At 49.8% G+C, this 99,855-nt stretch carries 83 protein-coding genes and 1 tRNA gene (1 of these 84 cut by a window edge); 31 read left to right on the top strand and 53 right to left on the bottom strand.

The features are described 5' to 3' along the window. Positions 1 to 37: 37 nt before the first annotated feature. On the bottom strand, positions 38 to 1,345 hold the full coding sequence (locus tag M0R33_RS10450; protein ID WP_292568510.1) for a citrate synthase: 1,308 nt from the start codon (positions 1,343 to 1,345) through the stop codon (positions 38 to 40). 875 nt (positions 1,346 to 2,220) lie between these two features. Here M0R33_RS10450 and M0R33_RS10445 point away from each other — a divergent pair. Genes M0R33_RS10445 through M0R33_RS10430 form a run of 4 tightly spaced genes read left to right on the top strand, consistent with a single transcriptional unit; the run spans position 2,221 to position 10,729 of the window. Further along, the gene (locus tag M0R33_RS10445) at positions 2,221 to 4,275 is read left to right on the top strand and encodes a TonB-dependent receptor (RefSeq protein ID WP_292568508.1); all 2,055 of its coding nucleotides are present in this window, start codon (positions 2,221 to 2,223) and stop codon (positions 4,273 to 4,275) included. 3 nt (positions 4,276 to 4,278) lie between these two features. Beyond that, positions 4,279 to 4,821: a YfiR family protein gene (locus M0R33_RS10440; protein ID WP_292568506.1), complete on the top strand. Its 543-nt coding sequence runs from the start codon at positions 4,279 to 4,281 to the stop codon at positions 4,819 to 4,821. A 5-nt stretch (positions 4,822 to 4,826) separates the two neighbouring features. Next, complete coding sequence (locus M0R33_RS10435) at positions 4,827 to 9,857, top strand: EAL domain-containing protein (RefSeq protein ID WP_292568505.1); 5,031 nt, start codon at positions 4,827 to 4,829, stop codon at positions 9,855 to 9,857. Between the two features lie 17 nt (positions 9,858 to 9,874). Beyond that, complete coding sequence (locus M0R33_RS10430) at positions 9,875 to 10,729, top strand: HDOD domain-containing protein (protein WP_292568503.1); 855 nt, start codon at positions 9,875 to 9,877, stop codon at positions 10,727 to 10,729. Between the two features lie 111 nt (positions 10,730 to 10,840). Here M0R33_RS10430 and M0R33_RS10425 read toward each other — a convergent pair whose 3' ends face one another. The 3 genes from M0R33_RS10425 to M0R33_RS10415 all read right to left on the bottom strand — a co-directional run bounded on the left by M0R33_RS10425 (position 10,841) and on the right by M0R33_RS10415 (position 16,108). Further along, a complete protein-coding gene (locus M0R33_RS10425; protein WP_292568501.1) occupies positions 10,841 to 12,187 on the bottom strand; it encodes a hypothetical protein in 1,347 nt (448 codons plus the stop codon). Next, complete coding sequence (locus M0R33_RS10420; protein ID WP_292568499.1) at positions 12,184 to 14,688, bottom strand: DUF2339 domain-containing protein; 2,505 nt, start codon at positions 14,686 to 14,688, stop codon at positions 12,184 to 12,186. The genes M0R33_RS10425 and M0R33_RS10420 overlap by 4 nt, the downstream gene beginning before the upstream one ends. Positions 14,689 to 14,881: 193 nt before the next feature. Next, positions 14,882 to 16,108, bottom strand: a complete 1,227-nt coding sequence (locus M0R33_RS10415; RefSeq protein ID WP_292568497.1) for a dicarboxylate/amino acid:cation symporter — start codon at positions 16,106 to 16,108, stop codon at positions 14,882 to 14,884. A 99-nt stretch (positions 16,109 to 16,207) separates the two neighbouring features. On the opposite strand from M0R33_RS10415, the gene M0R33_RS10410 reads away from it, so the two are divergent. Then, entirely contained in the window at positions 16,208 to 16,696 is a 489-nt protein-coding gene (locus tag M0R33_RS10410) for a YchJ family protein (RefSeq protein WP_292568495.1), read from the top strand. 8 nt (positions 16,697 to 16,704) lie between these two features. Here M0R33_RS10410 and bcp read toward each other — a convergent pair whose 3' ends face one another. Then, positions 16,705 to 17,172 (bottom strand): thioredoxin-dependent thiol peroxidase, encoded by a 468-nt coding sequence (gene bcp, locus M0R33_RS10405; RefSeq protein ID WP_292568493.1) that lies wholly within the window; start codon positions 17,170 to 17,172, stop codon positions 16,705 to 16,707. A 4-nt stretch (positions 17,173 to 17,176) separates the two neighbouring features. Continuing rightward, entirely contained in the window at positions 17,177 to 17,713 is a 537-nt protein-coding gene (locus tag M0R33_RS10400) for an ACT domain-containing protein (RefSeq protein WP_292568492.1), read from the bottom strand. 367 nt (positions 17,714 to 18,080) lie between these two features. On the opposite strand from M0R33_RS10400, the gene M0R33_RS10395 reads away from it, so the two are divergent. The 7 genes from M0R33_RS10395 (at position 18,081) to M0R33_RS10365 (ending at position 24,637) form a co-directional block, all read left to right on the top strand. Next, a complete protein-coding gene (locus M0R33_RS10395; protein WP_292568490.1) occupies positions 18,081 to 19,568 on the top strand; it encodes an alginate export family protein in 1,488 nt (495 codons plus the stop codon). A gap of 46 nt (positions 19,569 to 19,614) precedes the next feature. Continuing rightward, positions 19,615 to 20,382 carry a molybdate ABC transporter substrate-binding protein gene (modA, locus tag M0R33_RS10390; protein ID WP_292568488.1) on the top strand — a complete coding sequence of 256 codons (768 nt, stop codon included), beginning with the start codon at positions 19,615 to 19,617 and terminating at the stop codon, positions 20,380 to 20,382. 12 nt (positions 20,383 to 20,394) lie between these two features. Then, positions 20,395 to 21,081 carry a molybdate ABC transporter permease subunit gene (modB, locus tag M0R33_RS10385; protein ID WP_292568486.1) on the top strand — a complete coding sequence of 229 codons (687 nt, stop codon included), beginning with the start codon at positions 20,395 to 20,397 and terminating at the stop codon, positions 21,079 to 21,081. Next, complete coding sequence (gene modC / locus M0R33_RS10380) at positions 21,078 to 22,232, top strand: molybdenum ABC transporter ATP-binding protein (protein ID WP_292568484.1); 1,155 nt, start codon at positions 21,078 to 21,080, stop codon at positions 22,230 to 22,232. Before modB ends, modC begins: the two co-directional genes overlap by 4 nt. A gap of 26 nt (positions 22,233 to 22,258) precedes the next feature. Then, positions 22,259 to 22,687 carry a TOBE domain-containing protein gene (locus M0R33_RS10375; RefSeq protein ID WP_292568482.1) on the top strand — a complete coding sequence of 143 codons (429 nt, stop codon included), beginning with the start codon at positions 22,259 to 22,261 and terminating at the stop codon, positions 22,685 to 22,687. Positions 22,688 to 22,756: 69 nt separating this feature from the next. After that, positions 22,757 to 23,929 carry an ATP-binding cassette domain-containing protein gene (locus M0R33_RS10370; RefSeq protein WP_292568480.1) on the top strand — a complete coding sequence of 391 codons (1,173 nt, stop codon included), beginning with the start codon at positions 22,757 to 22,759 and terminating at the stop codon, positions 23,927 to 23,929. Positions 23,930 to 24,013: 84 nt separating this feature from the next. Continuing rightward, positions 24,014 to 24,637: an inorganic pyrophosphatase gene (locus M0R33_RS10365; protein ID WP_292568478.1), complete on the top strand. Its 624-nt coding sequence runs from the start codon at positions 24,014 to 24,016 to the stop codon at positions 24,635 to 24,637. A 45-nt stretch (positions 24,638 to 24,682) separates the two neighbouring features. Here the strand turns inward: M0R33_RS10365 and M0R33_RS10360 are convergent, their stop codons facing one another. After that, entirely contained in the window at positions 24,683 to 25,753 is a 1,071-nt protein-coding gene (locus M0R33_RS10360) for an alpha/beta hydrolase (RefSeq protein ID WP_292568476.1), read from the bottom strand. Here M0R33_RS10360 and M0R33_RS10355 point away from each other — a divergent pair. Beyond that, entirely contained in the window at positions 25,734 to 26,279 is a 546-nt protein-coding gene (locus M0R33_RS10355) for a GNAT family N-acetyltransferase (RefSeq protein ID WP_292568474.1), read from the top strand. The two genes, M0R33_RS10360 and M0R33_RS10355, sit on opposite strands and share 20 nt — an antisense overlap. Before the next feature lie 8 nt (positions 26,280 to 26,287). On the opposite strand, the gene M0R33_RS10350 is transcribed toward M0R33_RS10355, so the two are convergent. The 7 genes from M0R33_RS10350 to M0R33_RS10320 form a co-directional block, all read right to left on the bottom strand. Then, positions 26,288 to 27,421, bottom strand: a complete 1,134-nt coding sequence (locus tag M0R33_RS10350; RefSeq protein ID WP_292568472.1) for a carboxynorspermidine decarboxylase — start codon at positions 27,419 to 27,421, stop codon at positions 26,288 to 26,290. After that, positions 27,418 to 28,014, bottom strand: a complete 597-nt coding sequence (locus tag M0R33_RS10345) for a 5-formyltetrahydrofolate cyclo-ligase (protein ID WP_292568470.1) — start codon at positions 28,012 to 28,014, stop codon at positions 27,418 to 27,420. Before M0R33_RS10345 ends, M0R33_RS10350 begins: the two co-directional genes overlap by 4 nt. Continuing rightward, on the bottom strand, positions 28,007 to 28,942 hold the full coding sequence (gene miaA / locus M0R33_RS10340) for a tRNA (adenosine(37)-N6)-dimethylallyltransferase MiaA (protein ID WP_292568468.1): 936 nt from the start codon (positions 28,940 to 28,942) through the stop codon (positions 28,007 to 28,009). The genes M0R33_RS10345 and miaA overlap by 8 nt, the downstream gene beginning before the upstream one ends. Continuing rightward, positions 28,943 to 30,847, bottom strand: a complete 1,905-nt coding sequence (gene mutL / locus M0R33_RS10335; protein WP_292568466.1) for a DNA mismatch repair endonuclease MutL — start codon at positions 30,845 to 30,847, stop codon at positions 28,943 to 28,945. A gap of 83 nt (positions 30,848 to 30,930) precedes the next feature. Further along, positions 30,931 to 32,412 (bottom strand): N-acetylmuramoyl-L-alanine amidase, encoded by a 1,482-nt coding sequence (locus M0R33_RS10330; RefSeq protein WP_292568464.1) that lies wholly within the window; start codon positions 32,410 to 32,412, stop codon positions 30,931 to 30,933. A 40-nt stretch (positions 32,413 to 32,452) separates the two neighbouring features. Further along, the gene (tsaE, locus tag M0R33_RS10325; RefSeq protein WP_292568462.1) at positions 32,453 to 32,923 is read right to left on the bottom strand and encodes a tRNA (adenosine(37)-N6)-threonylcarbamoyltransferase complex ATPase subunit type 1 TsaE; all 471 of its coding nucleotides are present in this window, start codon (positions 32,921 to 32,923) and stop codon (positions 32,453 to 32,455) included. Continuing rightward, positions 32,923 to 34,383 (bottom strand): NAD(P)H-hydrate dehydratase, encoded by a 1,461-nt coding sequence (locus tag M0R33_RS10320; RefSeq protein WP_292568460.1) that lies wholly within the window; start codon positions 34,381 to 34,383, stop codon positions 32,923 to 32,925. Before M0R33_RS10320 ends, tsaE begins: the two co-directional genes overlap by 1 nt. A gap of 52 nt (positions 34,384 to 34,435) precedes the next feature. Here M0R33_RS10320 and queG point away from each other — a divergent pair, with 52 nt between their 5' ends. Continuing rightward, positions 34,436 to 35,527 carry a tRNA epoxyqueuosine(34) reductase QueG gene (gene queG / locus M0R33_RS10315; RefSeq protein WP_292568458.1) on the top strand — a complete coding sequence of 364 codons (1,092 nt, stop codon included), beginning with the start codon at positions 34,436 to 34,438 and terminating at the stop codon, positions 35,525 to 35,527. 203 nt (positions 35,528 to 35,730) lie between these two features. Further along, positions 35,731 to 36,912: a pyridoxal phosphate-dependent aminotransferase gene (locus M0R33_RS10310; RefSeq protein ID WP_292568457.1), complete on the top strand. Its 1,182-nt coding sequence runs from the start codon at positions 35,731 to 35,733 to the stop codon at positions 36,910 to 36,912. Between the two features lie 85 nt (positions 36,913 to 36,997). Here the strand turns inward: M0R33_RS10310 and M0R33_RS10305 are convergent, their stop codons facing one another. From M0R33_RS10305 to M0R33_RS10285, 5 genes are read right to left on the bottom strand one after another with little or no spacing between them, the layout of a single operon-like run. Then, positions 36,998 to 37,471: an NYN domain-containing protein gene (locus tag M0R33_RS10305; protein WP_292568455.1), complete on the bottom strand. Its 474-nt coding sequence runs from the start codon at positions 37,469 to 37,471 to the stop codon at positions 36,998 to 37,000. 6 nt (positions 37,472 to 37,477) lie between these two features. Continuing rightward, complete coding sequence (locus M0R33_RS10300; RefSeq protein WP_292568453.1) at positions 37,478 to 37,789, bottom strand: pyrimidine/purine nucleoside phosphorylase; 312 nt, start codon at positions 37,787 to 37,789, stop codon at positions 37,478 to 37,480. 41 nt (positions 37,790 to 37,830) lie between these two features. Continuing rightward, positions 37,831 to 38,406: a class I SAM-dependent methyltransferase gene (locus tag M0R33_RS10295; protein WP_292568451.1), complete on the bottom strand. Its 576-nt coding sequence runs from the start codon at positions 38,404 to 38,406 to the stop codon at positions 37,831 to 37,833. After that, positions 38,384 to 39,439 carry an FAD-dependent oxidoreductase gene (locus M0R33_RS10290; RefSeq protein ID WP_292568449.1) on the bottom strand — a complete coding sequence of 352 codons (1,056 nt, stop codon included), beginning with the start codon at positions 39,437 to 39,439 and terminating at the stop codon, positions 38,384 to 38,386. Before M0R33_RS10290 ends, M0R33_RS10295 begins: the two co-directional genes overlap by 23 nt. Then, on the bottom strand, positions 39,429 to 39,788 hold the full coding sequence (locus tag M0R33_RS10285) for a HopJ type III effector protein (protein WP_292568447.1): 360 nt from the start codon (positions 39,786 to 39,788) through the stop codon (positions 39,429 to 39,431). Before M0R33_RS10285 ends, M0R33_RS10290 begins: the two co-directional genes overlap by 11 nt. Before the next feature lie 221 nt (positions 39,789 to 40,009). On the opposite strand from M0R33_RS10285, the gene M0R33_RS10280 reads away from it, so the two are divergent. The 4 genes from M0R33_RS10280 to M0R33_RS10265 all read left to right on the top strand — a co-directional run bounded on the left by M0R33_RS10280 (position 40,010) and on the right by M0R33_RS10265 (position 44,542). Further along, on the top strand, positions 40,010 to 40,669 hold the full coding sequence (locus M0R33_RS10280; protein WP_292568445.1) for a polysaccharide biosynthesis/export family protein: 660 nt from the start codon (positions 40,010 to 40,012) through the stop codon (positions 40,667 to 40,669). 26 nt (positions 40,670 to 40,695) lie between these two features. Next, positions 40,696 to 42,000 carry a hypothetical protein gene (locus M0R33_RS10275; RefSeq protein ID WP_292568443.1) on the top strand — a complete coding sequence of 435 codons (1,305 nt, stop codon included), beginning with the start codon at positions 40,696 to 40,698 and terminating at the stop codon, positions 41,998 to 42,000. A gap of 150 nt (positions 42,001 to 42,150) precedes the next feature. Next, positions 42,151 to 43,746, top strand: a complete 1,596-nt coding sequence (locus M0R33_RS10270; RefSeq protein ID WP_292568441.1) for a lipopolysaccharide biosynthesis protein — start codon at positions 42,151 to 42,153, stop codon at positions 43,744 to 43,746. Positions 43,747 to 43,762: 16 nt separating this feature from the next. Next, on the top strand, positions 43,763 to 44,542 hold the full coding sequence (locus M0R33_RS10265) for a CpsD/CapB family tyrosine-protein kinase (RefSeq protein WP_292568439.1): 780 nt from the start codon (positions 43,763 to 43,765) through the stop codon (positions 44,540 to 44,542). A 95-nt stretch (positions 44,543 to 44,637) separates the two neighbouring features. Here M0R33_RS10265 and M0R33_RS10260 read toward each other — a convergent pair whose 3' ends face one another. After that, positions 44,638 to 47,037, bottom strand: coding sequence for a tetratricopeptide repeat protein (locus M0R33_RS10260; RefSeq protein ID WP_292568437.1), 2,400 nt, complete (start codon positions 47,035 to 47,037; stop codon positions 44,638 to 44,640). 233 nt (positions 47,038 to 47,270) lie between these two features. On the opposite strand from M0R33_RS10260, the gene dhaL reads away from it, so the two are divergent. Continuing rightward, the gene (gene dhaL, locus M0R33_RS10255; protein ID WP_292568435.1) at positions 47,271 to 47,906 is read left to right on the top strand and encodes a dihydroxyacetone kinase subunit DhaL; all 636 of its coding nucleotides are present in this window, start codon (positions 47,271 to 47,273) and stop codon (positions 47,904 to 47,906) included. A gap of 45 nt (positions 47,907 to 47,951) precedes the next feature. Here the strand turns inward: dhaL and dhaK are convergent, their stop codons facing one another. Next, on the bottom strand, positions 47,952 to 48,938 hold the full coding sequence (gene dhaK, locus M0R33_RS10250) for a dihydroxyacetone kinase subunit DhaK (RefSeq protein ID WP_292568433.1): 987 nt from the start codon (positions 48,936 to 48,938) through the stop codon (positions 47,952 to 47,954). Between the two features lie 16 nt (positions 48,939 to 48,954). Beyond that, the gene (locus M0R33_RS10245) at positions 48,955 to 49,758 is read right to left on the bottom strand and encodes an HAD-IIA family hydrolase (protein WP_292568431.1); all 804 of its coding nucleotides are present in this window, start codon (positions 49,756 to 49,758) and stop codon (positions 48,955 to 48,957) included. 234 nt (positions 49,759 to 49,992) lie between these two features. Between M0R33_RS10245 and M0R33_RS10240 the strand changes: the two genes are divergently transcribed. Further along, a tRNA-Phe gene (locus tag M0R33_RS10240) sits at positions 49,993 to 50,068 on the top strand. 353 nt (positions 50,069 to 50,421) lie between these two features. Continuing rightward, a complete protein-coding gene (locus tag M0R33_RS10235) occupies positions 50,422 to 51,684 on the top strand; it encodes an autotransporter outer membrane beta-barrel domain-containing protein (RefSeq protein WP_292568429.1) in 1,263 nt (420 codons plus the stop codon). Between the two features lie 62 nt (positions 51,685 to 51,746). On the opposite strand, the gene M0R33_RS10230 is transcribed toward M0R33_RS10235, so the two are convergent. Further along, positions 51,747 to 52,274 carry an alpha/beta hydrolase gene (locus M0R33_RS10230; protein WP_292568427.1) on the bottom strand — a complete coding sequence of 176 codons (528 nt, stop codon included), beginning with the start codon at positions 52,272 to 52,274 and terminating at the stop codon, positions 51,747 to 51,749. A 129-nt stretch (positions 52,275 to 52,403) separates the two neighbouring features. Between M0R33_RS10230 and M0R33_RS10225 the strand changes: the two genes are divergently transcribed. Further along, positions 52,404 to 52,541 (top strand): hypothetical protein, encoded by a 138-nt coding sequence (locus tag M0R33_RS10225; RefSeq protein ID WP_292568425.1) that lies wholly within the window; start codon positions 52,404 to 52,406, stop codon positions 52,539 to 52,541. A 63-nt stretch (positions 52,542 to 52,604) separates the two neighbouring features. Here M0R33_RS10225 and M0R33_RS10220 read toward each other — a convergent pair whose 3' ends face one another. From M0R33_RS10220 to M0R33_RS10210, 3 genes are all read right to left on the bottom strand, one after another. Beyond that, positions 52,605 to 56,288: a hypothetical protein gene (locus M0R33_RS10220; protein WP_292568423.1), complete on the bottom strand. Its 3,684-nt coding sequence runs from the start codon at positions 56,286 to 56,288 to the stop codon at positions 52,605 to 52,607. A gap of 5 nt (positions 56,289 to 56,293) precedes the next feature. After that, positions 56,294 to 57,715 carry a toll/interleukin-1 receptor domain-containing protein gene (locus M0R33_RS10215; RefSeq protein WP_292568421.1) on the bottom strand — a complete coding sequence of 474 codons (1,422 nt, stop codon included), beginning with the start codon at positions 57,713 to 57,715 and terminating at the stop codon, positions 56,294 to 56,296. 157 nt (positions 57,716 to 57,872) lie between these two features. Then, on the bottom strand, positions 57,873 to 58,310 hold the full coding sequence (locus M0R33_RS10210; protein ID WP_292568420.1) for an NUDIX hydrolase: 438 nt from the start codon (positions 58,308 to 58,310) through the stop codon (positions 57,873 to 57,875). A gap of 107 nt (positions 58,311 to 58,417) precedes the next feature. Between M0R33_RS10210 and M0R33_RS10205 the strand changes: the two genes are divergently transcribed. Continuing rightward, positions 58,418 to 59,350: a histone deacetylase family protein gene (locus M0R33_RS10205; RefSeq protein WP_292568418.1), complete on the top strand. Its 933-nt coding sequence runs from the start codon at positions 58,418 to 58,420 to the stop codon at positions 59,348 to 59,350. Positions 59,351 to 59,380: 30 nt separating this feature from the next. Here the strand turns inward: M0R33_RS10205 and M0R33_RS10200 are convergent, their stop codons facing one another. Then, the gene (locus M0R33_RS10200) at positions 59,381 to 59,878 is read right to left on the bottom strand and encodes a cytochrome P460 family protein (RefSeq protein ID WP_292568416.1); all 498 of its coding nucleotides are present in this window, start codon (positions 59,876 to 59,878) and stop codon (positions 59,381 to 59,383) included. A 523-nt stretch (positions 59,879 to 60,401) separates the two neighbouring features. On the opposite strand from M0R33_RS10200, the gene M0R33_RS10195 reads away from it, so the two are divergent. After that, entirely contained in the window at positions 60,402 to 60,749 is a 348-nt protein-coding gene (locus M0R33_RS10195; protein WP_292568414.1) for a hypothetical protein, read from the top strand. Between the two features lie 160 nt (positions 60,750 to 60,909). After that, the gene (locus M0R33_RS10190) at positions 60,910 to 62,991 is read left to right on the top strand and encodes a carbon starvation CstA family protein (RefSeq protein WP_292568412.1); all 2,082 of its coding nucleotides are present in this window, start codon (positions 60,910 to 60,912) and stop codon (positions 62,989 to 62,991) included. 48 nt (positions 62,992 to 63,039) lie between these two features. On the opposite strand, the gene M0R33_RS10185 is transcribed toward M0R33_RS10190, so the two are convergent. The 4 genes from M0R33_RS10185 to folP all read right to left on the bottom strand — a co-directional run bounded on the left by M0R33_RS10185 (position 63,040) and on the right by folP (position 71,485). Further along, entirely contained in the window at positions 63,040 to 67,158 is a 4,119-nt protein-coding gene (locus tag M0R33_RS10185; RefSeq protein WP_292568410.1) for a hybrid sensor histidine kinase/response regulator, read from the bottom strand. A 46-nt stretch (positions 67,159 to 67,204) separates the two neighbouring features. Next, positions 67,205 to 69,505 carry a TonB-dependent receptor gene (locus M0R33_RS10180; RefSeq protein WP_292568408.1) on the bottom strand — a complete coding sequence of 767 codons (2,301 nt, stop codon included), beginning with the start codon at positions 69,503 to 69,505 and terminating at the stop codon, positions 67,205 to 67,207. Between the two features lie 253 nt (positions 69,506 to 69,758). After that, complete coding sequence (locus M0R33_RS10175; RefSeq protein WP_292568406.1) at positions 69,759 to 70,667, bottom strand: pyridoxal-phosphate dependent enzyme; 909 nt, start codon at positions 70,665 to 70,667, stop codon at positions 69,759 to 69,761. Next, entirely contained in the window at positions 70,664 to 71,485 is an 822-nt protein-coding gene (folP, locus tag M0R33_RS10170; protein ID WP_292568404.1) for a dihydropteroate synthase, read from the bottom strand. The genes M0R33_RS10175 and folP overlap by 4 nt, the downstream gene beginning before the upstream one ends. 110 nt (positions 71,486 to 71,595) lie before the next feature. Here folP and M0R33_RS10165 point away from each other — a divergent pair, with 110 nt between their 5' ends. After that, a complete protein-coding gene (locus tag M0R33_RS10165) occupies positions 71,596 to 73,254 on the top strand; it encodes a DUF87 domain-containing protein (RefSeq protein WP_292568402.1) in 1,659 nt (552 codons plus the stop codon). 99 nt (positions 73,255 to 73,353) lie between these two features. Here M0R33_RS10165 and nqrM read toward each other — a convergent pair whose 3' ends face one another. The 8 genes from nqrM to M0R33_RS10125 all read right to left on the bottom strand — a co-directional run bounded on the left by nqrM (position 73,354) and on the right by M0R33_RS10125 (position 80,476). Continuing rightward, entirely contained in the window at positions 73,354 to 73,563 is a 210-nt protein-coding gene (nqrM, locus tag M0R33_RS10160; protein WP_292568400.1) for a (Na+)-NQR maturation NqrM, read from the bottom strand. 88 nt (positions 73,564 to 73,651) lie between these two features. Further along, entirely contained in the window at positions 73,652 to 74,872 is a 1,221-nt protein-coding gene (gene nqrF / locus M0R33_RS10155) for an NADH:ubiquinone reductase (Na(+)-transporting) subunit F (RefSeq protein ID WP_292568398.1), read from the bottom strand. 10 nt (positions 74,873 to 74,882) lie between these two features. Then, positions 74,883 to 75,491, bottom strand: a complete 609-nt coding sequence (gene nqrE / locus M0R33_RS10150; RefSeq protein WP_292568396.1) for an NADH:ubiquinone reductase (Na(+)-transporting) subunit E — start codon at positions 75,489 to 75,491, stop codon at positions 74,883 to 74,885. Continuing rightward, on the bottom strand, positions 75,491 to 76,159 hold the full coding sequence (locus tag M0R33_RS10145; protein ID WP_292568394.1) for an NADH:ubiquinone reductase (Na(+)-transporting) subunit D: 669 nt from the start codon (positions 76,157 to 76,159) through the stop codon (positions 75,491 to 75,493). The genes nqrE and M0R33_RS10145 overlap by 1 nt, the downstream gene beginning before the upstream one ends. A gap of 10 nt (positions 76,160 to 76,169) precedes the next feature. Next, entirely contained in the window at positions 76,170 to 77,033 is an 864-nt protein-coding gene (locus tag M0R33_RS10140; RefSeq protein WP_292568392.1) for a Na(+)-translocating NADH-quinone reductase subunit C, read from the bottom strand. Next, entirely contained in the window at positions 77,026 to 78,225 is a 1,200-nt protein-coding gene (locus tag M0R33_RS10135) for an NADH:ubiquinone reductase (Na(+)-transporting) subunit B (RefSeq protein ID WP_292568390.1), read from the bottom strand. The genes M0R33_RS10140 and M0R33_RS10135 overlap by 8 nt, the downstream gene beginning before the upstream one ends. Further along, complete coding sequence (locus tag M0R33_RS10130; protein WP_292568388.1) at positions 78,226 to 79,572, bottom strand: Na(+)-translocating NADH-quinone reductase subunit A; 1,347 nt, start codon at positions 79,570 to 79,572, stop codon at positions 78,226 to 78,228. A gap of 175 nt (positions 79,573 to 79,747) precedes the next feature. Next, positions 79,748 to 80,476: a metallophosphoesterase gene (locus tag M0R33_RS10125; RefSeq protein WP_292568386.1), complete on the bottom strand. Its 729-nt coding sequence runs from the start codon at positions 80,474 to 80,476 to the stop codon at positions 79,748 to 79,750. A 103-nt stretch (positions 80,477 to 80,579) separates the two neighbouring features. Between M0R33_RS10125 and ispG the strand changes: the two genes are divergently transcribed. Continuing rightward, entirely contained in the window at positions 80,580 to 81,800 is a 1,221-nt protein-coding gene (ispG, locus tag M0R33_RS10120; RefSeq protein ID WP_292568384.1) for a flavodoxin-dependent (E)-4-hydroxy-3-methylbut-2-enyl-diphosphate synthase, read from the top strand. A gap of 63 nt (positions 81,801 to 81,863) precedes the next feature. Here ispG and M0R33_RS10115 read toward each other — a convergent pair whose 3' ends face one another. The 3 genes from M0R33_RS10115 to M0R33_RS10105 all read right to left on the bottom strand — a co-directional run bounded on the left by M0R33_RS10115 (position 81,864) and on the right by M0R33_RS10105 (position 85,224). Then, on the bottom strand, positions 81,864 to 83,039 hold the full coding sequence (locus M0R33_RS10115) for an NnrS family protein (RefSeq protein WP_292568382.1): 1,176 nt from the start codon (positions 83,037 to 83,039) through the stop codon (positions 81,864 to 81,866). Continuing rightward, a complete protein-coding gene (locus M0R33_RS10110) occupies positions 83,029 to 83,892 on the bottom strand; it encodes a ferritin-like domain-containing protein (RefSeq protein ID WP_292568380.1) in 864 nt (287 codons plus the stop codon). Before M0R33_RS10110 ends, M0R33_RS10115 begins: the two co-directional genes overlap by 11 nt. A 369-nt stretch (positions 83,893 to 84,261) precedes the next feature. Beyond that, positions 84,262 to 85,224, bottom strand: coding sequence for a transcriptional regulator GcvA (locus M0R33_RS10105; protein ID WP_292568379.1), 963 nt, complete (start codon positions 85,222 to 85,224; stop codon positions 84,262 to 84,264). Between the two features lie 189 nt (positions 85,225 to 85,413). On the opposite strand from M0R33_RS10105, the gene M0R33_RS10100 reads away from it, so the two are divergent. Beyond that, the gene (locus M0R33_RS10100; RefSeq protein WP_292568377.1) at positions 85,414 to 85,686 is read left to right on the top strand and encodes a hypothetical protein; all 273 of its coding nucleotides are present in this window, start codon (positions 85,414 to 85,416) and stop codon (positions 85,684 to 85,686) included. Positions 85,687 to 85,735: 49 nt separating this feature from the next. Here the strand turns inward: M0R33_RS10100 and M0R33_RS10095 are convergent, their stop codons facing one another. Continuing rightward, positions 85,736 to 86,302: a retropepsin-like aspartic protease gene (locus M0R33_RS10095; RefSeq protein ID WP_292568375.1), complete on the bottom strand. Its 567-nt coding sequence runs from the start codon at positions 86,300 to 86,302 to the stop codon at positions 85,736 to 85,738. Between the two features lie 538 nt (positions 86,303 to 86,840). Between M0R33_RS10095 and M0R33_RS10090 the strand changes: the two genes are divergently transcribed. After that, positions 86,841 to 87,479, top strand: coding sequence for a transposase (locus tag M0R33_RS10090; RefSeq protein ID WP_292568373.1), 639 nt, complete (start codon positions 86,841 to 86,843; stop codon positions 87,477 to 87,479). A gap of 63 nt (positions 87,480 to 87,542) precedes the next feature. Further along, positions 87,543 to 88,238: an SPOR domain-containing protein gene (locus M0R33_RS10085; RefSeq protein WP_292568371.1), complete on the top strand. Its 696-nt coding sequence runs from the start codon at positions 87,543 to 87,545 to the stop codon at positions 88,236 to 88,238. 16 nt (positions 88,239 to 88,254) lie between these two features. Here the strand turns inward: M0R33_RS10085 and dnaE are convergent, their stop codons facing one another. From dnaE to rnr, 10 genes are all read right to left on the bottom strand, one after another. Continuing rightward, positions 88,255 to 91,746, bottom strand: a complete 3,492-nt coding sequence (gene dnaE / locus M0R33_RS10080) for a DNA polymerase III subunit alpha (protein ID WP_292568369.1) — start codon at positions 91,744 to 91,746, stop codon at positions 88,255 to 88,257. Beyond that, on the bottom strand, positions 91,743 to 92,342 hold the full coding sequence (rnhB, locus tag M0R33_RS10075; RefSeq protein WP_292568367.1) for a ribonuclease HII: 600 nt from the start codon (positions 92,340 to 92,342) through the stop codon (positions 91,743 to 91,745). The genes dnaE and rnhB overlap by 4 nt, the downstream gene beginning before the upstream one ends. Further along, entirely contained in the window at positions 92,317 to 93,087 is a 771-nt protein-coding gene (lpxA, locus tag M0R33_RS10070; protein WP_292568365.1) for an acyl-ACP--UDP-N-acetylglucosamine O-acyltransferase, read from the bottom strand. Before lpxA ends, rnhB begins: the two co-directional genes overlap by 26 nt. Beyond that, positions 93,088 to 93,531: a 3-hydroxyacyl-ACP dehydratase FabZ gene (fabZ, locus tag M0R33_RS10065; protein ID WP_292568363.1), complete on the bottom strand. Its 444-nt coding sequence runs from the start codon at positions 93,529 to 93,531 to the stop codon at positions 93,088 to 93,090. It lies immediately after the preceding gene. An 84-nt stretch (positions 93,532 to 93,615) separates the two neighbouring features. Next, positions 93,616 to 94,116 (bottom strand): OmpH family outer membrane protein, encoded by a 501-nt coding sequence (locus M0R33_RS10060; protein WP_292568361.1) that lies wholly within the window; start codon positions 94,114 to 94,116, stop codon positions 93,616 to 93,618. Between the two features lie 88 nt (positions 94,117 to 94,204). Then, positions 94,205 to 96,460 (bottom strand): outer membrane protein assembly factor BamA, encoded by a 2,256-nt coding sequence (bamA, locus tag M0R33_RS10055; RefSeq protein ID WP_292568514.1) that lies wholly within the window; start codon positions 96,458 to 96,460, stop codon positions 94,205 to 94,207. Positions 96,461 to 96,702: 242 nt separating this feature from the next. Continuing rightward, the gene (locus M0R33_RS10050; RefSeq protein WP_292568358.1) at positions 96,703 to 97,902 is read right to left on the bottom strand and encodes an NAD(P)/FAD-dependent oxidoreductase; all 1,200 of its coding nucleotides are present in this window, start codon (positions 97,900 to 97,902) and stop codon (positions 96,703 to 96,705) included. Positions 97,903 to 97,998: 96 nt separating this feature from the next. Continuing rightward, positions 97,999 to 98,286: a hypothetical protein gene (locus M0R33_RS10045; protein WP_292568357.1), complete on the bottom strand. Its 288-nt coding sequence runs from the start codon at positions 98,284 to 98,286 to the stop codon at positions 97,999 to 98,001. Positions 98,287 to 98,288: 2 nt separating this feature from the next. Beyond that, positions 98,289 to 99,032, bottom strand: a complete 744-nt coding sequence (rlmB, locus tag M0R33_RS10040) for a 23S rRNA (guanosine(2251)-2'-O)-methyltransferase RlmB (RefSeq protein WP_292568355.1) — start codon at positions 99,030 to 99,032, stop codon at positions 98,289 to 98,291. Beyond that, positions 99,029 to 99,855 carry the 3' end of a ribonuclease R gene (gene rnr, locus M0R33_RS10035; protein WP_292568353.1) on the bottom strand. 1,483 nt of this gene lie beyond the right edge of the window, so 827 of the gene's 2,310 nt are visible here — the last part of the coding sequence; its start codon lies beyond the right edge, outside the window — the gene reads right to left on this strand; the stop codon is at positions 99,029 to 99,031. The genes rlmB and rnr overlap by 4 nt, the downstream gene beginning before the upstream one ends.

Below are 99,855 nucleotides of genomic sequence, written 5' to 3'. Positions count from 1 at the left end.
TCGGTGTGGTGTGGTCGGTCATATTATGTTCTGACGCTCAAAGGTTTTTGATGATCGCCAAATCACGCTGGGTCGGGCCTACATACAATTGTCTTGGGCGACTGATAGGCGTGGTCGGTTCGTCCATCATTTCCAGCCAATGCGAAACCCAACCCGAGGTTCTGGCGATGGCAAACATCACGGTAAACATGTCTACTGGAATCCCCAAGGCTTTGTAAATGATGCCGGAATAAAAGTCCACATTGGGATAGAGTTTCTTTTCGATGAAATATTCGTCTTTTAAGGCGTGCTCTTCAACCGCTAAAGCCAGCTCGAACAGCGGATCGTTAGTTTGGGTTTTGCTCAGCACCTCGTGACAGGTTTTGCGGATAATGGTGGCGCGAGGATCAAAGTTTTTGTAGACACGGTGGCCGAAACCCATCAAGCGGAATGGATCCTCGTGGTCCTTGGCTTTGGCAATGTATTTGGGTACGTTTTCCACGCTGCCGATTTCCGCCAACATGTTCAAAACCGCCTCGTTGGCGCCGCCATGCGCCGGCCCCCAAAGCGCGGCGATTCCCGCCGCCACACAGGCATAGGGATTGGCGCCCGTACTGGCCGCCAGACGCACAGTCGATGTGCTGGCGTTCTGTTCGTGGTCGGCATGCAGAATGAACAGCAAATTCAAGGCTTTGACAAAGTCCTGATCGATGTAATGGTCCTGGTCGATATAATTTTGCGAGGACCGCGAAAACATCATGTTCAAAAAGTTTTCGCAATAGCTCAAATCCATACGCGGATAAACGAACGGCCTGCCGACCGAGTGGCGATAGGATGCGGCAGCTATAGTCGGCATTTTACCTATCATACGGGTTGCCGCCCGCAAGCGTTGCGCCGGATCCTTGATGTTCATTTCGCTGTGGTAAAAAGCGGAAAGCGAACCGACCACGCCGACCAGCATGGCCATGGGATGGGCGTCGTAATGGAAACCGTCGAAAAATTTACGCAGCGATTCGTGAATGATGGCTCTATCGCTGATCTCAAGGTTAAAATCCTGTAATTCCCGTTCATTGGGCAACTCGCCATGCATCAGCAAGTAAGCCACTTCCGTAAACTCGCAATGTTCGGCCAGTTGCTCGATGGGATAACCGCGATACAACAGGATACCGTTATCGCCATCGATGTAGGTTATTTTGCTGGTACAGCTGGCCGTGGCCACAAAGCCCGGGTCATGCGTGAAGCAACCTAAGTCTTTATAGAGATTACGAATCTCGACGGTTTCGGCACCTAGAGTGCTCTTTAGTAATGGGTACTCGACTTGTTTACCTGTACCGGTATGCTTAATCAGCAACGTATTGTTTGCCATGGTGTTTCTCTACATCCTATATGGTTGACCAATGGGTAGCTTTTTGATTATCACACAGCACCGGCTATACTCCAACCTCAATGGGCCAACTTATTCCTAATTCAGCGTTCCCAAAAAATTTTTTTTATGGTCTGTCGGTTCACACTACAACCGCCTCCAGTTGAAATAGCCAAGCACCAATAACCGACGCTTTGATCATTTATCCGCATACAGGAAGATTTTCGGTTCAATAAGTCGGCCGAAAAGACCCGACCCTTGAACGATGCACAGGCAACGGTGTTGGTAATTTCCAATCAAGACACTTAGCTTTCCGGGTTCGCAAGCATAGCCAGCCGATGCTTTACAGCAGGGGCTCCGACCAAGCCGTCGAATTATCCGTGGCGAGTCAAAAACCATTGGCGCCCAATCCTCGGGAATATGTGCGGAGGTCCATCCTTTTCCAGGTCGAGAGACCGGAGTGTATACGGAAAAACAAGTTGAAGTTTTTGACTCGTAAGCGGTAGAGGCAACAACACCGCGCACCGTTACCGGAATCAACTTGTTTGCTAGGATTTCTGCTAACATTAGCTTAACTTATACAGCCTGCTTGTTGCTGCCTGCCAAGGTTTTAAAACAACAGAATGGCTTTCTTTGGATAATTTATCTAAATACGAAATTGTCAGGATTACGCTGGAAAACACCCGGTTTTACATGAAAAATCTGGTTTTAAACTAAAAAGCAATTCGAAACTATATTAGTTTAGAATCAACCTGTTAATGCCTGATTAATGCTTGTACATTCAGCAGCGGAAAAGCCTTACCAATCAGTTTCCGATACTGATAAACGTTACAAATTACGGATGCAGTATTTTTCGACCAGCCATTTGAAATATTCCAATGCTTAATATAACTAAAATATCTGTTAATTATCGCCTTTGCTGGGCCTTATTAGGGTTTACCGCTGTGGTTGGCGCTGAAGAACAAAACGAAGCCCTCAACTTGAGCGTAGAAGACTTGCTGAATGTCGAAGTGACTTCCGTTGCCAAAAAAGCCCAATCCCTCAATGATGCGGCGGCGGCGATTTTTGTTATTTCCAACGAAGACATCAAACGTACGGGGGTCACAAACATTCCCGACGCCTTGCGGCTGGCGCCCGGTCTGGATATTGCCAAAATTAACGCCAATCAATGGGCAGTCAGTTCGCGCGGTTTTAATGGCCGCTTTGCCAATAAATTACTGGTGCTGGTGGACGGCCGTAACGCCTATGCGCGCTCTTTTTCAGGGGTATACTGGGAAAATCAGGATGTAATGATGGAAGACATCGACCGCATCGAGGTCATTCGTGGCCCCGGTGCCGCGTTGTGGGGCGCTAATGCAGTGAACGGAGTGATCAACATTATCACCAAAAATTCAGCCGAAACCCTGGGTGGTTTGGTAACGGGCGGCGGCGGCAACCAGGAAAAAGGCTTTGGCTCGCTCCGCTATGGCGTGAAACTGGGTGAAGACACCAGTGCAAGAGCCTATGTGAAAGGCTTCGATCGGAATCAAAACACCCTGCAGTCAGGCGGCAAAGCCGGCGATAACTGGGATAAGGTACAGGGCGGGTTTCGTCTGGATTCGCAATTAAACACACAGGATACGCTGACCGTTCAGGGCGATGTTTATCGCGCCACCATCAATCAGTTTGCCTATTTTCCGCAAATCTCGGCGCCTTATCAGACCACGGGCAATATCAGCAATCAGGATGTGGGCGGTAATTTACTGGGGCGATTTCAGCATACTTTTTCGCCGACCTCCGATTATTCGCTACAATTTTTTTACGACGCCTATAAGCATCAAGAGGCGATGTTTACCGACAGCCGGAATACCCTGGATTTGCAATTTCAACACCGGTTCGGCTTGCTGGACTGGCATGAAATCATCTGGGGAGGGGCATACAATTATGGCCATGACCAGCTAGTAGGTAACCAGCCGCAAAATGGTTCGGCGGCCATCATCAATTTAAATCCAGCCAGAATCAACGACCAACTCGCCAGTGGTTTTATTCAGGACGAGATGACATTGATAGACAACAAACTCTGGTTAACCATCGGCTCCCGGTTTGAACATAACGACTACAGCGGCTTCGAGGGCCAACCCTCAGCCAAAGTCATGTGGGCGCCGCACAATCAACACAGGCTCTGGGCTGGCGTTTCCAGGGCGGTACGCACCCCTTCAAGGGCCGAGCGCTATGGTTCGGTGCTGACCGGCGTTGTTCCACCGCAGCAAGCCGCTCCACCTCTTCTTTGTCCACCGGCTTGCACGCCCCCGGTTGGAATCGTTGCCCAGGGCAATACACGTTATCAGTCTGAAGAGGTGATTGCTTACGAAGCTGGTTATAGGACCACTTTTTCCAAGTCGGTTTCCCTGGATGTAACCGGTTTTTATAATGTCTACCGGGATTTGCGCTTTGCGGAAGAAGGCACACCGTCTTTCAACGGCACATCGGCGACACAACCTTTGAATTTTACCAATCAATTGGGCGGCAGAACCTATGGCGTCGAAATTGCCACCATCTGGCAAATGCTGAATTGGTGGCGCTGGGATGTCAATTACAGTTGGCTACATACGCACATAAACCCGAATGCCATAGGCGCCCCACAGACCAACATCAGCCCGCAACAGCGGGTGTCGTTACGCGGAGTCCTTTCGCCCTGGAACGATATCGATCTGGATTTCTGGTTCCGTTATGTCGACAGCAACTTCTCCGTGGGTTCCTTAGGCGAGAACACTATCAAAAACTATGTCACGCTTGATTTGCGCGCGGCCTGGCGGCCGATTAAAGATGTTGAATTATCGGTGGTGGGTCAAAACCTGCTCCAGCAAAGTCATCTGGAATACATATCAGAAAACCAGACCTTCCCGACCTTAATCGTACGCGGTCTCTATGGCAAAATAAGCTGGAATTTTTGAACCATGCACACATGGATCAACAAGCTTCCGCGCCTGTTGCTGGGGCTAAGTCTTTTGTTTAACACCCAGCCGCCGGCACAGGCGCTGACGCTGGAAGAACAAGCCGTATTGGCGGCGTTAGCGCTGAATATTGTTCGCTTCACGACCTGGCCGGAAGCGCTGCGGGAGATGAAAGATAGCCTCGATTTCTGTGTAGTTGGTGATAACGTAGTTCAGCAATCCTTTGCCGGTATTGATCGCAAAGCTGTCGGCAATAAAACCTTAAACATGATCAATCTATCGCGTTTAAGTAATTTCGATCAATGTGATGTTCTATTCATTAGCGAATTAAAACAAAATATTTTGCTGCAAGTGTTTGTCGAGATAAAAAAAATGCCCTTGTTAACCATTGGTGTCGGTGACGATTTTGCCAAACAAGGCGGTATGGTCGGCTTGGAAAATGTCAATAATAAAATGACCTTGCATGTTAATGTCACCGCAGTACGCGAAGCAAATTTAACGATTAGTTCGCGATTATTGAGCTTGGCTAAAATCATTAATAATTAATCAATATGAATTGGTTTAAAAATGCACCTATCCGGGTCAAACTTATCTCAATCATGACGTTAACGGCCATGCTAGCCCTACTCCTGGCCACGGCCGCGGTGGTAATAAACGAATATGTCACCAAAAAGAACGACACAGAAAAGCAATTAGTGTTAATTGCCGACATAATTGCCTGGAACAGCTCAGCCTCATTGGCATTTCGCGATACCCAAACCGCCCAAGAAATGTTGAAAGGGATGAACAGCCTGCCCAGCCTGCTTTCCGCTGATTTGTATGACCAGGCCGGCAATGTGTTTGCCTCATACCATTCGTCGAAAAAATCGGCCTCAAGCTGGAATGGCGAAGCGATCAAAAATTTAATTATCGTGCCGCAATCCAATACGCAACCCAAGGATTTACTGGCATACCTAACGAGTAAATTGGAATTTTGGTACAGACAATTATTTAAAATAAACACCGAAAATGCCCCGCTGCCGTTTTATAGGGCAGTGGTTACTTATGACGATCAGAACCAGTTACATGTACTCAAGCCTATTTTGCTTGATGGCGAACTACAAGGCATCCTGCATCTGGCTGATGATCGAAGCGAATTGCAGGCCTTACTGAATAGATTTTATTTAATCATTTGTCTGATTTTTGTTGTAACCGGTCTATCCATTCTGTTTATTTCAACTAAATTGCAGCAAGTCTTTCTGTCGCCCCTGTTGGATTTGATGGAGGCCATGCGCATGGTTACGCATGAAAAAAACTTTACCCGTCGCATTACCTCGATCGGCAAGGATGAATTCGGCGAAATGGCGTCCGTTTACAACACCATGCTTACCGAAATTCAGCAGCGCGACGAGGCATTAGAGCAGCACCGCGCCAACCTGGAACAAATGGTGGAACAGCGTACCGCCGAGCTGCGCCATGCCATGGAAGCGGCCCAAGCCGCGAGTAAAACCAAATCCGAGTTTTTAGCCACCATGAGCCATGAAATCCGCACCCCCATGAATGGCGTGATAGGCATGACCGAATTGTTGATGAGCACGGGACTCAACGAACGGCAAAACCGTTTGGCCGATACGGCCTATCGTTCCGCCAAATCCTTGCTGAGTATCATCAATAACATTCTGGATTTTTCCAAAATAGAAGCCGGTAAGCTGCAACTGCTAACCCGTGAATTCGATGTTCGGCAATTGCTGGAAGAGACGACTCAAATGCTATCCGATCAGGCTGACCGAAAAGGCGTGGAATTGATCCTGAATATTCCTTCCAACTTTGCTTGCGTGGCGCGGGGCGACGCGGAAAGAATACGTCAGATTTTAATCAATCTGTTGGGCAACGCAGTTAAATTTACCGATCAGGGTGAGGTTCAGCTGAAACTAAGCCCCGCCATCAATCCATCCGATCGAGAACAAATTGATCTATTGTTTGAAGTCATGGATACCGGCCCGGGAATTGCTGTTGAATTCCAAGAACATATTTTCGACAGCTTTACCCAGCAGGATGGCAGCATTACGCGCCGATATGGCGGTACAGGACTCGGATTGGCTATTTCGCGGCAACTGGTGGAACTGATGGGCAGCCAGCTCATGCTCAACAGCGTTCCAGGCCAAGGATCATGTTTTTACTTTCGGCTCACTTTGCCGTTAGGATTGCAAACCCGGATCAGCAAAGCAGCGTTTGAAACGTTGAAAGGTGTAAGTATTCTGGCGGTAGACGATAATGCTACCAATCGCGAAATCCTCACCGATCAACTGCAACAATGGGGAGCCGAAGTCACCTGTGTCGATAGCGGCCCGAGGGCATTAAAGCTACTGCATGACGCCAACAGCCAGCATATTCGTTTTCGTGTCGCCATACTCGATTGGCATATGCCTTACATGGATGGCCTGTCACTAGCCAAAGCGATTCAATCAGACCCGCTGATAAGCAATTTGTCCTTGATTTTACTCAGCTCTGAAAGCGTCAATATCGACAGCGAGAAAAGAGATCAATATGGCATCAGTTGCTATCTCAACAAACCGGTATTTCAGCAGCAATTACTGGCGTCTCTGCAGACTGTATTGGCACAAACATCTACCGAAAAACCGCCTGTCCCGGCACTTGAAAATCCGCCTCATTCCACCTTTAGCGGTCATATTCTGGTTGCCGAGGATAATCTGGTTAATCAAGAAGTCGCCAAAGGGTTACTGGAACAACTCGGCTGTCGGGTAAGCATCGCCAATAATGGGCAGGAGGCGGTCAAAATATTCAAGGAGCAGTTGTTTGATGTCATTCTAATGGACTGCCATATGCCGATCTTGGACGGTTTTTCGGCTACGATTAGCATTCGCGACCATGAATTGCGCGCCGCCAGAACCTACACCCCCATCATTGCCTTAACCGCCGACGTGCAAAAAGGCATTGAAGAGCAGTGTCACCAAAGTGGCATGGACGACTATTTGAGCAAGCCGTTCAGTTTGGCGCAGATACAGCAAGCGTTGGAAAAATGGCTACCGTTGCAGGCTAATGTACCTCAGCCAAAGTCTATTACCCAGATCAAAATACCTAAGCAGAAAGTTACCGCAGTATTGGATGAACCCACGCTGGCCTCTCTGAAAGCCATCGCTGATAGCAATGGCATAACTTTACTGGAAAAATCAATCAAACTGTATATGCAAACCGCGCCCGAAACGGCCGAACAGATTCATCAGGCCATTGCTGACCGAAACGCCGACGCATTGCGCAACGCTGCCCACAGTTTGAAATCAGCCAGCGCCAATCTCGGCGCTCGTGCACTCACCACTACCTGCCTGACTTTGGAAACGGCGGGCAGAGAGCAAGACTTTAGCGCCGTCACTTCGCTGCTGGTGGAATTTGAAACGCATTTTGAGCAGGCGCTGACAGCCTTGAAAGCCCAGTATTCAAGCGCCACTTCCCAGAAAAATGAATTTGTTGATCTGATAGACGAAACAGCATCGACCGCTAAACCAATGCAAATCTTGGTGGTGGATGACGACCCTAATTTTCGTCTGATCACGAGTGCCCACCTGAAAGCGGTCAACTTCGATGTAACGGAGGCGCACAGCGGCAATGACGCTCTGAAAATATTAAAAGCACTGCAACCGGATTTGGTCATTATGGATGCCATGATGGATGATCTGGACGGCTTCGAAACATGCAAGTCGCTCAGGGCCGACCCTATGCTAGCTGATATTCCGATTATTATGTCCACGGGTCTCGACGACATCGAATCGATCAATCAAGCATTCAAAGCAGGCGCCTCGGACTTTGTGATTAAGCCTTTAAACTACGCGTTATTGATACACCACATTCGCTTTTTGTTGCGATCAAGCCGCAATACCGCAGAACTTCGTAACAGTCAGATACAACTGTCGACCGCACAACGCATTGCTCGGATGGGCTATTGGACATGGAATGCAGAAGAAAACAAATTCGAGATGTCCGCCTTCCTTGCGGAATTATGTCAGCTCGATCAAACGGCATTCTCAGGCAGCCTGCAGCAGTTTATCGAGTTGATCGATCCGGAAGACCGCGTCCATGTGGAAGGCAACATTTATGCTACGCTCGACGGCGCCGTAACGCCTACTATCGAATACCGATTATTGTCTCACGAAGGTAATACCATCGTGGTCAATCAAGAAACCGCGCTTCTCTCCAATAGCCAGCATAAGATCGTTACCGGCACCGTTCAAGATGTTTCAAGACAAAAAGAATCCGAGCGTATTATTCACCAGTTGGCCTATTACGATGAATTGACCGGACTTTGTAGCCGCGCTTTTTACCGTGAGCGTATTGAACAAATCATCAAGTCCTCAAAACGCAATCACCGTCAATTCGCCTTTTTATTCCTCGACCTCGACGAATTCAAATATATCAACGACAGCTTTGGCCATCATGTCGGCGATCAAGTTTTAAAGTCTGTCGCCGAGCGCATCAAATTGGTGACCCGGGACGTGGATCTGGCGGTTCGCCTTGGTGGTGATGAGTTCTGTATCTTGATTGACGATCTGAATGACGAATATCAGGCCATTGAGGTAGCGGAACGTTGTTTAACTGAAATCAATCGCCCATTGATTATAGCCGGCAACCATCTTAAACCGCGCGTAAGTATCGGTATCGCTATCTATCCAAAGGATGGCGAAAATGAACATGACCTGATGAAGGCAGCGGATTCCGCCATGTATTCGGCCAAAAAAGCCGGCAAGCAGCGGTATGCCTACTACCGTCCCGAAATGACCGCATTGGCGATGAAACGCCTACAGGATGAACAAGAGTTACGCAACGCAGTCGAGTATTCCCAATTTATTCTGCATTATCAGCCCCAAATCAATTTATTGACGGGACGCATTGAAGGCGTTGAAGCCTTAATTCGCTGGCAACACCCTGAACGCGGCATGGTCAGTCCTACTGAATTTATTACTTTGGCCGAAAACCTGGGCTTAATCATCAAAATAGGCGAATGGGTCTTGCATACCGCCTGTCGACAAATGATGCAATGGCATCAAGCCGGCATGCCGTTAATTCAGATTTCAGTCAATATTTCTTCGTTACATTTTCGAGATAAAGGTCTGCTTGCCAGCGTGCAAAGCGCGCTTTTGCAAAGCCAGTTACCCGCCGAGTTTCTGGAGCTTGAGGTAACCGAAAGCGTGATGCAGACTCAAGGTGATATGCAAATTTTTCACAATATCAAGGAACTCGGCACCAAAATTGCCATTGACGATTTCGGTACCGGGTACTCTTCTCTCGCCTCAATCAAGGAAATACCGCTCGACTGCCTGAAAATTGATCGATGTTTCGTACAAGATGTATTGTATAACATACAAACCCCTGTGTTGCTGGGCACTATCATCAGCCTGTCCAACGCCATGGGCTACAAGCTGATAGCCGAGGGCGTCGAAACCATCGATCAATTATTAATCATGAGCGGCTTAGGTTGTCATAACATACAAGGCTATTATTTTAGCAAGCCGGTTGATGCGGGCGAGTTTCCCGCCCTGTTAAAACGGGACTATAAATTGGAAACACTTAGCCAACATCATTCGCTTTGAGAAGGCTATGGCTCATAATGAATAATCCGCCATTACATCAAAGGATCGTTGCCTGCAAAAACATCCCCAGTTTACCCAAGCAGGCACATCGCTTGATACGAGCGTTTAGCAAAGAGAATCTTGACTATCACGATCTAGCAAAGATTATTAGCGACCACCCAACCATCGCAGCGCGCTTAATATCTTTGGCGAATTCAGCTTGGGCCATGCCCGCTAATCCCATCAATTCGCTTGAACAAGCTTGCGCTAATTTGGGACTCACGGTGGTGCGCAGTGTCAGCATAGGCTTGACGCTTATCTCGCCGTTTAATATTTCCGCCTGCCCTGCCTTTGATATTCGTCGCTTCTGGGCCAGCAGTAAACTTGTCGCCGATGGGGCGGTACTATTAGCGTATGCGCTGCCAACCCAACCCAATCCGGCCTTTCTACAAACCTTGCATACCGGCGGCCTGCTACATAATCTGGGATTAATATGCTTGGCTGACTTAGTGCCCAAAGAAACCCAACAAGCCCTGCTTTGGGTTAAGTCGAACCCCGAGCTGACAGTAAACCGTGCACTTCATCAAACGCTGCAAATGGATTTTTGCGAGGTTGGAGGTTTATTTGCTGAAACTTGGGGCTTGCCGGACGAACTTGCCACCATTATCAAATTTCATCGCACCACCAATTATCAGGAGCATTATTGGGAATTCATCGCCTTGATAGGTCATGCCGCCGCCATGGTTGGTAGCTTATTTCGAACCCAATCCGCATTACCGCCATCCATTGCGATAGCAAAGCTAGGCATTTGCGATACCGATCATCAACAGGTATTCGAAAAATTGAAGCCGTTGTTTATTCAAACAAACCAATTAGCAAAGGCACTTTTCTAGTGCGATTTAAATCGCGTCGATATTTGTATCTCATCTGCGGCCCTATTAGCAAAAGCCACTAAAAGCGAAAGCAAAAAAGTTAGCCGGTTTCGCTGCCAATTTCACCGGAGGTCAAAGTCTTTGTGAGACTCTATACAGACTCCAACCCAGCACCAGCACCATCAGCCCTATCACAACCCCCAAAAAAAGATTGCTGTTGATCAGCTGTATAACATCAAAGCCGTTTGGCGGGGCCGTCACGACGGTTTCTGGGCCCAAACCGGCAACAACGGTTTGATAGCCATTGCTCAATAAGGTCAGGATGGCGGCCGTATCGTAGTGCGGAAGGGCTGCCCTACTCGATCCATACTGCAGTTGATAGTGTTGATCAGGTTGGGCAAAAAACACCACTTGATAACCCGGTCCCGAGCCTATGATATTTTCCAGTTCCAACGGCGGATTATCCTGGTTGTACAAGGTGATGCGGTAATGTTGTCGGCGCAGTTCCGCAAAGCGGATATGAGTGTCTTCGCGATTAATTTCTTTAAAATGTAGACTTTGCAATGTTGCGCGAGCCACGCTTTGCATGCGGGTTTCCATGCCCTGTTTTTGCGGAATGAATACTTCGGCTTGGCGATTGAAGTTAGGCGTGGCGATTTTAAATGTAAAACCGCTTAGAGGCTGGTTTTGAACCTGGATGTCTATCTGGCTGGTTTGGTGTTCTGCGTCTTGGCTGACGGTGAATGCAGTGACCGGGTAATCGAATATTTGCTGTGCGTGTGCGACTGTTTCGGTTTGGTTATGCCACAGTTCGATGCGTTCGATGTGCAGCGGCCGGTGCTGCAGTTCGGTTGTCTCGGTACGCTGCAATTCCGTTTCGCCTTGCAGAGTGCGGGTCAGTTCCATCAATTCGGCCTCGCGAGTTTTGATGGCTCCGGCGATCGTCACCTTGAAATGCCGGTCGCTGTTAACGGGCAAAACCACATCGAGGTTAGTTACGTTCATGAAACGGGAATAGTCGTAAATCAAGGCATTGTCTACCAAGGGGTGCCAATGCAGGCCGTCTTCGGAACCCTGTACCGCTAAGAGGCACTCAAAATCCCGCAACGTTGTCAGCACGCTTAATCCGTCTATGTTGGCGGCATCCGGTTTTAAATCCAGATTGATGACGATGCCGTCCTCTCCCTGTTTTTCCAGCCGCGGTTTTTCGCCGCGGCTGGGAACGCGTCTAACCGTGGCTTTCCGACCGGCGATTTTTTGCAGCAGATACGGTGTATCAACGCCGGTAGCATCGCGCACCCGCAGGTCGCTAAAATCGGCATTTGTGGCGGCGTATACAGCGGTATCCAACGCCACGGCCAGCAGGGTTTGCTGACTGTTATCCGGGTTAATAATGTCGCGACTGATTCGATAACCGGCTTCTTCGGCGTACCCCACAGGCAATAACAGACACAACAGCAAGGCAAATGCGCTTCTCATGACGACTTCTCTTGGCTGGTTTGGCCGATAAAGGTTTGCTGATACCGCATATAGAAAAACGCCCCGCCCAGGGCCAGCATACCCAACACGATAAACGCCAATATTCTGTATAGCTGTTCCAGACGCGCCAGGTCGATAAAAAACACCTTCCAGGCCACCAAGGCAAACAGACCCAAACCAACCAGCCTGAAAATGGATATTTGGCGTTTAATACCATTAAACACCAGCGTCAAGGCAAACACCGACCATACAATAGAAACCCCGCCGGAGCGCAGGCCCGGCACAAATTGATATAGCGCAGAGTTGATTTCCAAGCTGAGAAATGCAAACAGCAATACCAGCGCGGCACCACCAAAACCTTGCCGAATCGACATGGCCCGATCGCCGGCCTTGCTTAAGCGCCGATAGGCAAACAGCAAGAAACCGGTAATCGCCGCAAAATCCAGCAACCGCATCAGGGCGAGTTGGAACGAATACCGGCCGCCGTAACGCAACGTCCATACATTATCCAATGAGGAAATGTGGCCAAAAGTTAACTGCCAGGACGGCAAATCGAAAAACATTAGCTTCAATAAAACCCCGCCGACAAAAACTTTTAACGCCTGCAACAGCCAGTCGCCGGGTGACGCCAGATAGCGAATCAACAACAATGTACTGATGGCCAGCCAAACCAGGGTCAGCATCGGCATTTGCAGAGGCGGATACAAGTAACCGAAACTGCGGTACAACTCCAGTTGCAGAACCACAAACAACATGCCGGCTGCGATAATCAGAATAATTTGCAGTAACCAGTTATCTTTTAACCAGAGCGGCACATCGTTAGCCGGATCGCAAGCCAGATTAGCGGGTACGGCCGGTTTTTCGACTAATCGATAAGCCAGTCCCAACGAAGCAATGGGGACGCCAAAACTGATTACCCGCGCCAGTAAACCGACCAAAAAGTCGGCAAAACTTTGTTCGGCGTCCATGCCAGCCCCATATTGGTCGGCTAAATCGATAAAACAAAACCGGAACAATACAATCAGGTACAGACCATAGGCCGCCTGCCGTAAAAAATGACTGCGCATTTTTCCGGCCATCCACAACATTACCAGCGCTTGTAATGACCAACTCACGGTGAGCCATTGCCGAGATAACAGCAATGGCAGGGTTATCGTGATAAAGAAGGCGGCCAAACCGATAAAACTTAACAGCAGTTCCTTGTCCGCAATACGTTTAGCCAGGCAAAAGTAAACATGAGCAATATAAAAGGCGGCCAATATGACTGTCAGTAAAGCCACCCATATTGGGCCATAATGCTGCTCTATCAGATTGTCAGCCGTAACGAAGAAAATACCGGCATTAATGATCAAGGCCAATAAATCCAACAGCGTCGACTTCACTTGGTTAACCAGACAAAACAGAATCACCATGGTCGAATACAGCACAAAAAAACCGGCTAAAAACGGAAACACCTGCCAGAAAAAGTCGTTTTGATAGTTGTCCAGCGCGGCGAAAAACAGCAGGTAATTAAAGAAGAAACTCAAGAAGTTCAGCAAATGCCATTGCTTGTACCCGTTGATACCGAGAATGCCGATACCCAAGAGCAGCATGTAAGCATACAAGCCAACAAAATTTACCTGCCCGGTGGAGATTAAAATAGGCGTGCAATAACCGCCGATAATGGCAAAAATCGCTACCAACATGGCATCCAAACGAATCGCCAAGGTTGCTGCGCAGGCGGTGACTAGAATCATCAGTGCAAAGGTCGGATACACACTCAATAGCTTATAGAAACTGAAGGCGGCAAACACGCTGAAATACAACACGGCAATTCCGCCACCCAACATTCCCAGGCTAAATAAATGGTACTTGCCGCCGACTAGCCTTACCCCGCCGACAATCATGCTCAAGCCGGCCAACACTGTCAGCGCCACCCTGGCCCGTTCGCCTATCAGGCCGTTATCAATCGAATATTTCAGGAAAAAACCGATACCGGTCACCAATATCAACACACCGATACGTAGTAGCCAATTACTAGCCACCGCATATTCCATGCTACTGCCTTCCGGGCGATGTCCTTCGCCAACGATGATCCAGTTCCAGATTTGTTGCAGGATTTGCTTGGCGGCCAGCTCGAAACGGCTGGGCTCAATCGGCTGGCTATCGAATTGATGCCAGGGATCCTCGGCAGGCGCTTCGACGCTGGATTCAGCGGCAACGGTAAGCGGTTCCATTACAGGCGGCTCGGCTTCAACAGCCAATCTGGTTGGTTCGGTAACGGGCTCGGCTGCTTGTAGATCCGCAGAAGGTTGAGACTGGATTTTTTGGCTAACAGCTGAAGCCTGCATCGACTGTAATAGCATCCGCTCTTCGCGAATTGCAGTCGCGACATCTCGTAGTGATCGGCCTAGCTCCTCATGGAAGCGTTGCTGTCTAATCAACAGCATCACCAATAAAACCAGCATGGCCACCGGCACCATCACCGCGATGAATATGGCTAAACCCCAAAAATCGTCCATGGCAGTCTCCCGAACCGGACTCATGAAAATCAAATAATCTCGGCAAGCATAGTCTTTGACCGACAAGATTGCCATTTAGCCGACAAATCAATCGCTTAAATGCCGGTTACCTGCATTAGGCTAGGGAAATGCGCCAATGCCAGTTTTAGAGACAACTCCTCGTAAAAAAGCAGTAATACAAATAGTTGTTTTGCTATTTCTCTCTCACCAGCCGCTGTACCACTAAACTGCCTATCATGTCGCCTTCCACATTCACCAGAGTGCGAAAGGTATCCAGCAAGCGGTCGATAGGCAACAAAATTGCCACCGCTTCGGCCGGCAAACCGACCGATTGCAATACCATCACCATTGTTACCATGCCGGCACTGGGAATACCGGGCGCTCCGATCGCCGCCAGCATGGTGGTAAAAAACACGATGAGTTGTTGAGATATATCCAGCTCTATGCCGGCCAGATTGGCTACGAATAATGCCGCGGACGCTTCATAAAGCGCGGTACCATCCATGTTGGCTGTCGCGCCCAGGGGAATCACGAAACCGGCGATACTGGGTTTAACGTGCAAATGTTGCTCCGCGCAGCGTAAGGTGACCGGCAAAGTCGCTGAACTGGAGCTAGTAGCGAAGGCGGTTATCAACGCCTCGCGGGCGCCGCGGAAAAATTTCAGCGGCGGTATTTTGGTGATCAAGAACAACAAAAACGGCAACACTACAAAACCGTGCACCAGGATAGTCCCAATTACCACAGTGACAAACTGGGCCAAACTGCTTAACACCTCGACGTTTTGCGTGGCCAACAACTGAGCCAGCAAGGCCAAAATCCCCAGCGGCGCCAGTCGCATGATCCAGCCCACCATGCCCAGCATCAATTCCAGGCCTTCCTGTAAAAGCAGCAAAATATTTTTATAACGCTCGCCACCCATGACGAGAGAAATACCTAACAACAAGGCAAACACTACAATTGCCAATACATTGCCTTGCGCCAGAGCAGCAAACGGATTGATGAATAAGCCGTGCAGGAAACTGGCTATAAATTCCGCGAAACTCATCTGCTTGGCGGCAATGTTTTGATTAACCTCCTGGAATAAGTCCAGGCTAAGGCCTTTGCCGGGTTGGAACACGTTGGCGGCAGCCAAGGCTAATAATATTGCCGCGGCCATGGAGAGCAGAAAAAAACCCAGCGTGGACATCCAAACCCGGTGCAGTTGGCTATGTTGGCGTAAATTAGCCACACCGACCGCAATCGAGGTGAATACCAATGGCACCAGCACCATTTTCAACAAATCGATAAACAGCGTGCCGACGATACCGCAGAGATACATACCTTGCTTGACGCCAACGACTGCAGGCCCAAGTTGGGCAAACAGCACGCCTAACCCTGCGCCCAGGATGGTGCCGAGAAAAATCTGCGTATTTAAAGACATATCCGGAGCTCCAGATCAAAAGAACGGTTGAAACCTTACCGGTCATGATAACCGCGTTGTCTAGCTATCATAGCCGGTAATTCGGTAGAATCGCCGGCTATGACAATAGACAAAACACAACCCTGCCTGTGTGGCTCGGGCCAAAGCTATGCCGATTGCTGCGGACTTTTTCACGACACCACCCGCTTACCGGCGAGCGCCGAAGCGCTGATGCGTTCGCGCTTTAGCGCCTACGCGCTTAAAAAAGTCGATTATTTGTTATCCAGCTGGTCGGAAAGCACCCGCCCGGCCGACATCGACTTTTCCAAGGAAACTGCGCAGTGGCAAAGCTTGCAAATTATCGCCCGCAAAAAAGGCGGGCCTATGGATGCCAAAGGTGTCGTCGAATTTAAAGCCTTTTACTGCCAGGATGGGATAGCTTGTTTTATGCACGAAATCAGCAGATTTGTAAAAACCGACCAGCGTTGGCAATATCTAGATGGCGTTATCAAAGCCACGGGCAAAGTCGAAACCGATCAAAGCGCCGGTAGAAATAGTCTATGCGCCTGCGGAAGCGGCAAAAAATTTAAACGTTGCTGCGGCAAATAATCTCGGCGTCATGCCTGTTGTAAATATTGCAACACGTCCTCGACATGCGTTTTGACTTTCACTTTACGCCACTCCTGGATCAATACGCCATTCTCGTCGATGAGAAAAGTACTGCGCTCAATGCCGCGCACTTGTTTGCCGTACATGTTTTTCATTTTGATCACATCGAACAACCGGCATAGCTGTTCGTCCTGATCGGACAATAAATCGAACGGAAATGCCTGTTTGCACTTAAATCCTTCATGCATTTTCACGCTATCGCGAGACACTCCCAAAATCACGGTATGCAGGGCATCGAATTGCTGAATATGATCCCTAAACGCCTGTCCTTCCTGAGTACAACCAGGCGTATTGTCCTTGGGATAAAAATACAAAAGCAGCTTTTTGCCGGCAAAATCGGCAAGTGACAGGGTCTTGTCACCGGTGGCCGGCAATTGAAAATCGGGTACGGTTTGGCCGAGGGTTGCTGTAGTCATATGGTTAGCGTTTGATGGGTTCAAGAATGGCGTCAATATTCAAGCTATCGCAGAAATCCAAAAATTCCTCGCGTAACGACAAAATTCTTACATTAGGCGGTACCAGCAGGGTGAATCGGGTCGAAAAAACCGGGTTGCTGAACAGCATGGCCGGATGCAGGCTGGCGCTAATTTCGTCGATAAAAATGCCGCGGTCTACTAGAAAGGAGGTGATCTCATACAACAAATCCTTTTTTTCCATGGAAATGGTTTCCATGGTATAGGGCACGCCTTCGGGCTGGTTAAGCGGTTCGGTCAGGTTTTCTTGCGGCCGTAACAAACCGATTTGGACTGGAAACCGCTGCCGCAAACCTTCCAGCAAGCCTTCCAGTTTGGCAATGTGATTCCAGTTGCCGTCAATCAAACCGTATATCGAGGTGATTTCCGTCAAATCAGAAGTTCGAAGTTCTATTACAGTACACTGGCACGCACTAACCGCCGAGAGGATTTCAGTGATCAAGCCATCGGTTTTATTCCCTAACACGGTGATTGCTAGTTGCATGTTTCTCTGCCTATGGAGGTGATACCAAAGTTTAGCATCATTATGATCCAAACCAAGAGGGAATCATTTTCACTGATCTATAACAGCATTTACTTAATGACAGACATACCTTGGATATCGCAGTCCATTATATTGAGTGTTTGGGTATTCTTAATACCGACAGTCAACAATACGAAACAACAACTCAAAAAAACCTAACTTTCGTCAATATTGTTTCGCAATTAGCAACAAACAATTCTCTTCTTCGTTATTTACTTTTATTCACAACGAATTAAACTGTGGCCGTGTTTTGAGAAAACACACCTCCAACCTTGATATCAGGCACAAGGAGGGATTTTTATTAATTCGCTACTGAAAGGTTATTTCCATGAGGGAAACACAAACATCTAGCCGCCACATAGGCCACGTCGTTATGTTAGGCGCAGCGCTGACAGCCTTAAACGAATCGGAAGCAGCCGAAAAAAAAACCTATACCAGGCCCGCGCTCACGGCATATGCCAGCCAAATGCAGGACGCTCTGCTGGGCAGCGATAAATACCAAAAGCCTGTCTGGAATTTGCACGACACGCTAAATTTACCGAAATGGCTGGATCTTTCGGTCGAGCAGCGCAGCCGCTACGAAACCATGGACGGCCGGTTTCGCGCCAACCGTATCGGTAGCGATCAGCAGATCGCCCTTCAGACGGATTTATGGCTGCAAGCGCATATGGGACAGTTCCGGCTTGGCGTCGAATTCATGGATTCCAGAGCGCTGGATGCCGACAGGGGTTCCGCCGTGAATAATACTCAGGCCAACAACGCCGATTTCATACAGGGATATCTGGCCTGGGCCGATCAAAATCTGTTCTACAGCGGAATAGGCGCCGAAGTCATCGCCGGCCGGCAAACCTTGAATTTCGGCAGCCGGCGGCTGGTGGCCCGCAATGCTTTCCGAAATACCTTGAATAATTTCACCGGTATCAGAGTGCGGTTGCTGGATTATGATAAATGGCAATTCAACGGCTTCGTCAGCATGCCGGTGATCCGCTATCCGACTGGCGCCACCGACATTCTGGACGAAACGCACCAATTCGACGAGGAAGATACTCACACTTGGTTTTCTGGCGGATTTCTCGAACTATACGACTTGTCTTGGGGGGTGAATAGCGAGGTTTACCTGTATCACCTTGACGAGGGCGACAGTATCAGGAATCAAACCCGTAACCGCCGCTATTTCACACCCGGTGTACGGTTTTATCTGAAGCCCAAAAAATCCCAATTCGATTTCCAAGTGGAATCCATCGGCCAGTTAGGCACAGTGCGTTCCAACACCGCGTCCAATAACGCAACCGATCTGAATCACGCTGCCTGGTTCCAGCATTTGGACTTTGGTTATACGCTCGATATGCCATGGTCGCCGCATCTGGGCTTTGAATACGATTACGCCAGCGGCGATAACAATCCAAACGATAACAAGGATCAGCGCTTCGATACCTTATACGGCGTCAGGCGCGGTGAATTCGGCCCCACCGGCATCTACGGTCCGTTTGTCCGCAGTAACATCAACACACCGGGCTACCGGCTCAAATTGTCGCCCGACTCCGACGTAAAACTGGAGTTCGGCCACCGCGCTTACTGGCTGGCATCGGCCAAGGACAGCTGGACCACGGCCGGTTTACAGGACAAAACCGGCAACTCGGGCAACTATGTCGGCCAACAAGTGGAAGTTGTGGCGCGTTGGGATGTGAATAGCAGTCTTAACTTCGAAACCGGCTGGGCACATCTGTTCAAGGGCCGGTTCGCCAAGACCGCGCCGAACGGCCCCGACGGTAAGGATATCGATTATTTTTACGTCATGAGCATGCTACGCTTTTAAGCTTCCCGCTTACAGCTACCCTAATTTACAACTACAGGAGATTTTTATGCCAGCTCACCGTTTGTTTCGCCTGATCGCGACCGTCTCGTTACTCTTGGTTGCACCGACCGGGTTTTCCGAAACCGTATTGGTGGCCGTGGCTTCCAATTTCACCAAACCGATGACCGAAATAGCCGAGGTGTTTGCAAAAGAAACCGGGCATACGGCAAAACTCTCGTTCGGTTCGTCCGGAAAAATCGTTTCGCAATTGGAGAATGGCGCGCCATTCGAGATGTTCTTGTCCGCGGACGATGAAAAGCCGCTGAAACTGGAACAAGCCGGTTTGACAGTACCCGGCAGCCGTTTTACCTACGCTTTAGGTTCGCTGGTGCTGTGGTCGGCCAAGCCCGGTTACGTCGATGATCAAGGCCAAATCCTGTCAAAAGGCGGTTTTAGTCATTTAGCGCTAGCCGACCCCAAGCTGGCGCCCTACGGTGCCGCGGCAATACAGGTTTTGAAAAACATGGGTTTGCAGGACAAACTACAACCGCTGCTGGTGCAAGGCGAAAATATTTCCCAAACCCACCAGTTCGTCAGCACCGGCAACGCCGAGCTCGGCTTCGTGGCGTTATCGCAAGTGATCACGGACGCTAAAATCAGCGAAGGGTCCGGATGGGTCGTTCCCGCCGCCATGCATACCCCGATTCGCCAGGATGCGGTTTTGATGAAAACCGGCGCGGAAAACCCGGCCGCCTCCGCACTGCTGGCTTTTTTGAAAGCAGTCCCGGCCAAGGCGATTATTGAAAAATACGGCTACGGCCTGCCAAAACAGTGATCGAGGTTTGTTATGCTGACTGACTCCGATATCGCCACATTATGGTTGACGTTTAAGGTTGCCAGTCTGGCAACCTTGATTATGCTGATAGTGGGAACGCCGCTGGCTTGGTGGCTGGCGCGCACGACCTCGCGCTGGAAAAGCATTTTAAATGCGGTAGTGGCGTTACCATTAGTATTGCCACCAACCGTGCTGGGTTTCTATTTACTCGTGTTGATGGGTCCAAACGGCCCCATCGGCAAGCTGACTAGCGGGTTGGGCTGGGGCACTCTGCCGTTTACCTTCTCCGGTTTGGTGATTGCGTCGGTGTTGTACTCGATGCCTTTCGTGGTTCAACCTTTGCAAACTTCATTCGCCGCGATCGGCAGACAACCGCTGGAAGCCGCGGCCACCCTCCGTGCCAGCCCCTTGGATACTTTTTTCAGCGTGGTGATACCGCTGGCAAAACCAGGCTTTATGACCGGCGCGATTTTGGGCTTTGCCCATACGGTGGGTGAATTCGGCGTGGTGTTGATGGTAGGCGGCAATATTCCGGATAGAACCCGGGTCGTGTCGATACAAATTTATAACCATGTCGAAGCATTGGAATATAACGAAGCCCATTGGCTAGCCGCCGCATTACTGTTGTTCTCATTCAGTGTATTGCTAGTGTTATACAGTGCGCTTAAAACCCAGCCAGTAGCGCACCCATTGAAATGACGATGCCCATAACAGCCCGCTTCCACCTCGACTACGGCATCTTTAAGCTGGCGGTAAACTTAACTCTGCCGGGTAGCGGCATCACTGTGCTGTTCGGGCCTTCCGGTTCCGGCAAGACCACATTGCTTCGCTGCATCGCCGGCCTGCAACATGCACCGCAAGGCTTTCTGGAAATCAACGGTACCATCTGGCAGGACAGCGAACGTCAGATATTTGTCCCCACTCATAAACGCTCCTTGGGTTATGTGTTTCAGGAAGCCAACCTGTTTCCGCATTTGAACGTTAAGCAGAATCTGCAATTCGGCTTAAAACGCATAGGCAAATCCGCCGTAACCGATTTGTCTCATATCCTGGATTTGCTGGGCATAGCTCATTTATTGGACCGAGCACCGGATCGCTTGTCCGGCGGCGAAAGGCAACGGATTGCCATAGCCAGGGCTTTGGCTCTGAACCCGGAAATATTGCTGATGGACGAACCCTTGGCCGCACTGGATTTCAAGCGTAAGCAGGAAATCCTGCCTTTCCTGAGCCGTTTGCATCGGGAACTGAATATACCGGTTTTATACGTGACTCATGCGCAACAGGAAGTGGCGCAACTGGCGGATCATCTGGTGATCATGGACGAAGGCCGGTCGCTGGCATCGGGCCCGTTGGCTGAAACCCTGAGCCGGCTGGATGTACCGCTAGCCCAGGACAGGAATGCCGCGACCGTCTGGCCGGTAACAATAGCCGGACACGAAGCCGAATATCATTTAACCCATGTGGCTTTTTCCGGCGCCACCATCAGTCTGCCGAGCTTCGAAGCGGAAATCGGCACGCCGCTACGATTACAAATTTATGCCCGCGATGTCAGTATTACCCTGCAAAAACCCACCGATACCAGCATCCTCAATGTACTGCCGGCCGTCATAACCGGAATCGCCGACGACGAATGCGGCCACAGCATCGTGCAATTACGACTACCCAGGACGGAGGCCACGGCCGGTCAGGACAGTTGCCCAGATACCTCACAGTCTAACATGGATAACTGCGATCAGACCGGTGGCCAGCCGTTGTTGGCCCACATCACCCTTAAATCGGCAAAATTATTGCGGCTACGAGTCGGTATGCCCGTTTATGTGCAAATCAAAGGCACATCAATATTGAATTAATCCATCCATCCACAAGGAAATTTACCATGAAAGCAAGTGCACGTAATCAATTCGAAGGTGTTATCAACGACGTTCTAATCGGCGCGGTTAATGCCGAAGTTCATGTCGGTTTGAAAGGCGGAGAAACCATTGTCGCTTCGATTACCAAGGATTCAATTGAAGCCCTGGGTATTAAGGCCGGCATCAGCGTGCTGGCCCTGGTCAAGGCCCCACAAGTGATCATTGTCACTGATTTCGGCGGCTACAAACTTTCGGCCCGTAATCAGCTGCAAGGCACGGTAACCGAAGTCAAGCTAGGCACGGTCAACGCCGAAATCGACATCGAATTAAAGGGCGGCGAAAAAATCGCCGCCACGGTAACCAACGATAGCGTGGAAACGTTGGGTTTGGCCAAAGGCAAAACCGCAACAGCAACATTTAAAGCAGGGGCCGTGATTTTGGCGGTGAAAGATTGAGATAACACGCCCGCTCCGTCCGTAACGACAGCCCGTTACGATCGGAGCGACTAAGTGGTAGAGGTCACTATGTTACTGGATATAAATGTAAAACTACGGCGGGGGCATTTCGACCTGTCCACCCAAATATCGTTGGAAAATGCCAGCGCCGGTCTGTTTGGTCAATCCGGCGCGGGTAAAAGTACCTTACTGGGCTTAATTGCCGGTACCCTGCAACCGCAAAGCGGATATATCGTACTGGACGGTAAGATTTTGTTCGACAGCCGCAAAGGCATTCTGGTGCCGCGCGAGCAACGGCCCATCGGCGCAGTGCTTCAAACCGATTCGATGCCATTAGCCGCCACCGTTAGCGAAATCCTGCACAGCATCTACCGACGCTGCGCGACGCGGCGGCGGCTGTTCAAGCCGGACTATCTGATTCGGCTTTTAGAGCTCGGCCCTGTCCTAGACCAAAACATCGCACGGCTTTCCGCCGCCGACCGTCAAAGAGTCATGTTGGCCCGTTCGCTACTAAAATCGCCGAAAATGCTATTACTGGACGATACCTTCGCCGCTATCGGTAACAGCTACCGAATGCAATTGCTGCCGATTTTGAAACGCCTGCAGGCCGAGTTCGATCTGCCGGCCCTGTATGCCAGCCAGTCCCTGCGGGAAATTTTGCAGCTGACCGACAAGCTAATCGTACTGGAAAACGGCCAAATTCTGCGTAGCGGCCCATTACGGGAGATCGCCAGACAACAAGGCATTCTGCGTTATTTGGGGGTGCGTCAGATCGACAACATTCTGCCGGTGCACATTCGCAATCACGATTATGCGGCCGGATACAGTTTGGCCGACAGCTGCGGTCAACCCTTCAATTTACCGTTACGCCCGCAATTCACGCTAGGCAGCCAAACCCAGGTATCGATACGAGCCAACGACATTGCTCTGTCCCACGGCTTTATCGAAGGCATTTCGATCCAAAATCAAATCAAGGGCCGCATCTGCGCGTTAATTCCCGCCAGCGATAGCGTGATAGTACAAGTCGATTGCGGCTGTACACTACTGGTAGAGATCACGCCAGGCGCCTGCACGGAGATGGCATTGCGAGAAGGCACCTGGATTTACTGTTTAATTAAAACCCATGCCATCGTTTATTTAGCTGAATTGGATAGCTTGCCGTATGAAAAAGTCGTCAATCATGACGGTGGCTACTACTATTTACCTGCCGCGGATGCGAATAACCACCATTTTCCCGTCTAATCGGCGTATTTGCGCGGTCCGTCGAAGGACATGACAGCTGAAGCATGGTAAATTAACGCCATCTGAATCAGCAAAAATTCCGACATGACTATCCAAAATAAAGCACATCCCTGGCACGGCATTTCACCGGGCGACAATACCCCGGAAATCGTTACAGCATTTATCGAAATCGTACCTTCGGATACCGTGAAATATGAAATCGACAAACAAAGCGGTTATTTAAAAATCGACCGTCCGCAAAAATTTTCCAATATGATTCCCACTTTGTACGGCTTTATTCCGCAATCGTATTGCGCGGAAAAAACCGCGGAATATGCAGAATCCATGTCCGGCAAAGCTGTCAGCAAAGGCGACGGCGATCCCCTTGACATATGCGTACTTAGCGAGCGCAGCGTGACTCACGGCGATATCTTGGTGCAGGCGATACCTATCGGCGGTTTTCGTTTGCTGGACGGCGGCGAAGCCGACGACAAAATTATTGCCGTAATGAAAGGCGACGAGTTTTACCGGCAATGGAACGATGTATCGGATTGCCCTGAATCCTACATCAACCGGTTAAAACACTATTTTTTAACGTACAAACATCTGCCGCACGAAAAAAGCATTTGCGAAATCACTCACGTCTACGGCCGCGAAGAGGCTCACGAAGTGATCAGGCGCTCCATGGCTGACTACCAATACCATTTCGGTTGCCAGGACGTTGAATAGCCGCATCTAAATTATTAATTAAGGGTGTAATGCCGACACCCTTAATTAATGGCTGGGACTGAGTTGCCCTACGACCTCATCGGCATAATCGACCTGTTGCCTGACCAACTTATCGAGATTACGATCCGCACCGGAGGGTAGCGTGGCTTTGTTATCCAGTATCCAATGGGCAATATCCCGCCAAATCACCGGTGCCTGCAGGTCTCTAAGCAGCATGTGATAACCATTTTGGTAATAGCCGACCGTGTTTTTGCCGGGATGACTATGCAACAACTCCCGTACGAAGCGGCGGGTAGGTTCAAGCGGCACGATTTGGTCCTTTTCGCCGTAAAGTAACAAGGTATCGGCGTTCAACTTAGCGGCCGAACTCAATGCCGCATCCATCAAATTGGTTAACCCATATACCGCATCGACCCGGGTTTCCTTGATCACTAACGGATCGCGTCCCAGTGCTCGCAGCATTTCGATATTATCGGACGGGATAATCTCCAAACCTTTGCCGGTCAACGACATCCAGGGTACGGTGTGCGATAAGGTCCATAACAATGAGGTTTGATACCAGGGCATGGTTTCCCGCCCCCAAACCGCCGGTGCGGATAAAATGACGCCGGCGATCTGCGGTTTGTCCTTGCGGCTCATGGCATCGATAATCACCGCGCCGCCCATGCTTTCGCCCAACAGGTAGATGGGGGTGTCCGGATGCTCGGCCTGTATCAATGCCGAAATCTGCTTTACATCGCCCGCGTACGCATCGCTGCCCGCCCAAATGCCTGGCATGGCGCTTTCTCCAAAGCCGCGCTGATCATAGGCATAACAATAAATCCGCTGTTTTTGTAAATAATCGGCCGGAGCACCGAAAAAGCGCCGATAGTCATTAAAGCCATGCAAGGCTATGATAACGGCCTTGGGATTTTCCACGGGCCAGCGGCTCAAACGCAGTTGGGCACCGTCGGCGGTGATGAAGCTGTCCGCTGTCAGTTGCGCCTCGCCCATGTTCGGGCCAGGGACCTTCATGACGGGCGCGCAACCGACCGTAAACAAACCGGCCAACAGTAACCATATTGCCAGGCGATGGGTTTTAAACGAGTAATAATTTATGCAAGCTATCAATGACATAAGCGAACGGCATGCCGAGGTCATGGGTTTGAAGGTCCGGCGGGTAACGAAACCGGCAGATATTGAAACTGTCAGCAGGCTGGCCGGCGGTATTTGGCGAGATCATTATAGGCCGATAATCGGCAATCGACAGGTAGAATATATGCTGATCCGTTTTCAAAGTCCAGCGGCCATCGGCCAACAAATCGAGTCGGGTTATCAGTATTTTCTGCTGTTCTGCGGCCCGCGACCGGCAGGCTATTTTGCCTGGCTGGCCGATACTGCCGATCAATCGCTACATATCAGCAAACTGTATGTCGGTAAAGCCAGGCAACGTTCAGGCTTGGGCAGTCGAATCATCGTCGTTGCCGAACAGTACTGTCAAACCAAAGGTTTGCGGCACATATGGCTGACCGTCAATCGCCATAATCAGTTTGCCATCGATTTTTATTTGCGCAATGGCTTTATTAACTGCGGCATGGTGGTGCAGGATATCGGCGCCGGCTTTGTGATGGATGACTACCGGATGGTGAAAGTGTTACGGTAGATATGACATTAACCCAGCCACTGCCCGGAATACTCGGCATAGCCATCCTGTTTAACTAGCACGAACGCATCATTCCGGCGCAGATACAGCGCAGGCAAGGCATAGCCGTTGAAGCGCTGGGCTTTGATCAGACTGTAGGCACCGACATCGGCAAACATCAGCTTATCGCCGACAGCCGGAAGGTTATGAAAGCGATATTCGCCGAAAATATCGCCGGCCAGACAGGTCGACCCGGCGAGAATGGCGGTCTGGCCGCCTTGTTTGTCTTCATCCACTAACAACGGCCGACGCTGGTATTCGAATATTTCTGGATGGTGATTCACCGAGCTGTCCAATACCAGCACGGTTTTTCCGTCGCTGTCGAAGCTATCCAGCACGCGAGTCAACAAGTAACCTGCGTTACCCACCAGCGCCTTACCCGGCTCCAGATACACTTGCTCGGCGACATGTGCTTTCAAATAACGGATGGTTTCTATGATCGGGCCCAGCTCGGCAATGCGGTGGTACAAATAGCCGCCGCCTAAATTCAACCACTTCAAGCCGGATTGCTGCCTTAAAAAAGGCTTTAACTTGGATATGACGGCCTGGAATGCCAGGAAATCGGTTTGACCAAACACGGTGTGTATATGCAGCCCTTCGATGCCGGCCGGCAAGCCGGTTTGCAACATCGCCACATCCACGCCCAGCTTGGAATGCGCGCGGCAAGGGTCGTAGCGTTCATCATCGGCGAAAGACAGTTTCGGATTGACGCGCAGGCCTTTACTATAACCAACGCTCAATTCGTGCAAACGCCGATACTGCGACAGAGAATTAAAACTGATATGCGAACACAGCCTACCCAGTTCGGCAAATTCCTCCGGCCGCAGACCTGGAGTGGTCAAATGTACACCGCCCTGCCCGCCCAATACCGCATTTGCCAAGCGGGCTTCGAACAGGGAGCTTACCGAAATGCCGTCCACGCGATCTTTAAGATCGGCCAATAAAGCCCCCAGCGGCAGCGCTTTCATCGAATACAAGACCCGGCAACCGGTGGCGTCTTTAATTCTTTGCAAGGGCTGCAGATTGCAATGAACCTGCGGCATATCCAAGATAAACGCCGGGCTGTGTTCGACCCGGCGTTTTAGCTGGTCGGCATCCATCATAACGTCCGCCGCTTGCCGGGATACACAGTTCGTTCGGTCACAACCAAATCCATGTAGACATCGTGGCTTTGCATATCGACATGTGCCAGCAATTGCGATTGGTAACAGACCCCGGCCAAGACCGTATCCGCCCGTACTTGCGACAATAGTCTGTCATAGTAGCCGGCGCCGTTACCCAGGCGACCACCCAAGCTATCAAAGGCCACCCCTGGCACGATCACCGCGTCCAGTTCCGTTGGACTGATCCGCTTATCCGTTTCCAGCCAGCGTTCACGCGGCGGCTCCAGAATGTTCCACATGCCGGGCCGAAGCTCTTCGATGGCGTTCAGATGCCACAAGCCCAGGCATTTATTACCCCATTCATCGACCGTGCAATACGGGACCACGATGCGTTTAGCGCCGAACAGTTGTGCCGTTACAACCGGCAAGGTGCGTACTTCGGAGCGGCAATGCAGATACCACAATATGGTATCTGCCTGTTGATACCAAGGTTCGGATACAACGCGCCGGCAGATTATGTTGCTGACGCTCTGTTTATCCGGCTGCGCATTCCGCGCGGCATAGGCAAGCTGCCGTTGTTGCTGTTTATCCATGCTGCTTATAATAACGCAAGGCGGTTTCGAGTAAATCCGGGGCTTCGCTGAGCAAATGCCGGGCGTTTTGTTCCTTGCGCAGCCAGGTAAATTGCCGTTTGGCCAACTGCCGGGTGGCGATGATGGCTTTTTCCTGCAGGGTTTCCAAGTCGTATTCGCCATTCAAGTAAGACCAGGCTTGCCGGTAGCCGACGCAGCGAATGGACGGCATGCCATCATTCAGATCGCCGCGCGCGCGCAAGGCTTGGACTTCCTCCACAAACCCCCGGGCCAACATCAACTTGAAGCGCTCGGCGATTTTGGCGTGCAGCGTCTGCCGTTCAGCCGGGGCTATAATCAATTTCAAGTAGCGATACGGTTGCTCGTTTTGCTGATCGGTTTGAAAAAACGCCGATAACGGCCGACCGCTGATTTCATACACCTCCAGCGCACGCTGGATGCGTTGCGGGTCGTTAATGTGAATACGGGCAGCGGCTTGCGGATCGATTCGGGCCAAACGGGCATGCATGGCTTCCTTGCCCAATTCCAGCAATTCCCGATCCAGACGCTGCCTGATGTCGGCATCGGCCTCAGGTAATCTGGCCAAGCCTTGGGTCAAGGCGCTGAAATACAGCATGGTGCCTCCGACCAATAGCGGCAGCTTGCCGCGCCGGGTGATATCCGCCATCCACTCCAGTGCCAGGCTGCGGAACTGACCGGTGGAAAACGCTTCGCTGGGATCGAGTATGTCGATCAAGTGATGCGGAATACCTCTACGCTCTTCCAAGCCGGGTTTGGCGGTACCGATGTCCATACCTTGATAGACCAGCGCCGAATCGACACTGATAACTTCCGCATTCAAGGCTTCCGCCATGGCTATGGATAATTCGGTTTTGCCGGAAGCGGTCGGCCCCATCAATAAGATGGCGGTGGGTTTGTCGGTGGTCATTTACTGTCCGCGCATGAAAAAACGATCCAGATCCTGATGGCTCAGCGCCACCCAGGTTGGCCGGCCGTGATTGCATTGACCGATGCGCTCGGTCTGTTCCATGTCCCGCAATAAAGCGTTCATTTCCTCGAGGGTAAGTTTACGTTTGGCGCGTACCGAGCTGTGGCAGGCCATGGTAGCTAAAATGGCGTTTATGCTTTGTTCGGCTTTTCGGCTAACGCCGTGGGTGGTTAGGTCGGCCAGAATATCCCGTACCAGCTGATCGACATCCGTTTTGGCCAACAAAGCCGGAACAGCTCGCAATACCACGGTTTCCGGTCCGGAACGGTTTAATTCGAATCCCAGGCCATGGAAAAATGCATGCTCCTGTTCGGCCAGATCGGCTTCGGCGGGGGTAACCTGAATCTTGATCGGTAGCAGCAGAGGCTGGGAGACGATGGCCCGAGCGTGATAATGCTGCTTCAAACGCTCATACGTTATTCGTTCATGCGCCGCATGCGCATCCACCAAAATGATGCCGTTGCTGGTTTCCGCCAGTATATAAATATTGTGTATATGCGCCACAGCAAAGCCGAGCGGCGGCATGGCCTGATCGGACGCTGTCGCCGCCGATTGCGGATAAAGCTTGGCATAGGCCTGCATTTGATCGACCACGCTTGCCGGCATTTTTGTTTGGCCGGGGTAGGAAAAACCGCCCGAGCGATTGCCGTTAATGGGCTCCGGCCTATCGGAGAGGGCACGATTCGAGTCCGGATTGGCGGGGGCATTGGCCGAATGTTGCGCTTCGGCCATAGTCATGGGCAGGGATTGTTGTAGACTCAAAGCGGGCCGCGCCGGGATTGCGGGTTGCGGCTCGGTATCCGGCGCGACTTGCACCGCGATATCATGTGCCGGTCTCTGTCCGGGTCTTTGCTCGGCCAGACTGCGATGCAGAGCCTGAAACAGAAAGTCGTGCACCATGCGCCCTTCCCTGAAGCGTACTTCCAACTTGGTGGGATGCGCATTTACATCGACCAGTGCCGGATCGAGCTGCAGATACAACACGAACACCGGATGACGACCGTGATACAACACATCCTGATAAGCCTGCTTGACGGCATGCGCCACCAGCCTATCCTTGATCAAGCGACCATTGACGTAGAAAAACTGCATATCCTGTTGGCTGCGGGAAAAGGTAGGCAACCCCACCCAACCATGCAAATGCAAGCCCGAGGCGGCATAATCGATTTTGAGCGCATTGTCGACAAATGCCGAGCCACAGATAGCTGCGATGCGTTTTTCCTGATCGGCTTCGGTTGCGGCCGGTTTTAAATTCAGTACTTCGCGCTGATTATGCTGTAACAAAAAACCCACATCAAAGCGGCTGAGTGCCAGCTTTTGAATCAGGTTTTCGATGTGACCGAATTCGGTCTTTTCGGCTTTCAAAAACTTGCGACGAGCCGGGGTGTTGTAAAACAGATCCCGCACCTCCACCGTAGTACCGGGAGGATGCGGATCGGGTTGCGGGTCGAAGTTTGTCTCGCTGCCGTCGGCGCTGACTTGCCAGGCACAATCCGCAACCGCAGTGCGGGAAATCAGTGTCAATCGGGCCACCGAGCTGATACTGGGTAGCGCTTCGCCTCTGAAGCCCATGCTGACGACCCGTTCCAGATCGTCCAGAGATGCGATTTTGCTGGTGGCATGCCGCGATAACGCCAATGCCAGGTCTTCTTTCTCGATACCGCAACCGTTGTCGCGTATCTTGATTTGCTTGACTCCGCCTTGTTCGATATCGATATAAAGATGGTTGGCGCCGGCGTCGAAGCAATTCTCAACCAATTCCTTCACCACGGAAGCAGGCCGTTCGACCACCTCGCCGGCAGCGATTTGATTGATTAATTGGGTAGGTAAAGCGTGGATCCGCATCGGCTGCGCTCGTGAAAAAGCGCATATTTTAGCGGATGAAGATGACCGGCGCCGAATTGATTCAGCGTCGAAACGGAATAAAACTAACTGCTGCGCGGAATTTGCAGTACTTGGCCGACTTTGACAGTGCCGTCATCCATGCCGTTGACCGTACGAATCTCGCGCATGGATACGCCGTATTGACGGGCAATCCCGGACAAGGTATCGCCACGGCTGATCACATGTTGGGTCGCAGAGCTGTCGGCGGCGACCACATTGGCTTTCGGCGCCGCAGCGGTTTTGCTTACAACCGGCTTGGATCTTTTTCCGGCGGTAGCCACGCGAAGCGCGGATTTACCGGATTTTTGCAATTGTGCAAACAAGGTGTTGGCCGGCGCATATTGTTTAAAATGCGCCATGATGCCGTTAAACACCGCGGACGCCATTTTATCTTGATAAGCCCGAGTATTCAGACGGCGCTCTTCTTCCGGGTTGGATATGAAAGCGGTTTCCACCAGAATGGAAGGAATGGGCGATTTCAACACCACAAAGCCGGCTTTTTGCACACTTGAACGATGCAAATGACCTGCCGTTTTTACGCTTCTTAAAACCTTGCTACCCACGTGCTGACTGGCTTCCTTGGCCGCTTTATTGGATAAATCCATCAATACGGAAGAAAGTATATCGTCATGCTCGTCAACACCCGCCGCACCATCCGATGCGTTTTCGCTATTAGCCAGATATTGAGCAATTTGGCTGGAAGCACCTTTATTGGCTAAGGTATAGACGGAAGCCCCATGCGCACTAGGATCATCAAAGGCGTCGGCATGGATAGAGACAAACAAATCGGCTTTGGCGTCTTTGGCAATCCGGACTCGCTCGCGTAATTTCACAAAATAATCGCCATTACGAATCATCACGGCTTTCATGCCGGGTTGTCTGTTCACGGCGCGCTCCAGGCGTTTGGCAATGGCCAACACCACGTCTTTTTCTTGGGTACCGCTACCGCCCTGAGCACCGACATCCTTGCCGCCATGCCCGGCATCGATGGCAATCACAATATCTCTGCCCTTGGCACTAACGGCTGCTTTAGTCGCTTTAGTCGCTTTAGTCGCTTTAGTCGATTTAGAGGTCTTTCTGGCAGCCCTCTCGGTCGCTTTGGCAACTTTCTTGGGTGCTTGGGTAGCCGTCGGAGTAGTTGCCGATGTGGCGGATAAATCAAATTGCAGTAGTAAGCGCTGCCCTTTATTGAATTCAGTTACTTTGGCGGCGGCATCGGCATTTAATTCCAATACCACACGCAGACCGGTTTTATTGCGTATCGCGGAACGCACGCCAACCACTAACGGATGATCGGCAGGCGGCTGAGACATGGTCTGAAACGCGGCGGTATCCTGAAAATCCACCACCAGACGGCTGGGTTTTTTTAAAGTGAAATATCGATAATGGGGCGTGACGTTCAATTCGAACATAACACCGCCACCGGGTTGGAAACTGATGCCTTCGATTTCGGCAGGCGCGGCGTAGGCCAGCATCACCTGCAAAGACAAACCCATTACCCAGAAAAATTTAACAATCTGTTTCATAAGCCGGCCAACCGAGGAAAAAATTAAAAACGTTCTGAGATTATAGCAGCATGTCGTTGTTTTTCCAGTGTATTATTAAGGTATTTTTTAACGATTCTTCTAGTATGTTGATTTCTATCGATCTTCCGCTATTTTGGTAATCCAGCTTGATTTCCAGATCGGCCGCCGGCAAATACCCGGCCCCCATCTGCGGCCACTCAACACAAACCAGTGCCCGCTGCTGCAAGTAGTCGTTGAAACCCAGCCATTCCAGTTCCTCCGGGTCTTTGAGCCGGTATAAATCGAAATGAAATACACTACGGTCGGCAAAACGGTATTCTTCCACCAGGCTGTAAGTGGGGCTTTTGACGGCGCCGTTGTGCCCCATGGCACATAAAAGCCCCCGCATTAAGGTGGTTTTACCCGCTCCCAGATCGCCGCATAAAAACACCAAGCATTTTGGCGGCAACACTTTGCTCAAAGCAGCACCCAACAATTCGGTTTCGTCGCTATCGGTTAATTCGATTTTCATTAATTTAAAAGCTCTCTAATTTTCGGCAATAGATCGCTGGCCAATAGGCCGCGCTCGCCCAGGGTTGCCGCCACACAATCGGCAGCCTCGCCATGCACATAGACCGCCAGTTTTGCCGCGTCCATCAAGGGCAGACCCTGTGCCAGCAACGCCCCGGTAACACCCGCCAATATATCGCCCATACCGCCGCTCGCCATCCCCGGATTGCCGGTACTATTGACCGACAAGCCACTCTGGTCCGCAATCAAGCTGCCCGCCCCTTTTAATACACAGACACCCGCATATTCATTTTGCAATTTTTTGACTGCCGCAAAGCGGTCGGCAGCAATATCATGGGTATTGCAACCCAACAGGCGTGCCGCTTCACCGGGATGCGGGGTCAACACCCAGTTAGCTTTCCGGACGGGATGTAGTGCTAATAAATTCAAAGCATCGGCGTCGACCACGCAGGGTTTATGACTTGCCAGGGCATAATCGAGCATATCGTGCGCCCAACTATCTTGTCCCAAGCCAGGCCCTATAACAATGACGCTAGCCCTTTCCAACAAGAGATGTAAATCACTCGCGGTTTCGGCCGCGTGACACATTAATTCAGGCCTACCGATATTCAATAAATCGACATGCATGGCGCGACTGGCAATGCTGACTAAACCGGCCCCGCTAAATAATGCGGCTTCGCCGGCCAAACGGATAGCCCCGCTAAAGCCCCGGTTGCCACCTATTAACAGTACATGACCAAAATGGCCTTTATGGGCACTGCGAGATCGGCGCTTTAAAGCCGTTTTGTTTGATAGATACGCAGTAATGGGCAGTTGCGCCAAAATCGAATCGGGTACATTTAAACTCGAACAAATGATATCGCCGCAATAATCCCGGGCTTCTCCGGTAAACAGTCCGCATTTCATGGCGATAAAGGTGACGGTGAGATCGGCTTTAACCGCATAACCCAATACGCAACCGGTGTCGGCGTGTAAACCCGACGGCACGTCGATGCTCAACACCGGGCAATCCGAGCGGTTGATATGCAAAATCACCTGCGCATATTCTTCACTGACCGGCCGGCTCAGACCTGTGCCCAATATCGCGTCGACAATAATACCCGCGATTTTTGTCCGGCTATCGAAACTCGATACACGGCCGCCGGCCTGAATAAAATCCCGGTAAACAGTAAAGGCGTCGCCCTTAAGTTGCTCGACGGGAACCAGCGTATAAACCGCGGCATTAAAACCGGCCTCCAAGGCCTGTGTAGCCAGCACATAACCATCGCCGGCATTATTTCCAGCCCCGCAAAACACCGAAACGCAGTCCTGCTCGGGCCATCGTTGCCTTAAGGCGTTAAATGCGGCCAACCCTGCGCTGCGCATCAACTGTAGGCCCGGCATCTGCAAATTATGAATGGCGGTATGTTCCGCCTCGCGAATCTGGGCAACCCGATATAGCGCTTGTGATGATGTTTGCATGGTGTTGTTGTGTAAAATGACCAGGACGACATCATTATATTGCAAGCCAGCCATGCACCCAATCGAAGCAGCGGATTTTCAACAACTTGCCCAACAAATCAAGGCCTGGGGCACGGAAATGGGCTTTCAGCAAATCGGTATCAGCGATACCGATTTAAGCGCCGCCGAAGATTATCTGCGGCAGTGGTTGGCGGAAAACAGACACGGCGAGATGCAATACATGGCCGCGCACGGCTTGAAACGCAGCCGCCCAACCCTATTACAACCCGGCACTCTCAGCATCATTAGCGCCCGCATGGATTACCTGCCGGAAAACTCCGGCCACAGCCACGACTTACTGGACAAGCCCGCTGCAGCTTTCGTGTCACGCTATGCGCTGGGCCGCGATTACCACAAGTTGATGCGTAACCGTCTGCAAAAACTGGCCGATAAAATTGCTGCCGAAATCGGCCGGTTCGGCTACCGGGCCTTTGTCGACAGCGCGCCGGTACTGGAAAAAGCCATCGCCGAAAAAGCCGGACTGGGCTGGATAGGCAAACACAGTAATTTGATTAACCGCCGAGCCGGATCCTGGTTTTTTCTAGGTGAAATTTATACCGACCTACCCTTGCCAGACGACTCTGCCGCCAGCAATCATTGCGGCCAATGCCGTGCTTGTCTGGACATTTGTCCCACCCAGGCCATTGTGGCACCCTATCAAGTCGACGCACGCCGCTGCGTATCGTATTTGACCATCGAATTGCACGGTAGCATTCCGGAACAGTATCGCCCGCTATTGGGCAACCGAATCTACGGCTGTGACGATTGCCAATTGATCTGTCCTTGGAATCGGTTTGCCAAACTCAGCACGGAAGCAGATTTCAAACCGAGGCACCATTTGGATAACAGCACTTTGCTGGAACTATTCGCTTGGTCGGAAAGCGAGTTTTTGCAAAAAACCGAAGGCTCGGCGATTCGGCGTATCGGCCATCAGCGTTGGCTGCGAAATATTGCCGTGGCACTGGGCAATGGCTTGCCGAGCGAAGCCAGCAAAACCGCGCTAAAAGCCAAGCTGCGGCATGATAGCGAACTAGTGCGCGAGCATGCTGATTGGGCCTTGCAACGGTTGAACGCCCCTCAAACGCCGACTAAAATATCGCTTTGACCGCGCCAACTTCCGTGCAGCGTCGGTATCGGCCGAATAGCTCAGATGCGCAGTTCCGGTTTGATAGGCTTTGCTAACGCGCCGAATCGCGTAAACAATCTATTTCCTCAGAAATGCTTGCATAACTGTCTACGGCATACGTTGTTTTTTTGCTTTTCACGTATAATATTTGCCAATTTTCAAGCTTACTCGACTGAGGAAATATGAGCATCACACTGTCTAACCGCGTCAAAGCCGTCAAGCCATCACCGACTTTAGCCATCACTGCCCGGGCAGCCGCCATGCGTGCCGCCGGCAAGGATATTATTGGTTTGGGCGCCGGTGAACCCGACTTTGATACGCCGGACCATATCAAGGCGTCAGCAGTCAATGCGCTAAACAACGGCTTTACCAAATACACCGCGGTTGACGGCATACCCAGCTTGAAAAAAGCCATTGCGCAAAAATTTAAAAACGACAATGGCCTGGATTACGAGCTGAAGCAGATTTTGGTCTCCAGCGGCGGCAAACAAAGTTTTTACAATCTGGCCCAAGCGCTATTGAACCCCGGCGATGAGGTTATCATTCCCGCGCCTTACTGGGTTTCCTACCCGGACATGGTGTTATTGGCCGACGGCGTGCCGGTAATCGTGGAAGCCGGCCAATCGCAAAACTTCAAGATTACTCCAGCGCAATTACGTGCCGCCATTACCGATAAAACCCGCTTGTTCGTGATCAACAGTCCGTCTAATCCAACCGGCGCAGCCTACAGCCTGGATGAACTGAAAGCACTGGGCGAAGTTTTGCAGGACTTCCCCGAGGTATTGATCGCCACAGATGATATGTACGAACACGTCCTGTGGAACAAAGGCGAATTCGTTAATATCCTGAACGCGCGCCCGGATTTTTACCCGCGCACCATGGTATTAAACGGCGTTTCCAAAGCCTATTCCATGACCGGTTGGCGGATAGGCTATTGCGCGGGGCCCGCGGATTTGATCAAAGCCATGAGCATCATTCAATCGCAAAGTACGTCCAACCCCACCTCCATCTCGCAAGTCGCCGCCGAAACCGCCCTGACGGGCGATCAAAGCTGCATCGATACCATGTTGGTGGAGTTTAAAAAGCGCCACGACTTTGTGGTGGCCGAGCTGAATAGCATCGATGGCATCGAGTGCCTGCCCACCGACGGCACATTTTACGTGTTCCCGAATGTGGCAAAACTGTTTAACAAGCTGGACGGCATAGACGACGATGTACAGTTTGCGGAATATTTGATCGAAAAAGCCGGTGTGGCGCTGGTGCCGGGCTCCGCGTTCGGCTGCCCAGGCCACATCCGTATTTCGATTGCCACCAGCATGGCTAATCTGGAAAACGCCTTGGCTCGGATAAAACAGGCCGTTTAACCCGACTATACAAAAAACCCGCAAGTGCTGCGTTAGCCTCGCGGGTTTTCATGACGATTTTGAATCGTCTTGGCCGGATTGCGCCTCAAATCAATAATCCTTCTTCTATCGGCACATAGCGGTCGGCTGCCTGTATCAAGGTTTGCGCGGTTAATGTGGCTACGCCGTAAACTTCCGAACTGACTCGATAACGCTCTCGGGCTCTTTCCAGCAACAACTGAAAATCGCCGTCACCCGACAGTAAAATGACAGTATCGACCTGCTCGGCCATTTCCAGCACGTCCAAAGTAATTCCGACATCCCAATCGCCTTTCGCCGATCCGTCGCTGCGTTGAATATAAGGCTTGAGCTTGACCTGAAAACCGATGTCTTTGAGGATTTGCTGAAAACCGCGTTGCCTGGCATCGCCTCTTTCAATAGCATATGCATAAGCGGCCACAACTTGGCGACCGGCGGTGGCTTGTTGCCAAAAAGCACTATAGTTGAAATGTTTTTGATAGCGATGCCGGCAGGTGTAATAGATATTTTGCACATCGGCAAAAATCGCTACCTTTTGCATCCGAGGTTATTTTAAAAACGAACAGCAGTAGTCGCTGGGCATTTTAACTTTCATCGTGAATGCGGCATTGCCGGGCACATTGAAAGCTTCGCCGCCCTTGATGGTTTGCCAGCCGCTACCGGGTAACAGCACGTCCAGCTCGCCTGCCAGAATTTCCATCAACTCCGGATCGGCGGTGTTGAAAGTGTATTCGCCCGGCTGCATGAAACCCAGGGTTTTTTTGCTGCCATCGGCAAACATAATGGTACGGCTATTTACTTTGCCGTCGAAATATACATTGGCTTGCTTGACGATGGTGACGTTTTGAAATTCTGACATTGCGCGTATCTGCTGGTGAAAAAGTCGCGCATCATAACAGATCAGTTCATTTTTTTAATCACAAAAAGCCGCGGCGCGTGCGCTTGATGGTGTTGGCTGTAAACGGTTTGCACGATATAACTAGCGGAATCGAGCTGCTGCAACCAGTGCGTCAACCTACTGGTTTCCTCATCGCCGCCGGCGTGGCCGGGATAGGCCATTACCGTAATGACGCCCTGCTCAGCCAATAAACGGCATCCGGCGTCGATGGCTTGCAAAGTAGTTTGAGTTTTGGTAATCACGCTTTTATCCGTGCCTGGCAGATATCCCAGATTGAACATGATGGCCTTAACGCTGCCGTGAAATTCTTGCGGAATGCGTTTAGCCATATCGGCATGACTAGCGTGAAACAAAATAGTCTGTGCGGATAAATCCTGCTGCCGCATGCGTTGCCGGGTAATCCGCAGGGCTTGGGTTTGTACATCGAACCCAAAGACTTGTCCCGCACGGCCCACGCATTCGGCTAAAAACACGGTGTCGTGACCATTACCGACAGTAGCGTCGACAGCCACATCGCCTTTCCGAAGATATTCCAGAATAATACTGTGGGCCGTCTCAGCGAAGGAAATGCGTTTCATAATAACGTTGGATGTTAACCGCTATCGGCAATAAAGCGTGCTTTTGCAGAGCCGCTACGAATTGCTTTGCATGCCAGGGAATAGCCAAACTCCCCTTGGCACCGAAACCGTTAAAAATATGCAGATTAGCGTACTGTGGGTGCGAGCCGATAAACGGCTGTTTATCTAAGGTGGTGGGCCTGACCCCGACGTGCTGCGCCGTCACTACGATAGGCATTAAACCCGGCATAATCCCGGCTATGCCTTGCAAAAGCGTATGTTTGGCAAGTTCCGTTGGCCGGGTATCGGTTTGGCCTGGCTGAAAAGTAGCGCCGAGTTTAAATTGTTGCGCATCCATTGGGATCATCCAATGACCGTAGTTGATAATTTGTTCCGGGCGCTTTGCCGCGCTGCGGCAGCGCAATATTTCGCCTTTCGCCGGCTGGAAAGGCAGACCGCCAAACCAGGGGTTTTGGTTAGCATGGTGTCCTTCGCAAAAAACGATATGCTTAGGTGAAAATTCTCGCCAGCTTAAGTTGGGGTGTAAAATCAGCTCGTTATAATTGAAGTCAGCTTGCCGGTAACTGGCCTTAGCGATCAAAAAATTCCGCAGATGCGCCAGCAACAAGCCGGTTTTTAAATAACCGGTCTGCGCTTGCCGCAAAACACCATAGGGCGCTTTAATGGCATCAGTCGCATCCGGATAAGCCGCCAAAAAAGCTTGGTAATCGGGCTGATTTAAACGCTGTTCAGCGGCGCGCTGCTCGCGGACATTATTTAAAATCCGCAGCATGGGCAAGGCTACAAAAAAATGCTGTTGGAATACTTCGGACAACACCCGATAACACTGCATTGCGGCAGGCAATAGATCGAGAACATCCGAGTTTTTTACCAAGCGTTGCCCGGTAACCGGGTTTATCAGGCCGGCCGCTACCTGCGAGGCGTTCTCACGACCGTTGTCGATCACGATTACGCGCATTTCCTGGCGGATCAACTCCCACGCCAGCAAACTACCGGCCAATCCCTGACCAACAATCAAAACATCAATCGGCATGCTTGGGGGTCAAAGCCTCGGCGCTAAACACAATCCCATCCCAGCCGTCGCGTAAGAAATGGCGGATGTTTTGATGATCCGTACCCTCTGGATTTTCCTGCACATCTTTCCGATAGTAATCGCCGAACAGTGCCAATGTTTGCCTTTGATTCAAGCCGTTTAATTTAGCAAAGGCAAAAATTTTACATGACCCTTCATTCTGTCCCGCCGCATTGACCAAAGGCTGTTGAATACCGTTACTGAATTGGCAAGGTTGATAATCATAATGCTCCGCGATGACGGCCATAGTATCTTTAAAATCAATGTTTTGATCCGACTCGACAAGGGCAATAAAATCTTTTAATTTCATTAAAATACACCTAATGTTATTGATAATTAAGTTCCGTGTCATATAATGACGGAGTGAAAATCAGTTCATTTCTTGGAAAGAAAGGCTAATTATAAAACCCGCAGGCAGCTGCAACAGCGTTAAAAATACTGTTACATTTCGCCTGTACACTATGGGTTTTTCTATACCGTATTGTAAAGACCGTACGGATGACAATCTTACAACTCATAAAGGAATACGTTTTGAAACAGCAACTTATAATTTTTTTAATTTTTGCCTTGGTTGCCTGTAAAACTTTTGCCCAAACAGAATTTCCGCTTACCCCCACTGAACTTCCGCAAACCCAAACCGAACCGACAGCGCTTCAACCCGAAGCCAAAACCGACGTTGTTATCCTGAAAGACCCCGAAATATTAGCGACTTACCTACTTGCTCCCGGCGACGCCATTGAAATTACGGTCTGGAAAGAAGAGGGCCTGCAGCAACAGCAATTTTTGATTGGCCCCGATGGCAATATCGTTTACCCACTGATTGGAACCATTACGGCGGCGGGCAGGACCATTAGCGACCTTAACGAACTGTTGAGCGTTAAGCTGGCGGATTATATTGCCGACCCATCCGTTAGCGTGAAATTATTGAATAATCAAGGCAATGCCATTTTTGTAATCGGCAAAGTCAATAAGCCCGGCCAAGTGTTTGCCGGCAGACGTATCGATGTTCTGCAAGCCTTAAGTATGGCGGGTGGCCTGACCGTATTTGCCAATGAAAGCAATATCAACATTCAGCGCCGCATCGGCAATGAAATCAGAGTTTTTCCTTTTGATTACAGCAACGTTATAGACGGCGAGGATTTGGATCAAAACATTCTGCTGGAGCCGGGAGACACTATCACCGTACCTTAAGGACAAGGTAGATAGAGTTTGTACAGATGAAATTCAAGACGAAGCAGTTGCTTCCTGTCCTGGTTGTGTTTAGTCATAACTGCCAAGCGTTTGACTGGTTGTTCGAACCAAACTTCGGCGCAACCGAACGCTACACTGACAACCTGCGCATGCAGATCAATCCAACCCGCGACAATTTTGTTACTACGCTGTCGCCGGGCGTATTGCTCGGCTACATGGCTGAAAACCATGCCTTGAACACTACATTCAAATGGAATGAACTGATTTATCACGGCGAATCCAACCTGAACTTTTCCGAAAAAATCGCCAATATCGAACATCAATATACTGGCGAGCGTTTTAAAACAGATTTATCTGCACGCTACGCCGAACAGTCAACCATCAATACCCAGCTGGATCTGACCGACAACGCCTTCAACCTGCAACTTCAGATTCCCAAAACCACCCGCTCGGTTTCGCCGACACTCACCTATAACTTAAATGAGCGCGATGCACTTCAACTGTCGTATAACTACATAGATGTTACTTTCGAAAAGACGCCAGGGTTAACTACCAGCCGTTCATTTTCCGATTACTCTAATCAACAATACGCCGCAACCTTAACACATGGCTTCTCAGAACGATTTTCGGTCAATTTAACCGGTTCTTATTCCCTGTTCAGCACATCCGGTGAAAATCCTCCTGGTTTTTATCTAAATACTCCTTTTCCAGTCACTTCCGGTTTTAGCCAAAAGGCCACTACCTTTAATTATCAAGCCGGCTTTCAGTATGCTTATGATGAACGGACACGGTTATCCTTGTCCGCCGGCATCAGGGATACCACTACAGATGTTAGCTCCTTTCAGAACATCGATTTTTTCGGATTACCGCCTAGTCAATTTGGATTACCTAACCAACCTACTGTATCTACTCAATCATCCAAAACCAGCGGCAACGTATTTTCGGGCGACTTCAATCGAAAATACGATTGGGGCAGTATTGATTTAAAAGGTTCACGACAATTATCTCCAGCAAGTACTAGCGGCCAACGCAACACCACCTCCTTCTCTGCAAACGCTCGTTACAACTTAACCGAACGCTGGAGTTCGGGTATAAACGCCAGCTACCTGTTATCCGAATCGACCGCCACGATCAACAATAGCACCAACAATACCAGGACCATGATAACCCTGACGCCCAACATCCAATGGCGCTGGACTCCGGAAATTAACTTAAACTTGTCTTATTCGTATCGCCAACTGGAATTCGGTTCCATTAATCAAACCGCCTTTGGCAACAATATACAACTACAATTTTCTTACCAACCACAAATCAATCGCCAGGTGAAATAACGTGGAAATCAAACCCCCGACATTAAAGATTATCTGAAGATAGTCAAAAAGCGCCGTAGATTTTTAATCATTCCGCTTGTTGTCATCGCCTTACTAAGCATTGTTTTAGCCGTAGCGCTACCATCGGTATTTAGTTCCACGGCCACCATTTTGATCGAAGAACAAGAGATCCCTTCCGAATTGGTCAGATCGACGGTTACTACTTTTGCGGATCAGCGTATCCAGATTATCAGTCAGCGCATCATGTCGCGCTCCAATCTGGTCGAAATCATCAAAAAATACGATCTATACGCCGACGACCGCAAATCCAAACCGGAAGAAGTCATTTTGGAGAAAATGCGTGAACGGATTAAAGTCGAAACCATTAGCGCGGACGTTATCGATCCGCGCAATGGCGCCCCCACCAAAGCCACCATAGCTTTTGTACTGGCTTTCGACGATCATTCGCCCATCCTGGCCCAAAAAGTGGCGAACGAATTAACGTCTTTGTTTTTAAAAGAAAATATCAAATCCAGAACGGAGTCAGCAGAAAATGCCGCCCTGTTTCTGGGTGAAGAGGCCCGCCGTCTCAAAGTAAAAATTCAGGAACTGCAAGCCAAACTGGCCACTTTTAAAGAACAAAACCTGCAACAACTGCCGGAAATCAATCAATTGAATCAACAGGAATTGACGTCCCTGACCAACCAACTGATGAGTCTGGATACTCAGGAACGCAATGCATTAGACCGGCGCTTTTATCTGGAAGGACAACTGGCGCAAATAGACCCGAATGCCATGGCCACCAATGCGGCAGGCAACCGGGTATTCGATATGAAAGACCGTTTAAAAGAATTGCAGTCCCAATATCCTTCTCTATTGGCACGTTATTCCGATAACCATCCGGATGTGATTAAAACCAAACGCGAAATCGAGTCATTACAAAAAGAGATCGGCTCCAATACCGATTTAAATAAAATGAATGCCGAATTGACCGAGAATAAAGCCGAACTGGCAGTGTTACTGAAGCAATATTCAGACAAACATCCCGACGTGATCAAACTGCAAAAACAAATCTCATCCTTGCAACAAGCGCTGATCGAGGCCAGTCAAAACAACTATTCCAATGTTGCCTTGGAACCGGACAACCCCGCTTACATTACCCTTAGATCCCAGCTGGACGCGGCGAATTCAGATATCAAATCGATAGAGATTACCCGCGGAAAAATTCGGAACCGCATCGAAGAATTGCGAAATAACCTCATGCAATCGCCTTTGGTCGAAAAAGATTATATGGATTTGGTGCAAGAGCTGAATAATACCAATCAGCGCTATCAGGAAGTCAGTGTCCGGGAAATGGAAGCCCAAATCTCGCAACAACTGGAAATTGAAAAGAAAGGCGAGCGCTTTACTTTGATTGATCCACCGCAAGAGCCTCTGGAACCGGTCAGCCCTAATCGCATGGCCATTCTTTTCCTGGGGTTTGTATTGGCCATTGGCGGCGGCTTCGGTACCGTGGCGTTAGCCGAGATGATGGATGCCAGTATACACAGCGAAAAAACCATCACTAATATCTTGGGCGTAGCGCCGCTGGCCACTATCCCTTATCTCGAAAGCCGGGTAGAAAAACAAAAATATCAAACTCGGCGCCGGACCCTCATGTTGGGCGCCTTGATTACGGCGCTTGCCGCCACGTTGATTTTCCACTTCCTGTTCATGCCTCTGGATGTATTTTGGTACAAACTACTCCGCGTGGCAGGCGGCTTATAACTAACCGAGATCAGCCATGAATTCCATTCAAACATTAGCAGATAAAAACCAACCATCGAATGCCGGGTCTGGCGATGCCAATCGGGACGGCCTCAATGTCGCCTATAGCCAAACCCGGGTACATACACCCAACCAACAACTGCTCAAGGAAAACCGTATTATTTCGGCTTTTACGCCCGGACCTTGGCTGGAAGCCTATCGCATGTTGCGGACCCGCTGCTTGCAGAGCATGGACTCAATGGAATGGAAAACCCTAGCCATTACCAGTACCAGCGACAAAACCGGCAATAGTCTGACCGCTGCCAATTTAGCCATCAGTATTGCCATGGAACTGGATAAAACGGCGTTATTGGTCGATGCCAATTTTTTGAACCCGGCCATTGCGAATTTGTTCGGTATTCAAACCGATACCGGCCTCAGCGATTATTTGTTACACGATAAAGAAATCAGCTCGATGCTGATCAATCCAGGCATAGACCGCTTGGTCGTATTGCCCGCCGGTAAGCCGCTGTTTAATTCGACGGAAATGTTACGCTCACCGAAAATGGTACGTTTGGTCAATGAACTGAAAAGCCGTTATCCTTCCCGTATCATTATTTTCGATATGCCGCCTATTTTGTCTCACGACGACACCTTGGGCTTTTCGCCCTATGTGGATTGCGTGTTACTGGTGGTGGAGGAAGGTAAAACGAAAAGCGACGAACTTAAGCATGCCGCCACCTTGTTAAAAGATATTAATGTACTGGGTACGGTATTCAATAAATCAACCGATCATAAAATCCCTTTCCAGGATTAATCCCATTGCCCTGGTTTGCCGCAACCAACCGCAAACCATCAAGCTTTCAGTATAAACCAAGGCTGCCGCGATGGCGGCAGCCTGTATCGGCAAAATTAACCGCCTTGTTTAATTTTCTCCAAAGCCTGTTTCGCCTCATCCATGCCGTCAAACTTGGCTTTTGATTCCAGCGCTTTTTGCAAATGCTGCTCAGCTTTGCCGGTGTCATTCTGTTTGACATACAGCATGCCGATATGGAAATTGGTAATGACTGAATCAGGTGCCGCTTGCAATGCCTTAGACAGCAAGTTTGCAGCCAATTCCAATTTATCCTGTTTATAGGCAATCCAGCCTACCGTATCCAAAAAGTTGGCATTATTGGATTTTGCCAACGGTTCCGCCATTTTAGCGGCACGCTCCAGGTTTTCCGGGCTATCCGCATAATCAGACAAATAGCTTGCCAGATTATTGACGGCTAAAGCTGACTGTGGATACCGCTTATACGCATCTTCATATAGCGCCAGGGCTTTGTCATGCTCGCCACCGGCATGGTAAAGCCTGGCCAAATCTTCCACCAACTCCATCGAACCTTTGGTTTTTTCTATCCCTGTGGTATAGATTTTAATGGCTTCCGATTTGTTTTTTTGCATTAACTCGGACAAGGCCAGATTACGATAAGGGCTGAACCATTCAGGTTTAATTTGCATGGCTTTATTGAAAGCCGTTTTGGCTTCGGCGAATTTCTGCTCGCTGAGATAAACACCGCCTAACAAGTTATCGGCAATAAAATGATCCGGATATTTTTTTATCACCTGCTGTAGCTCGGATACCGCCTTGGCCGGTTGTTTTTGCGCCATGTAAGTTTTGACTATTTCAGTCAACGGTTCGATAGCATCCGGTTTTTTGACCAAAGCCTGTTTAAAAGCCTCAATAGCTGAATCCAGCTTGCCTTCCGCTTGGTAACCTAAGCCGGACATATAAAAACCGGCCGCGTCGTCCGGAAAGGTTTGTTGAACTTGCTTGGCTACGCCCTGGGCTTTATCCCATTGCTTTTTGGCAACCTCCAACTTGAACAGACTCTCTAATCCTTTATGACTTTTGGGATTGGCTTTCAAAAGCTCGGTGATTTGCTGTCTGGCCAAATCTTCCTTACCTGCCTGTAAATGCAGACTGGCCAGATCCAAGCGTGCGGTTTCATCGCCCGGCGCAATAGCCACCACTTTTTCCATATTCTCTTTGGCTAATTCGGGTTCCTTATTGCGCAGATGCGCCGCCGCCAATAGTTTTAATACATTGACGTTATTGGGTTGATCAACCAATACCGAACGGAAATCGCCAATCGCATCGTCGATTTTATTTTCCGCCAGGGCAAACTGGCCACGTAAAGTCAACGCTTCGCCATCTCTTGGATTAGCCTCCAATACTTCTTTGTTCAAAGCCTTGGCTTCGTCAACGCGTTTACCGGCAGCATAAAAGGAAGCCAGTTTGTTGCGGGCAGTAAGACCATTCGGGCCTAATTTATCGGCCTCTATGATTTGTTTAAGGGTTTCTTCGGCTTTATCCGCGTGTTTATTGGCCAGCTGCAAGGAAGCCAACTTAAATTTCAGTACATAATCGTCGGGTCTTTGCTCAATAAACGGCAATAACTCGGCAATCGCCACATCCAAGCTGCGTTTTTCAACTAGAAAATCGATCAAATTGGTTTTGGCACTATCATTTTCCGGCAACTTTTCCACGGCGTCGCGTAATGTGGATTCCGCTTTATCCAGCTGATTAGTACCCACCTGAAACAGAGCCAGATTTTTGTAATGCAGCACTTCGTTCGGTTGAACCTTGACGATGGATTCCAATAACGCTTCCGCTTCGGGAATCTGTTTGTTGCGAGCGTAGATACCCACCAGCATGGTACGCAGATTCACGCTATCGGGCTTTTTTTCTATGGCTTGTTTTAACAGGGTAACAGCATCGTCGATTTGGTTGCTTTTGACCTTGATGGACGCCAACATCAAAATTGCCGAAGCATCGTCCGGGCTTTTTTGCAGGGCTTTATCGACGAAGGCAATCGCGGCATCGCTATTGTTTTTGGCCATTTGTACGCCGGCATTCAACACCAGCGCCTCGACATTATCAGGTTCCTTGGCTAAGGCCTCATTGGCCATTTTTTCGGCCTCATCGATTGCCCGGTTCAATAATAATAACTGTCCTACCCTCACCCGGGCCATGACATGATTTTCATCATTTGCCACGACGGTGTTGTATTCCTTAAATGCCTTTTCTATATGGCCTTGTTTACTCAGTGTTTCAGCCATTTGGAAACGGCTTTCCCAGTTTTTAGGGTCAATCTGTAACACATTTTTGTAAGCCAGCTGGGCTTTTTCGTAATCGCCGGCTTGATACAATTGACTGCCTTCCTCCATGTATTTGGCTTTACGTTCATCGGCGCCATCGCAGGCTACCAGTCCAGTACTCAATACAGCAATACCTAGATTTTTCAGAATAGTTTTTTTACTTGTCATGTACATCTTGATTCCATTTGCTACGGGTTCTTGGATTTAATCCGGGATAACGTTACTGCTTATTCAATTTTAACTGATTTAGCGTTCTGAAAAGGACGGATTTACCCTAATTAAAGCCGCCATGGTGCGGCAAGTTGACGCAGCAGCGGAGCTAATGCGAGGTATTGTCTGGACAGCCGGGTTGGCAAGCGCTATTCTCGCCATTCACAAAAACCAGCTACCATGGAGTCTGCATGCCGCTAACACCTGCGATATTTCCCCAGTTATTAGAAGCGATATCCGCCACGCTCAACGACCATGCCGAGACCGTAACGGAATTGGACCAAGCCATTGGCGATGGCGATCATGTGTTTAATTTACAGCGCGGCCTAGAGGCCTTGCAAAGCCACGCTACGGAAATCGCCAACCTGGATTGGCCGGCGGCCTGGCAAAAAATCGGCATGACGGTGATGGCGGCAATCGGCGGGGCATCGGGCTCTTTATACGCAACGTTATTTATCGCTCTACACAAAAACAGCAAAGATAAACCGGCGGGTATGCAGACTTTTGCCGAAGCGTTTCAGTTAGCAGTAGAAGCCGTCAAGCATCGCGGTAAGGCGGATGTGGGTGAAAAAACCATGCTGGACGTTTGGGTACCGGTAGCAAAAACCTTGAAACAGGCCGTATCCGAAGGCAAAGACTTAAACGCTATTTTAGATCAGGTCTGTACTACGGCCGAAGTCGGTGTGGAAAGTACCCGCGACATGCTGGCTACCAAAGGCCGGGCTTCATTTTTAGGCGAGCGCAGCAAAGGACATATCGATGCCGGTGCCAAAACCGCACAATTGATGATCGCGGCAATTGCCCAGCAAATCAGATCCGCGTCATAATCGCCACAGGCGGAAATCATCCTCCGCCTGCATCGATCGCATCAATTAACAACCCCAGCGTAAGGCAGCGGTATTAACCGGTGCGTCCCACAAACCCAGCATTTCTTCATCTAATAGGGTCAGGGTTAGCGAACAACCGGCCATATCCAGCGATGTGGTGTAGTTTCCCACCAACGAACGCTGGATATTCAAGCCGCGTTTTTGCCAATACCGCCAAGCCAACTCATACACCAAATGCAATTCCACCAATGGCGTACCGCCGAATCCGTTTACATGCAATAAAACCGCCTGACCGGCCTCTGGGTGTAACTCCTCCTGAATATGCCCGGCAATTTGCTCGATCATTTCGCTGGCGGGTAACAACTTACCGGTTTCCCGTCCGCGTTCGCCATGAATGCCCACGCCTATTTCGATTTCATCCTCCGCTATCTCGAAGGTGGGATGACCCAAGGCCGGCACAGTGCAACTGCTCAAGGCGATACCCATGGAAGCGGTAGCTTGCACCACGCGTTCACCCAGTGCTTTACAGGCTGCCAAGTCATAGCCTTGTTCGGCGGCGGCACCGACGATTTTTTCTACCATTACCGTACCAGCCACCCCACGCCGGCCTATCGGATGATCCTTGGGGAGTGAAACATCATCATTGACCAATACACTGGCATTCGGGCCATCCAGCATTTCCGCCGCCATTTCAAAATTCATCACGTCGCCGGCGTAATTTTTGACGATAAACAACACCCCTGCTCCGCCGTCAACCGCTTGAGCCGCCGCCAGCATTTGGTCGGGCGTAGGCGAAGTAAAAATCTGCCCGGGACAAGCCGCATCCAGCATACCGTAACCGACAAATCCCGCGTGTAACGGTTCATGTCCGGAGCCGCCCCCGGAAATCAAAGCCACTTTGCCGACTTTTCGCTGTTTACAACTGACAAAATTCGGTTCGGTATGTAATTCAACAATATCGGCATGGGCCTTGGCGAAGCCTTGCAAACTGGTATCCAACAAAGTGGCGGGGTTGTCGATAAATTTTTTCATGTTTGTCTCCTTTTTGTTATTGGCGCAGGGCTTCAGTCAGTTCCCGTATATCCTGCATCACCCAAGTCGGACCGTAATCAAGCGCTTGAATATCGCTTTCACGCGAAATACCAGACAAGACCAGCACGCTGCGGATGCCGGTCCGTACCGCGCCCAAAATATCGGTATCGAGGCGATCGCCAATCGCCACCACACCTTCGGGGGCCACCGACAATAGGGTTAGCGCTTGCTGATAGATAATAGGTGCCGGTTTGCCGATGGTGGTGGGGACAACACCGGTGGCGGCGGTAAGCGCCGCCAAGGCCGCACCGTTACCGGGTAAAAAGCCGCGCTCGGTGGGCAGTGTGACGTCGCCGTTACTGGCATAGAAACCCGCACCGGCCTGAATATGCAGCGCCGCTGTACATAGTTTTTCCCAAGTTAAGGTTTTATCCAAACCGCTGACGACCAATTGCACGGCTTCCAGGTCATTTTCGCCTGCCAATATGAAGCCTTTATCCAGTAGAGGCTGCCTCAAGCCGGCACTGCCGATCACATAAACCCGTGTCGCCGATGGTTTATAACGTTCGGACAAATACAAGGCCGTAGCCATACCCGATGTTAATATTTCCTGGATATCAATTTCAACCAGCATGCCGGACAACTTGCTGACATATTGCTCCGCAGTGATACTGGCATTATTAGTGGCCAGTACAAACGGCAGTTTCAAATCTCTTAGCGTATCAAAAAATGCAGCCAGTCCCGGCAGCGCTCGATCGCCATGCCAGAGCACGCCATCCATATCGATGATGAAGCCGCCAATATCGGTAAAACCTAGCATAATGCTCTATATAGTTATTAAAAATTGATTTAACAGAATTGCATAAACGCCAGGGAGTGTCCAGCCAACCCGTTCATCGTGACTACCGGCGCTAGCGGACCCTGAACTTTTAAGATTGATTTGACAAGCAGTTTCGAGAAACCAACGCAGTAAAGCCAATCGAGACAAGCTTCCAACACGTTTTTGTAGTTGACTAAAAGCCAATAACCCTGTTTAATGCGCGGCTCTTGACGGGCCCAGGTAGCTCAGTCGGTAGAGCAGAGGACTGAAAATCCTCGTGTCGACAGTTCGATTCTGTCCCTGGGCACCATCTTTAAATATCAACAACCCCTTCTCTCCTTCAAGTTGCTAAATTTCTATCAGGTTGTTCATTTAAAATAACGAATGACTGATTAGCCGCATACTTACAACGTTCTATCGGCCTTATCTCGGCTCCTGATTGAATATATAGTTTCAGGCTTGACCGATATATTAGGACCATCAATAATAAATAAATTACCGATTAATAATATATAGATAAACTATATATTGCAGCTTGAATTGACAGCCCTAAACTTAAGCTCGTAACAAATAATAAGTTTTGTGATGCATATAACAAATTAACCGAGACCGACTACACTGTATTGTAGTTGTTTACTTGGGTATCCATTATAGGGGGCAGTCATGAAAATTGACTTAAAACAAAATAGTACTCTGCGAAATGGAGCCGCTAGAGACCAACGATTTTCATCACGAATCGATAAAGTTTCGCTTGCATCATTTGTCTTGCTTGCTGCGGCCTTGAGCGGGCAGACCGTTGAGGCGCAAACTTTCAATGACGCTAGTACCGCGGAGCTTGACCGAATTTGCCGAAATCCCGGGGGCCTAGGAACAGGAAATCTGGATACAATCTGCTCTGCATTGCAAGCAGGGGGCACAACCGCCGCTGCGGGGATAGGCAGTCAGTCACAACCAAGTTCGCTCCTTATCTCCCAGCAACAATTAAAAGACGCACAAACCCAGAAAGAACGAAAAAAAAGACCGCCCGCTTCGGCCGACGTTATTGCAGCGCAATGGGGGAAATTCAGCACATTTTTAACCGCCGGCGCTACAACGCTTCGGCATTATCAAAACCCCTTTGAGGACGGCTATAACGCATCCATCCCGGCTGTAACGCTAGGCGGCGGTTACGCCATTCTCAATAACCTGGAAGTGGGACTGGCGTTCAACTATGCCAATGCAAAAGGTAATTACAATTCCGGCGGCGGATTCGATAGCAACTCATACACGCCGCTACTGTATATCAACTACCTGCCCTTTGATAATGCATTTGCCAACCTTGCCCTAAGTTATACGCGAAGAAACCAAACCACAGACCGATTTGCCGTTGCCGGAACAACCGGAGGAACGCCAACAACTATTGGAGGAATTACTACCGGAAACTTCAACGCCAATCAATATACTCTTAACTTTTTAAGCGGCTACGACTTTGCGATTGACAATATCACGATCGGACCAAGAGTCGGCGTCGATGTTCGGCAATGGGAAATAAACAGTTATCACGAATCCTCAAACACAGGCTTGGAGTTACGCTATAACGATCAACATCAAACCTCGTTACAAACCACCCTAGGCCTATTCGCCTCCTCCGCGCATAGTTTTTCGTTCGGCGTTATAGTGCCGCAAGTCAACGTTGCCTGGGTTCATGAACATGCCAACGATTCGCGCATCATTAATGCGCATTTCATTCAGGCGGCCGACTCAACGACGGGTCCCGGCTTTTTCTTTCAGACCGAAAACCCTGCCCGCGACTGGGCCTTGATCGATGTCGGAGCTTCACTGCTGATGCAGAAAGGCCTACAGGCGTTTGCCAACTTTACAACCATACAGGGCAATAGTAACTTTGAAAGCTATGGCGGCAATGTCGGTGTAAGAATGGAGTGGTAATACCAGCAAGAATCAGTTTTTGGATACCAATGCGGCTGCCGTTTGCTTTAAGGCGGCCAACCCTATTCGCTCGCGTCATCCAAAATACTTGTCCATAGTCGCTCCCAGCAACACAGATGATCGTATTCGTCTATGACGATCAATCGCGAGCCTAAATGCTTGGCTGCCGCCGCCATCAATGACGCCGGCACGATGTCATCCTCGGCACCGGCATAATGATACTGTTTAATCGCTGGATCAAGTGGTGCAACCGCCGCCGGATTTAGAGAACCTTTGAGATCATCGTTTTCGGTATAAGCGGCCCAGACTTCCATATCCAGATTTGCAGCGACTGTGACTACAGCAACCGTTTCCGCTAACCGCGAAGCAAGCAGTACGGCCAGCGCGCCGCCGCCGCTGTGGCCAAACAAGACGACATTCCGGTAGTTACCTTGCCGTAACAATTGTTTAATTACCTCAAGCAAACTGGCTACCACCTGCTGCCCATATCGATGACTTAGCCAAAATCGGCTGGAGCAGGCATGATTCGTCCGCATGCCGTGATAGCAGGGCCTTCCCACATAAGCCGCCGGGGCCCGATCTAAATTCATTAGCCTTAACATCAAGGTATTACGGGGAGTCGGATCATCCGCTGGCCGACCGGCGATCCATGGGATACCGTCACCATCGAGATAAATATGCAGGGATTTTGATGATCTTCCCGATTTGCTATAAATCACATGCTGGAAGCGAGTACCGCTCATTACTGCGCGCTTAAAGTGCAGCAAACCGGCGTGGCGGGCATATTCTTCCGCAACCGTTGCACACCCTGCCCCAAGGAATATGCAGACAGAAACAATCGCTACGCCTTTGAGTGAAACGAACCCTATGCGTCGAGCTACCTGAAACTGACTTAAATTGATTAAAGCATTCAGCCTCATTTAAGGCGCAACTCCGGTTGGGTCTGGCGTTCGCCATTGTTGGCAAGTTTGATACGGTGGATTCCGGCCCAAATAATCATGCAATTCATCCACGGTTAAGTTGCGTCCGTCTTTTTGACAAAGCTTATCCAGCGCATTTTGTGGATCCGCAGCGTGCAATTGCACTCGACCATTACCTAACGCGGACGCCAATAGGGTTGGCTCGCCTTGGCTAAAGGCAACTCCCCACACTTCGGCACCATGAGTTATCCGGTCTATTTCTAGGCCAGTTGCGGTTTCTATGATTCTGCTTATTCTATCGATGCCGGCAGTGGCTAAAAATCTGCCGTTCGCACTAAAAGCAACGCTAGTCACCGCACCGCCCTGTTTAACTACGGCGACTAAATCACCCTTATCAAGGTTGATCAATTTTGCGGTATTGTCCACGCTGCCTGTCGCCAGCATGTTACCGTCCGGACTGAATGCAACGCTTAGCACGCTTCCGGCATGTACAAATCGGGCTTTTTCTATTCCGGTACTTAAATCGAATATTCTTGCCGTTCCATCTTCGCTGGCCGACGCCAAAAAACGCCCGTCGGGACTATAGGCCACCTGCGTAGCCGGTGCGTCAAGCCTTAAGGTTTGTGATGGTTGCCAAGTACGGGTATTGATTAAAGATACCGTACCGTCCTTGCTGGCAACAGCCAATTGTTGACCATCAAAGCTAAACACCACAAATCTGACTTCATCGGCACTATCTATTTGCTTTTTTACGTTACCGTTAGCCGTATCCAACACCCTTATCGTTTTATCCAGGCTGGCGGTGGCCAACCATCGGCTATCGGGGCTGAATGCTATCCCCCTCACCTCGGCTGTATGACGGACGGCGGCGATTTCTTCCGCGGTGGAAATGTTTATCAGCTTGGCCGTATTGTCTTTACTGGAGGTAGCCATGAAGCGCCCATCCCGGCTAAAGGCAACACCATACACGGTATCTTTATGCTGGAATGCCATTAATTGCCGGCCGGTCGTAACATCGTAGACTGTGGCGGTTTTGTCCTGGCTGGCCGCGGCCAAATACCGCCCATTCGGGTGAAAAGCCACCCCCATAATACTGTCATGTTGTTGGATTTTTATATCGTCTGGATAAATTCCGGTTTCGATACGGCGCACATGTTTGTCCATGCTCACGGTTGTCAGAAATCGGCTATCCGGGCTGAATACGATATTCCACACCGCGCCGCCGTGCATAACCCTTGTCAGCTCCTGCCATGTACCCGTTGCTATAAGCCGGGCACTCCCGTCCGGGCTGGAAATAGCCAGTAACAGCGAGTTTGGGCTGAATCTGACGCTATAAACATCGTCTCGACCGGTTAAGCGGGCAATTTCCTTACCACTGGAAATTTCAGTGATTTTAGCGGTATTATCGTCGCTGCCTGTCACCAACCAGCGACCGTCGGCACTAAAATCCAAACTGTTCACCACCTGATTATGCTCGATTTTTTTGAGTTCCTTGCCTGTCTCGGCATCGATGATATGGGCTAAATTATCCAGACTGACCGTCGCTATAAACCGGCCATCGGCACTAAAAATAATATGCGTAACGCCGGCACCATGATCGATCCTGAATAGCTCCTTACCGGATGAAATATCCAGCAGTCTGGTGGATTTATCCTCGCTGGCGGTGGCAAGGCGGCGACTATCGGGGCTGAAGGCGATATTGGAAACCGTCCCGCCATGTTGAAATCGTCGAAACTCCCTGCCTGTTAACACCTCAATCAAGCGCGCCGTACGATCCTTACCGGCCACTGCCAGAAAACCACCGTCGGGGCTAAAGCCGACCGCATTCACCTCGCCGTCCAGGGCAAGCTTAAACAGGGTTTTATGGCTTATAGTGTCGATTATCCTGACGTGCTTGTCGTTGCTAGCCGTGGCCATAATCCGCTCATTGGGACTAAAGGCGATGCTGTTAACCCAACCCTCATGTTGCAAGGAAAATATCTCCCTGCCGGTTGCCGTGTTGAATACACGTAGCTGTCGGTCTTCGCCGCCGCTCGCCAGCAGGCCGCCTTTGGGACTGATGGCAAGCGTAAGGATAGGTTGTTCATGAGCAATTCGATATGTGGGTAACATACGCAGCAATGTATAGGCGGCCGATGCCGCTGGCGCGTTAGGTTGAATACGCCAAGATTCAATCGCAAGTGCGGCTGCCCGCTCAACGATGCTATCGTCAGCCGCCGTATCGGCCAACCAGATTGCCTGAGCCGCCAGCTTCCCGGATTGCGTAACATTGCGCGATTGTTTGGCATCCCACCAATTCCACAAGCTCCAGGCAGCAGTCAACAGAAATATCAGCGCCAATACAACCGAAACCATGGCTCGGCGATTGGCTGCTTTTTCTCTTCGTTCGGCGTCCTTGCGCGCCTGTTCATCAAGTCTTTGTTTCTCCAACATTTGCCGTTGATCCCGGCTTTTACGTACCACCTCGGTCAATACGTCATGGATCAACTCTATCCGTTTAATGCCGCCCTGTTGCTCCCGGCGTAAAACCAGCAACCTTCTCTGTACCAGCGCATCCAAGCCATCCTTTGTAATGCCGGGGATTTCCAGGGCATTATCATAGGCTTCGCTGTTACGATAGCCGGAAACGGTCAGCAGCCTGTCCTCGATGAAGCTGCGCAACTCGGAGGATTGGTCTTGCAGGCAACGCCGGTAGAAATCCTCCAGGATCAGTTCCCGATTGCTGTCGACCAGCTGCGCCTCGATTCGCTGTGCCCGGTTCTTGAGTCTGCGTTCGTTAAGTTCCCGACACAACAAGCTCAATAAGGCTGGTTCGACGCATACATTCTCTAACCCAGCGAGTGTTTCTCCGCTTTGCTTGCCGGCCACTAAGCGGACGATGCTTTCTGCCACATCTTTTTTGAGCAAACGACCATCGGTCTGATTCACCACGTCCAAGGCTTGTTGACCGTTCATAGGGCGAAGCCGCATACGGTTATAGATTACCGAAGGCATCAACGGTCGCAATTCTTCCAGGTCGGCCAGATAGTCTTCCCGCAAGCTGAAAATCAGCTTAAAACGATGGCGACTAAAATCAAACTGTTTAGACCACTCCGAATCCGCATCCAAGCGCATTTTTACACTTTCAGGGCAACGGCCTTCAATCAGATCCGCAAGCTCTGAAAGGAAATCATCCACCTCGTTGAGTCGATGTGCATTTTCGCGGCCCAGCGTAAAGATTTCTTCAAACTGGTCGAAACACAGCATCGGCAGCGTGATGCGATTTCGGGTATCCCAAAACTCGGACTGTTGGCGATGGAAATATTCCCATAAGGTGTCGTTTTCCAGCCGAACTGGCGCCTCAATGGCATACGCCGTAACTTGCCTGTCCAAGGCGGTAAATACCTGCTGACGCAGCGGTAATGAATCATCGGAAAAATTCAGCCGGATAATCACGGGCAATATCAAATCTCGGCGTAACAGCGGAAACAGTCCCGCTTGCAATAACGAGCTTTTGCCCAAGCCGGAAACACCGCACAGCACGGTCAGTCGCTCACGATTGACTAGTCGATGCAGTTTCGTTATATCCCGTGCCCGACCCTTGAAAAACTCCGCCTCTTGTTCCTTAAACGCAGTCAGCCCTGGCCAGGGATGGTCTACGTCAACAAGTTCTGCTGCTTCTGCGGGTGCGGCGGCGATTTGCATGGCGACTATTCCGTATTGCGCCGGTAAGCCCGCTGCAAATTTTTAATTTCGGCTAAAAACTCCGCTCTACATTGGCCGTTTTGCAGGCGCTCCCAATGTAATTCGCGAATATAATCGTCCAGATTTGGATCGTCCGCAGGGGTATCATCTATGGCTAACGGCATGATGAAGCGCCGGTTATCCGGATAAAAATCGGTGCATTCTTGCGCGAATTTCCATTCGAACCTAAAAAAACGCCGCTCTTGCGTCAGAGTATTGCGGGAAATAATCGGCACAAATAGCGAGCATTGTTCGATGTTGGTTTTGATGCGGGTTTTAAAGTTATCACCAACCCGCAACGCGCTGGGATTTTTATCAAACCATACTTCAATACCGGCCTTTTCAAAGGCATTCTTGATAAACAAAACAGCCGCTTCGTCTTCATGCGCATAACTCAAAAATACCGCGCCACTACGCATCGACTTTGTTTCGTCCGCCTCGACATTGGCCTGATAGGGTTCCGTTTTTTCGACGGGGCGTACATGCTCTACCATTGCCTCAACAGGCTTGCCGTGGTCGGTGCCGGCAGGATGCGTCGCCATCCAGCGTTGGTATAACTCGTCAACAAATTCGATGGACTGCAACGGGAAAATTTTGGTGCGACTGCTGTAATGCAAAAGAAATTTGGCCAGATTTATTTCCTTGCGTATTTGGTCACCGACCAAAAAATCGGTTTTTTCCTTGGAAATAATCAAGCGGTGTCTATTGCCGATACGTACAAAAAAGCGCCCCAACCAATCAAATAATTGGCAACCAATCACCATCAGATCTTGCCTGACTAAGGCATCGAACAACAGCTTGGGGCGGGTATCCGCCGACTGCAATTCATGCATAAACTCTAGAATGTCTTCATCGGTAACCGCATAATCCGGTGCGGCGGTAAGTTTTCCGAATAAATGAAATACCGTAGTACCGACCAGTTTATCCATTTCTTCCGGCAAATCCTTGCTGGAACCGGGATAGAACTCTAACACCGTGGTGTTATCCTTACCTTCATAGCGAACTTGGTTAAGTGTTCTGACCAGATAGGGATCGAAACAGGTCGTCACAAATAACTTCAGAGGCCTGATTTTAGCTAGCTTAACCAGCGTTTCCGGCGGCTTAGCCGGCGACAATTCAGCTATGGTGCGTTTTAACGCGGGATAAATATCTTCTCGCTGCTGACCCAGAGCCAGATATCGGCAGGCGACAGCATTTAAGGTATCGTCCGCTTCCGGCGCAATTTGCAGGCGCTTTGCTAGTTGCTCCGCCAAATAGGTATATAACCGAGTTGATTTACCATCGATTTCAAGTATTAACAATTCCGGCCCGATGACAGGAATGACCCGGCCTTCCTCTATGAAGGCAATAAGTTGTTCCCATAGCCGCTCGATATTTGCTTCTATCATTTGCAAGCCCTGTCAGGTCGAATGCCGGGGTAGTTATCGACTTATAGTAAACCCATAGTGCGACTAATCAAGCCGTTAATGAAACCCTATTTGTGCTTCGGGCCGATCAAGACAATCACTGTTAGGCACGGAGCAGTTTAACCAGTAAAAGACTTGCCTATACCCGTAACGGCGTTACTCGGCCGCTACGCAGGAATTCCTGATAATCGGCCAGCACCTGGGCATGGTCGAAAGCCAGTTGCGCCGGCAGGTTATCGAACCTGAACAAAGCGGCGTTTTTGGCATCATCCGCGGCCTGGGGCATTCCGTGTGCCTGGCCGACATAGACCGCCGTGACGGTATGATTACGCGAATCGCGGGCGGGATCGGAATAAATCCCCAATAATGCTGTTAATTCGACCTCCAACCCGGTTTCTTCCTTTGCTTCACGGATAGCGGCGTGTTCCACCGTTTCACCGACATCGACAAAACCGCCCGGCACGGCCCAACCGTAAGGCGGAAAAGCGCGTTCGATCAAAACGAAAGGACGTTCCGGTATATCGATTAATTCAATCAAAATATCGGCGGCGAGCAAAGGGGTAATAGGCTTGGCCATGGAGGACCTCGTTCGGGAAAATAAAATTCCAGTGTAGTGGCAGACTTGATTTTAAACCAGCCATACCTCATAACATACAATGTAAAATCTAATTTTTAGGAGGGCTTATGACAATGCTTTACTACAGCCACGTCGATTTTCTGGCCCATGACACCGGTCCCGGACATCCTGAGAGCCCTGCTCGTCTGCGCGCTATTGAAACCGCATTAGGCGCCGTTAAGTTTCAGGGCATACGGCATGTCACGCCACCGATCCCGGACGATGTTGAAACCAAGCTGGCCTTGATTCATACATCCGCCATGATCGCACGCGTATTGGAAGGTATCCCCGCCGAGGGTTTAAGTTATTTTGACGCAGACACGGTCGCCTCGCCCGGTTCAAAGTCAGCCGCGCTGCGCGCAGTAGGCGCAGTCTGCGATGCGGTGGATAAACTCTGCACGGATCAGGCCCAGCAGGCATTCTGCGCCGTGCGCCCGCCCGGACATCATGCCATGCCCGGCTACCCCATGGGTTTCTGCCTGTTCAACAACATTGCTATTGCCGCAGAATATGCCCGTACCCGCTATGGTTTGGAACGTATCGCGATTGTGGATTTTGATGTGCACCACGGCAATGGCACCCAGGCAGCGTTTTATAGCCAACCGCAAGTGCTATACGCCTCCAGCCACCAATGGCCGCATTATCCGGGCAGTGGTCACCCATCCGAAAACGGGGTTGGCAATATTGTCAACGTCCCGCTGCCGACCGGCAGCGACGGCACGACTTTCCGAGCCAAATACACGGAAATCATTTTACCGGCCGTGCGTAAATTTAACCCGCAACTGATTCTTTTATCCGCGGGATTCGATGCGCATAAAGACGACCCCTTGGCCTCATTGCGACTAGTGGAAGACGATTATGCCTGGGTAACGCAGCAGTTGCGGGAGATTGCCGAGGCAACTTGTAACGGACGCATCATTTCCGCTTTGGAAGGTGGCTATGATTTACACGCCTTGCCGGCCAGCGTCGCCGCGCATGTCGGCAGCCTGGCCGCGGACTGAACGGGGGCGATTAAAACGCCCCCTGCTGTATTATTGCAAAACAGGAACGGTGTAGACGTAATCGTTATCTTTCATAGGCGTATGACAGGCGAAACATGTCGCGGACTTTTCCTTATCGTTCATCACCAGTTTATCGCCTTCCCAATGTCCAAAACCCCAGCCGCCGGTTTCGGCGAATTTCTTGCTGTCCTTGACCATGGCTTCAGCGCCGGCGAACTCGCCCGGCACCACGGCTTGCGGCCAGTTAGGGTGAGTTCTTTCCTTCCAACCGACTTTGGCGAAGATGGTTCCATCCGGCCACGGCTTGGTTTTGCCGGCTCGAGCCGCTTTGATAGCTATGTCGTTACCGAGAACGCTGCGCACCAGATGTTTATCCAATCGGTGAGACACACTCAGGGTTAACCAATCTTTATATTCTCCATGTACTGTTTTAGCGGGCTTATCGGCTGGTGTTTCAGCATGTAGCGCAGTCGCCAGCATAAAAGTGGTTGTTGCAAGCAGCCAGGCCGCGGTAGTGATTTTTTTCATGAGTACTCTCCTTATAAGCAATCAAGTAACTGAGTTAAGCCTATAGGATTTTAACCATTTGCTCCCTGACTCGCTAACACTAAATCGCCTGCTGCCCGCAAAATATTGTTTTCACTCGGTCTCTACGGTCATTTTAAGCCTAAAATGAACCCTTTAAACTTCGAAGACAATTTACGCGAAAAATTAATTCCGGCATCGCATCCGTTACAAAGCCTGCGTTACAGGGCATCTTTTACAGGACCATCGACCAGCCGTCCCGTAACACGAATTAAACAGATAAAGTCATGTATTGATTGACAAAATAAATAAAATTAAGGATTTAGTTATAAGCGTTATATTTACCTAAAACCTTAAGATCGCTACCGAATTAGCCGCCACTTAAAGTCTGCCGAAAATGATAATTTAATAAAATTGTCATTTATGCCATCGATAAAATCTATATGATGGTAGTGGGTTTAAACGAAATTATTTTGTTTAAACCCACTTAATTTTCCCTCAATCAGACTCAAAAATTTCTAATATTATGAATTTAATTAAAATATCAATGTTGGCTTTCATCATGGCAATTTCTGTTGGTGCAACCAGCAGCGTCGCTTACGCTGAAGAAGCCACCAGCTCAGTAGCGGGTGTTAGCGAAGTTATTTCACACATCGAAAATGCCTTGGAGCAAATTAGCAAAAGCGATTTCAGCGCTGCGCGCGGTCATATCAAATCTGCACGCACAGCATCGGAACAAATTTCCGGTCATGATGACGAAGTTAAGGCTGCGAATGCCTTAGTTATTCAAGGTCAAATAAAAGCCGGCAGAGGCAATGTTGCCGATTCAACAGCCGATTTAAATAAAGCCTTGAAAATATATAAAGCGCTGTAAAAACAAATCTTGAAATAGCAGAAACATCAACGCTTCCTCCGACTGGCGTTGCCGCCCGGGTTAAATCCTTTAACTCAACCGGTAACGCCCACATCCCCTCCTCGTGTTACCATTTCGCAAAATTTCTCGCACCAAACTGCAATGCACGAAGGAATCCGCCATGTCCGGCAACAATAATCGTTTACCCTACCTTCTATTTTGGATCTGCGTCGCTTTGATCGGCACCTTTGCTGTCGGCGGCATAGCCCTACAGCGCGGTGAAACCATCAACAGCATGTGGCTGGTGGTTGCGGCACTTTGCGTCTATGCGCTGGGATATCGATTTTACAGCGCCTTTATCGCAACCAAGGTGCTGATGCTTGATGCCGGCCGCGCCACCCCCGCCGAACGTTTTGACGATGGCCGCGATTTCATGCCGACCCACAAATGGGTGGTGTTCGGTCATCATTTTGCCGCGATTGCCGGCCCCGGCCCGCTGATCGGCCCCACGTTGGCCGCGCAATTCGGTTATCTGCCCGGCACCTTATGGATACTGATCGGCGCCGTACTTGGCGGCTGTGTGCAGGATTTCGTGACTTTATTTTTCTCGGTGCGCCGCGACGGCCGCTCGCTAGGGCAAATGGCCAAGGACGAACTCGGCCCCATCGGCGGTGCCGCCGCCATGCTGGGCGTGATGATGATCATGATTATTCTGATCGCGGTGCTGGGCCTGGTAGTGGTAAACGCCATGAAACACAGTCCATGGGCCACCTCAACCGTGGCGGCGACGATTCCGATTGCTGTACTGATGGGGATTTATTTACATCATCTGCGTCCGGGCCGCGTGCTGGAAGCCACCTTGATCGGCGTATCGATGTTGATTTTTGCCGTGGTTGGCGGCGGCTGGATAGACGAGCACCCAGTTTTGCGCGGCTGGTTCGACTACGACGCGCCGCAATTGGCGGTGATGGTGATATTGTATGGTTTTGCCGCCGCAGTATTACCGGTTTGGTTGCTACTGGCGCCGCGCGATTATCTATCCACTTTTATGAAACTGGGCACCATCGGCGCCTTGGCTATCGCCATCGTGGTGTTACGCCCCGAACTAAAAATGCCGGCGTTGACGCAGTTTATCGACGGCAGCGGGCCCATCTTCGGCGGCAAGCTGTTTCCGTTCGTGTTTATTACTATCGCCTGCGGCGCTATTTCCGGTTTTCACGCCCTAATTTCCTCCGGTACCACGCCCAAACTACTGGCTAACGAGCAGGATGCCCGTTTCATCGGCTACGGGGCGATGATGATGGAGTCCTTTGTGGCCATCATGGCCATGATAGCCGCCAGCGTGCTGGAACCAGGGGTGTTTTTCGCCATCAACAGTCCAGCGGGTATTGTCGGTGCGGAGGCTGTCGACGCCGTGGCCAAAATCAGCAGCTGGGGCTTTCCGGTTAGCGTTGAACAAATGCAGCATTTGGCGCACACCATGGGCGAATCGACTTTATTCGCCCGCACCGGCGGCGCGCCGTCTTTGGCGGTCGGCATGGCCAGCCTGTTTGCGCAAGTATTCGGCGAACATCTGCTGGCGGCCTGGTATCACTTTGCCATCATGTTCGAGGCACTGTTTATTCTGACCACGCTGGATGCGGGCACTCGTGTGGCCCGGTTTATGCTGCAGGATATGCTGGGTAATTTTAACTTGGATTTGGGTAAATCCAACAGCTATCCCAGCATCTTGCTGACCAGCGGCTTGGTGGTGTCTGCCTGGGGTTATTTTTTGTACATGGGTACCATAGACCCGTTGGGCGGCATTAATAGCCTATGGCCTTTGTTCGGCATCGCCAATCAAATGTTGGCGGCGATTGCCTTATGCGTCGGCAGCACCATTCTAGTGAAATCCGGCAAATTAAAATACGTCTGGGTCACAGCCCTACCCTTGTCCTGGTTGCTTATCATCACCACCAGCGCAGCCTGGGAAAAATTGTTTTCAACCGATTTAAGAGTCGGTTTTCTAGCCCATGCCGCCGACTTGTCCGACAAGTTAAGTAACGATTTGCTGACATCCGAACTAGCCGCAAAAGCCCCGCATCTGATTTTTAACGATTATCTCAATGCCGGGTTGACCGGCATCTTCATGCTGATCACTTGGCTGCTGTTGGGCGATACCTTGCGTATTATTTATTGTGTCGTTAGCGGTAGAAATTATCCGCAATCCAGTGAATCGGCGCATATTCCCAGCAGGCTGGTCGAGGACTGGGTACGGGATTAAACCCGCTTGCGTCGAACTTGCGAAAGCTGATGGACCCGGGTTTTGTCGCTATTTAGCCGAACCGCTCTGAATATGCTCAGGCTCGGTATTCTCGAATAGCAGCCCTATTTCTGAAAATAATTGGCTTAGTAACGATTCCGCATGCTCTAACTGAGGCTGCAGCAACGGGTGCTTTTCTCTGAGCGCCCGCTCCAGCTCGGACAAAATTTCCACCAGAGCGCGATGGGCGACGGATTGCACACTGCCTAATAATTTATGAATCATTTTAGTCGCGTTTTCGTAATCTTCCGCCTGATAATAGCTTTGAATTTGCTCCCAATCATGGCAATGTCTTTCCCGGAATAAGCCCAGCAGCTTGCGGTATATGGCTGAATTATTACCCGTCAGGAGGCGGGCTTGTCGACTATCTACACCGGTCAAATGCGGAAAACCTAATTCATCCTGAGCGATAATAGCTGCCGGCTCAACATTAGCATCGTCCCGAGGCTTGACCCAGCGAGCCAGCACTTGAAACAGTTGTGTCCAATCGACCGGTTTTCCGACATGATCGTTCATGCCGGCATCCAGGCAGCGTTGCCGGTCGGAGATCATTACATTTGCCGTCATCGCGATAATCGGTAAATTGGCGTAGCGAGGATTGCTTCTGATCGCGCGCGTCGCCGCATAACCATCCATCTCCGGCATCAGACAATCCATTAATACGGCTGAATAAGTTTTAAGCTCGATCATCCCAAGCGCTTCCAACCCATTGACCGCTAAGTCGGCCTGTATACCCTTGTTTGACAGCACCTCCAATAGCAACTCCTGATTGATGGGATTATCTTCAACCACTAACAAACAGGCGCTCTTAAGTGAGGCGATCACGGCAGGACTTGGGCCATCCTGGGGAACGGGTTTGACTTGGTCGGCCAACGCAATTTCCAACTCGATATTGAAATAAAAACAGCTGCCCTCGCCCTCTTCGCTGGAGACGCCGAGATTACCGCCCATGGCACTGATTAAATTTTTGCAAATCGATAATCCCAAACCCGTGCCGCCGTATTTTCGGGTAGTGGAATTATCGGCTTGATTGAAAGCTTCAAACAAATGGCTTTGTTGCAGCCTAGAGAGTCCGATGCCGCTATCTGTAACGCTGAAATGCAAGTTGGCTTTTTTATCAGTGGCCCGTAAACATTTAATACGCAGGGTTACCTGACCGACTTCGGTGAACTTGATGGCATTACTCAGTAAATTTAACAACACTTGTCCGAGCCGCAACGGATCACCCCAAAAAGCTGGCGGGACGGCTTTATCGACTTTAAAGTTGATATCTAATGATTTATTGCCCAATAAAGTAGGGGTGAGATCCTTTAAATATTGTAAAACCTCATCCAAATAAAACTCGGTATGCTCCAGGGTTAATTTACCGGCTTCCAACTTGGAATAATCCAAAATGTCATTAACGATACCGAGCAACCATTTGGAAGAGGTTTTGATCTTTTCCAGGTAATTTCGCTGCTTAGGATTTAATTCGGTTTCTAATGCCAATTCACTCATGCCAATGATGGCGTTCATCGGCGTACGAATTTCATGGCTCATATTAGCCAAAAATGCGCTCTTAATTTTCACGGCAGCCAATGCTTGCTGATGCATTTCAGACAGTTCTCTGGTGCGGTTGGTCACCTGAGTTTCGAGATTTTGCTGAATACGCCGCAATTGCCGCACCCGCCAATAATAGATGCTTAGCAATAAAGAAAAGAATGCAATCAACAACAAACCGCGAAACCAAACCGTCTGCCAGTAAGGTGGAATAATGGTGATGGGCAGCGTGAGCCCCATCTCATCCCAGACCCCGGCATTGTTGCTGGCCTTAAGATGAAACACATAGTGGCCGGGGTCTAAATTGGTATAAGTGGCGACTCGATTATTACTGTCGACTTCAATCCAGTTTTGATCGAAACCAGCCAATTTATAGGCATAGCGGTTTCGTGCGGGATCTGCGTAATGTAAGGCCGAAAAGTGTAAGGACAAGATTCTCGCGCGCCAGGGAAAGCTCAAATTCCTAGGTCGAGTAATGCTGCCTTCCAAACTGATATTGAGGTCATTTACATTCAAATCCAAGGTGCGATTATCGATATTGATCTCGGTAATCGCGGGATTGGGAAGTATGTTATTGGTGCGCAGCTGATAGGGATCGATAATGATGGCGCCGTCGGAAGTGCTGACATAGATCAATCCAACGTCGTCAATTACCATAGCGCCGGGTTCAATCCTGCTGGCAAAACCGACCGGAAAGGCATAATGCGTAAATTCAGCATTATCGGGGTTAAAACTTGAAATACCCTTGATGCCGGTGAACCATAGCAACCCCTGATCTCCGATCTGCAGGTTTTGAACCGACCCGTTACCTAAGCCGTTGTCGGCACCGAAATTTTGAAATTTGAAACCGGTTTCCGTTTCAATTGCTTGGCATATCCCGCGGCCCGTGGCCAGCCATACTCGGCCTTGCTTGTCCTCGATGACATTAAAAACCATATCGCTGGGTAAACTATTCTGGTCATTCGAGTCGAAATTGTAACCGTGAAATTGGCCGCTTTTCGGGTCGAACACGCTCAAACCGCCTCCTGCTATATAAGCGCCGCCTGACCACACTCTGCCCTTGCTATCAATAAAAAGGGTATTAACCGAATCATCGCCGAGACTGTTTTGATTGTTTTCATCATGCCTAAAGTGTCTTTTTATGCCCTTTAGCGGATCATATTCAATCAGCCCGCCTCCGGTACCCAGCCATAACATCCCGTCCCGCCCGGGTACGATTTTATTGACAAAATTATTAGCTGTATCCCCTAAATCGATAATCTGAATGTCCTGGTTTTTTTCGTTAAATCGAATCAGACCGTTCCGGGTACCTAACCATAACAAACCATTCGGCTGCGGATAAACTTCATACACCATCCCGATCGGAGTACGTCCTTTCTGCTTGGGCGCTGTTATTAATTTTCTTAAAATTTGCCGGCGGGTGTTGTCGACCAACAAGGCCCCCTCCCACGTACCCAACCATAGTTGATGCGTATTGTTAACAGCGATGGACCGAATGGCATTATTAACTCCATCATCGGCATCTTTTAAGGCTCTAGGTGTGAGTTTGCCAAAACCGCCGCTGGTAAAATCAATTCGACTCATGCCATTGGTTGTGGCAATAAAAAGGCTGCCGGAATGATCGGCCAACAACGCTTTTACGATATTGCCCGCCAAGCTGGTGGGGTCTTCCAGTCTTTGTTGATAAAGGTCAAAGCCTTGCAGGTGACTATTCCAACGTAACAGCCCCTTGGCAGTCGCCACCCAAACAGTTCCGTTCGAATCTTCGGCAAACTGATTAATCCTTGCGTCCCCCGTTGTGGCAGGCAGCGGCAACTTTTTCCTATTGGCCCAATCATCACCGAATTGCCAGGTAAACACCCCCGCTTCAGTACCCAGCCACAAGCGCTGGGTACTATCGAAAAACAATGTTTTAATATTGTTTTCCAAGGTTAATTTATTATCGCTGCTGATTTGAAAATGTTGAAATTGCTGGCTGTTAGGTGGGAGATAATCGAGTCCGGAAGGCCACGTGCCTATCCACAATCCGCCTTGCGGATCCATGACGAGTGTTTCGATATTGTTAACCGACAAACTATCTGGCTGCCGCGGATCGTGCCTATAAATTTTCGATTGGCCCGTCTTCGGATTAAAATGTCTAAGCCCACCTCGCGTGGCTAACCACAACCCATTTCTACCATCGGAAATGATATTACGAATATTGCCGGCTTCTCTATGGTCCGGTTCGGCTTCAGCCTTTATGATCGTTTTAAATAGTTCTGTTTCCGGTTCAAAAACCGTCATGCCGTCTCGCGAACCGATCCAAATTCGCTGCTGCCGGTCTTCAAATAAACTGGTAATGGCATCGAATTGCAAGGCGCCGGGAACATTAGGGGCCTTTTTGTACAGCTTCGCATCGTATCCGTCATAGCGTTGTAGTTGGGCATAGCTGGCCATCCAAATAAAACCTTGTTTATCCTGGATCATGGATGAAATTGCGCTTGCGTCCGGAATACCCGCTTCCTTAATAAATATCTCGGCTGCGGTTGCATGTCCGCTCGGCAAACACGTGGCAAGGCTACCCAGCAATATCGCAAGCCAATATTGCACAAAGATTAGATGGATACTACGCAACATGAAAGACTAATTATTGAAATCAAAAGTCGGTAGACAGCGTGACACTAAAACTGCGAGGCGCTCCAACATAGTACGAGGGGTTTTGCGATGCCGTAACAGTAAAGGAACTGCCGCTAGCAGCGGTCAAATTCAGATAATCTTCATCCAGCAAATTGTAAACGTTAAACTTCACCATGGGATCGCGGAACCAGCCCGTAGAGGGCAAACGATAACTGGAGTCGAAACTAACCAAAGTATAACCGCTTAATGACTCATCATTCACCAAAGTGGCGTATCTGTGGCCGGTGTACTTCGCCGATAAATTAGCCGACCACGGCCCATTGCGGTATTGCAAGGCGGCACCGGCCAAATATTCAGGCACATCGGGAAATGCTTTGCCTGCTGTCAACAGTGTAACCACCGGCCCATTTGTGGTTAGCTGTGTCTGCAGGTTTTGCTCCATTCTGTTATGCGTATAAGAAAACGAACCGTAGATACTCCAGTTGGGTAAAAACCGCCAAGCCGACTCCAACTCTATGCCTTTAGTAGTTGAATCGCCGACATTGTAATTAGTCCGGATATCGTTGAGGGGGTCGTATGCCAAGGCAATACGATTACGGTAATCAATATAAAACAAGGTGGCGGTTAACGATAAATCATTCTGGTAATAACGGTAACCCAACTCCCAATTGGTCGATAGTTCCTCTTTCACGTTTACAGCCTTCACCTTTGTATTCGGGGCAAATGAACTGTAAAACACCGAGTCAGGAGGTATTTTGAAATTTTCAGCACGGTTGGCGAAAATTTGTTGTTGATCGTCTAGCTGATAACGTATCCCTACGTTGGGCAAAGGCCTTGCATAACCAGCTTTCGCGCTTCCGTTATTCGGATAAGACTCACTCGCATAATTATTAAAATCGCGTTGCACGGTCATGTATCTTAAGCCTAACGACACCAACAAATCGTTATTCAAAATACTGATATCATCCTGGGCAAAAAATGACTGGGAGGTAGTTTCAGTCAGCATATTACGGTTTTGATAAACGGATCCGTCCTGTCGCAATATGAATTGCGAGGAATCCTCCAGCCAGGGGTCGGCGGCATTGCCGGCGGCATCGAAACGCACGGCCGGCATGGTGCGGCGGTGATGCGAATAGTCGAACCAGTAACCCGCCATCAATTTATGATTGGCCAATTGGCTGTGTAAGCGGGCCGTCACGCCCGGGCGCTGGGTTTCGGTTAAAAAACCACTATAAACCAAGACTGTATCCGTTATATCACCGTCGCCGTTGATATCACCCGCTTTTAAAGGGGGAACTCCTTCACTAAGGGCTCTTAACTCATCCCCACCGGTTCCGTAACCATAATTGTAATAAGGATCGATATCCAGCTTTAAATTCGGCATCAGCTCAAAGCGGCCTTGCAACGTCGCCAGATAATTACGGTAGGGATTGACGCTGAGGTTATAGAAACGATCACTAGGTATACTGCCATTCGGATTAGGTGGGATTATGCCGTAATCGGCATTGCGGCCTAGCGTTTGTATTTGCTGTTTGTTTAAGGTTCTAAAATTATTATTAAATAACTCGTTATATAAAAAACCGCCTGTAATGCTGTTGCCCGGCGACAGGTTCAGTACGCCTTTAAAATCCAGGTGTTCGCGATCGGCGCTGCCGTAGCCCTTGAATTTGTCGGCCTCGGCTTTGGAAACGGATAAAAAAGCCTTAAAGCGTTTATCGCCTAAATAACCGGTATCGGCGCGTAAAAAGGTTTTATAGGCGTTGAAGGCGCCATAAGTTTGCTGCACCCGAAAACGGGCCTGATCGGTCGGGTTTGAGGTACGCATGCCTATCGAACCGCCGGTAGCGCCGGTCATCGGCGTATCGGTATTGTTACCGCCTTGAATGACTTCAATCTGTTCCAGATTTTCCAAATCGACCAGTTCGGAAGGATATACGGCAAAATTGCCGGCGTCATTCATAGGCGCGCCGTCGATACTAACGCCGATCTGATCGCTGTTAAAGCCGCGCATGCGTATGTTGCCGCCGAATAACCCCGTGGCGTCATAACTGTAGGTGTTGACACCAGGCACCATATCCATGGCCTGATAAATATTGTTTTGGCTATTTTTTTGTTCAATCGCCGGCCGCGCTATTACACTGGCGGCCTGCGGCGCATTCTGCGGCGTCACCAGACCATTACCGGGCACCGCCACACCTTCTACAACCAACTTGTCCAAAACGACCGAATCATCGGCTAACGCGGGTGCGGCGCAAACCAGTAACAGGTATTTGGAAAACAATAGATATGGACCTGCATTGTGACCGGCAGTATTTTTCATGTTTAAAATTTCGATGCAATGGATGACCTTATTATAAAGCTGCTTAAGCAACAACGAAATTGCCGTCATACCCGCCTGGAAGCGGATCGATTGCATGGCCGCAGGAGCTAGAATCCAGCGCCATGGAAGGGCAAACTTCGATCCGTTCGAAGCCTGGATTCGCTTCGCGGTCTACGGCTCCGGCAATCTGGGCCGGAAAGACGGTCAGGCATGAGTGCTTTACCATTCGCTGCTTGCTAATCAGGATGGATGATCAATGTCGGGCGCCCTGCAAGCCGCCTGTATGCAAAACCACAATTCGCTGTCCAGTCTTGAAATAGCCTTTTTGTAACAAATCAAATACTGCATAAAGCAGTTTTCCAGTATAGACCGGCTCTAAAGTTATGCTGTGTGATGCGTAAAATTGTCGCACAAATTGCTCTAAATCGGCGGTGGATTTGGCAAATCCGCCGAAATGATAATCCTGGATAATTTGCCAATTAGTATAGATCTGATTTTGAGATAGCAACTGTTTAACTTCGCGATTCAGAAATCCCGCCCCCTTCAAGGCGGCGACACCTGTTACCCGGCAATGAACAGGCGCCGCGGCGATCAATCCCGCCAAGGTAGTCCCGGTACCGCAAGCTACGAATAGGTGTTCGAAATCGATAGGCATCTCGGCAACAATTTCGGACACGCCTTTTAACGCCAACGCACTCGCACCGCCTTCAGGCAGCCAATACTGGTTTGACGATAAATCCGCCATATCGCTATCTTTATAGGCGCGGAGCATTCGATAATCGCCGCGGGACACAAAACGTAACTCCATGCCCCATTGACTTAGATCCTGTAAGGTCCGATTGAATATTTTCGGCTGTTCGCCACGCACATAACCAATGGTTTGCAAACCCAGACTTTTACCTGCGAAAGCCAAAGCATGCAGATGATTGGAATACGCTCCACCCATGCTAACCAGGGTGTCTGCGCCCTTAACCAACGCGTCGTTAAGCGGATATTTCAATTTGCGCCATTTGTTGCCCGAGATAATCGGGTGTAACAAATCATCTCGTTTGAGCCATAACCGTATCCGCAAGTCGGATAACTTTGGATCGATAATGGGCGATAAGGTCGAGACCCCAAGACTATTTTCCAAGGCCCGTAAGCGCGGATGCAATAAGGTCATTCCCAGGCCTGCTTGATCGCCCAGGCAATGTCCGCCGCCTGCCGGTTGGCTTTGATATCGTGCACTCTGAACATCGTTACACCCGCCATAACCCCCAGCGCCGTCGTGACAGCGGTCGCAGTCACCAATTCATCCGGCTCGGAAACGTTACAGATACTGCCCATAAAGCGTTTACGACTGGTACCCAACAACACCGGATATCCCAAGCCAACAAACTGATTTAGACTCGCCAACAAAGCGAGATTGTCCTGTTTACGTTTACCGAAACCGATACCCGGATCGATAGCAATCAGATCGGCTTTGATTCCGGCAGTCAGTGCCGCATCGATGCGTTGCTGTAAATGGGTTTTAACGTCGAATACCACATCGGAATAATAGGGGGCATCCTGCATGGTTTTAGGCGCGCCTTGCTTGTGCATCAATATGATGGGACACGTATTGGCGGCTGCAATCGCGAACATATCTTCGTCATCCAGTCCGGCGGAAATATCGTTGATAATAACCGCACCTGCTTGCAAAGCGGCGGCGGCCACCTTACTCAGCGTAGTATCGATGCTGATCGGCAGCGCGGGAAAACCGGCATGAATGGCTTTGACGACAGGCACCACCCGTTGAATCTGCTCCTCCGCCGATACGGCATCCGAGCCGGGACGAGTCGACTCGCCTCCTACATCGACTATATCCACCCCCTCCCGCAGCATCAATTCAACCTGCCTCAGGGCAGCGTCAAGTGTGTTATATCGACCGCCATCGGAAAAACTATCTGGGGTAACATTCAGTATACCCATGAGTTGCGGAGCACAATTTAAGTTGAACATTGAAAACTATAACCGAGTGCGAAATACGTTAGAAAATGGGCTGCCAATACTATTGAGCTTAAAAAATCAGCTAAGCTTAGGCTGATAATTTTATCTCAGGCGGAACTACGATGGCAGAAAATGAACACATTCTGATTGGCCACTTGGTAGAAGTACGTGGCAACGGCATGGAAGCACGCATCATTGAAGAACACTCCACGGCTGCACCGATTATCAAAGTAGGTGAAGAAGAAATTTTGGCTGGTAATTTGGGTTCCTATGTGATGATTCGGCAATCCAGCATCGGTGTGCTGGCGTTGGTATTTAAAATGTGGGAACGCGACCGTTTTGACAGCCTGGGTAACCGCGCAACCGACCGGTTCATTTCCTTGATACCGGTTGGCGAACTGAATGAAAACAATACCTTTGTGCGCGGCGTGCGCCATTACCCCACGCCAGGTGCGAACGTTTACGCGGTCGGGCTTAAGGAAATCAATGCGATTTTTGTCAAATTCCGCGAGTACCAGTTTTTTATCGGCCAGTTGGCATCCCATAAAGACTATCATTTAAGTTTGGATCCGCGCGCATTGTTCGGACGCCACTTTGCTATTCTTGGCCAATCGGGCTCCGGCAAATCCTGGACGGTCACCAGCTTGATTCAACACACCATCAAAGCCATGCCAAAAACACATTTGGTCATGCTGGATTTACACGGTGAATATTGCTGGAAAAATGACAATGGTCAAATCGAATCGGCATTTCCTCGAGAAATGGTCAATTATGTAGACGCTTTAGAGCTGGAAATGCCCTATTGGATGATGTCCTATGCGGAATTGGTAGATTTGTTTATCGACAAGGACGACCGCGGCGCATCCATGCAAATGGCTTTCATGCGGGAGATATTGCAACAATTAAAACGCAAGGAAGCCAAGGAAATAGGCTTGGGCGCGGTATCCATCGATACGCCGATTTATTTTTCGCTGGCGGAAATGTATATGCAGTTCAAAAATGCCAACGAGGAACGCAAGGATTTCGGTAAGACGCACGGCGCCCTGTTCGGCCAATTCGATCAGTTTCTGGTCAGAATGCAAAGCCGCTTCAATGATGTGCGCTACGACTTTCTGCTAAAACCCAAAAAACGTACCAGTTCGGCCAGCATGGCAGATTTATTGCGACAATTCATCGGCTTGGGCCAACAGAAATCCAATATCACCGTGGTTGATCTAAGCTCTGTACCCACCGATGTCAGACCGGCGGTGTCAGCACAGGTGGGACGCTTGGCCTACGAATTCAATTATTGGAACCCTAAACGGCGCGAATTCCCCATAACGCTGATCTGCGAAGAGGCGCACGCCTATATTCCGCGCGAAAAAGGCGGCCAATTCGAGGGCACAAAAAAGATGATGGAACGGATTGCCAAGGAGGGCCGTAAATACGGAGTTTCCATCGGCGTGGTCAGCCAACGGCCGACCGAGTTGTCGGAAACCATGTTGGCCCAGTGCAGTACGTTCATCTGTCTTAGAACCACCAACCCGGATGACCAAGAGTATATTCGAGGCTTGGTACCCGAAGCAGAGGGCGACTTAACCGACATTTTGACCTCCTTAGGGCGCGGAGAGGCATTGGTATTAGGAGAAGCAGCACCATTACCCACTCGGGTGCAAATTTATCGTCCCAATCCGGAACCGAAAAGTAATGATGTGGATTATTTTACGGGCTGGAGGGAGGGTCCCGATGACCTGGATGTGGAAGGCATTGTCAATAACTGGCGCACTCAAACGCGTCAATGAGCGAAATAAGTCTTTAAACTGCAAAACTGTAGCACCCCACCCTACAGATGCCTGCAGCCCCAGAACCTTGATTACCTCATCACATTTAAAGCATTTGGGTTAAATTTTAATTTTGCTATCCAAAACGATAGTTTGCTCTGACTGCTGTTCCGCTTCTAATTTTTTTCGCTTGTCGCATTTTTCTTCACAAAGGCAATTACCGGTGCCGCCGCATGAACCTTTGATAGCATGGCGCCCAAAAATCACACCAACAGCCATGACGGCAATCACTACCAACATAAATAAAAAAGTCGCTAAAAAGTATCCCATTCTTTTATTCCTCGTTTTCATTTGCTGAAAAGAAAAACGAGGAGAAATCTTTCGATCGCTCCTCGTTCCTTGTCAGCGAAAAGTGAAATTAGCCGCCAAAATCGTCCAGCATGATATTTTCAGGATCGACGCCGTTAGCCAACAGCATGTTGATCACGGACGAGTTCATGATTGGAGGTCCACACATATAGTACTCACAATCTTCCGGATTAGGATGATTCTTGAGAAACTCTTCAAACAATACGTTATGAATAAAGCCAGTATAACCTTTCCAGTTATCTTCAGGCAGCGCATCGGACAATGCTACATGCCATTCGAAATTATCGTTTTCTTTGGCCAGCATATCGAAATCTTCTACGTAGAACATTTCGCGTTTGCTACGCGCGCCATACCAGAAAGTCATTTTACGTTTGGACTTCAGTCTGCGTAATTGATCGAAGATATGCGAACGCATCGGCGCCATACCGGCACCACCACCGATAAAGACCATTTCGGCATCGGTGTCCTTGGCGAAGAATTCTCCATAGGGTCCGGAAATAAATACTTTGTCGCCAGGTTTCAAATTGAAGATAAAGGATGACATGATACCCGGCGGTATCCCATCCGGCGCACCTGGAGGTGGTGTGGCGATCCGCACGTTCAGCATGATCTCTTTCTCTTCCGGATATGAAGCCATGGAGTACGCCCGTAATGCAGGTTCCTTGACCTCGGAAACATAACGCCACAAATTGAATTTATCCCAATCCGGGCGATATTCTTCTGCAATATCCATATCCGTATATTTCGATACATGCGGTGGACATTCGATCTGGATATAACCGCCGGCCCGATAGTCAATGGATTCACCTTCAGGTAATTCCAGCACCAGTTCTTTAATGAACGTCGCTACGTTATCGTTGGATTTAACGGTACATTCCCATTTTTTCACCCCGAATACGCTATCTTCAACTTCAATATCCATATCGTGTTTGACAGATACCTGGCAAGCTAGACGCTCACCTTCGGCAGCCTCGCGTTTGGTAATGTGCGACATTTCGGTTGGCAGAATATCTCCACCGCCACTCAGCACTTTGACTTTACACTGACCGCAGGTACCACCCCCGCCGCAGGCAGAGGATACGAACAGTTGATTGTCAGCGAGAGCTGTTAAAAGTTTGGAGCCTACCGGCACATGGATTTTCTTCTCATCATTGATCAGAATTTCCACATCCCCCGAGGCTACCAGTTTGCTTTTCGCGCCGATGATCAAAAACACCAGCGCAATCACGATAACCGTGAAGAAAATAACACCTAATGCAATTTCCAGCATTACGATACCCTTATAATTGAATTCCAGAGAAAGCCATGAAGCCTAGAGACATCAAGCCGGCTGTGATGAAAGTGATGCCCAAACCTTGTAATGCCGCGGGAATATCACTGTATTTAAGTTTCTCGCGCACACCCGCCAATACTGTGATTGCCAGTGCCCAACCAAAACCGCTACCAATACCGTAGACTACGCTTTCATTGAAATTGTAGTCGCGCTCGATCATGAACAAACTACCGGCCAGAATGGCGCAGTTCACGGTAATCAATGGTAGAAAGATACCCAGAGCGTGATACAAGGCTGGAAAATACTTATCCAGCGTCATTTCCAGAATCTGTACCAGAGCGGCGATCATGCCGATACAGCTCAACAGACTCAAAAAGCTCAAATCAACGCCGGTGATCCCCAACCAAGCCAAGGCATCTTCTTTCAGCAGCGTTTGGTAAATGAAGTTATTGGCCGGCACAGTCAAGGTCTGAACCACCATCACCGCAATTCCCAAGCCCATGGCGGTGGAAATTTTCTTGGAAACCGCCAGAAAGGTACACATCCCCAGGAAGAATGACAGCGCCAAGTTTTCTATGAAAACCGCTTTAATAAATAAGCTGATATAAGCTTCCATTAGTGGTGCCCTCCTTCACCGTGCGCAATCGACATAATTTTGAACTCGTTATGCTCAACTTGTTTAGGTTTCCAGGTACGGAATACCCAAATGATCAAGCCGATGATGAAAAACGCACTGGGAGGTAACAGCATCATGCCGTTAGGCACATACCATCCGCCATCCTGAACCAGCGGCAGTACTTCAAATCCCAGTAGTTTTCCGGAACCCAAGGTCTCCCTAAAAAAGGCGACCAAAACCAAAATCAAACTGTAACCCAAACCATTACCGACACCGTCGATAAAACTCTTTAACGGCGGGTTTTTCATCGCATAGGCTTCAGCACGCCCCATGACGATACAGTTGGTAATGATCAGACCAACGAAAACCGATAACTTTTTGCTGATTTCGAAAGCGAAGGCTTTTAACACCTGATCGACCACGATTACCAACGAGGCAATAATGATCATCTGCACAATAATCCGAATGCTACCGGGTGTGTGCTTACGCACCGCACTGATGGCGGCACTGGAACAGGCCGTTACGGAAGTCAACGCCAACGCCATAATCAACGATGTGGACATTTGCGACGTTACCGCCAGTGCAGAACAAACCCCAAGCACCTGTAAGGTGATCGGGTTATTGTCTACCAACGGTTCAAATAACACTTTTTTAGTTTCTTTATCCATGACCAAGCCCCTAACCATCATTTCTAATTTTGTTCAGATAAGTAGCGAAACCTTCGTCACCCATCCAATACTGGACCAGATTGCTGACGCCGCGACTGGTCAATGTTGCACCGGCCAGACCGTCAACTCTATACACAGCATCGGCACGACTGGTATCGACAGTGCCTTTAACCAACGTCAAAGCCACTTCGCCATTCTCGCCATAGACTTTCTTGCCCTTCCACAGAGCGCGCCAGTTTGGGTTAACCACCTCGCCACCCAGACCCGGCGTTTCGCCTTGGTCGTACAGGTTGATGCTTTGCACGGTTTGAGCATCGGCGTCTAACGCCATGAAACCATACATGGTGGACCACAAACCGTAGCCGTTAACAGGCAAAATAATCGATTGCAATTGATCGCCGTTCTTCACCAAAAATACTTTGGCGTATTTCGCTTTAAAACGGATGTTGGCAATATCTTTGTCAACCGGTATGACTTCGTTTTGAGCAGGGTCCTTGGCCGCTTTACGTTGGTCATATTCGGCGGGATCGATATTGTCTACATAATCGCCGGTTTTCAAATCGACGATTTTAGCTTCGATCCGTTCTTTGAAAGCTTGATCGATATCGGTACCATCGTCCAACAAGCCCGCCACATCAAGAATATTCCTCTTCATGTCCAGCGCTTTGTTGTAGTTTTGCAATGGTCTTAAGGCTACCGTGGCAAGCGATACCAATACTGCGCACACCAGGCACAAAGCCAAGGCAACCGCTACGGTTTTTTCCAGACTGTCGTTGTTTAACGCCAGCACCTTGTCGCGATACACTTTAAATTGTTCGTAATACTTGCAGAGATGCTCGTTATACTTACAGGTTTTTTTCTCGGCACTAAGCATGGCGTCTAATCCTTCTTCTAATATTTGCTTGGACAACAAAGTAATCTATCAATGGTGCAAACATGTTGGAAAAAAGAATGGCCAGCATCATGCCCTCGGGGAATGCAGGATTAATAACCCGGATCAGCACAACCATAAAACCGATCATACCACCGTAAATCCAGCGACCTGTATCGGTCACGGCCGCAGAAACCGGATCGGTAGCCATATAGACCATACCAAACGCAAAGCCGCCTAAAACCAAATGCCAGTACCAAGGAGTGGCAAACATATGATTGCTGCTGCTGCCGACCACGTTTAACAGTGTCGACATGGCTATCATGCCAATCATAACCCCAGCCATGATGCGATACGACGCCACTCGGGTATAAAGTAAAAATGCCGCGCCCAACAGACAGGCCAAGGTAGATGTTTCACCCATGGAGCCGGGGATAAAACCCAAGAAAGCCTGGAACCAGCTAAAAGTGGCTTGAATGTTTTCCACACCACCCGCGGCACCTAATGACAAGGCGGTAGCGCCACTGAAACCATCGGCCGCCACCCACACCGCATCTCCCGAAATCGATGCCGGATAAGCAAAGAACAAGAAGGCGCGACCGGTCAGTGCGGGATTCAAAAAGTTTTTACCGGTACCACCGAACACTTCCTTACCTAGTACGATACCGAATGAGATACCCAGGGCGACTTGCCACAATGGCATGTCAGGCGGCAGAATCAATGTGTACAACATTGAAGACACTAAAAAGCCTTCATTAACTTCGTGTTTACGCACGGTGGCAAATATCACTTCCCAGATACCGCCTACCGCTAGGGTAGTGATGTATACAGGGAAGAAATACAACATGCCATGAACCAAACAGGATAGCGGGTTGTATGGATTGTACCCGAACAGCACCATCGGGATTCTGCGCCAGCTATCGATTGACTCGACACCCATGGCTTTCATAGCCAGATTTGCTTGATAACCGGTGTTGTACCAAGCCATCAAAACACAGAATGCGGTGGCGATAACCACGAAAGTCATGGTGCGCTTCAGGTCGTTACCGTCGCGAACATGGGTTTTACCGCGCGTTACATCGGTCGGGGTATAGATGAAAGTGTCCACCATCTCATAGAGACCGTAGTACTTTTCAAATTTGCCGCCCTTTGTAAAATGCGGCTCTATGCTGTCTAAAATATCTCTAGCCGACATTTATCCTTCCTTCTCAATTTTAGTTAAATTAGCTCTGAGCACAGGTGCGAAATCATGTTTGCCTGGGTCGACAAAAGTAAACAAGGACAGATCCTCCTCGTTTAATTCAAGACATCCCAGCGCCTGAGCGGTATCGCTATCGCCAACCACTATCGCTTTCAGCAACGGCGTTGCCAGGATATCAAGCGGCATGACAGACTCATACACGCCAACCGGCACAATGGCACGATTACTGCCGTTTTTATCGGTGGTTAACGGAAACTGACGGCCTGTTTGGCGGTCTTTGCTGGATACGTAAACATTCATCGCCGAATATTTATTTTTTCCCGGAACAATCCAACCGAACAACTCCCGTTCGCGTCCTTCCCTCAACACAGAAACTTGCAAGCAGTTTGCGCCGAGAAAAGCAAATGGGCCTGCAGCTTCATGACCATACAGCACGGAACCGGAAATCACACGATTTTCAACATCCTGCAGTTCGCCGGCAACCAGATCGTCCAGGCAGGCGCCAACGCGGGCACGCACCAAGCGCGGATTTTTAACAGTGGGGCCAGCCAGAGAAACGATTCGTTCAACATTCAATTTGCCGGTGGTAAACAATGCGCCGATTGCAATGACTGCTTGATAATCGATATGCCAAACAAATTTATTGACATTAACCGGATCGATAAAATGAATGTGGGTACTGGGTAATCCGGCTGGATGTGGGCCGGAAAATTCGGCCACTTGCACGGCGGGATGGCTAACCACATCGGCACCTCCGGCTTTGCAAAGGTAGGTCTTGCCCGCTGTCAGCTTGGAAATCACACTCAAACCATTCGCAAAGTCGCTAGCACGTTCTTTGATGATGACCGCAGGATTGGCGGCCAACGGACGGGTATCGATTGCCGTGACAAAAATAGAGCTGGGGGCGCTATCAACGGCCGGCACTTTGCCGTAAGGGCGAGTTACAAAAGAAGTCCAAAGACCGGACGCCAACAGGTTTTCCTTGACTTGTTCCGCCGTTAGATTGGCTAAATCGGCTTCTTTGTAGCTAACAAACTTTTCTTGTTCATTGCCTTTTAATTCAATGACAACTGAAAGCAAGGCGCGCCTATCGCCACGATGAATGGCTTTGACGATGCCGGCGCCCGGAGCGGTAAAGTTAACGCCCGGATTTTTTTTATCGGAAAACAAGACTTGGCCCAATTTGACCTTATCGCCTTCCGCCACCATCATTTTCGGTTTCAGCCCTACATAATCGTTACCCAACAGGGCCACCGATTTGATGCCGTTACCATCGGTTATGTTTTGCTCAGGCCCGCCCGTAATGGGCAAGTCCAAACCTTTTTTAATTGTAAATTGCATAATTGATACGCCTGCTCTCCAGACAAATTGCAGCCAAAAGCCCTTTGGGAACCACAAAACTCAAAGGACAGTTCAAGACATAAAACCGCGACATTACATCACAAGTTACTGGCTTACTCAACGTCAAATCGCCCGCGCAAACCACAATTAGCCAACCCTAATACCCCTCGACAAATCAGATATCCACGACCTTATTAATGTCAAACGCGTCCACAACTCTGCGCCCGATGTAACCTCGGGTATTACTTAAAATTCGCGCATCGGCAATGCGATAATCGCCCATATTATGCACATGGCCATGAAACCAAGCCGCGATTTCATACTCGTGAAATAAAGCCTTTAAATCATTGCAATACGCCATTTTCTTTAAGGCGTTGGGTGTTTCAATCCAACTCCATTCCGTGGGAGCATGATGGGTAACGACTACCGTTCGGCCTTTAAAAGGTTCGGCCAACTGTGTTTCCAGCCACGCTTTGGCTTCCATATGCAGGGCTGAAAAATGCGTCTGATTGAAAGGCTCATCCTTAAAGCGTATCTTACGAAAATCATTTAATGTTTTCCCGATAGCCTCGGCTTTTTCCTCACCATCAATCAGCAAATCCGCCCACAAAGTGCACCCCAAAAAGCGCACATCATTGATAACATACTGATTTTTTTCGAGAAACTGAATATTGGACCCCGCACATTCCTGCCGCAACATGGTCAAAACCGCATGGTATTCGCTGTTGTAAAACTCATGATTTCCGGCCACATATACCACGGGCTTGCCAATGGATTTTAACCAAGACACACCTTGACTAAACACGCCGATATCGCCGGCCGCCACTACCACATCCGCATCGGTTTCCGGCAAACCTTGCTCGCCGAATTCAAGATGTACATCTGAAAAATAATTTATCCGCACAATTTGCTCTTTCGTCTTCCTGCTTAGAGGGTATAATTCATATTACCTAAGTAATTTACTTGGTATTTTCAGATAACTTTGATTTTTTGCAAACATTAATTCTATGTCGATTAGCCCCAGAAAACACACACAACAAGTATTGGTCGGAAATGTTAAGGTCGGCGGCGGTGCGCCGATTGTGGTGCAATCCATGACCAATACGGATACCGCTGATGTTGCAGGAAGCGTTCAACAGATTATGGAATTATCCACGGCCGGTTCGGAAATGGTTCGCATCACCGTCAACACCGAAGAGGCCGCCAAAGCCGTACCGGACATCGTTAATCAGCTGGAACAAAAGGGCTTTTCGGTGCCCATTATCGGCGACTTCCATTTCAACGGCCACAAGTTATTGGAAAAATACCCGGACTGCGCGCAAGCCCTGGCTAAATACCGTATCAATCCCGGTAATGTCGGCAAAGGCAAGGCCCGCGACCCACAATTCCAACAAATGATCGAATTCGCCTGCAAATATGACAAACCGGTTCGCATCGGCGTGAACGGAGGCAGCCTCGATCAGGCAGTATTAACCCGACTGTTAGATGAAAACAGATTATTGCCCAACCCACAGGAATTACCGGCTATCACCCGGGAAGCGATCGTATTATCGGCGCTGGAAAGTGCCGCCAAAGCCCAAGATCTCGGCCTGGGCAAAGACAAAATCATCCTGTCCTGCAAAATCAGCAACGTGCAAGAATTGATCAGCATCTACGAAGACCTGTCCAACCGCTGTGACTATGCCTTGCATTTAGGCTTGACCGAAGCCGGCATGGGTTCAAAAGGCATCGTCGCCTCTTCGGCGGCATTGGGGGTTTTGATGCAGCAAGGCATAGGCGATACCATTCGTATCTCCTTGACCCCCGAACCGGGCGCCGCCCGCACCAAGGAAGTTATTGTCGGCCAGGAAATCCTGCAAACCATGGGCTTTCGCTCATTTACACCGATGGTTATCGCCTGCCCCGGTTGCGGCCGTACCACCAGCGATTATTTCCAAAGGCTGGCTCAAGACATCCAGGCCTATTTGCGCGACCAGATGCCGGTCTGGAAAGACAAATACAAAGGCGTCGAAGCCATGGAAGTAGCCGTTATGGGCTGCGTGGTCAACGGCCCTGGCGAAAGCAAAAATGCCAACATCGGCATCAGCCTGCCCGGCAGCGGCGAATCGCCGGTTGCACCTGTTTACGAAGATGGCGAAAAAACCGTTACCCTGAAAGGCGATCATATCGCCGAAGAATTTCAGGCTTTAGTTGAACGCTATATCGAATCGCATTACAGCGCACACTAAATTAGGTTAAGCACAAATAAAAAGGCGGCTAATTGCCGCCTTTTTTATGTGTTTTTAAAAAGACTAACCAGGCTGCCCATCAGGGCGCGGCGAACTCAAAATGGGCAGGAATTGATAGGCGAACAAAGAAAATGCCGCCAGCCAACAATAGCTCGAGACCAACACAAAGCCACCGTACCAAGCGGGAAATAGCGCCGGAAACATTACCCGCGACAGCGCCGCCAGATTAATCAACACAAAAGCAATCGCCATAACATTTGACGCTTTCAACGCCCTGCCGGTATGCCCCAAAGATACCCGCGCCATCATACCCAGGGTCAAGACACCGATACCGCCGACGGTAAACGCGTGCAGCGCCAAGGTCGACATGACTAAGCCATAGGCCGACAACGCTACTAACCCAAAGCCCAGAATAACCCAACCGTAGCCTACATATAAAACCCACAGCAAAGGTACAAACCAGACCCGACTGTCATACCAGGCGGAAACTCGCATCGTATTCAACACCGCTGCCGCTAAGGCGACGATTAGCAAAAGCAGCCCGGAAACACCCAGCATCAGCAAAATAAATACGCCCAAACTCACTACGATTGTCGCAATATCCAGACCCGGATTACGAATACAAATAACTCCGGACAAACCGCGTTCGGTAAAAAATGGAAACACCCGCCCGGCAATCACCAAAATCATCATCACGATTAGTGTCACCACCAAGTTCAAACCCAGCATGGCGCTGGTTTCACCAACACCCAAAATTTGCGCATGTATCAAAGCATTGCCGGCCGCCATTAACAGCAATAAACCGGTAAAGATCAGGTTTTTAAAATTACCGGTCTTCAACAAGGGCTTGCTGATAAAAAAAGCTAACGCCGGCAGAAACGCAAAATCGATGCCGGCAATCAATATATCCGGAACCAATTCGGAATAAAAAGGCAATACCCGGCCGTATAGCCATAAAAAACACAGCGAAGCCAGCTGATCGGGGCTAGTCGTTTCACTGTTGGTCCAGTTTCTGACCGCAGTCAGTAAAAATCCGGCAATCACTGCGGTTGAATAGCCCAACAACATTTCATGGGCGTGCCAATAGGTGACGGGATAATAGTGGTCGATGTGCAAGGCGCCATTGGATAACGAATTCCAAACCGCGATTAAGGCCAGCGCCGACAATCCGGCCAAGGCAAAAAATGCTCTAAACCCCAGAGCAAACAGCGGGTAATCAAAAACCGGTTTATTCATCATGCAACCTTTCCTCCAGCCAGTCGATTTCGTTATGCGAGAATCCGGCGATTATACGCACTTCTCGATTAAACGGCCCTTTGGGTTTACCTTGGTAACAGGCCAGAATCTTTTCCTTATAGGTTTGCTCGGGGTCTAAGCCAAGCTGTCCGGCAAAACAGTTAAACCAATACGAGCCGCGTTCGACGTGCCCTACCTCGTCCTGATAAATCCGCTGCAAAATCGCCACTCCGGCGTCGTCGCCCAAGCCGCGCAATTTATCGATCATAGCCGGCGTCACGTCCAGCCCGCGCGCTTCCATGCAACGCGGCACCACGGCTAACCTAGCCAATAAATCATCAGCCGTATCTTCCGCATGCGACCACAAGCCTTTATGGGCGGCTAAATCTCCATAATCGATCCCCAATGTTAAAAGATGACTACTCAGCAACTCGAAGTGTTGCGCTTCCTCATCGGCAATTCTTAACCAATCCCGATAAAACTGTTCAGGTAAACCGCGAAAACGATAAATGATGTCCCAGGCCAGATAAATCGCCATGAATTCGATATGCGTTAATGAATGAAAAAACGCCGCCTTACCTTCGATACTGTTCAAGCGCCGGCGCGGCATATCGCGCGGCATCAATAACAGCGGTTTATCGGGAAACAAGGTTTCGGTGATCGGTTTTGGGGGATGCGCTTCGGCAAAACTCAACTGACCGGCTTGCGCCCAGCGCTGCGCCTGATGAGTTGTTGCCAATTTGCGCGTAATGTCGGTGTCGAATAAACAGCGCTCGGCTGATTCGAAAATGTTGTTCAAGTTTTCTCCATAAATCGCCAGACCAAAAAAATCAAACACCCAAATCATCTGGCGCATTAGTCACACCACGCAAACTTTTCAATTGTCAGCTTAAATCAAAGATTATACGATGTAACAGATTTTCTACGTTTTGGGGTGGAATATTCAGATGTTTGCAGAGCGACCAATAAAACTGTACTCGGAAATGCTTGATTGCAAGACTTGACCCCGGCGTTCCTTTCTAGTAATGCGCGCTGTGTGGCAATTGCGCGCATCATCCGAATAAAGCCATCGCCGGGAGATCGTCAATCCGAGCAGGTCAGGCAAAACCAAAATATATGCAGTCGTAAAACCGTGGACTTACGTCTTGTGGGTAAAATAAAAAGCCTGACCTATCACCCAAAACGGCGTTTTAAAAGTTAATTCTCAACCCACTATCGAATTGACTTAATCACACCCATTCATGCTGTCGATTTCTTCGAGCAACCATTGACGAAAAGCCATAAAGCTCGCGCTTTGCGCCGTCTCCTGGGTATAGATCAAATAATAGGTAAAATCCATGGTCAAACTTTTCTGAAACGGGATGACCAGTCGACCAGCCGCAATGTCTGAGGCTGCCAACATAGTATGGGTAATAGCAACCCCCAATCCATTGGTAGCCGCATCCAGAGCCATGTAAGCGTGGTTAAAGTGCATACCTCGCACCGGATCTACAATCTCCGTCAAACCCATGGCTTCCAGCCAAATTTCCCAATACGACCGTTGTTGGATCTGATAAATCGGATCGACGTGTAATAGCGTATGTCCCGCTAAGTCGGCAGGTTTTTGCAACGGTTGTTTCCCCTTCAAAAGTAAAGGGCTACACAATGGCGCAACTTGGCCAGGGAAGAGCTTTTCCACCTCGAAGCCCGGAAAGTCGCCGGAGCCGAAACGGACCGCCACATCGATATTTCCATGCTCAACATCCACCAGCTCCCGATCCTGCAATAGGCTCATGGTTTTGGAACCAACCAATTTGGTACTGGCCGTTATCCTGACTTCGATGTCCGGGTGTTTGGCAACGAATTGATAAAGGCGCGGCATCAACCACTTATTGGCAAAAGATGGCGTCACATTTACGCTGAAGATAGGTGCGGTATCGAAAGACCGCATCTCTTCGACCGCAGCGATAAGTTGATTAAAACCGGCTTGAAGTTTGTCCAACGAAGCTTGTCCAACCGGCGTCAAGGTTAATGCCCGATTAGCACGGTGAAACAACCGCACGTTGAGGTGATCTTCCAGCGCTTTGATTTGGTGACTGATGGCGGCAGGCGTGACATAAAGCTCGTCGGCAGCCTTTTTAAAGCTTAAATGTCTGGCAGCGGCTTCGAAAGCTCGAAGAGCATTTAAGGGCGGTAAGCGTGTACTCATAAGCTCTATTGCCATCAATAAGTAAACAATATGTTCATTAAATAATCATTAGATTAGTTTTTATAAACAATCAGGTGATATTTTATCATTTGTCAGCTAGCTCTGCGCTCCCTATAGTGCAACCGTCGTCAACGTAAAGACGATATTTAAAAGCTAACCATTAATTTACTTAACAAATTGGAAAAAATCATGAACATCAAAAATTTAATCTTAATAGCCGCCTTAACCCTGTCAGCAGGAACTTGTTTTGCCAATTCAGCCAGCGCTCGCTCTAGTCAGAAAAGTATTACAGCCATGCCGGCTAGCCCTCTTCAACTGCAAGTGTTAGCGGCCAAACCCAAAATAACAGCGGAATTCGCTCGCTTTGAAGCCGTGCCTGTACGCTCACCAAAAGCGCTGACTTATCAGGGACGTACTATCAGCCCTAATCAATTGGAGGTACTTGGGAAGAAAATTAAATAAAGAGGGAGTCCACTCATGACTGGACTTTTAATGACTAAGATTATTGTTGTTATCTCAATGCGCTAACTTTCATTAGCGCATTACTTTCTTCCTTGTGATTTCCACTGCAATTGCTTAACTGCAAGGACGGCGGCGACATGGAAAAAACAACAGAACTCACTTTGCTTAAAGCGCTAATACCCAGTATTTGCCGGTTTTCACCCGGAAAAACAGCCACGTCGACATTTTTAAGCACGCAATTGCGGCCAATATCGATGGACTGAATCGTGTAGAGAGAGACAATTTTAACCGAACCGTCCGCAGTCACGCCTTTAATCTGAGTAGCGTATTTCGCTTGACCGTTGGCTTTTAAAATGGCGAGGGTTTTTTCATTGATAATCGTATGGCTGGAACCGGTATCCACCAGAAAGTCCATCTGTTCCATACCGTTAATCTGGACAGGGATGTAATACGTCCCAGCTTCGCTGACCCGCATGGCGACAGGCTCGTCTATATCGCTTGCCAAGCTGCTTCCAAGGGGCATCAAACCAATAATCATCAGAATAATTCGCTTCATCACTAGCTCCGCCTCACATGGATAATCCCCTGCATTTGACATGTCCAATGCATGAGTCATTTTGTAGCCTTGAATCCTAACATTAAATAAGGTAGGGAACAAATAGCACCTGGTTCCTCTGATTGAGAGGCTAAACAGTCAGAACCAAGGGGTCAAGAACCAAGGGGTCAGGCCTTACATTTTGCACATAGAACTTATACTGATTTGTCAATTGCAAGACATGACCGTTCGCAGCCCGCGTAGGGCGTATTAGTGATAGCGTAATACGCCGAATGATTTAAAGCCAACATGCGGCATCGGGTCAGAGGAGGCCGAAGCCTCCGTCTGCCCACAGAACCGTGCGTACGGGTCCGTACACGGCTCCTCACGCAAGACTAACCCATTGAGACACTTCAAACCAGAAGGGTAAGGGGTCAGGTCTTGCATTATAGCAATAACAGCTTATACTGCCACCCATGGCAAGACCACTCAGATTAGTAATAACTGGGGTCAGAGTAAACTTAAATTCCTGCTATCCCGTTACTGTTCCATCCATAAACTTCAGTCAGAACAGATGGCAAGATTACCTCGAGTGTGCCCTGTAGGAATTCCCCAGCATGTGATCCAGCGCGGAAATAACCGGCAGGTGTGCTTTGCCTGCGAGCAGGATTTTGCGGCTTATGCAAGTTGGTTGAAAGACTATGCAAACAAATATCGGGTCGATATTCATGCGTGGGTATTGATGACCAATCATGTGCATTTGTTATGCACACCGGGGGCCGACAATGCGGTCAGCCGTATGATGCAATCGCTGGGCAGGCAGTATGTGCGATATTTCAATATGAGCTATAAGCGAACCGGGACACTTTGGGAAGGCCGATTTAAATCCTGCGTCGTGCAGGAAGAAAATTACCTTTTGCAACTTTATCGTTATATCGAGTTGAACCCGGTCAGAGCGGGAATGGTAGATCAACCGTCGGATTATGCTTGGTCAAGCTACCCGATAAATGCATTGGGGAAAACATCGGCGCTGTGCACGCCTCACCCCTTATATCTTGCGTTAGGCCGTGAGCCCATGGAAAGACAGTCAAATTATCGCGAATTATTCAAGTATCATGTCGAAGGAAAATTATTGGAAGACATTCGGCATGCGACAAACAAAGGCATGGTACTTGGCAATCGGCGGTTTGAATCGGAAGTTGAAAGTTTGACAGGTCGGAAAATAGCCGCAAAAAAAATGGGCCGACCTGTTGGATGACGGAAGGAAAAGGCAGATCAATAATTTAAGTTTACTCTGACCCTACTTAATCGGGAGACGGACATGAATACCAATCTTGATCTAAGCGACCGGCAACGCTTTCTATTTGCAGGCTTGGGCGGCATCATGCCGACGTTACTGAATTTGATTGTGATCGATCTGGAAACTTTGCTGCTAAGCGTCACCGCTTTGTCGATATTGTCGTATCTGATCCGGGTTTTGGCCTTGTTTGCCATTGGCGGCGTGGTGGGCTGGCTCAATCGTAGCGAGCGCGACCCGATCAAGCTTTTCCAGCTCGGTATTGCCGCGCCGGCCTTGATTACAGCAGCCATGAACGGTGGCCGGGTTTCGCTGCCGGACATGCCGACCGCCCCAAACCAGCAAGTTTCCTGGCACATCTTCTCAGAGGCTTACGCACAAACCAATACGACTGACAGCCTAAAACGTTTTACCATGCCTGAAGAAACCTCCGTACAACAGTTTTATCGCGGTTTTTTCGGCACTTTGCCGAAGAATGTCTGGTTTGTCATTGCTGGCTCGCACGCAACTCAGCAGGCAGCTGAGCAACAGGCCAGGCAAATTCGCAGTAACTACCGCAACTTCCCAGCGGCCGTCTACGCGCCTTATGGCGGTAATCCGTATTATGCGGTCGTCATCGGTGCGCAGCTTTCGCTTCAGGACGCCAAACAACTGCAACAACAAGCCATCTCGGCCGGTTTCCCCAAAGACACCTATTTATGGACTTTCCCTCAGCGCTAGGCCGCTGCTGGCTGAATCAATTTCTATACTTGACCGACACGGCCTCAAGCGACAATAACCGTCGCAAACGTATCAGCAATTCGTCACTGGGTCTCACCCGCCATTCGTCGCCCAGTTGTATGGTTGACTTGGCGGTTGCAGCGATATATTCAATGGCGACAGGACATTCTCCGCCACGGAACGGCATTAATATTTGTTTCAGTTCCTCGACAAATGCCCGCGACCGCGACCATTGCGAGGCATCCCAACCCAATACGATACCGCGGGCAAACATTTCCCGCGCTTCCTCCATGCTATAAAGTTTTTCCGCTGTCATGCGCAGACTGTTGGTATAGTCATCCATGCTTAACGAACCTTCCGCCACCAACAAAGTGTCCTTGGACAGCAAATCCCGGTATTTATCGTAAATACCGCTAAATGCCGCCACTTCCAAACGGCCGGTACGGTCGTCAAGTGTGGCAAAACCCATCATTTTGCCTTGCTTGGTTTGCCGGGTGCGCATTTCCACGATCAAGCCTGCCACTCGAGCTTCCATTTTGCCCTTGATGCGCCCGGCATCGGCTTCCAGGTTGCCCAAGCTGCCGTTGGTGATGTGTTTTAATTCCGGCAGATATTCCGCAATCGGATGGCCGGTCAGAAACAGGCCCAGGGTCTGTTTTTCCGCTTCCAGCTTTTCTTTTTCGGTCCAGGGCTCGACCAGATTGGCATAGGCTTCCGCTTCACCTTCGTCCGATTCGGCCGCGTCCAAACCGAATAAATCGTTCTGGCCCGCCAGCGCCATCTTGCCATGCTGCTCGGCCACCCGCAACGCGGTGGTTAATTCGGCCAAATGCGCGGCCCGATTGGGGTCGATGGCATCCAAGGCTCCGGCCCTGATCAGCGCTTCCAATACCCGCCGGTTTACCTTGCGCAAATCCACCCGCTTGCACAGGTCGTATAGCCCGGCATAGGGTCCATTGGCGTTGCGCTCTTTAATTAAATCGTCGATGGCGTTCTCGCCGACCCCCTTGATGGCACCGATGCCGTAAACGATTTGACCGTTGTCGTTGACGGTAAATTGATAATTGGACACATTGATGTCCGGCGGACATATCTCCAGCTTCATCTCCCGGCACTCGTCGATCAACACCACCACCTTGTCGGTGTTGTCCATATCCGACGACATCACCGCCGCCATAAAGGCCGCCGGATAATGCGCTTTCAGCCAGGCGGTTTGATAGGCCACCAAGGCATAAGCAGCCGAATGCGATTTATTGAAACCGTAACCGGCGAATTTCTCCATCAAGTCGAATACGTAGGTGGCGATACCTTCGTCGATTTGGTTTGCCACGGAACCCGACATGAATTTTTCCCGTTCCTTGGCCATTTCCTCCGGCTTTTTCTTACCCATGGCCCGCCGAAGCATATCGGCGCCACCCAGGGTATACATCGCCAATTCACGGGCAATCTGCATTACCTGTTCCTGGTACAGAATTACCCCGTTGGTCGGTCTGAGGATGGGCTCCAGCAATGGGTGAGCAAACTCGGCCTTGGCGCCATGCTTGACGTTGATGTAATCGTCAACCATGCCCGACTCCAGCGGACCGGGCCGGAACAACGCCACCAGCGCGATAATGTCGTCGAAACAGTCCGGCTTAAGCTTTTTGATTAACTCCTTCATACCGCGCGATTCCAACTGGAAAACGGCGGTGGTTTGGGCATTTTTCAGCAACTCGTAACTGGCTAGATCGTCGCGCGGAATCTGGCTGATGTCCACCGGTTGTTCGCCGCGTTGCGCGCGTTGGCGATTAATGGTTTGCAAGGCCCAGTCGATAATAGTCAGGGTCCGCAAACCCAAAAAGTCGAACTTGACCAAGCCGACCGCTTCCACGTCGTCTTTGTCGAATTGAGTGACTAGGTTACCGCCGCCCTGCTCGCAATACAGCGGCGCGAAATCAGTCAGCTTGGTCGGCGAAATCACCACCCCGCCGGCATGTTTACCGGCGTTACGGGAAATGCCTTCCAACGAGCGCGCCATGTCGATCAGGGCCTTGACTTCCTCCTCCGCGTCATACAAGGCCTTGAGTTCTTGACTTTCCTGCAGTGCCTTTTCCAGGGTCATGCCAATCTCGAACGGAATCAGCTTGGCCAGACGGTCGACAAAACCGTAGGCGTGCCCCATCACCCGACCGACATCGCGAATCACCGCCTTGGCCGCCATGGAACCGTAGGTAATGATCTGCGAGACGTGATCGCGGCCGTAGTGGCGCGCCACATAATCGATCACCTCATCGCGGCGTTCCATGCAAAAGTCGATATCGAAGTCGGGCATCGAGACCCGCTCCGGATTCAAAAACCGCTCGAACAGCAGATCGAATTCAATCGGATCCAGGTCGGTAATCTTTAGTGCGTAAGCCACCAGGGAACCCGCGCCGGAACCCCGTCCCGGTCCCACCGGAATGGCATTATTCTTGGCCCACTGTATAAAGTCCGCCACGATCATGAAGTAACCGGGAAACCCCATCTGCACAATCACGTTCAGCTCGATTTCCAGACGCTCATCGTAAACCTTGCGGTTTTCCTCGAAACTGCCCTTTCCTACTGGGGCGTGTTGCAGCAAGCGTTCTTCCATACCTTGCCGCGAGGCCTGTTTAAAAAAATCATCCAGGGACATCCCTTCGGGCACCGGAAAGTCGGGCAGGTAGTTTTCGCCCAAAGTCAGTTCGACATTGCAGCGTTGGGCGATGACGACACTGTTTTCCAACGCTTCCGGAATGTCGGCAAATAGTTCGGCCATTTCTTCGGCCGTGCGTAGATATTGCTGGTTGGTGTAATTTTTTGGGCGGCGGCTGTCGTCCAACACCCGGCCTTGGTGAATGCATACCCTGACTTCATGGGCATCAAAATCGGTTTTGCTGATAAAGCGCACATCGTTGGTCGCCACCACCGGCAGATCAAGTTCCGTAGCCAGCTCAACCGCCAGCTTGATGTAACGCTCTTCCTCCGCTTTGCCTATTCTTTGGACTTCCAGATAAAAGCTATCGGGAAATAAATCCCGCCAATATTCGGCGCAACGGTTTGCCTGCTGAATATTTTCGGCCAGCAACGCCTGACCGATATCACCGTCCATGGCCCCCGATAGTACAATCAGCCCCTCGCGGTTTTGTTCCAGCCAGTCTTTTTGCAGCATCGGAATGCCTTGATGCTGGCCGTGTTGATAGCCTTGCGAAATCAATTCGGTCAATGTGACATAGCCGGGCTTGTTGCGCGCCAAAAGAGTCAGTCTATGCGGTGCGGCCGGTTCGTCGGGGTTAAAAATCCAAACATCCGCACCTATCAACGGTTTGATGCCGGCCCCTTGGGCGGCTTTATAAAATTTAACCAGTGAAAATAGGTTGCTTTGTTCGGTTATGGCCGCTGCCGGCATAGCATAATCGACCAGTTTTTTGACCAAGGGCTTAATTCTGACGATACCGTCGACCAGCGAAAATTCGGTATGTATTCTAAGATGGATAAAGCGAGGGCTCACGACAACCCCCTTAGGATTTTTTTAACCGGCGCAAAGCTGGCCCGGTGCTGCGGGGTAACACCGTGTTGTTGCAAAGCCGTTAAATGCTGCTGGGTCGGATAGCCTTTGTGTACGGAAAAACGATAACCCGGATAAAGCCGATCCAACGCTGACATTTCTTCATCCCGCGCCACCTTGGCCACTATGGAGGCGGCTGAAATTTCGGCGACCAATAAGTCGCCCTGCACGATAGCTTGTGCCGGACACGGCAGTTTAGGTAAGCGATTACCGTCCACTTTGGCAAACACCGGACTGGGTTCCAACATGGAGAAAGCACGCTGCATGGCTACCAGGGTGGCTTGGAGAATATTGATGCTGTCTATTTCACTGGCTTCCGCCCGCCCCACCGCCCAGCAAATGGCCGAGGCCTTGATTTGCACAGCCAACTCGCGACGTTTCTTTTCAGTGAGTTTTTTGGAATCCGTCAGCCCTAAAATGGGTTTGTCCGGATCCAGTATCACGGCCGCGGCGATGACCGGCCCGACTATGCAGCCGCGGCCCACCTCATCAAGACCGGCAATTAAACAGGAATTATCTAAGAATGCCGCGGGTAACATTGCGCAGAAAACTGACCATATTGGAAAGCTCGTTGCTTTCGCCGGCCATGCCTTCCATTTCTTCGATAGCGTCCTCGAGACGCAAGTTGTTTTTGTATAGAATTTTATAGGCTTGACGGATTTGCCGGATCACCTCGGGCGACTTGCCGTTGCGTTCCATGCCCACCGAATTGATGCCGTGCGGACGGGTCGGCCGGCCGCCTACCATCACAAACGGCGGAATATCCTGGGTAATGGCGCTGCCCATGGCGGAAAAGCTGTACTCGCCGATTTGGGTAAACTGATGCACCAGCGTAAAGCCGCCCAAAATGGCATGATCCCCAACATGCACATGTCCGGCGATCGAAGCACCGTTAGCCATGATCACGTAATCGCCTATCATACAATCGTGGGCAACGTGCGTGTAAGCCATGAACAAATTGTCATCGCCGATTTTGGTCAACCCCTGATCCTGCAAGGTACCGCGATGCATGGTACAAAATTCGCGGATGACGTTGCGGTCGCCTATTTCCAACCGGGTGACTTCGTCGGCGTATTTTTTGTCCTGGGGATCTTCGCCGATGGAGGTAAATTGATAAATCTGATTATCTTTACCGATCGACGTGGGTCCTTTGATGACCACATGCGGCCCAATATCGGTACCGGCATCGATTTGCACCTCCGGCCCGATAATAGAGAATGGGCCGACTTTGACATCTTCTGCCAGTTCGGCTTTAGGATCAATTACCGCGCGTGGATCAATCATCTAATTTACCGATGCGGCACACATGATTTGCGCGCTGGCCGCCAATTCGCCTTCCACTTCCGCGCGGCAATCGAATGACCAGATGTTACGCCTGTGCTTTACATAACGGATATCCAGCATCAACTGGTCACCCGGCACCACTTTACGCTTGAAGCGGGCATTATCGATACCGGCCAGATAATACACAGTACCCCGGCTGATCGATTCATCCGATTGGGAAGTCAGCAGTGCAGTCGCTTGCGCCAATGCTTCCATAATCAATACACCCGGAAATATCGGCAAATTCGGGAAGTGTCCTTGAAAAAAAGGTTCGTTAAAAGTAACGTTTTTGACCCCTAGCAAACGCACGCCCGGCTCGCACTCAACCACCTTGTCAACCAGCAGAAATGGATAACGATGCGGGAGTAATTCCTGAATTTGTAATATATCGAGTTTGACAGTCATGTTTGTTCGCATGCGAGGAGAAGGATGTCAACCGCGGGCTGACATCCAGACAAATTTGAATCGTTTGAAAACGAAGCATAAAACTTATTGGGACAATGTTTCCAGTTTTTGCTGAACGCGGCTGGTTACATCGATATCATCGTTTGCATAAATAACGCCGTCGGTTAATAACAAATCGAATGACTCTTCCTTGGCCAACGCTCTAACCGCTTCAACGATGCGTTTTTGCAGATTGCCTAACTCTTCATTTCTGCGCATATTAAAGTCTTCGCTAAACTCCTGTTGGGCGCGCATGGCATCTCTTTTTTTGTCGACAATGTCTTTTTCCAATCTGCGGCGCTCTTCTTCACCCATGACTGCCGCATCTCTGCTCAAACGGTCTTCCAGACTTTTTATTTCTTTCTGTTGCGATACCAAAGCCGTATCACGTGGTTTAAATTCTGTTTCCAACCGGGATTTAGCTTTAGCGGCTTGTGGGGCCTTTTCCAATACCTTGGCGACGTTGACAAAACCGATTTTAAGATCAGCTTGGCTCACGCCGGCTACCAACATCAGCATTAAAAACAACGAAATTCTATTTTTCATGAGTACAACCATCTCCGGGTTAGATTTTTTGAGGGATTTAAAACAAAACACTGCGCCAAATTATAAGGCATAAACGGGGTAGCCCAAACTAAAATCCTGAGCCAAAGTTAAACTGGAAGCTTTGCACGTTATCGGCACTAGTGGAATTAAAGGGTTGAGCGACACTCACTGAGATGGCTCCAAACGGCGATAACCATTCCCCGGATAAACCGGCCGAGTAGCGCATGTCGTTAATTTGCCAACCCTTGCTGACGGTACCCGCGTCCATAAAGGTGCCGATACGAACCGACTTAACATCGCTTAAAAAAGGCACCGGGAAAAACAATTCCGCCGAGCCGTATATTTTTGAGGAACCGCCAAACGGTCTGGCGATCTGTCCGCTACCCGCTTGCGGTGTATCCCTAGGACCGAGAGTATTCTGTCTAAAACCACGCACCGAACCGGGACCGCCGCCGAAATAATTTTCGAAGAACGGCAACTCATTGGTGCTGCCGTAACCGTCACCATAGGCCACTTCGCCCAATACCCGAAAGGTAAAGTCGCTGGACAAAGGGAAATAATGTTGTTGCTTATAACCGACTTTAAAATATTGCAGATCACTGCCCGGCACGGTAGCGAGTACGGACACCCGCTGCTGTCCGCCATCGGTGGCAAACACCGCCCTATTCATGGTGTCATGGGTCCAGCCTAAACCGCCGGACAAGGTCAGAAAACTGTCGCCTTTATTATTGATGAAATCGACCACTTCCTGTGGCGAAAAGCTGGTGTCGGAAATTTCAGTTTGTTTAAAGTCGACATCGAAACCCAGCTGATCGAACTCATTCAACGGAATCCCGAAATTAAACCCAGCGTTGGCGACGTTGGTGTTGTAGCGGGAGATATTGGCTTGATAACCGTTACGCGAGGTATAGCCCAGATCCCAGCCCATGCTGACGCCATCCAAGGTGAAATAGGGATCGCGAAAACCCAGGTTATAGCGCGTCAATATATTACTGTTATTAAAAGCAAAATTAACCCGCTTACCGGTACCGAAAATATTATCCTGCGAAACGTTAGCGTTAAAGATGACGCCCTGCACCTGCGAATAACCGACACCGGCCTGTAAATTACCGGAGGCCTTTTCCTTGATCGAGTAATTGACGTCGATCTGATCGGCGGTACCCACCACGGGCGGCGTTTCCACACCCACTTCTTCGAAGTAACCCAAGCGATCCAAACGGGTTTTGGAGCGCTCGATTTTACTGCTGGATGCCCAACTGGATTCCATCTGCCGCATTTCACGGCGCATGACTTCGTCGCGGGTTTTGGTGTTGCCTTTAAAATTAATCCGCCGCACGTATACACGTTTGCCGGGATCGACGAAAAACGTCATGACCACGGTTTTGTTTGATTCATTGATTTCCGGCACCATGTTGACGTTGGCAAAGGTATAACCTTCATCGCCCAGCCGTTCGGAAATAGCTTTGGAGGTCTCTGTGGCATTTTTGCGGGAAAAAATTTCGCCCGGCCCCACCCTCACCAGTTTGACCAATTCCTCGGGCTCCACCACTAACTCACCGGAAAGTTTGACTTTTTCCAGCGTATAGACGTCGCCTTCCTTAACGTTAATAGTGATATAAATTTCTCTTTTATCGGCGGTGATATCCACTTGCGTGGATTCGATGGAAAAGTTTATGTAGCCCCTATCCAGATAATAAGAGCGCAATTTTTCCAGATCGGCTGATAGTTTTTGCTTGGAATATTGATCGTCTTTGGAATAAAACGACAAAAAATTGGTGGTGCTGAGCTCGAAATCCTTTTTTAAGGCATCATTGCTGAACGCCCGACTACCTACAATATTGATCTGTTTAATCTTGGCGACTTTACCTTCGGCAATGTCGATATGAATGCCCACCCGGTTACGGGTCAACTCGGTCACTTCCGTCTTGATTTTCAGCCCGTACTTACCGTGGCTAAAGTATTGCCGCCGTAATTCCTGCTCAACTTTATCGAGGATTTGTTTGTTATAGACCTTACCTTCCGCCAGGCCGATCTTTTTAAGCGCATCGGCCAAATCTTCCTTTTTAATGTCCTTGTTGCCTTCTATAACGATCTTGGCCACCGAGGGTCTTTCAACGACGTTAACGACCAGCGTCCCGCCTTCACGTTCCAGGATAATATCCTTAAAAAAACCGGTATTAAACAAGGCTCTGATTGCCGCTCCTTGCTTCTCCTCGGAAAAGGTTTCTCCCACGGTAACCGGTAAATAGTTGAAAACTGTTCCCGCCGAAATCCGTTGTAAGCCTCTAACCTGGATATCTTCAACTACAAAACTGCTGGCAAGAGCAGCTTTGCCGGCCAACATGCTCAGCAAAAGTATTTGAAATAGCGGATTTTTTTTCACTCAGTCAACCAGAAAAAATAAACAGCTGCGATTGTATCATGGGGTTTTATGTTTCCAGACCATTGAATCTGCAAATGCTCGGGAAATTCGCATGAAAATTGCATTTCTTATTTAGTTTCAATTGCAAACAAGCACAATTAAAACCCGTTAAAAAGACCATCTTATAAACCCTTGATAACTCGACAATTAAATTCAACCGAATCTTACCGAAACGAATTATTAACCAAGCTTTGGTAAGCCGATCGGGCATAATCCGCCTCCAATATCGGCAACTCGGGAGAACCGACCTGACTGACACCCCCCGCCTCTCTTACCGCAGCAACCGCATGTTCGCCGTCCAGTTCATAGATACCGGCTACGGAAATGCCGTGTTCGGGCGTAATCAGGCTATAACAGATATTTAGCCAGTTTGCTGTCGATGCAGTTTGCTCATTAAGCAAACTGTACACGGCAATGGCACAGGCTTTTGCTTCGGAGTTGGCGGCAAAGGCCGATTTGGGGATAGGCGCAAAATGAGCCGCATCGCCAATGACGTGGATATACGGGTCAAACAAGGATTGACTGGTCTGTGGATTAACCGGGCACCAGCCGCTTTTATCGGTTAAACTCGCTTCGCTAGCCAAAGTCGCGGCGGTCTGAGCCGGAATAATATTCAGTACGTCGCCTCTAAAACGGTCGCCAAAATCGCTGATTACCGTATGGGTTTGCGCGTCCAGCTGTGTGATAGGGTTATCGGCCAGGGAATGCCATTCGATCAAGCTGTCGGCTGTACCGTAGCGAAAGTGCTGCCGCCATCCCGCTTCGAACAAAGCTTGTTTGGAAAAACCGCGCTTCGGATCGAGAATGATGATTTTTGCGCGCGGATTATGCTGTTTTAACCAATAGGCCATCATGCTAGCCCGTTCATACGGGCCAGGCGGGCACCGGTAAGGGTCCGGCGGAGCAACGATTAACACCACGCCGCCGGCCGGCATGGCCTGCAATTGCCTGACTAATAATGTTGTTTGCGTCCCCGCTTGCCAGGCATGCGGAAAAACATTCGCCATGGCGGCCGTATAGCCGGAAATGGCATCCCATTGAAAGGCGATACCGGGAGACAAAATCAAACGGTCGTACGCCAAATCTTGCCCACTGGTCAGGCGTAATCGGCGCCGATCGCGGTCGATTGATTTAACGCTATCAGTGACCAAGCGGATACCGTGACGTTGTTTCAAAGCCAGATAGTCGACGGTTAATTGCGGCAGACTCGTCAAGCCCGCAAACAGCCAGTTGCTGCCGGGGCAGGTGATATAGTCGGCTTTCGGCTCTATGAGTGTAATGTTGAGATCGGCCGCCAAGCTCCTCAGCGTTTTCGCCGCTGTAGCACCGCCGAAACCGCCTCCCACCACAACCACATTCGCCATTGTATTTTTATGGCGCACGTTTTCACAACCGCTCAGCACTCCCGCACCAGCGGTCATAACTTGTAAAAAACGTCTTCTGGATATCTCAGCCATTATTCAATGTTGAGCGATATATTCAGCAATGACCCGTAGCTCGTCATCGCTAAAACCTTTGGCAATCCGAGGCATCAGCGTCGCTGATTTTCTATCGTATTTAAAATCCAACAAGTCTTGTTGTATGGTTTGCGCCGACAAGCCAACCAGCAAAGGAATACCCCGCTCCGGAGCAGCATGATCTTGATGACAACTTACGCAATTAAGGGCCACAAGTTGTGGATTAATTTCCGCAAAAACCGGTAAGCTCCACATTAGCCATAAGGCCGTTAGACGCTGCTTCAGCTGCATAGCTATCCGGCATGTTTTTGCCGAAATACTTCATACAACATCACTCCGGCGGCTACCGATACGTTCAGACTTTCCACTTGGCCCGCCATCGGAATTTTGACCAAAAAATCACAGTGCTGCCGAGTCAAGTGCCGCATGCCGGTGCCTTCGGTACCCATTACCAGGGCCAGCGGCATATCCAGCTTCATATCATAGATCGTTTGCTCGGCTTCGCCGGCGGCACCCATGATCCAGATGTTCTGTTCCTTCAGCCAACGCAGCACCCGCGCCAAATTGGTCACTTGATAAACCGGCACGGTTTCCGCCGCGCCGCTTGCCACTTTACAGACGGTGGGCGTAATTCCAGCCGCATTATCCTTGGTAAGGATAATGCCATGCGCGCCCACTGCATCGGCAGTACGCAAACAGGCCCCCAAATTATGCGGGTCTTGCACCTGGTCCAAAACCAGATAAAAAGCAGGTTCGGCTAATGCTTCCACAGCCTGCTTTAACTGATCTTCGCTATGCATGGCAGGTAATTCCACCGCCACCACGATGCCTTGATGATTTTTGCCATCGGCCATACGATCCAGTTTTTTACGTTCGGTTTTTTCCGGACGGATACCTAAAGCGAACAAATCATCCGACACTTGCTTGAGACGGGCATCCTGCCTTTGCTGGTCGACCCAGGCTTGCTTAATTTTTTGCGGCGAATATTCCAGCGCGGCTTGCACGGCATGAATGCCGAATAATTGGGTCGTACTCATGGTTTGCGGCGTCTTTTAGGCTTGGCTTTGCCCTTGCTCTCATGTTTAGGGTCGCTTTTTTTACTGCGGTTCTTACCTGAGGGAGATTGAGTGGCTTTTTTAACGCCTTTACCGGTCTGAAGTAGTTCAAAATCGATTTTTTTGTCGTCGAGACTAACCCGCACCACTTTAACTTTAATCAAATCGCCCAGCCGATAGCGAACGCCGGTACGCTCACCATGTAACTGATGCCGCCCTGCATCGAATTCGAAATAATCGTTATGCAGGGAGGCAATGTGCACCAACCCTTCGACATAAATGGATTGCAACTCGACAAAAAAGCCGAAACCGGTCACGGCGCTGATAATGCCGTCGAATTCCTCGCCGATTTTGTCCATCATATATTCGCATTTCAGCCAGCTGACGACGTCGCGAGTGGCATCGTCGGCCCGACGTTCGTTTGCGGAACAATGCTCGCCCAACATCACCATATCGGGGTGAGTGTAATGAAATTCGCTGACTTTTTTGCCCGACAGGCAATGCCGGATAGCTCTGTGCACCAATAAATCGGGGTAGCGGCGAATGGGTGAGGTGAAGTGAGTATAGGCCTCCAGAGCCAAGCCAAAATGGCCCTTGGTTTCCGGGCTGTATACCGCCTGAGACATCGACCGCAATAACAAGGTCTGAATCAGATGCGCATCTTTTCTTTCCTTAACGGATTCCAGTAAATGCATATAATCCAGGGGAGTAGGCTGCGCACCGCCGCCCAAATGCAAACCTAATTCGCCCAAAAAAGTTTTTAACGCCAATAGCTTTTCAGCACCAGGACCATCGTGAATCCGCA

Origin of the sequence: Methylomonas sp., assembly GCF_023228165.1 — a bacterium.
Taxonomy (GTDB): Bacteria; Pseudomonadota; Gammaproteobacteria; order Methylococcales; family Methylomonadaceae; genus Methylomonas.
Note: the sequence above shows the minus strand (reverse complement) of the source record. Positions and strands in the feature narration are given on the sequence as shown.

What these genes read in the sequence shown, in the direction of transcription:
- M0R33_RS10450 (WP_292568510.1), bottom strand. Translation starts at nt 1,345, where the DNA reads ATGGCAAACAATACGTTGCTGATTAAGCATACCGGTACAGGTAAACAA.
- M0R33_RS10445 (WP_292568508.1), top strand. Translation starts at nt 2,221, where the DNA reads ATGCTTAATATAACTAAAATATCTGTTAATTATCGCCTTTGCTGGGCC.
- M0R33_RS10440 (WP_292568506.1), top strand. Translation starts at nt 4,279, where the DNA reads ATGCACACATGGATCAACAAGCTTCCGCGCCTGTTGCTGGGGCTAAGT.
- M0R33_RS10435 (WP_292568505.1), top strand. Translation starts at nt 4,827, where the DNA reads ATGAATTGGTTTAAAAATGCACCTATCCGGGTCAAACTTATCTCAATC.
- M0R33_RS10430 (WP_292568503.1), top strand. Translation starts at nt 9,875, where the DNA reads ATGAATAATCCGCCATTACATCAAAGGATCGTTGCCTGCAAAAACATC.
- M0R33_RS10425 (WP_292568501.1), bottom strand. Translation starts at nt 12,187, where the DNA reads ATGAGAAGCGCATTTGCCTTGCTGTTGTGTCTGTTATTGCCTGTGGGG.
- M0R33_RS10420 (WP_292568499.1), bottom strand. Translation starts at nt 14,688, where the DNA reads ATGGACGATTTTTGGGGTTTAGCCATATTCATCGCGGTGATGGTGCCG.
- M0R33_RS10415 (WP_292568497.1), bottom strand. Translation starts at nt 16,108, where the DNA reads ATGTCTTTAAATACGCAGATTTTTCTCGGCACCATCCTGGGCGCAGGG.
- M0R33_RS10410 (WP_292568495.1), top strand. Translation starts at nt 16,208, where the DNA reads ATGACAATAGACAAAACACAACCCTGCCTGTGTGGCTCGGGCCAAAGC.
- bcp (WP_292568493.1), bottom strand. Translation starts at nt 17,172, where the DNA reads ATGACTACAGCAACCCTCGGCCAAACCGTACCCGATTTTCAATTGCCG.
- M0R33_RS10400 (WP_292568492.1), bottom strand. Translation starts at nt 17,713, where the DNA reads ATGCAACTAGCAATCACCGTGTTAGGGAATAAAACCGATGGCTTGATC.
- M0R33_RS10395 (WP_292568490.1), top strand. Translation starts at nt 18,081, where the DNA reads ATGAGGGAAACACAAACATCTAGCCGCCACATAGGCCACGTCGTTATG.
- modA (WP_292568488.1), top strand. Translation starts at nt 19,615, where the DNA reads ATGCCAGCTCACCGTTTGTTTCGCCTGATCGCGACCGTCTCGTTACTC.
- modB (WP_292568486.1), top strand. Translation starts at nt 20,395, where the DNA reads ATGCTGACTGACTCCGATATCGCCACATTATGGTTGACGTTTAAGGTT.
- modC (WP_292568484.1), top strand. Translation starts at nt 21,078, where the DNA reads ATGACGATGCCCATAACAGCCCGCTTCCACCTCGACTACGGCATCTTT.
- M0R33_RS10375 (WP_292568482.1), top strand. Translation starts at nt 22,259, where the DNA reads ATGAAAGCAAGTGCACGTAATCAATTCGAAGGTGTTATCAACGACGTT.
- M0R33_RS10370 (WP_292568480.1), top strand. Translation starts at nt 22,757, where the DNA reads ATGTTACTGGATATAAATGTAAAACTACGGCGGGGGCATTTCGACCTG.
- M0R33_RS10365 (WP_292568478.1), top strand. Translation starts at nt 24,014, where the DNA reads ATGACTATCCAAAATAAAGCACATCCCTGGCACGGCATTTCACCGGGC.
- M0R33_RS10355 (WP_292568474.1), top strand. Translation starts at nt 25,734, where the DNA reads ATGCAAGCTATCAATGACATAAGCGAACGGCATGCCGAGGTCATGGGT.
- M0R33_RS10360 (WP_292568476.1), bottom strand. Translation starts at nt 25,753, where the DNA reads ATGTCATTGATAGCTTGCATAAATTATTACTCGTTTAAAACCCATCGC.
- M0R33_RS10350 (WP_292568472.1), bottom strand. Translation starts at nt 27,421, where the DNA reads ATGATGGATGCCGACCAGCTAAAACGCCGGGTCGAACACAGCCCGGCG.
- M0R33_RS10345 (WP_292568470.1), bottom strand. Translation starts at nt 28,014, where the DNA reads ATGGATAAACAGCAACAACGGCAGCTTGCCTATGCCGCGCGGAATGCG.
- miaA (WP_292568468.1), bottom strand. Translation starts at nt 28,942, where the DNA reads ATGACCACCGACAAACCCACCGCCATCTTATTGATGGGGCCGACCGCT.
- mutL (WP_292568466.1), bottom strand. Translation starts at nt 30,847, where the DNA reads ATGCGGATCCACGCTTTACCTACCCAATTAATCAATCAAATCGCTGCC.
- M0R33_RS10330 (WP_292568464.1), bottom strand. Translation starts at nt 32,412, where the DNA reads ATGAAACAGATTGTTAAATTTTTCTGGGTAATGGGTTTGTCTTTGCAG.
- tsaE (WP_292568462.1), bottom strand. Translation starts at nt 32,923, where the DNA reads ATGAAAATCGAATTAACCGATAGCGACGAAACCGAATTGTTGGGTGCT.
- M0R33_RS10320 (WP_292568460.1), bottom strand. Translation starts at nt 34,383, where the DNA reads ATGCAAACATCATCACAAGCGCTATATCGGGTTGCCCAGATTCGCGAG.
- queG (WP_292568458.1), top strand. Translation starts at nt 34,436, where the DNA reads ATGCACCCAATCGAAGCAGCGGATTTTCAACAACTTGCCCAACAAATC.
- M0R33_RS10310 (WP_292568457.1), top strand. Translation starts at nt 35,731, where the DNA reads ATGAGCATCACACTGTCTAACCGCGTCAAAGCCGTCAAGCCATCACCG.
- M0R33_RS10305 (WP_292568455.1), bottom strand. Translation starts at nt 37,471, where the DNA reads ATGCAAAAGGTAGCGATTTTTGCCGATGTGCAAAATATCTATTACACC.
- M0R33_RS10300 (WP_292568453.1), bottom strand. Translation starts at nt 37,789, where the DNA reads ATGTCAGAATTTCAAAACGTCACCATCGTCAAGCAAGCCAATGTATAT.
- M0R33_RS10295 (WP_292568451.1), bottom strand. Translation starts at nt 38,406, where the DNA reads ATGAAACGCATTTCCTTCGCTGAGACGGCCCACAGTATTATTCTGGAA.
- M0R33_RS10290 (WP_292568449.1), bottom strand. Translation starts at nt 39,439, where the DNA reads ATGCCGATTGATGTTTTGATTGTTGGTCAGGGATTGGCCGGTAGTTTG.
- M0R33_RS10285 (WP_292568447.1), bottom strand. Translation starts at nt 39,788, where the DNA reads ATGAAATTAAAAGATTTTATTGCCCTTGTCGAGTCGGATCAAAACATT.
- M0R33_RS10275 (WP_292568443.1), top strand. Translation starts at nt 40,696, where the DNA reads ATGAAATTCAAGACGAAGCAGTTGCTTCCTGTCCTGGTTGTGTTTAGT.
- M0R33_RS10265 (WP_292568439.1), top strand. Translation starts at nt 43,763, where the DNA reads ATGAATTCCATTCAAACATTAGCAGATAAAAACCAACCATCGAATGCC.
- M0R33_RS10260 (WP_292568437.1), bottom strand. Translation starts at nt 47,037, where the DNA reads ATGACAAGTAAAAAAACTATTCTGAAAAATCTAGGTATTGCTGTATTG.
- dhaL (WP_292568435.1), top strand. Translation starts at nt 47,271, where the DNA reads ATGCCGCTAACACCTGCGATATTTCCCCAGTTATTAGAAGCGATATCC.
- dhaK (WP_292568433.1), bottom strand. Translation starts at nt 48,938, where the DNA reads ATGAAAAAATTTATCGACAACCCCGCCACTTTGTTGGATACCAGTTTG.
- M0R33_RS10245 (WP_292568431.1), bottom strand. Translation starts at nt 49,758, where the DNA reads ATGCTAGGTTTTACCGATATTGGCGGCTTCATCATCGATATGGATGGC.
- M0R33_RS10235 (WP_292568429.1), top strand. Translation starts at nt 50,422, where the DNA reads ATGAAAATTGACTTAAAACAAAATAGTACTCTGCGAAATGGAGCCGCT.
- M0R33_RS10230 (WP_292568427.1), bottom strand. Translation starts at nt 52,274, where the DNA reads ATGAATTTAGATCGGGCCCCGGCGGCTTATGTGGGAAGGCCCTGCTAT.
- M0R33_RS10225 (WP_292568425.1), top strand. Translation starts at nt 52,404, where the DNA reads ATGCTGGAAGCGAGTACCGCTCATTACTGCGCGCTTAAAGTGCAGCAA.
- M0R33_RS10220 (WP_292568423.1), bottom strand. Translation starts at nt 56,288, where the DNA reads ATGCAAATCGCCGCCGCACCCGCAGAAGCAGCAGAACTTGTTGACGTA.
- M0R33_RS10215 (WP_292568421.1), bottom strand. Translation starts at nt 57,715, where the DNA reads ATGATAGAAGCAAATATCGAGCGGCTATGGGAACAACTTATTGCCTTC.
- M0R33_RS10210 (WP_292568420.1), bottom strand. Translation starts at nt 58,310, where the DNA reads ATGGCCAAGCCTATTACCCCTTTGCTCGCCGCCGATATTTTGATTGAA.
- M0R33_RS10205 (WP_292568418.1), top strand. Translation starts at nt 58,418, where the DNA reads ATGACAATGCTTTACTACAGCCACGTCGATTTTCTGGCCCATGACACC.
- M0R33_RS10200 (WP_292568416.1), bottom strand. Translation starts at nt 59,878, where the DNA reads ATGAAAAAAATCACTACCGCGGCCTGGCTGCTTGCAACAACCACTTTT.
- M0R33_RS10195 (WP_292568414.1), top strand. Translation starts at nt 60,402, where the DNA reads ATGAATTTAATTAAAATATCAATGTTGGCTTTCATCATGGCAATTTCT.
- M0R33_RS10190 (WP_292568412.1), top strand. Translation starts at nt 60,910, where the DNA reads ATGTCCGGCAACAATAATCGTTTACCCTACCTTCTATTTTGGATCTGC.
- M0R33_RS10180 (WP_292568408.1), bottom strand. Translation starts at nt 69,505, where the DNA reads ATGAAAAATACTGCCGGTCACAATGCAGGTCCATATCTATTGTTTTCC.
- M0R33_RS10175 (WP_292568406.1), bottom strand. Translation starts at nt 70,667, where the DNA reads ATGACCTTATTGCATCCGCGCTTACGGGCCTTGGAAAATAGTCTTGGG.
- folP (WP_292568404.1), bottom strand. Translation starts at nt 71,485, where the DNA reads ATGTTCAACTTAAATTGTGCTCCGCAACTCATGGGTATACTGAATGTT.
- M0R33_RS10165 (WP_292568402.1), top strand. Translation starts at nt 71,596, where the DNA reads ATGGCAGAAAATGAACACATTCTGATTGGCCACTTGGTAGAAGTACGT.
- nqrM (WP_292568400.1), bottom strand. Translation starts at nt 73,563, where the DNA reads ATGGGATACTTTTTAGCGACTTTTTTATTTATGTTGGTAGTGATTGCC.
- nqrF (WP_292568398.1), bottom strand. Translation starts at nt 74,872, where the DNA reads ATGCTGGAAATTGCATTAGGTGTTATTTTCTTCACGGTTATCGTGATT.
- nqrE (WP_292568396.1), bottom strand. Translation starts at nt 75,491, where the DNA reads ATGGAAGCTTATATCAGCTTATTTATTAAAGCGGTTTTCATAGAAAAC.
- M0R33_RS10145 (WP_292568394.1), bottom strand. Translation starts at nt 76,159, where the DNA reads ATGGATAAAGAAACTAAAAAAGTGTTATTTGAACCGTTGGTAGACAAT.
- M0R33_RS10140 (WP_292568392.1), bottom strand. Translation starts at nt 77,033, where the DNA reads ATGCTTAGTGCCGAGAAAAAAACCTGTAAGTATAACGAGCATCTCTGC.
- M0R33_RS10135 (WP_292568390.1), bottom strand. Translation starts at nt 78,225, where the DNA reads ATGTCGGCTAGAGATATTTTAGACAGCATAGAGCCGCATTTTACAAAG.
- M0R33_RS10130 (WP_292568388.1), bottom strand. Translation starts at nt 79,572, where the DNA reads ATGCAATTTACAATTAAAAAAGGTTTGGACTTGCCCATTACGGGCGGG.
- ispG (WP_292568384.1), top strand. Translation starts at nt 80,580, where the DNA reads ATGTCGATTAGCCCCAGAAAACACACACAACAAGTATTGGTCGGAAAT.
- M0R33_RS10115 (WP_292568382.1), bottom strand. Translation starts at nt 83,039, where the DNA reads ATGATGAATAAACCGGTTTTTGATTACCCGCTGTTTGCTCTGGGGTTT.
- M0R33_RS10110 (WP_292568380.1), bottom strand. Translation starts at nt 83,892, where the DNA reads ATGCGCCAGATGATTTGGGTGTTTGATTTTTTTGGTCTGGCGATTTAT.
- M0R33_RS10105 (WP_292568379.1), bottom strand. Translation starts at nt 85,224, where the DNA reads ATGAGTACACGCTTACCGCCCTTAAATGCTCTTCGAGCTTTCGAAGCC.
- M0R33_RS10100 (WP_292568377.1), top strand. Translation starts at nt 85,414, where the DNA reads ATGAACATCAAAAATTTAATCTTAATAGCCGCCTTAACCCTGTCAGCA.
- M0R33_RS10095 (WP_292568375.1), bottom strand. Translation starts at nt 86,302, where the DNA reads ATGACTCATGCATTGGACATGTCAAATGCAGGGGATTATCCATGTGAG.
- M0R33_RS10085 (WP_292568371.1), top strand. Translation starts at nt 87,543, where the DNA reads ATGAATACCAATCTTGATCTAAGCGACCGGCAACGCTTTCTATTTGCA.
- rnhB (WP_292568367.1), bottom strand. Translation starts at nt 92,342, where the DNA reads ATGTTACCCGCGGCATTCTTAGATAATTCCTGTTTAATTGCCGGTCTT.
- lpxA (WP_292568365.1), bottom strand. Translation starts at nt 93,087, where the DNA reads ATGATTGATCCACGCGCGGTAATTGATCCTAAAGCCGAACTGGCAGAA.
- fabZ (WP_292568363.1), bottom strand. Translation starts at nt 93,531, where the DNA reads ATGACTGTCAAACTCGATATATTACAAATTCAGGAATTACTCCCGCAT.
- M0R33_RS10060 (WP_292568361.1), bottom strand. Translation starts at nt 94,116, where the DNA reads ATGAAAAATAGAATTTCGTTGTTTTTAATGCTGATGTTGGTAGCCGGC.
- bamA (WP_292568514.1), bottom strand. Translation starts at nt 96,460, where the DNA reads ATGTTGGCCGGCAAAGCTGCTCTTGCCAGCAGTTTTGTAGTTGAAGAT.
- M0R33_RS10050 (WP_292568358.1), bottom strand. Translation starts at nt 97,902, where the DNA reads ATGGCGAATGTGGTTGTGGTGGGAGGCGGTTTCGGCGGTGCTACAGCG.
- M0R33_RS10045 (WP_292568357.1), bottom strand. Translation starts at nt 98,286, where the DNA reads ATGCAGCTGAAGCAGCGTCTAACGGCCTTATGGCTAATGTGGAGCTTA.
- rlmB (WP_292568355.1), bottom strand. Translation starts at nt 99,032, where the DNA reads ATGAGTACGACCCAATTATTCGGCATTCATGCCGTGCAAGCCGCGCTG.